Source organism: Streptomyces sp. NPDC024698, assembly GCF_055559015.1.
The window spans coordinates 622,461-733,250 of record NZ_JBVHLK010000002.1 but is presented as its reverse complement, the minus strand read 5'-3'; the positions used below and the strand labels follow the sequence as shown (position 1 = coordinate 733,250).

The 110,790-nt window shown below is 69.3% G+C and carries 117 protein-coding genes and 4 tRNA genes (1 of these 121 cut by a window edge); 88 read left to right on the top strand and 33 right to left on the bottom strand.

Features of this window, described 5'->3' with window-relative positions; all coding sequences use genetic code 11:
- Together ACZ4AA_RS07785 and ACZ4AA_RS07780 are read right to left on the bottom strand one after the other, a co-directional pair.
- Positions 1–799, bottom strand: partial view of a sensor histidine kinase gene (locus tag ACZ4AA_RS07785; RefSeq protein WP_467597016.1) — the 5' portion only. It extends 557 nt beyond the left edge of the window; 799 of the gene's 1,356 nt are visible here — the first part of the coding sequence; it begins with the start codon at positions 797–799; the stop codon falls past the left edge of the window.
- A gap of 319 nt (positions 800–1,118) precedes the next feature.
- Positions 1,119–2,318, bottom strand: coding sequence for a sensor histidine kinase (locus ACZ4AA_RS07780; protein ID WP_467597012.1), 1,200 nt, complete (start codon positions 2,316–2,318; stop codon positions 1,119–1,121).
- 326 nt (positions 2,319–2,644) lie between these two features.
- Here ACZ4AA_RS07780 and ACZ4AA_RS07775 point away from each other — a divergent pair, with 326 nt between their 5' ends.
- The 13 genes from ACZ4AA_RS07775 to ACZ4AA_RS07715 all read left to right on the top strand — a co-directional run bounded on the left by ACZ4AA_RS07775 (position 2,645) and on the right by ACZ4AA_RS07715 (position 15,095).
- Complete coding sequence (locus ACZ4AA_RS07775) at positions 2,645–3,058, top strand: NADH-quinone oxidoreductase subunit A (protein WP_467597010.1); 414 nt, start codon at positions 2,645–2,647, stop codon at positions 3,056–3,058.
- Positions 3,049–3,756 (top strand): NADH-quinone oxidoreductase subunit B, encoded by a 708-nt coding sequence (locus tag ACZ4AA_RS07770; RefSeq protein WP_467597007.1) that lies wholly within the window; start codon positions 3,049–3,051, stop codon positions 3,754–3,756. Before ACZ4AA_RS07775 ends, ACZ4AA_RS07770 begins: the two co-directional genes overlap by 10 nt.
- Positions 3,753–5,132, top strand: a complete 1,380-nt coding sequence (locus tag ACZ4AA_RS07765) for an NADH-quinone oxidoreductase subunit C (RefSeq protein ID WP_467597003.1) — start codon at positions 3,753–3,755, stop codon at positions 5,130–5,132. The genes ACZ4AA_RS07770 and ACZ4AA_RS07765 overlap by 4 nt, the downstream gene beginning before the upstream one ends.
- Entirely contained in the window at positions 5,129–6,097 is a 969-nt protein-coding gene (locus ACZ4AA_RS07760) for a complex I subunit 1/NuoH family protein (RefSeq protein ID WP_467597000.1), read from the top strand. Before ACZ4AA_RS07765 ends, ACZ4AA_RS07760 begins: the two co-directional genes overlap by 4 nt.
- A gap of 2 nt (positions 6,098–6,099) precedes the next feature.
- Positions 6,100–6,855, top strand: a complete 756-nt coding sequence (locus ACZ4AA_RS07755; RefSeq protein WP_467596997.1) for a NuoI/complex I 23 kDa subunit family protein — start codon at positions 6,100–6,102, stop codon at positions 6,853–6,855.
- The gene (locus tag ACZ4AA_RS07750) at positions 6,852–7,508 is read left to right on the top strand and encodes an NADH-quinone oxidoreductase subunit J family protein (RefSeq protein ID WP_467596993.1); all 657 of its coding nucleotides are present in this window, start codon (positions 6,852–6,854) and stop codon (positions 7,506–7,508) included. Before ACZ4AA_RS07755 ends, ACZ4AA_RS07750 begins: the two co-directional genes overlap by 4 nt.
- Positions 7,508–7,888: an NADH-quinone oxidoreductase subunit NuoK gene (nuoK, locus tag ACZ4AA_RS07745; RefSeq protein WP_351542567.1), complete on the top strand. Its 381-nt coding sequence runs from the start codon at positions 7,508–7,510 to the stop codon at positions 7,886–7,888. Before ACZ4AA_RS07750 ends, nuoK begins: the two co-directional genes overlap by 1 nt.
- On the top strand, positions 7,885–9,876 hold the full coding sequence (locus ACZ4AA_RS07740; protein ID WP_467596988.1) for an NADH-quinone oxidoreductase subunit 5 family protein: 1,992 nt from the start codon (positions 7,885–7,887) through the stop codon (positions 9,874–9,876). Before nuoK ends, ACZ4AA_RS07740 begins: the two co-directional genes overlap by 4 nt.
- Positions 9,877–9,882: 6 nt before the next feature.
- Positions 9,883–11,457 carry a complex I subunit 4 family protein gene (locus ACZ4AA_RS07735; RefSeq protein WP_467596985.1) on the top strand — a complete coding sequence of 525 codons (1,575 nt, stop codon included), beginning with the start codon at positions 9,883–9,885 and terminating at the stop codon, positions 11,455–11,457.
- Positions 11,454–12,953, top strand: coding sequence for an NADH-quinone oxidoreductase subunit N (locus ACZ4AA_RS07730; protein WP_467596982.1), 1,500 nt, complete (start codon positions 11,454–11,456; stop codon positions 12,951–12,953). Before ACZ4AA_RS07735 ends, ACZ4AA_RS07730 begins: the two co-directional genes overlap by 4 nt.
- Before the next feature lie 211 nt (positions 12,954–13,164).
- The gene (htpX, locus tag ACZ4AA_RS07725) at positions 13,165–14,028 is read left to right on the top strand and encodes a zinc metalloprotease HtpX (RefSeq protein ID WP_339130903.1); all 864 of its coding nucleotides are present in this window, start codon (positions 13,165–13,167) and stop codon (positions 14,026–14,028) included.
- Entirely contained in the window at positions 14,025–14,417 is a 393-nt protein-coding gene (locus ACZ4AA_RS07720) for a YccF domain-containing protein (protein ID WP_467596978.1), read from the top strand. The genes htpX and ACZ4AA_RS07720 overlap by 4 nt, the downstream gene beginning before the upstream one ends.
- A gap of 111 nt (positions 14,418–14,528) precedes the next feature.
- Positions 14,529–15,095 carry an SMI1/KNR4 family protein gene (locus ACZ4AA_RS07715; RefSeq protein WP_467596975.1) on the top strand — a complete coding sequence of 189 codons (567 nt, stop codon included), beginning with the start codon at positions 14,529–14,531 and terminating at the stop codon, positions 15,093–15,095.
- Between the two features lie 160 nt (positions 15,096–15,255).
- Here ACZ4AA_RS07715 and ACZ4AA_RS07710 read toward each other — a convergent pair whose 3' ends face one another.
- Positions 15,256–16,500, bottom strand: a complete 1,245-nt coding sequence (locus ACZ4AA_RS07710; RefSeq protein ID WP_467596972.1) for an APC family permease — start codon at positions 16,498–16,500, stop codon at positions 15,256–15,258.
- A 187-nt stretch (positions 16,501–16,687) separates the two neighbouring features.
- On the opposite strand from ACZ4AA_RS07710, the gene ACZ4AA_RS07705 reads away from it, so the two are divergent.
- Complete coding sequence (locus tag ACZ4AA_RS07705; protein WP_467596969.1) at positions 16,688–16,954, top strand: GlsB/YeaQ/YmgE family stress response membrane protein; 267 nt, start codon at positions 16,688–16,690, stop codon at positions 16,952–16,954.
- Positions 16,955–17,067: 113 nt separating this feature from the next.
- Here the strand turns inward: ACZ4AA_RS07705 and ACZ4AA_RS07700 are convergent, their stop codons facing one another.
- Entirely contained in the window at positions 17,068–17,556 is a 489-nt protein-coding gene (locus ACZ4AA_RS07700) for a YajQ family cyclic di-GMP-binding protein (RefSeq protein WP_351863196.1), read from the bottom strand.
- 201 nt (positions 17,557–17,757) lie between these two features.
- On the opposite strand from ACZ4AA_RS07700, the gene ACZ4AA_RS07695 reads away from it, so the two are divergent.
- Positions 17,758–17,839, top strand: a tRNA-Tyr gene (locus ACZ4AA_RS07695).
- A 163-nt stretch (positions 17,840–18,002) separates the two neighbouring features.
- On the opposite strand, the gene ACZ4AA_RS07690 is transcribed toward ACZ4AA_RS07695, so the two are convergent.
- The 13 genes from ACZ4AA_RS07690 to ACZ4AA_RS07630 all read right to left on the bottom strand — a co-directional run bounded on the left by ACZ4AA_RS07690 (position 18,003) and on the right by ACZ4AA_RS07630 (position 29,296).
- Positions 18,003–19,382: a tyrosine-type recombinase/integrase gene (locus tag ACZ4AA_RS07690; protein WP_467596964.1), complete on the bottom strand. Its 1,380-nt coding sequence runs from the start codon at positions 19,380–19,382 to the stop codon at positions 18,003–18,005.
- 61 nt (positions 19,383–19,443) lie between these two features.
- Positions 19,444–19,632 (bottom strand): helix-turn-helix transcriptional regulator, encoded by a 189-nt coding sequence (locus tag ACZ4AA_RS07685; RefSeq protein WP_467597126.1) that lies wholly within the window; start codon positions 19,630–19,632, stop codon positions 19,444–19,446.
- Between the two features lie 161 nt (positions 19,633–19,793).
- A complete protein-coding gene (locus ACZ4AA_RS07680; RefSeq protein ID WP_467596961.1) occupies positions 19,794–21,023 on the bottom strand; it encodes a DUF3631 domain-containing protein in 1,230 nt (409 codons plus the stop codon).
- A gap of 424 nt (positions 21,024–21,447) precedes the next feature.
- A complete protein-coding gene (locus ACZ4AA_RS07675; protein ID WP_467596958.1) occupies positions 21,448–22,350 on the bottom strand; it encodes a bifunctional DNA primase/polymerase in 903 nt (300 codons plus the stop codon).
- Entirely contained in the window at positions 22,347–22,694 is a 348-nt protein-coding gene (locus ACZ4AA_RS07670) for a hypothetical protein (RefSeq protein ID WP_467596955.1), read from the bottom strand. The genes ACZ4AA_RS07675 and ACZ4AA_RS07670 overlap by 4 nt, the downstream gene beginning before the upstream one ends.
- Before the next feature lie 88 nt (positions 22,695–22,782).
- The gene (locus ACZ4AA_RS07665; RefSeq protein ID WP_467596952.1) at positions 22,783–23,091 is read right to left on the bottom strand and encodes a hypothetical protein; all 309 of its coding nucleotides are present in this window, start codon (positions 23,089–23,091) and stop codon (positions 22,783–22,785) included.
- A 188-nt stretch (positions 23,092–23,279) separates the two neighbouring features.
- Positions 23,280–25,349 (bottom strand): hypothetical protein, encoded by a 2,070-nt coding sequence (locus tag ACZ4AA_RS07660; RefSeq protein ID WP_467596949.1) that lies wholly within the window; start codon positions 25,347–25,349, stop codon positions 23,280–23,282.
- A gap of 1 nt (position 25,350) precedes the next feature.
- Positions 25,351–26,922, bottom strand: a complete 1,572-nt coding sequence (locus tag ACZ4AA_RS07655) for a hypothetical protein (protein ID WP_467596946.1) — start codon at positions 26,920–26,922, stop codon at positions 25,351–25,353.
- A gap of 76 nt (positions 26,923–26,998) precedes the next feature.
- Positions 26,999–27,340, bottom strand: a complete 342-nt coding sequence (locus tag ACZ4AA_RS07650; RefSeq protein ID WP_467596942.1) for an RRQRL motif-containing zinc-binding protein — start codon at positions 27,338–27,340, stop codon at positions 26,999–27,001.
- Complete coding sequence (locus ACZ4AA_RS07645) at positions 27,340–28,380, bottom strand: DUF2637 domain-containing protein (RefSeq protein WP_467596938.1); 1,041 nt, start codon at positions 28,378–28,380, stop codon at positions 27,340–27,342. The genes ACZ4AA_RS07650 and ACZ4AA_RS07645 overlap by 1 nt, the downstream gene beginning before the upstream one ends.
- Positions 28,373–28,705 carry a hypothetical protein gene (locus ACZ4AA_RS07640; protein ID WP_467596935.1) on the bottom strand — a complete coding sequence of 111 codons (333 nt, stop codon included), beginning with the start codon at positions 28,703–28,705 and terminating at the stop codon, positions 28,373–28,375. Before ACZ4AA_RS07640 ends, ACZ4AA_RS07645 begins: the two co-directional genes overlap by 8 nt.
- On the bottom strand, positions 28,702–29,055 hold the full coding sequence (locus tag ACZ4AA_RS07635) for a hypothetical protein (protein ID WP_467596932.1): 354 nt from the start codon (positions 29,053–29,055) through the stop codon (positions 28,702–28,704). Before ACZ4AA_RS07635 ends, ACZ4AA_RS07640 begins: the two co-directional genes overlap by 4 nt.
- Positions 29,056–29,134: 79 nt before the next feature.
- Positions 29,135–29,296 carry a hypothetical protein gene (locus ACZ4AA_RS07630; protein ID WP_467596929.1) on the bottom strand — a complete coding sequence of 54 codons (162 nt, stop codon included), beginning with the start codon at positions 29,294–29,296 and terminating at the stop codon, positions 29,135–29,137.
- 605 nt (positions 29,297–29,901) lie between these two features.
- Between ACZ4AA_RS07630 and ACZ4AA_RS07625 the strand changes: the two genes are divergently transcribed.
- Complete coding sequence (locus tag ACZ4AA_RS07625) at positions 29,902–30,768, top strand: GntR family transcriptional regulator (RefSeq protein WP_467596925.1); 867 nt, start codon at positions 29,902–29,904, stop codon at positions 30,766–30,768.
- A 4-nt stretch (positions 30,769–30,772) separates the two neighbouring features.
- Positions 30,773–31,453, top strand: coding sequence for an HAD family hydrolase (locus ACZ4AA_RS07620; RefSeq protein ID WP_467596922.1), 681 nt, complete (start codon positions 30,773–30,775; stop codon positions 31,451–31,453).
- A gap of 52 nt (positions 31,454–31,505) precedes the next feature.
- Here ACZ4AA_RS07620 and ACZ4AA_RS07615 read toward each other — a convergent pair whose 3' ends face one another.
- A complete protein-coding gene (locus ACZ4AA_RS07615; RefSeq protein WP_467596919.1) occupies positions 31,506–32,060 on the bottom strand; it encodes a hypothetical protein in 555 nt (184 codons plus the stop codon).
- 634 nt (positions 32,061–32,694) lie between these two features.
- Between ACZ4AA_RS07615 and ACZ4AA_RS07610 the strand changes: the two genes are divergently transcribed.
- On the top strand, positions 32,695–34,065 hold the full coding sequence (locus ACZ4AA_RS07610; RefSeq protein ID WP_467596916.1) for a hypothetical protein: 1,371 nt from the start codon (positions 32,695–32,697) through the stop codon (positions 34,063–34,065).
- Positions 34,055–34,609, top strand: coding sequence for an NUDIX domain-containing protein (locus tag ACZ4AA_RS07605; protein ID WP_467596913.1), 555 nt, complete (start codon positions 34,055–34,057; stop codon positions 34,607–34,609). The genes ACZ4AA_RS07610 and ACZ4AA_RS07605 overlap by 11 nt, the downstream gene beginning before the upstream one ends.
- Before the next feature lie 189 nt (positions 34,610–34,798).
- Here ACZ4AA_RS07605 and ACZ4AA_RS07600 read toward each other — a convergent pair whose 3' ends face one another.
- The gene (locus ACZ4AA_RS07600; protein ID WP_467596909.1) at positions 34,799–35,425 is read right to left on the bottom strand and encodes a hypothetical protein; all 627 of its coding nucleotides are present in this window, start codon (positions 35,423–35,425) and stop codon (positions 34,799–34,801) included.
- Between the two features lie 112 nt (positions 35,426–35,537).
- On the opposite strand from ACZ4AA_RS07600, the gene ACZ4AA_RS07595 reads away from it, so the two are divergent.
- Positions 35,538–35,750 (top strand): hypothetical protein, encoded by a 213-nt coding sequence (locus ACZ4AA_RS07595; protein ID WP_467596907.1) that lies wholly within the window; start codon positions 35,538–35,540, stop codon positions 35,748–35,750.
- A 40-nt stretch (positions 35,751–35,790) separates the two neighbouring features.
- Here the strand turns inward: ACZ4AA_RS07595 and ACZ4AA_RS07590 are convergent, their stop codons facing one another.
- Positions 35,791–36,447: an SDR family oxidoreductase gene (locus tag ACZ4AA_RS07590; protein WP_467596904.1), complete on the bottom strand. Its 657-nt coding sequence runs from the start codon at positions 36,445–36,447 to the stop codon at positions 35,791–35,793.
- Between the two features lie 155 nt (positions 36,448–36,602).
- On the opposite strand from ACZ4AA_RS07590, the gene ACZ4AA_RS07585 reads away from it, so the two are divergent.
- Positions 36,603–37,670 (top strand): hypothetical protein, encoded by a 1,068-nt coding sequence (locus tag ACZ4AA_RS07585; RefSeq protein WP_467596901.1) that lies wholly within the window; start codon positions 36,603–36,605, stop codon positions 37,668–37,670.
- A 148-nt stretch (positions 37,671–37,818) separates the two neighbouring features.
- Here the strand turns inward: ACZ4AA_RS07585 and ACZ4AA_RS07580 are convergent, their stop codons facing one another.
- Positions 37,819–39,069: an amidohydrolase family protein gene (locus ACZ4AA_RS07580; protein ID WP_467596897.1), complete on the bottom strand. Its 1,251-nt coding sequence runs from the start codon at positions 39,067–39,069 to the stop codon at positions 37,819–37,821.
- A 296-nt stretch (positions 39,070–39,365) separates the two neighbouring features.
- On the opposite strand from ACZ4AA_RS07580, the gene ACZ4AA_RS07575 reads away from it, so the two are divergent.
- The 8 genes from ACZ4AA_RS07575 (at position 39,366) to ACZ4AA_RS07540 (ending at position 44,744) form a co-directional block, all read left to right on the top strand.
- A tRNA-Thr gene (locus ACZ4AA_RS07575) sits at positions 39,366–39,438 on the top strand.
- 46 nt (positions 39,439–39,484) lie between these two features.
- Positions 39,485–39,557, top strand: a tRNA-Met gene (locus tag ACZ4AA_RS07570).
- An 87-nt stretch (positions 39,558–39,644) separates the two neighbouring features.
- The gene (gene rpmG / locus ACZ4AA_RS07565; RefSeq protein WP_003948671.1) at positions 39,645–39,809 is read left to right on the top strand and encodes a 50S ribosomal protein L33; all 165 of its coding nucleotides are present in this window, start codon (positions 39,645–39,647) and stop codon (positions 39,807–39,809) included.
- Between the two features lie 493 nt (positions 39,810–40,302).
- Positions 40,303–40,755, top strand: coding sequence for an FAS1-like dehydratase domain-containing protein (locus tag ACZ4AA_RS07560; RefSeq protein ID WP_467596893.1), 453 nt, complete (start codon positions 40,303–40,305; stop codon positions 40,753–40,755).
- A gap of 1 nt (position 40,756) precedes the next feature.
- Positions 40,757–41,185 (top strand): MaoC family dehydratase, encoded by a 429-nt coding sequence (locus tag ACZ4AA_RS07555; protein WP_467596890.1) that lies wholly within the window; start codon positions 40,757–40,759, stop codon positions 41,183–41,185.
- A 206-nt stretch (positions 41,186–41,391) separates the two neighbouring features.
- Positions 41,392–41,961: a TetR/AcrR family transcriptional regulator gene (locus ACZ4AA_RS07550; protein WP_467596887.1), complete on the top strand. Its 570-nt coding sequence runs from the start codon at positions 41,392–41,394 to the stop codon at positions 41,959–41,961.
- Positions 41,962–42,061: 100 nt separating this feature from the next.
- Positions 42,062–43,576, top strand: coding sequence for a DHA2 family efflux MFS transporter permease subunit (locus ACZ4AA_RS07545; RefSeq protein ID WP_467596884.1), 1,515 nt, complete (start codon positions 42,062–42,064; stop codon positions 43,574–43,576).
- Between the two features lie 112 nt (positions 43,577–43,688).
- On the top strand, positions 43,689–44,744 hold the full coding sequence (locus ACZ4AA_RS07540; RefSeq protein WP_467596882.1) for a UDP-N-acetylmuramate dehydrogenase: 1,056 nt from the start codon (positions 43,689–43,691) through the stop codon (positions 44,742–44,744).
- Between the two features lie 37 nt (positions 44,745–44,781).
- Here the strand turns inward: ACZ4AA_RS07540 and ACZ4AA_RS07535 are convergent, their stop codons facing one another.
- On the bottom strand, positions 44,782–45,414 hold the full coding sequence (locus tag ACZ4AA_RS07535; protein ID WP_467596879.1) for an NAD(P)-dependent oxidoreductase: 633 nt from the start codon (positions 45,412–45,414) through the stop codon (positions 44,782–44,784).
- Between the two features lie 127 nt (positions 45,415–45,541).
- Here ACZ4AA_RS07535 and ACZ4AA_RS07530 point away from each other — a divergent pair, with 127 nt between their 5' ends.
- Positions 45,542–46,198 carry a TetR/AcrR family transcriptional regulator gene (locus tag ACZ4AA_RS07530; protein WP_467596876.1) on the top strand — a complete coding sequence of 219 codons (657 nt, stop codon included), beginning with the start codon at positions 45,542–45,544 and terminating at the stop codon, positions 46,196–46,198.
- Here the strand turns inward: ACZ4AA_RS07530 and ACZ4AA_RS07525 are convergent.
- Positions 46,195–47,226: an adenosine deaminase gene (locus tag ACZ4AA_RS07525; protein ID WP_467596874.1), complete on the bottom strand. Its 1,032-nt coding sequence runs from the start codon at positions 47,224–47,226 to the stop codon at positions 46,195–46,197. The genes ACZ4AA_RS07530 and ACZ4AA_RS07525 overlap by 4 nt on opposite strands.
- Positions 47,227–47,401: 175 nt before the next feature.
- Complete coding sequence (locus ACZ4AA_RS07520; protein ID WP_467596872.1) at positions 47,402–48,628, bottom strand: pyridoxal phosphate-dependent aminotransferase; 1,227 nt, start codon at positions 48,626–48,628, stop codon at positions 47,402–47,404.
- A 248-nt stretch (positions 48,629–48,876) separates the two neighbouring features.
- On the opposite strand from ACZ4AA_RS07520, the gene ACZ4AA_RS07515 reads away from it, so the two are divergent.
- The 11 genes from ACZ4AA_RS07515 (at position 48,877) to ACZ4AA_RS07465 (ending at position 63,372) form a co-directional block, all read left to right on the top strand.
- Positions 48,877–48,949, top strand: a tRNA-Trp gene (locus tag ACZ4AA_RS07515).
- Between the two features lie 107 nt (positions 48,950–49,056).
- Positions 49,057–49,338 (top strand): preprotein translocase subunit SecE, encoded by a 282-nt coding sequence (gene secE, locus ACZ4AA_RS07510; RefSeq protein ID WP_103549158.1) that lies wholly within the window; start codon positions 49,057–49,059, stop codon positions 49,336–49,338.
- A 77-nt stretch (positions 49,339–49,415) separates the two neighbouring features.
- Entirely contained in the window at positions 49,416–50,297 is an 882-nt protein-coding gene (gene nusG, locus ACZ4AA_RS07505; protein ID WP_467596868.1) for a transcription termination/antitermination protein NusG, read from the top strand.
- A gap of 193 nt (positions 50,298–50,490) precedes the next feature.
- The gene (gene rplK / locus ACZ4AA_RS07500; protein ID WP_261705301.1) at positions 50,491–50,925 is read left to right on the top strand and encodes a 50S ribosomal protein L11; all 435 of its coding nucleotides are present in this window, start codon (positions 50,491–50,493) and stop codon (positions 50,923–50,925) included.
- 94 nt (positions 50,926–51,019) lie between these two features.
- Complete coding sequence (rplA, locus tag ACZ4AA_RS07495; RefSeq protein ID WP_328449291.1) at positions 51,020–51,745, top strand: 50S ribosomal protein L1; 726 nt, start codon at positions 51,020–51,022, stop codon at positions 51,743–51,745.
- A gap of 215 nt (positions 51,746–51,960) precedes the next feature.
- On the top strand, positions 51,961–52,908 hold the full coding sequence (locus ACZ4AA_RS07490; RefSeq protein ID WP_467596865.1) for an SCO4651 family lipoprotein: 948 nt from the start codon (positions 51,961–51,963) through the stop codon (positions 52,906–52,908).
- Positions 52,909–53,035: 127 nt separating this feature from the next.
- The gene (locus tag ACZ4AA_RS07485; protein ID WP_467596862.1) at positions 53,036–53,896 is read left to right on the top strand and encodes an SCO4651 family lipoprotein; all 861 of its coding nucleotides are present in this window, start codon (positions 53,036–53,038) and stop codon (positions 53,894–53,896) included.
- Positions 53,897–54,216: 320 nt separating this feature from the next.
- Positions 54,217–54,747, top strand: coding sequence for a 50S ribosomal protein L10 (rplJ, locus tag ACZ4AA_RS07480; RefSeq protein WP_037627039.1), 531 nt, complete (start codon positions 54,217–54,219; stop codon positions 54,745–54,747).
- Positions 54,748–54,856: 109 nt separating this feature from the next.
- Positions 54,857–55,234 carry a 50S ribosomal protein L7/L12 gene (rplL, locus tag ACZ4AA_RS07475; protein WP_328553983.1) on the top strand — a complete coding sequence of 126 codons (378 nt, stop codon included), beginning with the start codon at positions 54,857–54,859 and terminating at the stop codon, positions 55,232–55,234.
- Between the two features lie 638 nt (positions 55,235–55,872).
- Positions 55,873–59,358, top strand: a complete 3,486-nt coding sequence (gene rpoB, locus ACZ4AA_RS07470) for a DNA-directed RNA polymerase subunit beta (RefSeq protein WP_467596856.1) — start codon at positions 55,873–55,875, stop codon at positions 59,356–59,358.
- A 114-nt stretch (positions 59,359–59,472) separates the two neighbouring features.
- Positions 59,473–63,372, top strand: coding sequence for a DNA-directed RNA polymerase subunit beta' (locus ACZ4AA_RS07465; RefSeq protein WP_384789851.1), 3,900 nt, complete (start codon positions 59,473–59,475; stop codon positions 63,370–63,372).
- A 107-nt stretch (positions 63,373–63,479) separates the two neighbouring features.
- Here ACZ4AA_RS07465 and ACZ4AA_RS07460 read toward each other — a convergent pair whose 3' ends face one another.
- The 5 genes from ACZ4AA_RS07460 to ACZ4AA_RS07440 form a co-directional block, all read right to left on the bottom strand.
- The gene (locus ACZ4AA_RS07460; protein WP_467596852.1) at positions 63,480–64,901 is read right to left on the bottom strand and encodes a M48 family metalloprotease; all 1,422 of its coding nucleotides are present in this window, start codon (positions 64,899–64,901) and stop codon (positions 63,480–63,482) included.
- Between the two features lie 88 nt (positions 64,902–64,989).
- Positions 64,990–66,483 (bottom strand): PE-PGRS family protein, encoded by a 1,494-nt coding sequence (locus tag ACZ4AA_RS07455; RefSeq protein ID WP_467596849.1) that lies wholly within the window; start codon positions 66,481–66,483, stop codon positions 64,990–64,992.
- A 3-nt stretch (positions 66,484–66,486) separates the two neighbouring features.
- Positions 66,487–68,652, bottom strand: a complete 2,166-nt coding sequence (locus tag ACZ4AA_RS07450) for a hypothetical protein (RefSeq protein WP_467596846.1) — start codon at positions 68,650–68,652, stop codon at positions 66,487–66,489.
- Positions 68,649–69,569: a hypothetical protein gene (locus ACZ4AA_RS07445; RefSeq protein ID WP_467596843.1), complete on the bottom strand. Its 921-nt coding sequence runs from the start codon at positions 69,567–69,569 to the stop codon at positions 68,649–68,651. The genes ACZ4AA_RS07450 and ACZ4AA_RS07445 overlap by 4 nt, the downstream gene beginning before the upstream one ends.
- A 154-nt stretch (positions 69,570–69,723) precedes the next feature.
- Positions 69,724–70,425 (bottom strand): Crp/Fnr family transcriptional regulator, encoded by a 702-nt coding sequence (locus ACZ4AA_RS07440; RefSeq protein ID WP_467596840.1) that lies wholly within the window; start codon positions 70,423–70,425, stop codon positions 69,724–69,726.
- A gap of 429 nt (positions 70,426–70,854) precedes the next feature.
- On the opposite strand from ACZ4AA_RS07440, the gene rpsL reads away from it, so the two are divergent.
- The 5 genes from rpsL to gdhA all read left to right on the top strand — a co-directional run bounded on the left by rpsL (position 70,855) and on the right by gdhA (position 76,907).
- Complete coding sequence (gene rpsL, locus ACZ4AA_RS07435; protein ID WP_003948652.1) at positions 70,855–71,226, top strand: 30S ribosomal protein S12; 372 nt, start codon at positions 70,855–70,857, stop codon at positions 71,224–71,226.
- 2 nt (positions 71,227–71,228) lie between these two features.
- Complete coding sequence (rpsG, locus tag ACZ4AA_RS07430; protein ID WP_003974303.1) at positions 71,229–71,699, top strand: 30S ribosomal protein S7; 471 nt, start codon at positions 71,229–71,231, stop codon at positions 71,697–71,699.
- A gap of 39 nt (positions 71,700–71,738) precedes the next feature.
- Positions 71,739–73,868, top strand: a complete 2,130-nt coding sequence (fusA, locus tag ACZ4AA_RS07425) for an elongation factor G (protein ID WP_467596837.1) — start codon at positions 71,739–71,741, stop codon at positions 73,866–73,868.
- Positions 73,869–74,011: 143 nt separating this feature from the next.
- Entirely contained in the window at positions 74,012–75,205 is a 1,194-nt protein-coding gene (gene tuf, locus ACZ4AA_RS07420; RefSeq protein ID WP_351863229.1) for an elongation factor Tu, read from the top strand.
- A 346-nt stretch (positions 75,206–75,551) separates the two neighbouring features.
- On the top strand, positions 75,552–76,907 hold the full coding sequence (gene gdhA, locus ACZ4AA_RS07415) for an NADP-specific glutamate dehydrogenase (RefSeq protein WP_467596834.1): 1,356 nt from the start codon (positions 75,552–75,554) through the stop codon (positions 76,905–76,907).
- 171 nt (positions 76,908–77,078) lie between these two features.
- Here gdhA and ACZ4AA_RS07410 read toward each other — a convergent pair whose 3' ends face one another.
- A complete protein-coding gene (locus ACZ4AA_RS07410) occupies positions 77,079–77,543 on the bottom strand; it encodes an ATP-binding protein (RefSeq protein WP_467596829.1) in 465 nt (154 codons plus the stop codon).
- Positions 77,544–77,676: 133 nt separating this feature from the next.
- Between ACZ4AA_RS07410 and ACZ4AA_RS07405 the strand changes: the two genes are divergently transcribed.
- Both ACZ4AA_RS07405 and ACZ4AA_RS07400 read left to right on the top strand, forming a co-directional pair.
- The gene (locus ACZ4AA_RS07405) at positions 77,677–78,531 is read left to right on the top strand and encodes a helix-turn-helix domain-containing protein (protein ID WP_467596825.1); all 855 of its coding nucleotides are present in this window, start codon (positions 77,677–77,679) and stop codon (positions 78,529–78,531) included.
- Positions 78,528–78,728, top strand: a complete 201-nt coding sequence (locus ACZ4AA_RS07400; protein WP_467596822.1) for a DUF397 domain-containing protein — start codon at positions 78,528–78,530, stop codon at positions 78,726–78,728. The genes ACZ4AA_RS07405 and ACZ4AA_RS07400 overlap by 4 nt, the downstream gene beginning before the upstream one ends.
- A 16-nt stretch (positions 78,729–78,744) precedes the next feature.
- On the opposite strand, the gene ACZ4AA_RS07395 is transcribed toward ACZ4AA_RS07400, so the two are convergent.
- Positions 78,745–79,761 (bottom strand): YwqG family protein, encoded by a 1,017-nt coding sequence (locus ACZ4AA_RS07395; RefSeq protein WP_467596819.1) that lies wholly within the window; start codon positions 79,759–79,761, stop codon positions 78,745–78,747.
- Positions 79,762–80,393: 632 nt separating this feature from the next.
- Here ACZ4AA_RS07395 and rpsJ point away from each other — a divergent pair.
- The 31 genes from rpsJ to truA all read left to right on the top strand — a co-directional run bounded on the left by rpsJ (position 80,394) and on the right by truA (position 98,108).
- A complete protein-coding gene (gene rpsJ, locus ACZ4AA_RS07390) occupies positions 80,394–80,702 on the top strand; it encodes a 30S ribosomal protein S10 (RefSeq protein WP_003948644.1) in 309 nt (102 codons plus the stop codon).
- A 17-nt stretch (positions 80,703–80,719) separates the two neighbouring features.
- Positions 80,720–81,364, top strand: coding sequence for a 50S ribosomal protein L3 (rplC, locus tag ACZ4AA_RS07385; protein ID WP_339130939.1), 645 nt, complete (start codon positions 80,720–80,722; stop codon positions 81,362–81,364).
- Between the two features lie 4 nt (positions 81,365–81,368).
- A complete protein-coding gene (gene rplD, locus ACZ4AA_RS07380; RefSeq protein ID WP_037627000.1) occupies positions 81,369–82,025 on the top strand; it encodes a 50S ribosomal protein L4 in 657 nt (218 codons plus the stop codon).
- Positions 82,025–82,441 carry a 50S ribosomal protein L23 gene (gene rplW / locus ACZ4AA_RS07375; RefSeq protein ID WP_081218888.1) on the top strand — a complete coding sequence of 139 codons (417 nt, stop codon included), beginning with the start codon at positions 82,025–82,027 and terminating at the stop codon, positions 82,439–82,441. Before rplD ends, rplW begins: the two co-directional genes overlap by 1 nt.
- 39 nt (positions 82,442–82,480) lie before the next feature.
- A complete protein-coding gene (rplB, locus tag ACZ4AA_RS07370) occupies positions 82,481–83,317 on the top strand; it encodes a 50S ribosomal protein L2 (protein ID WP_081218889.1) in 837 nt (278 codons plus the stop codon).
- Positions 83,318–83,329: 12 nt separating this feature from the next.
- A complete protein-coding gene (rpsS, locus tag ACZ4AA_RS07365; protein WP_024755409.1) occupies positions 83,330–83,611 on the top strand; it encodes a 30S ribosomal protein S19 in 282 nt (93 codons plus the stop codon).
- Between the two features lie 42 nt (positions 83,612–83,653).
- Positions 83,654–84,001 carry a 50S ribosomal protein L22 gene (gene rplV, locus ACZ4AA_RS07360; RefSeq protein WP_006604878.1) on the top strand — a complete coding sequence of 116 codons (348 nt, stop codon included), beginning with the start codon at positions 83,654–83,656 and terminating at the stop codon, positions 83,999–84,001.
- Entirely contained in the window at positions 84,001–84,831 is an 831-nt protein-coding gene (rpsC, locus tag ACZ4AA_RS07355) for a 30S ribosomal protein S3 (protein ID WP_355760872.1), read from the top strand. The genes rplV and rpsC overlap by 1 nt, the downstream gene beginning before the upstream one ends.
- Before the next feature lie 5 nt (positions 84,832–84,836).
- Positions 84,837–85,256 (top strand): 50S ribosomal protein L16, encoded by a 420-nt coding sequence (gene rplP, locus ACZ4AA_RS07350; RefSeq protein WP_010986348.1) that lies wholly within the window; start codon positions 84,837–84,839, stop codon positions 85,254–85,256.
- Positions 85,256–85,480 carry a 50S ribosomal protein L29 gene (rpmC, locus tag ACZ4AA_RS07345; protein WP_003998824.1) on the top strand — a complete coding sequence of 75 codons (225 nt, stop codon included), beginning with the start codon at positions 85,256–85,258 and terminating at the stop codon, positions 85,478–85,480. The genes rplP and rpmC overlap by 1 nt, the downstream gene beginning before the upstream one ends.
- Positions 85,480–85,764: a 30S ribosomal protein S17 gene (gene rpsQ / locus ACZ4AA_RS07340; RefSeq protein ID WP_266761752.1), complete on the top strand. Its 285-nt coding sequence runs from the start codon at positions 85,480–85,482 to the stop codon at positions 85,762–85,764. The genes rpmC and rpsQ overlap by 1 nt, the downstream gene beginning before the upstream one ends.
- Positions 85,765–85,864: 100 nt before the next feature.
- A complete protein-coding gene (gene rplN / locus ACZ4AA_RS07335) occupies positions 85,865–86,233 on the top strand; it encodes a 50S ribosomal protein L14 (RefSeq protein ID WP_003998823.1) in 369 nt (122 codons plus the stop codon).
- A gap of 2 nt (positions 86,234–86,235) precedes the next feature.
- Positions 86,236–86,559, top strand: coding sequence for a 50S ribosomal protein L24 (gene rplX / locus ACZ4AA_RS07330; protein WP_007494760.1), 324 nt, complete (start codon positions 86,236–86,238; stop codon positions 86,557–86,559).
- Positions 86,559–87,116: a 50S ribosomal protein L5 gene (rplE, locus tag ACZ4AA_RS07325; RefSeq protein WP_037626984.1), complete on the top strand. Its 558-nt coding sequence runs from the start codon at positions 86,559–86,561 to the stop codon at positions 87,114–87,116. Before rplX ends, rplE begins: the two co-directional genes overlap by 1 nt.
- A gap of 5 nt (positions 87,117–87,121) precedes the next feature.
- Complete coding sequence (locus ACZ4AA_RS07320) at positions 87,122–87,307, top strand: type Z 30S ribosomal protein S14 (RefSeq protein ID WP_261705331.1); 186 nt, start codon at positions 87,122–87,124, stop codon at positions 87,305–87,307.
- Between the two features lie 211 nt (positions 87,308–87,518).
- Positions 87,519–87,917 (top strand): 30S ribosomal protein S8, encoded by a 399-nt coding sequence (gene rpsH, locus ACZ4AA_RS07315; RefSeq protein ID WP_261705332.1) that lies wholly within the window; start codon positions 87,519–87,521, stop codon positions 87,915–87,917.
- Between the two features lie 21 nt (positions 87,918–87,938).
- On the top strand, positions 87,939–88,478 hold the full coding sequence (gene rplF, locus ACZ4AA_RS07310; RefSeq protein ID WP_269247080.1) for a 50S ribosomal protein L6: 540 nt from the start codon (positions 87,939–87,941) through the stop codon (positions 88,476–88,478).
- A 3-nt stretch (positions 88,479–88,481) separates the two neighbouring features.
- Complete coding sequence (gene rplR / locus ACZ4AA_RS07305) at positions 88,482–88,865, top strand: 50S ribosomal protein L18 (protein ID WP_060901491.1); 384 nt, start codon at positions 88,482–88,484, stop codon at positions 88,863–88,865.
- 66 nt (positions 88,866–88,931) lie between these two features.
- A complete protein-coding gene (gene rpsE / locus ACZ4AA_RS07300) occupies positions 88,932–89,534 on the top strand; it encodes a 30S ribosomal protein S5 (RefSeq protein WP_055513610.1) in 603 nt (200 codons plus the stop codon).
- Positions 89,534–89,716, top strand: a complete 183-nt coding sequence (gene rpmD, locus ACZ4AA_RS07295; RefSeq protein ID WP_055553514.1) for a 50S ribosomal protein L30 — start codon at positions 89,534–89,536, stop codon at positions 89,714–89,716. Before rpsE ends, rpmD begins: the two co-directional genes overlap by 1 nt.
- Before the next feature lie 2 nt (positions 89,717–89,718).
- Positions 89,719–90,174: a 50S ribosomal protein L15 gene (gene rplO, locus ACZ4AA_RS07290; RefSeq protein WP_003974249.1), complete on the top strand. Its 456-nt coding sequence runs from the start codon at positions 89,719–89,721 to the stop codon at positions 90,172–90,174.
- Positions 90,175–90,417: 243 nt separating this feature from the next.
- Positions 90,418–91,731, top strand: a complete 1,314-nt coding sequence (gene secY / locus ACZ4AA_RS07285; protein ID WP_467596803.1) for a preprotein translocase subunit SecY — start codon at positions 90,418–90,420, stop codon at positions 91,729–91,731.
- A complete protein-coding gene (locus ACZ4AA_RS07280; RefSeq protein WP_355760888.1) occupies positions 91,731–92,387 on the top strand; it encodes an adenylate kinase in 657 nt (218 codons plus the stop codon). Before secY ends, ACZ4AA_RS07280 begins: the two co-directional genes overlap by 1 nt.
- Positions 92,388–92,607: 220 nt before the next feature.
- Positions 92,608–93,447 (top strand): type I methionyl aminopeptidase, encoded by an 840-nt coding sequence (map, locus tag ACZ4AA_RS07275; protein WP_467596800.1) that lies wholly within the window; start codon positions 92,608–92,610, stop codon positions 93,445–93,447.
- 291 nt (positions 93,448–93,738) lie between these two features.
- Entirely contained in the window at positions 93,739–93,960 is a 222-nt protein-coding gene (infA, locus tag ACZ4AA_RS07270; RefSeq protein WP_003948620.1) for a translation initiation factor IF-1, read from the top strand.
- Positions 93,961–94,028: 68 nt separating this feature from the next.
- Positions 94,029–94,142: a 50S ribosomal protein L36 gene (gene rpmJ / locus ACZ4AA_RS07265; protein ID WP_003998809.1), complete on the top strand. Its 114-nt coding sequence runs from the start codon at positions 94,029–94,031 to the stop codon at positions 94,140–94,142.
- A gap of 216 nt (positions 94,143–94,358) precedes the next feature.
- Positions 94,359–94,739, top strand: coding sequence for a 30S ribosomal protein S13 (gene rpsM, locus ACZ4AA_RS07260; protein WP_081218901.1), 381 nt, complete (start codon positions 94,359–94,361; stop codon positions 94,737–94,739).
- Between the two features lie 69 nt (positions 94,740–94,808).
- Positions 94,809–95,213, top strand: a complete 405-nt coding sequence (rpsK, locus tag ACZ4AA_RS07255; protein WP_006376016.1) for a 30S ribosomal protein S11 — start codon at positions 94,809–94,811, stop codon at positions 95,211–95,213.
- A gap of 178 nt (positions 95,214–95,391) precedes the next feature.
- On the top strand, positions 95,392–96,414 hold the full coding sequence (locus ACZ4AA_RS07250) for a DNA-directed RNA polymerase subunit alpha (protein ID WP_003966937.1): 1,023 nt from the start codon (positions 95,392–95,394) through the stop codon (positions 96,412–96,414).
- A gap of 237 nt (positions 96,415–96,651) precedes the next feature.
- Positions 96,652–97,149 (top strand): 50S ribosomal protein L17, encoded by a 498-nt coding sequence (rplQ, locus tag ACZ4AA_RS07245; protein ID WP_351555371.1) that lies wholly within the window; start codon positions 96,652–96,654, stop codon positions 97,147–97,149.
- A gap of 92 nt (positions 97,150–97,241) precedes the next feature.
- Complete coding sequence (gene truA, locus ACZ4AA_RS07240) at positions 97,242–98,108, top strand: tRNA pseudouridine(38-40) synthase TruA (protein WP_467596795.1); 867 nt, start codon at positions 97,242–97,244, stop codon at positions 98,106–98,108.
- Positions 98,109–98,221: 113 nt separating this feature from the next.
- Here truA and ACZ4AA_RS07235 read toward each other — a convergent pair whose 3' ends face one another.
- Complete coding sequence (locus ACZ4AA_RS07235; RefSeq protein WP_467596792.1) at positions 98,222–99,109, bottom strand: hypothetical protein; 888 nt, start codon at positions 99,107–99,109, stop codon at positions 98,222–98,224.
- A 74-nt stretch (positions 99,110–99,183) separates the two neighbouring features.
- Between ACZ4AA_RS07235 and ACZ4AA_RS07230 the strand changes: the two genes are divergently transcribed.
- From ACZ4AA_RS07230 to glmM, 4 genes are all read left to right on the top strand, one after another.
- Positions 99,184–100,380: a glycosyltransferase 87 family protein gene (locus tag ACZ4AA_RS07230; protein ID WP_467596790.1), complete on the top strand. Its 1,197-nt coding sequence runs from the start codon at positions 99,184–99,186 to the stop codon at positions 100,378–100,380.
- Between the two features lie 223 nt (positions 100,381–100,603).
- On the top strand, positions 100,604–101,047 hold the full coding sequence (gene rplM / locus ACZ4AA_RS07225; RefSeq protein ID WP_037626954.1) for a 50S ribosomal protein L13: 444 nt from the start codon (positions 100,604–100,606) through the stop codon (positions 101,045–101,047).
- 42 nt (positions 101,048–101,089) lie between these two features.
- Positions 101,090–101,617 (top strand): 30S ribosomal protein S9, encoded by a 528-nt coding sequence (gene rpsI / locus ACZ4AA_RS07220; protein ID WP_467596788.1) that lies wholly within the window; start codon positions 101,090–101,092, stop codon positions 101,615–101,617.
- A 196-nt stretch (positions 101,618–101,813) separates the two neighbouring features.
- Positions 101,814–103,172: a phosphoglucosamine mutase gene (gene glmM / locus ACZ4AA_RS07215; protein WP_467596786.1), complete on the top strand. Its 1,359-nt coding sequence runs from the start codon at positions 101,814–101,816 to the stop codon at positions 103,170–103,172.
- Positions 103,173–103,247: 75 nt separating this feature from the next.
- Here the strand turns inward: glmM and coaA are convergent, their stop codons facing one another.
- Positions 103,248–104,237 (bottom strand): type I pantothenate kinase, encoded by a 990-nt coding sequence (gene coaA, locus ACZ4AA_RS07210; protein WP_339130952.1) that lies wholly within the window; start codon positions 104,235–104,237, stop codon positions 103,248–103,250.
- 153 nt (positions 104,238–104,390) lie between these two features.
- Here coaA and glmS point away from each other — a divergent pair, with 153 nt between their 5' ends.
- The 5 genes from glmS (at position 104,391) to alr (ending at position 110,674) form a co-directional block, all read left to right on the top strand.
- On the top strand, positions 104,391–106,238 hold the full coding sequence (gene glmS, locus ACZ4AA_RS07205; RefSeq protein ID WP_467596783.1) for a glutamine--fructose-6-phosphate transaminase (isomerizing): 1,848 nt from the start codon (positions 104,391–104,393) through the stop codon (positions 106,236–106,238).
- A gap of 52 nt (positions 106,239–106,290) precedes the next feature.
- Positions 106,291–106,662 (top strand): holo-ACP synthase, encoded by a 372-nt coding sequence (locus tag ACZ4AA_RS07200; protein WP_339130954.1) that lies wholly within the window; start codon positions 106,291–106,293, stop codon positions 106,660–106,662.
- Between the two features lie 112 nt (positions 106,663–106,774).
- Positions 106,775–108,211: an NAD(P)H-hydrate dehydratase gene (locus ACZ4AA_RS07195; protein ID WP_467596780.1), complete on the top strand. Its 1,437-nt coding sequence runs from the start codon at positions 106,775–106,777 to the stop codon at positions 108,209–108,211.
- Between the two features lie 624 nt (positions 108,212–108,835).
- Positions 108,836–109,420: a L,D-transpeptidase family protein gene (locus ACZ4AA_RS07190; RefSeq protein ID WP_467596778.1), complete on the top strand. Its 585-nt coding sequence runs from the start codon at positions 108,836–108,838 to the stop codon at positions 109,418–109,420.
- Between the two features lie 81 nt (positions 109,421–109,501).
- Entirely contained in the window at positions 109,502–110,674 is a 1,173-nt protein-coding gene (alr, locus tag ACZ4AA_RS07185) for an alanine racemase (protein WP_467596775.1), read from the top strand.
- The last annotated feature ends 116 nt before the right edge of the window (positions 110,675–110,790 follow it).

Genomic DNA, 110,790 nt, shown 5'->3' with positions numbered 1-110,790 from the left:
GCTCGATACGGCGCAGATCGGCGGCGGCCGTGTCGACCACGACCCCGCGGTCGGACTCCAGCTCCACCACACGCGTGGCCAGCCGCGACGGGCCGAGCAGCCCGCGCACCATCACCCGGTCCACGGTCGTCAGCGCCCGCACGATCCACGGGGTCGCCATCGTGAAGAGCAGTCCGACCAGCGCGGTCACCGTGATCTCGAACGGGTTGTCCAGATAGATCGAGTGCGTGCTGTCCCCGTACAGCTGGAGTCCGTCCTGGCCGCCGTACATGGGGAAGACCCAGAACCACAGCGGATAGGTGAGCAGCGCCCACCCGTACACCCAGAAGTTCAGCGCGACGACGAAGGAGAACACCGACCACGGGAACTGGACCACCGCGTACAGCAGGTGCCGCCACGAGGTGCCGCTCTTGAGCACAGCGCCCATCCACGCCATCGCCCCGTGGCCCTTCGTCCGCAGGGGCTCGGGCTCGGCCACCTCGACACCGAGCAGCCCGCGCGCCCGTGCCCGCTCCAGCGAGCCGAGCCCACGGCAGCCGGCCAGGGCGGCGGCGAGCACCGGAACGCCGAGGAAGGTGATCAGCAGGCCCGCGCCGAGCGAGACCATCGTGACGGCGAACGTGAACATGAGGATCCCGAGCGGCAGGCCCAGCAGCACGTAGCCGAACTCGCGCCACGTGCGGGCCTCGAACGGCGCCCGCAGCGGGGCCGGAAGCCGGTGCGGCCGCTCGCCGGCGCCCGCCTCGTCGAATCCGGGCCCGCCGCGGTGCCCGTATCCGTGTCCGTAGTCCGTGGCCATCGGTCCGTCCGTTCTCTCGTCTCGTCCTGCGCCTCGACCTGTTCCGTGCCTCGGCCTGTTCCGCGGTTCGGCTTCGTCCGTGTCCCCGCCTGTTCCGCGCGCCGACGTGTTCCGCTCGTCGACCGCTTGTTCAAGCCTGCCTCCCCGGAGGCTTGCCGGACATGGAGCGGATCGGCGTCTTGGGCGGGGGGTTTTCCCTACCTCCACCGGCAGCCGGCGTTCCCGGGCCAGAGCCCATACGGCACCCACGACGAAGACCTCCGTACACGGCCGTCCAGCCGGAGGTCTCCATCGAGTGAACCGGAAGCCCGGCCCGCGACTACCGCGCGGGCTCGTTCTGGCGGTCCCGCCAGGGCAGTTCGGCCGTGATGACCGTCGGACCGCCCACCGGCGAGTCGACGACGAACAGCCCGTCCACCGCTCCCAGCCGGTCCGCCAGCCCCGCCATACCGGTACCGCCGTCGACACCGGCCCCGCCGCGGCCGTCGTCCCGGACCTGGACGAGCAGACGGTCCTCCGCCCGCCACACGTCGACCGAAGCGGACCGCGCCCCGCTGTGCTTGCTGACGTTCTGGAGCAGTTCGGAGACGGTGAAGTACGCGATGCCCTCGATGGCGGCGGCCGGCCGCGTCTCCAGCTCCGCGGTCACCTTCACGGGCACCGTGCAGCGCGAGGCGATCGAGGACAGAGCCGCGTCCAGACCCCGGTCGGTGAGGACCGCCGGATGGATCCCGCGAGCCAGATCGCGCAGTTCCTGAAGGGCGAGCTTCACCTCGCCGTGCGCCTCGTCCACCATCGAGGCCGCGGCGTCGGGGTCCTCCAGGAGCTTCTCCTTGGCGAGCCCGAGCCCCATCGCGAGGTTCACGAGCCGGGCCTGCGCCCCGTCGTGCAGATCGCGCTCGATACGGCGCAGATCGGCGGCGGCCGTGTCCACCACCACCCCGCGGTCCGACTCCAGTTCGGCGATCCGCCGCTCCAGTTCGTCGGAGGGCGACAGCAGCCCGCGCACCATCGCCCGGTCCACGTTCGTCAGACCGCGCGCGATGAACGGCAGCACCGGCCACAGCACGAACAGCGACACCAGAGTGACCACGAAGGTGACGATGCCCCAGGGCAGCCGGATCAGGCCGTACAGCACCGCCCGCCAGCCCACCGGGTCCTTCAGACTCGACCACAGCCAGCCGAAGAACCCGGTCCTGCGCACCGGCAACGGGCTCGGTTCGTCGATGTGCAGCCCCAGCAGCCGCCGCGCCCGGGCCCGCTCCAGCTTGCCCAGCTGCCGCGCACCCCGCAGCGCGGCCGCGAGCAGAGGCAGCCCCACGACGGTCACGGCGAGCCCCGCGCCCGTGGCGAGCATCGTCACCACGTACACGAACCCGACGATCGAGGCCGGCAGGTTCACCAGGAGATGGGAGATCTCCTTCCACGTCCGCGGGTCGAGAGCGGGACGGACGGCGGGCGGCCGGTCGCCGTCGGACGGGTCGTCCGACGGACCGGCGGGCGTGATGCGTTCGGTCATATCCGCTAGCCTGCCCGGCGGCGCGCCGCCGCGCCATGAGGTGGGCCGCCGCGATGCACTGGGGATAACCCCACCCCCAGGGTGCTGGCCGGACGTGACGACGACCCGGCACGCGACGGGTGACGGGGTCCCACCGGGACGCGCTCATTCCGGCAGACGTGCACACGTCACGGAGGGCCGAGGGATGGTCGAGGCGTGACGGGCTGCTTACGCTCTCTTTAGCAGGCCCTAGACTCCCGTCCGTACAGATCGTCGAACAGGGCGCATCACAGAGTGCGCGACGGCGCACGACGGGGCGCAACGAGGTCAGGGAGTGAGGGGCTGACGTGCCGGAACCGACCGTTGTCACGGCGACCGGGGCCGTCGTCGCGGCGGACTACTTCCCGTCCTACTCAGTCGTCGGGCTGCTCGCCGTCGTCGGCGTGCTGTTCGTCGCCGTCGCCTTCGGGGCGGGCCGTCTGCTGCGACCCGTGGTCCCGACCCCCGAGAAACTCCTGACGTACGAGTGCGGTGTCGACCCCGTCGGCGAGGGCTGGGCCCACACCCAGGTCCGCTACTACGTCTACGCCTTCCTCTACGTCATCTTCGCCGTCGACTCGATCTTCCTCTTCCCCTGGGCCACGGTCTTCGCCGCTCCCGGCTACGGCGCCGCGACGCTCGTCGAGATGTTCATCTTCCTCGGCTTCCTGGCCGTGGGCCTGCTGTACGCATACAAGAAGGGCGTCCTGACATGGGCGTGACCCCCTCCGCCCCGGAGCAGCCGACGCCGGTGCCGCTGCCCGAGCCGAAGCGGCTCGGCGCACTCGCCCGCCTCGCCCCCGAGCCCATGAAGGTGGTCCTCAACTGGGGCCGCCGCTACTCGCTCTGGGTCTTCAACTTCGGCCTCGCCTGCTGCGCGATCGAGTTCATCGCCGCGTCGATGGCCCGCCACGACTTCATCCGCCTCGGCGTGATCCCGTTCGCGCCGGGCCCGCGCCAGGCCGACCTGATGGTGGTCTCGGGCACGGTCACGGACAAGATGGCGCCCGCCGTCAAGCGCCTGTACGAGCAGATGCCCGAGCCGAAGTACGTCATCTCCTTCGGCGCCTGCTCCAACTGCGGCGGCCCCTACTGGGACTCGTACTCCGTCACCAAGGGCGTCGACCAGATCATCCCCGTCGACGTCTACGTACCCGGCTGCCCGCCCCGCCCCGAGGCGCTGCTCCAGGGCATCCTCAAGCTCCAGGAGAAGATCGCCCGGGAATCGCTGGGGGAGCGCTACGGATCCGACGCGCCGCGCCCGTCGGCCGCCGCGCTCCAGAGCGGCCTGGTGCGGCCACCGGCCCCTGCGGCGACGACCGCTCCGGGGACGGATCCGGCCACCCCCGGTGCACCCGGTGCACCCGGTGCACCCGGTGCACCCGGTGCACCCGGCGCACTCGGTGAGGAGGACCGATGACCGTCGGCTGGCTTCCCGGTCCCGCCGAGGACCTCTTCGGCCCCGACGCCACGGCCGAGGAGTCGTACGAGGTCCTGACCGTCGACGTCCCCCCGGCTTCCTGGATCGCGGCCCTGGAGACGGCCCGCTCCACCCTGGGCTGCACCTACTTCGACTGGCTGAGCGCCGTCGACGAACCCGGCACGGGCTTCCGCGTCTCCGCCCATGTCGTGGCCCTGTCCCCGCTGCGCCGCCTGCTCGTCCGCACGACCGTCCCGCACACGGCCCCGGTGCTCCCGTCGGCGGTCTCCGTGTACGCGGGCGCCGCCTGGCACGAGCGCGAGACCCACGAGATGTTCGGCGTGACCTTCGAGGGACACCCCGGCCTCGACCCCCTGCTTCTGCCGGAGGGCTTCGAAGGCCACCCCCTCCGCAAGGACTTCGTCCTCGCCGCCCGCGTCGCCAAGGCATGGCCCGGCGCGAAGGAACCCGGCGAGTCCGAACACGGCGGCCCCAAGCGCCGCCAGATGCTGCCGCCCGGCGTCCCCGACCCCAACGAGTGGGGCCCTCTCAAGGGCCAGCTCCCCCCGGCCCCGTCCCGCCCGGCGCGTGGCGCGGCCCGCCCCGCAGGCGACCGCCCGGTCCGCAGGGCCCGTACGGCGGGGGAGGGCTCGGCGAGCCAGACGCCCGCCTCTCCTGCCGACACCGGCGGCACGACGACCCCGGCCGCGGGTACGGGTGCCGCGGGAGCAGCCGAGGGCTCGGTCGCCGCGGGTGCGGCCTCCGGTACCGAGACCGCTCGACCCGCACGCCGATCCCGCAGCGTGAGCCAGGGCTCAGCCAGCCAGCGAACCGAACAGCCGCCGTCCCCGGCCGCGACACCGGCCGCGACACCGGCCGCGACGCGGACTCCGCCGCCGGCCTCGCCGACGGTCGGGGACGAGGCGACAGCTCCGGCGGCGACGCCCGCCAAAAGGCCTGCCGCGCCCCGCGGTTCGGACGCGCCGTGGCACCAGCCGAAGCCCGCGTTCGACGACACGGAACCGAAGCGGAAGCCGGACTCCGAACCTGAACCGGCGCCCGAGCCTCGGCCGACGCCTGCCCCAGAGCCGGCGCCCGAGCCTCAACCGGCGCCCGAGCCTCGACCGATGTCGGAACCCCGACCGGCGCCCGAACCCCGACCGGCGCCCGAGCCCCGACCTGAGCCCGAGTCCCGACCGGTGTCCGAGCCTCGACCGGTGTCCGAGCCGGAATCGGAACGGTCCGAGCCGGATGCCGATCGGACGACCGAGCCGGATGCCGGACGGAAATCCGAGCCGGAGTCCTCGCCCGCTGTGCCCGCTCCGGGTGAGAACCCCGACCCCAGCCCCGAAGACCCCTCCGGAGGTACGCAGTGAACGACGCTCTCGACGTCGCCCTACGCCTCCTCGTCGTCTTCGTCGTGTTCCTGACGTTCCCCCTGATCGTCGGCCAGGCCGAGCACAAGGTGATGGCCCACATGCAGGGCCGCCTCGGCCCGATGTACGCGGGCGGCTTCCACGGCTGGGCCCAACTCGTCGCGGACGGCGTGAAGTTCGCGCAGAAGGAGGACATCGTCCCCGCGGGCGCGGACCGGCGCATCTTCCAGCTCGCTCCCGCGGTGGCGCTCCTCCCGTACCTCCTGGTCCTCCTCGTCATCCCGATCGGCCCGAGCGAGGGCGCGGTCGGCGAGACCGTCGACGCGGGCGTCTTCTTCGTCCTCGCCGTGATGGGCGTGGGCGTCCTCGGCTCGCTCATGGCGGGCTGGGCGTCGGCCAACAAGTTCTCCCTTCTCGGCGGCCTGCGCACCGCCGCCCAGCTCCTCGCGTACGAACTCCCGATGCTCCTGACCGCGGCCTCGGTCGCGATGGCGGCGGGCACGGTCTCGCTCCCCGGCATCGTGGACGCCTTCCGGTGGTGGTGGCTGCCCTGGCAGATCGTCGGCGCGATCGTGTTCTTCGTCGCCGGCCTCGCCGAACTCCAACGGCCCCCCTTCGACATGCCCGTAGCCGATTCCGAGATCATCTTCGGGGCGTACACCGAGTACACGGGCCTGCGTTTCGCCCTGTTCCTGCTCGCCGAGTACGCCGGAATCGTCGTCCTGTGCGGCCTGACCACCGTTCTCTTCCTGGGCGGCTGGCACGGCCCCTGGGGTGCCGACGGCCTCGGCTGGGTCTGGACCCTCCTCAAGGCCGCGATCCTCGCCTTCGTCGTCATCTGGCTCCGCGTCACCTATCCCCGCCTGCGCGAGGACCAGCTCCAGAAGCTCTCCTGGACCCTCCTCGTCCCCCTGTCCCTCGCCCAGATCGCCCTCACCGGCATCGTCAAGGTGGTGATCGCGTAACCATGGCCCCCATTCCTGGCTCCGGCCTCGCCAAGGGCCTGGCCGTCACCCTCCGCACGATGACGAAGAAGACCGTCACCGCGCAGTACCCGGACGTCCAGCCCGAACTCCCGCCCCGCACCCGTGGTGTCATCGCCCTCTTCGAGGAGAACTGCACGGTCTGCATGCTGTGCGCCCGTGAGTGCCCGGACTGGTGCATCTACATCGACTCCCACAAGGAGACGGTCCCGCCCGCCGCCCCGGGCGGCCGCGAGCGCAGCCGCAACGTCCTCGACCGTTTCGCCATCGACTTCGCCCTGTGCATGTACTGCGGTATCTGCATCGAGGTCTGTCCTTTCGACGCGCTGTTCTGGACCCCGGAGTTCGAGTACGCGGAGACCGACATCCACGAACTCACCCACGAGCGCGACAAGCTCCGCGAGTGGATGTGGACCGTCCCGGCCCCGCCCGCCCTCGACCCCGGCGCCGAGGAGCCCAAGGAGATCGCGGCCGCCCGCAAGACCGCCGACAAACTCGCAGCCGAACAAGCAGCTCAGGCCGAACAGACTGCCCAGGCCGAACAGGCAGCCGAGGCCGATCAGGCAGCCGAGGCCGAACGATCGGCCGAGGCGACCCAGTCGGCTCAGCCGGCCGAAGCGGCGCAGGCGGCCGAGGAGGCGCAGCCGAGGCAGCCGTCGCCGCCGACGCAGGCCGAGGACGCCGGGCAGCCGGAGCCCCCGGTCACGCCTCCCGCCGACCCGCAGGAGGGACAGTCGTGACCTTCGCAGCAGCCACGGCCACCGCGGCCACCACCGTCGCCGCCGGGCACCACGGCTTCCTCTCCCCGACCGGCGTCGAGATCGCCTTCCTCCTCGTCGGCCTGCTCACCTTCGGCGCCGCGCTCGTCACCGTCACCACCAAGCAACTGGTGCACGCCGCGTTGTGGCTGGTGGTCGCCCTCGGCGGTCTCGCCGTCGAATACCTGCTCCTGACGGCCGAGTTCATCGCCTGGGTGCAGGTCCTCATCTACGTCGGATCCGTGGTCGTCCTCCTTCTGTTCGGTCTGATGCTCACCAGGGCCCCGATCGGCCGCTCCCCGGACGCCGACTCGGGCAACCGCTGGGCGGCGCTGGCCGTGGCACTCGCCTCGGCCGGCACCCTGATCTGGGTCGTCGTCGACGCGTTCCGTACGACCTGGGTCGACCTGAGCGGAGCCGCCGCCGGTTCCACCGAGGTCACCGGGGCGAGCCTCTTCCAGAACTGGGTCCTGCCCTTCGAAGCGCTGTCCGTCCTCCTCCTCGCCGCCCTGGTCGGCGCGATCGTCCTCTCCCGCAAGGCGAAGGCGGACACCACCGAGACGACCACGAGGGCCACCACCCCGCGCGTCCCCGGCAGCCGCGACGGCAAGCAGAACAAGGAAGGTGTCCGCTGATGCACCTCGCCTATCCCGCCGTCCTCGCCGCCCTCCTGTTCTGCACGGGCCTGTACGGAGTCCTGGCACGCCGCAACGCGATCCTGGTCCTGATGTCGGTCGAGCTCATGCTCAACGCCGTCAACCTGAACCTCGTCGCCTTCGACGTCTGGCTCTCCAAGGCCGCCCGCGACACGCTGCACTCCGGTCAGGCCCTGACCCTGTTCACCATCGCCATCGCCGCCGCCGAGATCGGCATCGGCCTGGCGATCGTCCTCGCCGTGTACCGCAACCGCGGCACCTCGGACATCGACAAGCTCCGCGACACCGCCGAGGGCCACGGCCCCGACGACCCCGACAGCGACGCCCCCGCGGCCGAGAAGGCTGAGGCCACCGCGTGACCACGACCACCCTCGCCGTCCTCGTTCCCCTCCTCCCGTTCCTCGGCGCCGTCGCCGGCCTCCTCCTGGGCCGCACGGCCCCGGGCTTCGTCCGCCCGCTCGCCGTCCTGCCGGTCCTCGCGTCCCTCGTCCTCGCCGTGCTCGTCGCGGCGCACCAGGGCGGCGGCCAGGCCATCGACTCGCACACCGAACTCACGCCGACCGGCTCGGTCCCCATCGAACTGGGCCTGCACATCGACGGCTTCGCCGCCCTCGTCGCCGTACTCGTCGGCGTCGTCGCCACCTGTGTGCAGATCTACTCGACGGGCTATCTGCACGACGACCCGCGCTACCCCTCGTACGCCGCACTCGTCTCCCTGTTCACCTCCGCGATGCTGCTCGTCGTCTACTCCGGCGACCTGATGGTGCTCCTGGTCGGCTGGGAGATCATGGGCATCTGTTCGTACTTCCTGGTCGGCCACTACTGGGAGACCCCGGAAGCACGCGCCGCCTCCCTCAAGGCCTTCCTGGTCACCAAACTCGGCGACGTCCCCTTCCTCATCGGTCTGTTCGCGCTCGCCACCGACGCCGGCTCGTTCCGGATCACCAGAGTCCTCGGCGCCGTGGCGAGCGGGGGGCTGCACCACCCCACGGTCGTCGCGCTGCTCCTCCTCGCGGGCGTGGCGGGCAAGTCGGCGCTGTTCCCGCTGCACACCTGGCTGCCCGACGCGATGGCGGGCCCCACACCCGTCTCCGCGCTGATCCACGCCGCGACGATGGTCGCCGCCGGCATCTACTTCGTCGCCCGGCTCCTCCCCGTCTTCCAGGCCTCCGCGGCCGCGATGGTCGTCCTCGCCGTCATGGCCGGCGTCACGATGGTCGGCTCGGGACTCGCCGCCCTCGCCCAGGACGACATCAAGCGGGTCCTCGCCTACTCGACGATCGGTCAGCTCGGGTACATGGCCGGTGCCCTCGCCGTCGGCGACCGCGGTGCCGCCGTCTTCCACCTCCTCGCGCACGGCGCCTTCAAGGCCCTGCTGTTCCTCGCCGCCGGCGTGATCATCCACGCCTCCGGCACCAACTCGCTGGCCGCCATGTCCCGGATGAAGGACCTGCGCACCTGCGTCCCCGACGCCTTCTGGACGATGACCGTGGCGCTGCTCGCGCTCGCCGCGATCCCGCCCTTCAGCGGTTTCTTCTCCAAGGAGGCCGTCCTCGGCGCCGCCGAACACGTCGCCACCGGCCACACCGAGCAGGCCCCCGGCGCCTCGGGCTGGATCGTTCTGATCACCGGTCTGGTCACCGCCGTCCTCACCGCCGCGTACGCGACCCGGCTGTGGCTGATGGCCTTCCGCGGCCACGGAGCCGAGGCCCCCGACCACGGCAGGCAGCCGGTCACGATGACGGCCGTGCTGTGGGTGCTCGCCATCCCCTCGCTCGCGTTCGGCCTGGCGTTCGGCCCGCTGCCCGACTGGTTCGACGGCCGCGACCTGACGCCCGTCCTCACCACGTCGGTGCTCGGCACGGGACTCGCCCTGGTCGGCGGGATCGTCACCTACGGAGCCTGGCGCCACACCACCGCCCTGGCGGCCCGTGTCCCCCTGGGCGCGGTCGCGGCCCACCCGGACGCCGACGGCGGACGGGTCGAGGCCGAGGCCATCGCCTCCCACGAACCCGCCTACGGAGACGTCGCCCAGGCCGCCGACCCGGCCGACCCGGGCCGGCTGCTGCTCGGCCCGCTGCACCGCCATGCGGCCGTCGGCTTCCACCTCGACGCCGTGTACTTGGTGCTGTTCGTCCGCCCGGTCCAGGCCGGAGCATCGCTCGTCCGGTTCCTCGACCGCGAGGTCGTCGACACCTACGTACGCGGCGCGGGCGCCCTACCCCGCTGGCTCGGCACCGCCGTACGGCGCGCCCAGACCGGCAATGTGCAGACCTATGTGAGCGCGCTGCTCGCCGGCACCGTCGTCCTGGTGGTCGCCGCCCTCCTCGTCGCCACGGGAGCGTGAGCAGCAGTGATCGATATCAGTGAATCCGTGATGCAGATTCTTCTCGCGTTGATCGTCGTCGGCCCGCTCATCGGGGCCGTGGCCGCCCTTCTCCCTGCCCCGCCCGGGCTGAAGGGGAAGTCGCCCGAACAGGCGGTGCTGCGGCACGGCGTGATCGTCACGGGCGTCGTCCTCATCGCCGCGATCGTCCTCGCGCTCGGCTTCGACCACGACCACCCCTCGAAGATGCAGGCCACGACCGACATCAGCTGGATCCCGGCACTCGACGTGCGGATCCACCTCGGCGTCGACGGCATTTCCCTCCCCCTTCTGGTCCTGACCGCGCTGCTGACCTTCCTGTGCGCTTTGTACTCCTACTTCAAGATGCCCGCGGGCCCGACCCCGAAGGCATTCGTCGCGCTGCTGCTCGTCCTCGAGTCCGGCACCCTCGCGACCTTCGCCGTCCTCGATCTGCTGCTGTTCTTCCTCGCGTTCGAGACGGTGCTCATCCCGATGTACTTCCTCATCGCACGGTGGGGAGGCGCCCAGCGCCAGGCCGCGGCCTGGAAGTTCATCCTCTTCACCCTGCTCGGTTCGGTCGTCATGCTGCTGGGCCTGCTCCTGATCGGAATCAAGGCGGGCACATTCGACATGGTGGCACTCGCCACTGACAACGGCCGGTCGCTGAGCACATCCGTGCAGGTCACCGCCGTTCTGGCGATCGGGATCGGGCTCGCGGTCAAGACGCCGATGTGGCCGCTGCACAGCTGGCTGCCCGACGCCCACACCGCCGCCCCGACCGTCGGCTCGGTCCTGCTGGCCGGCGTCATGCTGAAGATGGGCACGTACGGGTTCGTCCGGATCCTGCTGCCCATCGCGCCGGACGGATTCCGGACCTTCGCCCCCTACCTCGCGGCCTTCGCCGTCGTCGGGATCATCTACGGTTCCCTGGCCTGTCTGGCCCTGGTCAAGCAGGGCACGAAGGGCGACCTCAAGCGGCTCATCGCCTACTCCTCCGTCGGCCACATGGGCTTCGTCCTGCTCGGCATCTCGACCATGACCGCGACCGGTGTGAACGGCGCCCTGTTCGCCAACATCGCCCACGGCCTCATCACCGGCCTCCTCTTCTTCCTCGTCGGAGCGCTGAAGGACCGCACGGGCACCAGCGACCTCGACACGCTCGCCGAGGAGTCCGGCGCCGCGCTGTACGGCAGGGCGCCGCACCTCGGCGGCCTGCTGGCCTTCGCGGCCGTCGCCTCGCTCGGACTGCCGGGCCTCGCCGGGTTCTGGGGCGAGATGCTGGCCATGTTCGGCGCGTTCGAACCCGCCTCCGGACTCAGCCGCCCCGCCTATCTGACGTTCATGACGATCGCCGCGTTCGGCACCCTGCTCACCGCCGCGTACATGCTCATCGTCGTACGCCGTGTCTGCATGGGCCCGACAGCCCACGAGTCGCCGAGGCTCATCGACGTCCAGACCTACGAGTTCGCCGCCTGGACACCGCTCGTCGCCCTCACCGTCGTCGCCGGCCTGTGGCCCCGGGCCCTGCTCGGCCTGACCGACCCGGCCGTACAGCAGCTCCTCGCAGGAGGCACCCGATGAGTTCCCTGGTCCAGTCCGTCGACTGGCTCGCCATCGCGCCGCCCACCCTGACGGCGGTCGTCGGACTCGCCGTGCTCGTCACCGATCTCTTCATCGGCGACGCGAGGAAGGCCGTACTCGGCTGGATGTCCGTCGCCGGGCTCGCCGCGTCCGCGCTGTTGCTACTGCCCCTGCGAGACGGCGACCGGGCCACGTTCTGCGCGACCGGCGCCACGGACACCTGTAGCTATGTGGCGGACCGCTTCACCCTGGTCGTCCAGCTCCTGGTGCTCGGCGGCGCGCTCCTCGTCGCCCTGCTGTCGGTCACGGCCCTGAAGGACGCCGACCGGGAACTCCCCGAGGGGGAGTACTGGTTCCTGCTGCTCTCCTCGGCCGCCGGCGCCGCCCTCCTGCCCGCCTCCCGCGACCTCGCGACCCTCATCGTCGCCCTGGAGGTCGCCTCGCTGCCCGCCTTCGCGCTCGTCGGCATCAAACGCGGCGACCGGAAGTCCTCGGAAGCAGCACTGAAGTTCTTCCTGTCCTCCGTCACCGCGACCGCCGTCAGCCTCATGGGCGTCAGCTTCGTCTACGCGACGACGGGCACCCTCTACCTCACCCGGATCGCGGACCGCATCCAGCACGTCGACGGACAGTTCCACACCCTCGCCCAGACGGGCGTCGTCCTCACCCTCGTCGGCTTCGCCTTCAAGACGGCCGCCGTCCCCTTCCACTTCTGGGTGCCCGACACCTACGTGGGAGCGCCCCTGCCGATCGCCGCCTACCTGTCGGTCGTCGGCAAGGCGGTCGGCTTCTCCGGGCTCATCCTCGTCACGGTCGTCGCCTTCCCCTCGTACGCGGACGTCTGGGGCCCGGCGCTGGCCGGCCTGGCGGCCCTCACCATGACGGCCGGGAACGTCGGCGCCCTGCGACAGCGGTCCACGCGCGCGTACAGCGCGGTGCGGCTGCTCGCCTGGTCCTCCGTCGGCCAGGCCGGCTACCTCCTGGTCCCGATCGCGGCGGCCGCCTACTCCCAGGACGCCCAGAAGGCCATCGGCTCCACGGTCGCCTACGCCCTCATGTACGCGGCGGTGAACCTCGGCGCCTTCGCCGTGGCCGCCCTGGTGGCCCGCAGAAGCCCCCTGAACCGCATCAGCGACTACCGGGGCCTGTACGCGGAGAGCCCCCTGTCCGCGCTGGTCCTCGGCTTCTTCCTGCTCTGCCTCGCCGGACTGCCGCCGGGCATCATCGGCCTCTTCGCCAAGGTGACCGTCTTCTCGGCGGCCGTCGACGCGGGGCTCGGCTGGCTGGCCGTCGTCATGGCGGTCAACGTGGTGATCGCGCTTTTCTACTACCTCCAGTGGACCGCGCTGCTCTTCCGCGCTCCCGAAGGCGAGCCGGGCACGCACCGCGCACCGGTTCCGCTCACCGCGGCCATCGCCCTGACGGCCGTCCTGGGAGTCGTCCTGTCCGGGGCGCCCCAGCTGATCCTGCGCTTCTCGGAGACCGCACTTTTCTGAAGCAGCACTCCCCGAGGCGAGGGCCTCGTCAAGGGGCACGCGCGCGTGAACGGTCGTCCGAATCACCCGGACGGCCCACGCCCCGGGCGGCGCGCGCAAGGGAACTCGCGCTTCCCGTCTGGCGTTGACCTGTACGGGAGGGTCCACTGAAGAGTGGAAGCAGAGCATCAGCAAGCAAAGGGCTCCCCGCCGCACGACTTGGAGGGCTACCGTGCACCGCCGGCACAATGGGCTCAGGACAGCCGTACTCCTCGGGGGACTGTCCGCACTCATCATCGTCATCGGCAGCTTCTTCGGGCGTACAGGCCTGATCGTCGCCCTGTTCATCGCGATCGCGACGAACGCGTACGCGTACTGGAACAGCGACAAACTGGCTCTACGCGCGATGCGCGCCCGTCCGGTGAGCGAGTTCGAGGCCCCTGCCCTGTATCGCATGGTCCGCGATCTCTCGACGCAGGCCCGCCAGCCCATGCCGCGCCTGTACATCTCACCGACAGAGGCGCCGAATGCCTTCGCGACGGGCCGCAACCCGCGCAACGCGGCCGTGTGCTGCACCGAGGGCATCCTGCGCATCCTGGACGAGCGCGAGCTGCGCGGTGTCATCGGCCACGAACTCAGTCACGTCTACAACCGGGACATCCTGATCTCGTCCGTGGCCGGCGCCCTGGCCTCGGTGATCATGTTCCTGGTCAACTTCGCCTGGCTGATCCCGGTCGGCCGGTCCAACGACGACGACGGCCCCGGCATCCTCGGAATGCTCCTGGTCATGATCCTGGGCCCGCTCGCCGCCTCCCTCATCCAGCTCGCGATCAGCCGCTCCCGGGAGTACGAGGCGGACGCGTCCGGTGCCCAGCTCACCGGCGACCCCCTCGCCCTCGCGAGCGCGCTGCGCAAGCTCGACGCGGGCACGAAGCAGCTGCCACTGCCTCCCGAGCCGCGCATCGAGACCGCGAGCCACATGATGATCGCAAACCCATTCCGCCCGGGACAGGGAATGTCGAAGATGTTCTCTACGCATCCGCCGATGGCGGAGCGGATCGCCCGGCTCGAGCAGATGGCAGGTCGTCAGCAGTGAAGACAATTCTGAACGTCATTTGGCTCATCCTGAGCGGCTTCTGGCTGTTCCTCGGATACCTCGCCGCAGGCATCATCCTGTGCATCACCATTATCGGTATCCCGTTCGGCATCGCCTCGTTCCGGATCGGCGTCTACGCGCTGTGGCCGTTCGGCTATACGACGGTGGAGCGCCACGACGCCGGCGCCCCGTCCTGCGTCGGGAACGTCCTGTGGCTCGTCCTCGCCGGCTGGTGGCTCGCCCTGGCCCACATCGTCACGGGCATCGCCATGTGCCTGACGATCATCGGCATCCCGTTCGGCATCGCCAACTTCAAGCTCATCCCGATCTCGCTGTTCCCGCTGGGGCGCGAAATCGTGCGCACGGACGAGCCGTTCGCGGGCCGTTAGCCGTACGGGCCCCGTCGCCCCGCTCCTTGCCGCACACGGGCCGATGCCCGCGCCGGACGAGGGTTGTCCACAGGCTGCCCGATTGTCAGTGGCGCGCTGCATCATGAACCCATGACCGAAATCGAGCAGTTGCTGGCACGGGTCGCTGCGGAGGCCCGCAACACCCGCCCGTGGGGCTGGCCTTCGCTCCCCGCGCCCGTGGGACCGGATGAGGTCGCCCGCGCCGAGGCCGCCCTCGGCTTCCCGCTGCCCGCACTGCTCGCATCGCTCTACCTTCGGATAGGGGACGGCGGATTCGGTCCGGAATACGGCCTGCTGTCCCTGCTCGACGGCCCGCCGTCGGGTGAACCCGCGGTCGTCCCGCAATACCTCGCCAACCGCGAGAGCGGCCGCAAGGACCCGGAATGGCCCTGGCCCGAGGGGATCCTGCCCATATCCCACTGGGGTTGCGGAATGTACGCGTGCGTGGACTGCCAGAGTCCCGACGGCACGGTCTTGCTCTTCGACCCGAACGCGCACCAGGCCGACCACTCCTGGTACGTGGACGCACCTGACCTCGCGACCTGGCTGCTCGCCTGGCTGGAGGGAACGGGCTGGTACGAGGAGTCCAACGACGGCGCGGACCTCCCCCTCTGGCCCGACTTCCCCCTGCGTACGACGGTGCCCCGGACCTCCTGACCGGCCGGCCGATCGCCCCGGACCCCGCCCGGGACGACGCCCCTCGCACCAGGGACGGCGTCCGTCTTCACACCCGGGACGGCGCGACCACCCGCCGCCTCGCCACGCGCGGTATCCGACGCCACGCGCCGATCCGGGGGAGGGGGCCACGGGACGGCTCTCAGCGCGAAGCGACCCCCCTACGCACGCCGTACGAAGCCGCCCCGACCGCCAGGACGGCCACGCCGACGACCACCGAGACCCACGGCAGAGCACAGGCCAGCGTCACGCAGCCGAGGAGGCCAAGCACCGGCACGACCCGCGCCGCCGGGGCCGGACTCAGCGTCCACGCGGAGGCGTTGGCGATCGCGTAGTACACCAGCACACCGAAGGAGGAGAAACCGATCGCGCCGCGCACGTCCACGGTCGCGGCGAGCACGGCGACCACCGCGCCCACGGCCAGTTCCGCCCGGTGCGGGACCTGGTAGCGCGGATGGACAGCGGCCAGGCCGGCCGGCAGATGACGGTCGCGGGCCATGGCCAACGTGGTCCGTGAGACACCCAGGATCAGAGCGAGCAGCGAGCCGAGCGCGGCCACGGCGGCCCCCACCCGCACGATCGGCACGAGCCCCGGCAGCCCGGCCGCCCGGACAGCGTCCGCCAGCGGAGCCGGGGCAAGCCCCAATGCCTCCGAACCGAGTACCGAAAGGACAGCCACGGCGACGGCCGCGTAGACCGCGAGCGCGATCCCCAGAGCCAGCGGGATCGCGCGCGGAATGGTGCGCGCCGGATCGCGTACCTCCTCGCCGAGCGTCGCGATCCGCGCGTACCCGGCGAACGCGAAGAAGAGCAGCCCGGCCGCCTCGAACACCCCGCCCACGCCGGACGACAGCCCGACGCCGAGCCGCCCGGCGTCCGAGGCGCCGGACCCCAGACACCCCACCACCACGGAAGCGAGGACCGCCAGGACCACCACCACGATCACCCGTGTCAGCCACGCCGACTTCTGCACACCGCCGTAGTTCACGGCGGTCAGGGCGAGGACCGCGGCGACCGCCACCGCATGCGCCTGCGAGGGCCAGACGTAGGCACCCACGGTGAGCGCCATCGCGGCGCAGGAGGCTGTCTTGCCGACGATGAACGACCAGCCGGCCAGATGCCCCCAGAAGGCCCCGAGCCGCTCGCGCCCGTAGACGTACGTGCCGCCGGAAGCGGGGTACAGGGCGGCGAGCCGGGCCGAGGACATCGCGTTGCAGTAGGCGACGACCGCGGCGACCGCGAGTCCGAGCAGCAGTCCGGACCCGGCCGCCCGCGCGGCGGGGCCGAGCGCGGCGAAGATCCCGGCACCGATCATCGAGCCGAGCCCGACGACCACGGCGTCACCGACACCCAGCGTGCGGCGCAACTCGGAACCGGACGGCGTCATGTGCCGCACCCTACTGATCTGCGCAACCGGCGGGATCCACAGCGGCGTCCTGTTCATCGGCACGGCGTCCACACGCCATCGAACAGGCGCTCCGCACCGGGCCCGGACAGCGCGGGCACGGCCCGTCCGGACCGAAATCACAGGGTCCGGACAGCGTGAGTACACAACGGAAGGGCAGGCTCAGAACATGGGCATCATCAGCTGGATCATTCTGGGGCTGCTGGCAGGCGCCATCGCCAAGTTCCTGCTCCCCGGGCGCGACCCGGGCGGCTTCATCGGCACGACGGTCATCGGTGTCGTGGGTGCGTTCCTCGGCGGCTGGATATCGGCCCGCTGGCTGGACCACCCCATCAGCAAGCACTTCTACGACGGCGCCACGTGGGTCGCCGCCATCGGCGGCTCGCTCGTGCTGCTGATCCTGTACCGCGTCTTCTTCGGCGACTCACGCCGCTGATCCCGTGACGCAGGGCCCGCAGCCGGCGGACGAGAAGGGTGGACACCCAGGGTGTCCACCCTTCCTCGTACCGTCGGCCGTTCGGCGGCGGCCTCGTGCCGCCCACCGGTGTTCTAGCGGTAGTTCACGTACTGAAGGGCGAAGTCGAAGTCCTTGCCCTTGAGGAGGGCCTGAACGGCCTGGAGGTCGTCACGGCTCTTCGAGCTGACGCGCAGCTCTTCGCCCTGGACCTGGGCCTTCACGCCCTTGGGGCCCTCGTCGCGAATGATCTTCGCCACCTTCTTGGCGTTCTCCTGGGAGATGCCTTCCTCGATGGTCGCGAAGATCTTGTACTCCTTGCCGGAGAGCTGCGGCTCACCGGCGTCCAGCGACTTCAGCGAGATGCCGCGCTTGATCAGCTTGGTCTCGAACACATCGAGGACGGCCTTCACCCGCTCCTCGGAGTTCGCCTCCATGAGGATCTTCTCGCCGGACCAGGAGATGGAGGCGCCGACGTTCTTGAAGTCGTAGCGCTGCGAGATCTCCTTGGCGGTCTGGTTGAGGGCGTTGTCGACCTCCTGCCGCTCGACCTTCGAGACGATGTCGAAACTGGAGTCGGCCATGTCCTGTGGCTCCTTGTATCGGGGTGCGTAGGGGCGGCTGTCGAGCCCGGCGTAGGCCTCCGGCCGCATCCGCATAAGCCTAGCCACCCCCCTCCCCCCAGGCGTCGATCAATTGGGTGGCGAAGCATCCCCGAGCATCGGGTATCGTTTACGTCGTTGCCAGGGAGCACCGCGAAAGCGAGGCTCAGGGGCAGCAACCCCGGCGGTGTGCCCGAGCGGCCAAAGGGAGCAGACTGTAAATCTGCCGGCTAAGCCTACCCAGGTTCGAACCCTGGCGCCGCCACATGTAGGTGAACCCCCTCCGACCAGCCTTAACGGCAGGTTGGAGGGGGTTTCTTCGTTCCTGGCCCTGTTCGATTCGGCGTGGACGTGTCTCACCTCGTACCGCCTGAATCCCACCTCTGATCAGTGCGTGTCCCCCAGGTGTCCCCCGGGGGAGAGCATGATCACTCCGGCTGGTTCCACTCTCGGAGGGCCGCATCGATCCGGCTGTTCGCGCGTTCTCGGGTCTGGTCGAGCACCTTGGCGTACACCGTGTGCAGAACGGCGATGCTGTGCCCGGCACGGCGGGCGCACTCCATAGCATCGACTCCAGAACTGAGCCAGAACGACACTCCCGCGTGCCGTAGGTCGTAGGGGCGACGGGCCAGCAGAGAAGCCGTCTCCGCCTCGCTCAGCACGTCCTTTCGAGCATTCGCCCACACCTCTCCATAGCCGGTCTCTTGCAGCAGGCCATTGCGGTTCGTCCGGAAGAGTCGACCGTCGGGTGCCGTGCCGTGCGCGGCGATGTGCTCCCGCAGCATGCGGACGAAGTGGGGCGGGATCGGCACGGGACGGGAGTCCTTCTTGGCGCGTGCCTTGAGGTGGCGCACCTCGTGCGCCGTTCCGTCGTCGGTCCAGTTACGTCCAGCCCGGACAACCCCTTGCCGCAGGGTGAGCATCCCCCACCCTGATTCCGGAAGGTGGCACTGGACCATGCGAAGCCCGGTGGCCTCGGCGGGGCGCATGGCTGCGTAGTACAGGCACCCGAAGAACGCTTCCAGATGCTGGCCACGCGGGCCCTGCTCCCGCACGCCCGCCAAGAGCGCGCGGATCTGGCGAGGGTTGGCGACGCTTTCGGGGTCCACTGCTTCCACCGACTTCGGAGCGGTCCACTTCACGGCCGTGATCGGGTTGACCGGCATCGAGAAGTACTGCTCTTCTACGGCGAGCCCGAGCACGTCGCTCAGGCAGGCACGCTTGCGTTTCGCTGTGCGCGGTGATGCTTCCTTGCCGTCCAGCCGTAAGGACAGTGCGTCTAGGGCCAGACGGACGGTCGTAGGGTCCTCCAGCGCGGAGATCGGCATGGAATGCTTGGAGACCCATGCAAGAGCCCGTGCCACATCGTCCGGCGGGGTCTCGTCCCAGCGTTTCCGGTTGTAGGCCCACCCGTACAGCGCGCGGCGAATGAGCGCGGTGTCGGGCATCCCTGTCCTGGTCCTCACGAGCGCTGGCGTGATGGTCGCCAGCGCATCGGCATAGTTCTTCCGTGACTTCGCGGGCGCCAGCGCCCACTTGCGGTCGACGTACGCGCGGCTGTGCTCGTACCACGTGATGGAGCCCTGCTTGGCGCGCAGCTCGGACACGGGTAGGCCCGTTTCCTCGTCGAACTGGTCGCCACGTCGAACGGCGGACATCAGTTCCGAGCGGCGTCCCTCGGCCTGGACTTTCAGCGCGTAGCTCTTGGAGTGCTTGCGTTCCCCGACCAGCCAGCGCAGGCGGTAGGGCTTCGGGCGATCCTTGCGGATCTCGATGGAGTAGAGGCGAACGTCGTAGGTCAGGGCCATATGAACTCCAGAGGGGCCCGCCGGAAGCGGGCCCCTCGTGTCTCGTGTGCGTGGGAGATGGTCAGGCAGCAGCGTCTTCCATGGCTGACCACCACGCGTCGAGATCGGCGCGGCGGCAACGGAGCTGACCGTTGGGCAGTTTGAGGAGCTTCGGGGCCTTGCCGCGAGCGCGCATCCGGTAGAAAGCAGCACGGCTCATGTCGATCTCTTCGAGGACTTCGGGGAGCTTGAGCATCTTGGGGCGGGCCAAGGCGGTTACTCCTTCGTCTTCTTCGCTTCTGGATATCCGCCACGTCCGCCACGCCGCCACATCGCAGGTCAGAGCCTTGATCGTGTGGCGCATAGCGGTTTTGTGGCGGATGGATGCCGCCACACCCGATGGGTGTGGCGGCATCGGGAGGGCCGGTCTCGTCAGCTGGCAGGGACCGGCTGTGTGGCGGTTTCCGATGACGTGTGGCGGATCGCTGTGGCGCTATCCGCCACGGATTCACCCCCGCTGACCTGCGGTGTGGCGGACGTGGCGGACGTGGCGGATCCTCCGGGGGGCGGAGGGCAGTACCTCATCCAGGCGTCCGCGAGATCTTCCGCGTAGTAGCCCTTGGGGAACCCTGAGGGGGTGCGAATGCCGCGCGATTTGATCGGCTTGAGTGCAGCAGTGACGTACTGTCCGAGCAGTCGCCCGAGCGTGCGTGAGTTGATCGGCTTGTCGTCCAGATCCCCCCACGGTCCGTCGTCCAGGCGGAGCAGGCATTCGATGATCACGGCGGAGGGCATGCGGTCCGCGCCGCAGAACACCTTGTCGCGAAGATCGGTCAACAGCCGGATGCCGATGGAGGATTCGTCGTTGTCGTGGGCTGCGCTGATCAGTTCAACGCAGGCGGCCCGTGCCCGGGTGGGCCAGTCCCCTCCGGCCGCGTCCGCGACGGCGAGCAGGGGTTCCCACACGTCTGCGGGCCGGTCGGTGACTCCTTCGGGCATCTCGGGCCACGCGTTGGTGACCCGGTCGCGGACGGTGTCGGCCCACTTGGCGAGCCGGTCACGTAGGGCGTGTCCTTGCTTCTCGTGGGTGCGCTGCCGGTAAGGCTCGATCTTCTCGTTCGGTGCGCGCTTGCGCATGCGGACAATGACTGTCCTGGTCAGCACAGTGTCCGGGAGCGAACCGATCCCGGCCATGGCCACGGCGCAGTAGGAGCCAAAGACCTGAGCGTTCTGATTCGAGCCGTCCCCAACGCAGCGCAGCGCGCCGCCGATGCGCCGGTAGCCGGCATTCAGGAAGCCGCGCAACGCCTCATCGGCACCAGCCTTTGGACCGAAGATCGTATCCACCTCGTCGAACAGCACTGTGGGCAGCCCTTCGGCGGAGTCCACCAGCCGGTAGAGAGCGTTAGCGGATGCGGACACGGTCGCGACCGGTCGGGGCGTGAGGAGTTCAACGATCTCCAGTGCCCTTGACTTGCCCGAGCCGGGCTCCGGGGACAGGAACGCGACCCGGGGCGTGGTTTCGAAGCAGTCGATCAGGTGAGCGTGTGCATCCCACAAGACGACTGCGACGTAGGCATGTTCGCTGGGGAAGATGTTGAAGCGGCGGTGGAAGGCCTCCACCTCGTCCAGCAGCGCGGCCCCGTCGGTGATCTCGGTCATGCGGCGGCCCTCCTTTCGGGCGGGGTCACGGGAGCTCCCGTGCATGCGGATTTGTGGGCGGCGTACTCGGCCGCAAGCGCGGCAACGTCCTCGGCTCCCGTCGCAGTGCCGGTCAGCCCACAGGCGCAGGCGTAAGCGGCGTTCGGGGTGTCGCCGGGCTGCTTCCACCAGCGGGCTCCGTCGTAGTGGTGGCGGTAGACCGGCGGGGCGTAGATGCGGATCCCTGGCTCATTCGACGTCGGGTCCGGCGTGCCGTGGCGGGCCTGGTTGCTGCGGAACTTCTCAGAGCGAACAGCAGAAGGGACGCCCTTACGGGCGGCGCCTTTCGGTTCGCCCACGGCCGGCCGCGGTGCCGCAGTTCGGGCGGGGTGCGAGTGATGGGTGGGTTGGGGTTGGCCTTCCAGGTGGGGGGAGTTGCGGCCGGTCATGCTGCCTCCCGCGGCCGGACGGTGCGCAGGGAGCTGTCCAGGGCGCTGCGGATGGTGGTGCGGCACTCGGCAGCGGTGAGGCCGATCGACTCCCCCGCCGCCTGGAAGGCCTCCTCCACCACGTGCCGGGGGAGGTCGCCCCACGCGACGAACCGCCCCACCTTGAACGCGCTGCGGTTGAGCACGGTGTTCCGGGTGCCGTCCGCAGCCCCGGCGACCTCGGCGCATTCGGCTTCCAGCGCCGCCTGTGCCGCGCGGCTGCCGTCCACCACAGGCAGCCGCAGCGGCACCGCCACCGCAGCGGGAGCGGCTGTCAGAGCCTCGCGCAGCCACTCCGGCAGCAGTGCCGTCGGACTGTCGTCCAGAACCTCATACGTGCCGTCCGGGGTGACGCTGCTCGGGGCAACGACGTAGCCGCCCCACCCGCGGGTGTCGATCTTCTTCGCGAGCCGTCCGGCCGTGGAGTTCAGCCGGACGTCGGGGGGTTGGGTGAAGTACAGGTGCTCTCCACCGCGTGCAGTCCGCACCCGGTAGGTAGTCGGGACGTCCTGCTCGGCGCGCTCGCAGAGCGCTTGAAAGGAAGTCGCGCCGTCAGGCGTTCCTTTTGGGTCTTGAGGCTTGAGCGTGTCGAGGTCGATGACCAGCAGCCCGGACGGGCCGGTAGCAATCCCGACGTTGTATGACTGCTGCGCCCACGCTGCGGCGATCAGTTCAGGGTCGGTGGTGGCTCGCTGCTCGGGCGTCTTGTGCCCACCCGTGCAACGCCCCACGGTGGGGCAGTACTTCTCTGCATGGCCGGCCGGGCGTTTGTCGCCAGGCCGCAGGGGGATGACGTGCCATCCGCGGCGTGCACTGTCTAAAGCCCTGTTGAGCAGGGCCGTACTCGGGGCGGTGGTCACGCGGCAGCGCTCCCGTCCGTCCACAGGCTGAGGATGCGATGGTTGTAGCCGTCCACGGCCGCGGCGAACGCGTCCCGGTCCCCGGAGCGCAGCGCGTTCAGTAGTGCCGCGGTCTGGGGGTTGGGTCCCGGGGGCTCGATGCCGTCGAGGTCGCGGGTGAGGGTGTGGAGCAGGGCCCACGTGAGGTAGGGGTCTAGGGCCATGCGGTGCTCGATCAGGGTGAGCGGTGGGCCGACGGTGAGCAGGACCAGAACGGTGCTGCCGTCGGGGCGGGGTTCGGTGCGGACCATGGTCACCTGCTCGGTGCCCTCGGGCACTCGCGGCTTGTCGATTCGATCGGTCATGCTGGATGTCTCCAGTTCCTTTGACGGTGCTGGTGAGCAAGGGCGGCCCCGCTTCTTTGGCGAGATGGAGGGGCCGCCCTTGGCGTAGCTAGGTGTCCTTGCCGCGGGCGAGCTTGAGCGTGATGCCGCCCGCTCCGATGGGTCCGGCGGTGCCGGCGATGACGGTCGCGGTGTGTGCGGCCACGTCCATCAGCCACGCGATGGCCAGGACCACGCCCCAGGTGCCGAGGGCGGCGGCCCCGGCGATCGCGAACGGGATGAGCAGCCGGCCCCACGGGAACGGGGGCGGGGTGTCGTTGACGACGAACACGACCGGCTGCCCGGTGGCCTGTGCGCGTTGGAAGACGTCCGCGGGAATGTGCGGGGCTATCTGTCCGGGCGGGTTGGTGTGGTTCATGACGGTCTCCTTTGCACGAGGTTCGGTGACTTTGCGTGACAGGAGCGTGCAGGGTTACTGGGTAGTGGGTAGCGGGGTCCCCAGTGGGGAAGCCCAGCTCAATACCCGTGACACCCCAGTAGGGGCCGGTAGTGGGTAGTGGGGAGCGCCCCACTACCCACTACTCGGTAGCACTGTGTGATGGATTTTCAGGCGTGGTCGGGGTGGACGTAGACCGAGTGCGGCCCGTTGTCCCGGTAGACCAACTCGCCCCGCTCGACCGCGGCTTGCAGCGCGGCCCGGACGGTCTTGCGGTCCTTGCCCGCCAGATCGGCGACCGCGGACGGCTTCATACCCTGCGCCCCGGTTGCCTTGATCGCGTCCAGCGCGGCCGGCAGCCACGTCGGGCCCTGCTCGCCCCGCAGTGCGGACAGGTTCAGCCCGGCGGGCCGCTCCGCCCCATCCCCGTTGGGATCCGGCGTGGTGCCGAACTGTGCGTCGATCTCTGCTCGGAAGCGGCGCAGGATCTCATCGTCCTGCGACGCAGCGTTCGACTCGGTGCGCAGCGCGGACAGGTTCAACCCACTACCCGTGGCCGCCGCGGACGGTTCGATGCCGGCGTCGGCATCGAGGGTGAGGTCGCGCATCCACGCGGTGCGCTCCGCGTCCCAGCGGCGCGCGTACGCCGCGCCCGCAGCCTTCGCGGATACGTCGTCCAGTCGCGGGTGCCGGTCGGATGTTGCGGCGGTGATCTCCCGGATCTGGTTGGGGAGGATCCGCCACGCCTTGAACAACGCGGCAGGGGACTCGGGAGTGCCCATGAACCCGGCGCCCTGGTAGGGGGCCTGGTCCACGCGCAGCCCGCGGCGACCGGGGAACATCTTCCCCAGGTCCATGCCCTCGGTCTCCCCGCCGGTAAGGGCGACGCGGACCTTTCCTTCGCGGCGGATCATCAGGTTGCCCAGCACGCTGCCCGTTGCTCCGAGGGCGGTGAGGACGGTGCGGATGCCCATGGCGCGCAGCATGCGGATGACTTCAAGGATCTTCTTCGCGAGTTCCTTGACCTGCCGGTCCGTGCTGACCAGGATCTCCGCACCCTCATCGATGACCAGCAGGATCTGCGGGATCCGCGGGCTGATCGGCAGGTTGTCGGTGTTCGCCTTGGACAGCACGTCCTGGTAGGCCTTCTTGCGGTGCAGCCCGATCGTCAGCGCGGCATCGAGCATGGCGAGGGCTTCCTCATGTGTCCCGGCGAGCCAGTCGATCCCGGGCCGGACCGCTTTGCCGTCCTCTCGTGTGAGGTCCCCGTTCAGTGCCGGCAGGACCCACGGAAGTCCGGCCGATCCGGCGTTGAGGTCGATGACCCAGGTCAGGACGTCCTCGGCGCGGGCGAACCCGGCGAGGATCGTGTGGATCATGTTGGTCTTGCCCGATCCGGTCGGGCCGACGACCAGCGCGCACTGCTCGCGCAGGTAGACGGGCACGGTTTCGCCGTTGGTCCGCACGCCCCACGGGAGCCCGGTGAGCACGGAGAGCGGCCCGTAGTCGCTGGGGTAGGGGCATTCGTCTGCGAGGACGTTGACGGTGGTGACGTCCAGGATGGTGCGGCCCTGGTGGATGCCGGGGCCGGCGGTGGCGGTGCAGCCGTGCGGCAGCTTCGCATCCGCGGACAGAGCCACGGAGTGCTGGGCGATCCGGTCGTAGGTGATGCCGCCCTGCGGTTCGAGGTCCAGGGAGTAACCGGCGCCGGTCTCCCACTTCTCCACCCCGACCACCCGCACGGCGATGTGGCAGATCCGTTGGATCCGCTCGACCCACTCCGCAGCAATCGCCCGACGCTCCGCAGACAACTCAGCGGCGATGGCGCGCTGTTCTGCCGCGATGGCTTCGTCCTCGCGGGCCTCTTCGTACAGGGCGACGGATCGGGCACCGGCCCCCATCCCCACCCCCAGGGCGGTCAGGGATCCGAGGGCCGCCCAGGACAGGGGGCCGGTGGTCATGGCCCAGGTGGTCCAGCCCGCGCCGACCAGCCACGATGCGGCCTTGAAGGCGAGGGTGCGGCCCGCGTTGCGCACGCGGAGCCCGGCGACGGTGTGCCCGAGCGCCCCGGCAGCGCCCACGGCGAGGGCCCATCCGGGCGGCATGGACAGGGCGGCGCCGGTGGTGGCGACGGCGAAGGCTCCGGTGGTGGCGGACAGGGCGCCGGTCACGGGTCCGTGACCGGCTGCCCAGTCCAGCACCGGGCCACTGCTCTGATTCTTGGCGGTGGCAGTGCTCATCTCAGACGTTCCAACCCTTCTCAGCCTCGGGACCGTTGCGGGGGTCCTCATGCCGGGCGATGTCCTGCGCATGGACCTGCCGGAACAACGGGCCCATGTCCTCCGCGACCGCGACCGCGCTCATCAGGGCGCCGAAGATGTCGCTGAACCCGTCCGCGATCTCCTTCTCCAGCGGGAACTCCGAGTCGGAGCGCTCCGCGAGGATCTTCATGACGTTGGCGACCGCGGTGAGCGCGGCCGGGAGCCCTTCGACCATGGCCAGGATCTCCATGGCGTTCTCGGGCTCGTAGGAGTTGGCGGCCTGCTCCATCTCGGATGCGGCCTCTTCGAACTGGAAACCGGACACGTGCTCTCCTTCACTTACAGGGCTGTTCGTGCTGGTGGGAACCGTGGCCGCGGGACGCTCGACCTCTCCCGCGATACCGTCCGTGCCGTCCTTGGCCGCTTCCGCATCCGCGGCGGCCTCCTGCTCGCGCTGCTCCTCGCGCGCGGCTTCATCCCGCTCCGCACGCTGCTCCGCCGCGGTCTGCACGAGACGCCGGTACAGGCGCCGGCCGGGGTTGACCAGCCACGGCAGCCGCAGCTTCCGCCCGAGCGGACTGGTCAGGAGACCGAGCAGGCCGACCGGCAGTGCCAGCAGCGCGGCGAGCAGCCGGCGGCCGTGGAAGCGGGCCGCAGACCGGCGCAGCGCTTGCCGTGCAGCCTTACGGGCCGGGGCCTTGCGCACCGCGGCGCGTTGCGCGGCGACGGTGCCGCCGGTCTTCGCGTCGCGCTTGTTGCGCTGCTTCGCGATCGCCGCATCCCGTGCCGCGCGGGCCTTTCGGGCTGCTCCGCCCAGCAGTCGGCCGGCGGGACCGGGGCGCTTAGTCGGCCGGTTGGTGCCGAGAGAAGCCTTGGCGTTGCGGCGCGCGTCGGCGACCGCACGACGGGCGTCGCTGGTCTGCTTGCGCTGCCCGCCGCGTGAGCCCGCGGCATTCTTCTGCGCGGCCCGCAGCGCCTTGACCTGCCCTAACCGGCCCGCAGCGCTGTTGCCCGCGCTGTGCTTGGCCGGGCCGTGCGCAGACTTGTGCAGGCCTTTCCCGCTGGTGCCCGTGCCGTGGCGGGCCGCGGTGTTGTTGGTGCGGCGGTGCTGGCCTGGCATGTTGCCCGACCGGCCGTCACGACCGGCATGCGAGCCTCCCGAGCGGTTACCGGTACTTTCGCGGCTGCTCGTGCCGGAGCTCCGCAGCCCGGAAGTGCGGGCCGTAGATCGGCCGGCGTGGCGGGCCGCTGTGCGACGGGCGTCGCGGCGGGGGTTGGGCTTGTGGGAGCGGGCGGCAGCGAGGGTGCCGAGGACGACCATTCCGGTCGCGGCCACGGCTGCGGTGATAGGGCCGCCGGCCAGGGATGCGGCGGCGACCGCGCCGATGCTGCCGTTGATGCCGGACAGGGTGAGCGGGACGACCGGCCACCCGCCCGGCGTGTGGTCCACCTCCTTCGGTTCATCGGCCGTGGTGGGCGCGGCGGGTGGTGTCGGGGGCGGTGTGATCGGGGGAGCCGGGACTACTACCGGCTCGGTGCTGAGTTCCGTCATGCTGTGAGCACTCCTTGAGGAGTAGGGCCCGACCGGGGCTGTGAGAGGTCCGTCCGGTCGGGCCTGCCAACAGGGCTTATGCGGCGCACTGTTCGTCGTTGGGGTAGGCGCAAGGCACGCACGTTCCGAGCGAGACAGGGATGACGTATCCGGCATCCCGCCGGCACTCAGGGCAGATGCGGCGCGCAGTGTTCGCCTTGGCCAGGGCCGCCCATTTCGCCGGCGTCATCGGCCGGACGGGCTTGGCTTTGTCGATCTCGTACAGGTAGGCGACCAGCGGGCCGCGCCGGTGGCGGGGCCGCTCGATCTGCGCGGCGACGCCTTGCCCGCCGGGCCGTAACCCCCGGGCCCGTAGCTGCCGGATCGTGGCCAGACCGTCGGGGGCGAGGTGCCAGGAGTAGACGGGTATAGAGGCCATCAGACGGCAGCCTCAGCCGGTCCGTCCCCGTCGTCGTCCGCGTTCTCGCGCAGACGGTTGGCGACCCATCCGATCGACCAGCCGGTGTCTTCCGCGAGCTGCCGCACCGACTTCTCGCCCCCGCCGAACGAGCGGAGGTAGGCACGGGCTTCGGTCTCGGGCATCTTCGTGAACGGGGTCGGTCGGCTGTTCACGGCGGTGTTCACGACGCCGTTCACGGTTTTCACGCTCTCCCGCTCAACCGCGTCGCGAGAGGCCAGGGAGACGACCTCCCGGGCCTGCCGTTCGGCCCGTGAACGGTCCGCCTGTTCACGCTGTTCACGCCGCAAGGCGTCCTCGCGCTGCTGCTCCTCGCGCCGGACGCGTTCTTCGTATTCGCGCTGCTCACGCCGGTTCTCGGCCTGCCGGTCGCCACGTTCACGCTCGATCCGGGCCGTGTGGTCGCGCTCCGCGGCCCGCTCGGAAGCCTCCCGGTCGGCCCGCTCGCGTTCGAGCTTTTCGGCGTGGTCCCGGGCCTGCTGTTCACGGTGTTCACGGGCCTGTTGCTCGCGTTCACGGTCGGCCCGCTGCTGCTGTTCACGCTGCTCGGTCTCGGCGGCCCGTGAACGCTCGATCTTGTCCACGGCACGGTTGATCGCACGCCGGTAGGCGAGCCCCGCTTCTGCGGTGGCGATCAGCAGGAGCGGCGCCACGGAGTGGACCGCGACACCCACCAGATCACCGTTGAGTGCGCTGTCCCCGACGTTCAGGAGCAGCGTCATCAGACCGGTCATCCACCGCAGCACGGCCGGCCACGCCCCGGACGTTCCCCCGAGGCGGGCCACGGTCGCATCGAGTCGGACCACGATGACCACCGCAGTGTCGACCACGAGCGGCAGGATCGGCGCGGTGCGGTCCCAGCCGTCCGGGGTGACCCGTTCGACCAGCGGCGTGACTGTGAGGACGGAGAACAGCACCGCACCAGCGGTGATGGCCCACGTCCCGGCGGAGAGCGTCCTCTCCGCGGAGCGGAGCTGATCGGGAGATAGGGAATCAAGCATCTCCGCCCCCTGCTCGAACACTGTCGAGGGCGGACCCGTAGGCGATCAGGCGAATCTCGGCACCGGCGTACGGGGCGGTCCCGCGGAGCGTCCACGTGGTGTTGCCGGCCTGCTCGCGGAACTCCACCTGCTCCGGACCGATGTCCAGGGCTACGCGCCAGACCTCGAACTCTCCCAGCCCGTTGTGCAGGGAGAGTTCCAGACGCTCGGGATAGATCGGGGTCACCCCCACGGTGGGGGCGGGCAGGTCGTCGTATTCGGCGGCCAGCGTGCGCAGCGCCCGCATCGGGACGGACAAGGCGGCCAGCGTCAGCAGCTCGCTCATGCGCCGACCTCCAGGGTCGTGGCGGAGCGGCGAGACAGCTCCGCTCGCACGGCCAGCGCCGTTCCAGCGGTGCAGCGGCCGCCCTGACGCTTCGTGGTGCGGCGCGAACGGCGCACCGTGGGGCGGGAGACGAGCGGGCTCATGCGGAGCAGGGACGCCGCGAACGCCGCGGCCTCCGCGTCGCTCTCGCGCAGCTCCGCGAGCACTTCCCGCGCCACGTCCAGCCGCGCCGCCCGCTCCAGGTCCGACTCCCGAACGGGGCCGGTGAACAGTTCAAGGTCGATACCGAACGCCAGCTCCGCGAACTCGGTCGGGGTAACAGCCACATGACCTGCAACGATGCACTTCATGGGTCGTGTCTCCTAGCTCTGGTACGGCCCAAAGCGCCCCCGGAGTTGCAGCTCCGGGGGCGCGCCGTATCTGGGTGGGTTAGTCGTCGTTCGATTCGCTGGTGACGCCGTACGCGGCATCAAGCTCCGCGGCCACGTCCAAGCACTCGCCGGACGTGAGCCGGTCGTAGACCGCCTGGCCGCGCTGGACGTTCTCCGCGGAGGTCAGGTCAACGGGCTGTGCTGTGTTCTCGCAGGACATGCAGACTCCTGACGGTGTCGTGCGTGTGGGCCTGGCCGGTGTCGGCCCCGGCTCCCTGCCACCCCGCCCGTACGACCGAGGGAGGCAGCCGGCCGCAGCATGAGCGTTGCGGCGGTGCGGAACGGCTTCTCCGGTCCCGCCCTTGCGGGGCGAGCCGGTTCCGAGCCGGTGATCGGGTGCGTCATCGTCACTGCTCTGACGCCAGCAGGGCGGCGCACACCAGGTGGCAACCAACGGGCTGACCTCCCGTGAGGGAGGGATGATCCCGAGGACTGTTCTCCAGAGCCGGTGCGCGAGGAAGTGGCCGCCAGCGGCCATCACCCGGGCCGTTGCGGGGACGGGACTTGCACCCGTCGTCTCAACCACTGTTCAGTTCTCAAAGAGCGATCACTCCCCAGCAGGCGCGGTAACCCCTGGTCAGGGGCTCCAAATCCCTCGCGAGACCGGACCTGCTGGGCGCGCTGAGCAGCCCAAAGAAGGCCCCCGACTTGGCCAACTTGGCTAGCCCGATCGGGATGACCTCAACGTAGCCATCCTGGCTAGTCATGTCAACACTTGGCTGTCCTGGCTGCCTCGATGGCGTTGCGGGGCTGTAGCGTTGAGGCATGACTTTTACGCCTGAGCCGTTGGACCCAGACGACAGTCGGCCGCCCTATGAGCAGGTGGCTAGCAGTCTCGGCGCGGCCATCCGCACAAAGAAGTTGGCTCCCGGGGAAAGGCTTCCCTCACACAACAAGCTGACTGAGCTCTACGGCTTCGCCCGAGCGACGATCCAGAGGGCGCTGCGCGACCTGGAGGACGAAGGGCTTGTTGTATCCCGTAAGGGGAGCGGGGTGTACGTCAGGAATCGGACTGAGCGGCCTGCCGGCCTCCGTCCCTATGTAGAGCAAGCCTTCATGAGTCGGAAGGTATCCATCGACTTCGCTGGCTTCTCAAGCGAGACTCTGCATGCCGCTCTACAGGACCCAATCGATAAGATTCGAGTGGGTCGCCTCACCCCGTCCAGCATCAACATTCGCATTTTGGTGCCAGATATGGCAGTGCCTCAGGCTGCCCCGGTTCGGAAGAGTGACGGCGAGGATGATCCGCGTCTCCGTATGCGTATGCACGACTTGATGGTGGGATTTACCCGAGGAATCGCAAACCAGGTGCACGAGCTCAGCCTGCTAGGTTTGGTGCCGGAAACGAAGGTCTCAGTTCGCGTTCATAGCGGAACGCAATTTTTCAAACTCTATGTGATCAATGAGGAAGATGCCTTCTTCGGGTACTATCCGATTCGACCGAATAAAGTGGTCGTGCAGGGGACTCCAGTCGAAATTTTCGACCTGATTGGGCCAGACGCCACTCTGTTTCACTACTCGATAAATGAGGGTGAATCCTCCAGTGGTGCTCAGCAGGTCGATCAGGCCAAAATGTGGTTCGATAGTGTGTGGACCACGATTGGAAGGGACTTCAACCCTGATGGGGAGTGAAGGGATGGCGGGTGTAATCGGAGCTACTCGAAGCGTATTCTTTGACTTCGATGGACCCGTTTGCGAGGTATTCTCCGGGATTCCAGCTTCAGAAGTCGCCGAAAGTCTTGTCGGCGTGATGCGAGGCTTCAACGTGCAACTCGCGAAAAAGATGGAGGGTCTGGATTTCATGGACGCCCTCCGTGCCTCGCCCCACGCAGGGGAGCGTGCCCTGCGTGCCGTGGAAGATCGCCTAGTTGAGGCTGAAATTGCGGCAGTCAAGGTTGCTGGAGACCCCACCCCAGGGTGTGTCGCATCTATCGAAGCGGCTAGAGCGTCTGGCCGTGACGTGGCGATCGTGAGCAACAACTCTGCTGAGTGCGTGAGAGAGTTCCTTCTGCGCCACAATCTAACTTCCCTGGTACATGAGATTGTGGGGCGCCCTGCTTATCAGCCGGATCGAATGAAGCCGTCACCTTACATGCTTCGAGTAGCTGCTTCTCGCTTGGGTGTGGCTCTCGATGGCTGCACGCTGGTGGGGGACTCGGTAACCGATATTGAGGCGGCCATTTCGGCAGGGTCCATGTCCATCGGATATGCGAATCGGGCAGGTAAGACTATTTCCCTGGCTGAAGCCGGGGCTGACGCGGTAATTGGTTCCATGGGTGTTCTTGCGGACGCGCTCAAGAACGGATCGCCCCTCTAGCCTCTCTGGCCGGCGTCATCTGGGCATGGTTAGGGTAACGTCTCATACCAGGTCACACCGGTTTCTCCCAGACCGTCATGTCGAACGCCACCCTGCCAGAGTCCGGGCTGGACAAGGAGACGACTTTGGCGGCTGCCGGCCGTCCATCACCGGTAATGAGGTAGACCGTCCGCCCCGAGGGGACCTTTATGTCATCGGAGCCTTGAGTCTGGACGAGTTGCGTGCACTCCGCAGGGTTCGGGGTGTTCCCTTCTGGTGCCAATGTATACGAAGATCCGTTCAGCTCAGCCTCACCACCGTCGGTGATTCCGGCAATATGGATATCCGTATTCCCTGCGCTTGACGGCGGGATGGCATCAAAGTCGAACCATCCGGCAAACTCGACTCGCCCAGACCAGTGCTTCACGTACGTGTCGGCTGGCGACTCGGCTGGCGATGCCTCATCCCCGCCGTTAGCCCTGGGGGCAGGCGCCGTGACTGTCGTTGTGGCAGTCACCGTCGCCGCGACACCTGCGGGCGACTTGACTCCCGCCGCTGGCAGTCCGATGAATCCCACCAAGAAGGTCAGAGCTCCGGTCAAGGCGCTGATCACCGCGGCAATAGCCATCCAGCGTTCTGGCGCCCTCTTGGGTGGCCGAGCACCAGGAGGAGGAGCGGCGGGTGGAGCGGGAAACACCATGAGAACCCCCCGATTCAAATGCGAGGGTTTGTAGTGTTCCAGTCGCGAGGCAGCCGTCCGCCCTTTTTGCCTATTCTGTGACCTTTCCGCGATGCTCGACTGGGCCGGTGACCGTGCACTCCATGCACAGTCGGCTGATCACGGCTTCGCGGATCTCACGCCGGCGCCTGAGCGGCTTCGGTTCGCGGCTTGATCGTTCCCCCACCTGTCCCCCAGGGGCGACTACTCCTGAGGGGTTGGCTGGTCAGAGGGGGTAAAGCCGACCCGCTGTAAATCTGCCGGCTAAGCCTACCCAGGTTCGAACCCTGGCGCCGCCACATGATTGAAAGGGTCTGTGACCAGCAGCAATGCTGATCACAGGCCCTTTCGTCGTTCCCTGGTGGCGGGCGTTGATCTGGCCGATTTCTCCCCCTGTGTCTCACCCCGGCTCGCGTGCTGACCGGCCTGTGTGGGGCAGGCGGGGGCAGCTTCGTGGCCTCCGAGATGTGCGGCTGTCCCTTGTTTCGCTGATCGGTACATGCGGAACTAGCTCACGTAGGGACGCCGCAGAGGGGGCTGGCACATGACCGCGGTCCTCAGCACCGGGTGGGACAGCGTACGGCAGCGGGCCAGGATGAGCGCCCAAGTGGCCGGGGCCACGGCCCCGTTGGAGGGGCTGACCACGTTCGGGCGGGCCGAGCTGCTCGGGCGGCTGCGCTGGGAAGTCATCCAGGGCGGCTCCCTGTTCCTGACCTATCCCCAACTGCTCGACGGCGCCGTCTTCGCCGCGCTCCGGCCCGCAGCACTCCTGGACGAGCTGGCGATCCGGGCGATCGGCGGTGGTGCCGCGTTACCGATCCGGGTGAACTCCCGGAACGCGGACCTGGCCGGGCAGCTGATCGCGATGCTCTCCACCGGCTTCCTCTTCTCTTCCCTCCCGATCCCCGACGACCAGTGCCTGCGACTTCAGCGGGAGCTGGCCGTTCGCGCGGACGCCGAGTCCACGGTCGCCGCCCTTGCCGCGGAGGGGCCGACCGGTATGGCGGACCGGTTGCTGGCGGCGACCGGCGTCCTCGACGTTCCGCTGCGGCGGCGCACGGTTGCCCGGTGGGGCGACTGGCTGGAAGCCGCCGGGCGCGGCCTAGTGGACGTCAGCCCCCTCGTGCCGGCCGACTACGCGACCGCGTACGCCTTGCGGCCTCCGCCGCGCCCCGAGGACGCGGCCGGTGCCGCGGGCCGGACGCTGCTCGCCGCCTGGACCGGCGGGGAGCTCGACGTGAACGGGTTCCCCAGCCGCAGCCTCCTGTACGGAAGACTCGACTCACTGCTGCGCTCCGGCGACCCGGCAGCGCGAGCGGACGCGCAGATGCTGCGTGAGTCCTTCGACGAGGCGTACTACAGAGCCATCGCGGCGAGCGAAGGGTGCCTGCTCGGCCTGGCTTCGCCCCGTCGCGGCATCCGGCGCCGAGAGGCGGCGGAACTGGGGGAGCGGACACCGGTCGTGATCTATCCGACCCGGTTCGAACTGCGGCTGGGTCTGATGAGCGGTGCTCAATGGCAGCGGTACACGGATGACGCCGCCGACGCCCTCACCGGCTGGTGGCACCGGCGTGACCTCGCCGCGCTGCAAGAGGTGGGCGACCTGCTCGCGGAGCGGACGAAGGAGCCGCCGGCCGCCGACGTGGGCGAGGTGTCGGTGACCCGGCTCCAGCGGTTCGCGCGGAGCGCGCGGGGGGTCACCGCTCAGACCGTCGCGGGCGGTGGACTGAGCCTGGCGACCAGCCTGCTCGGCGAGGGGACGTCCGGAGCGTTCGCGGCCGGCGCGGGTGGAGCGCTCGCGCCGGTCGTCGTTGCGGCCGTGGCGGCGGGGGTGACCCGCTTGGGCGATTTCCGAGGGCGGTACGACGTGATAGAGCTCCCAGGGGTGCTGCGAGGAGGTCCCGATGGACACTGAGGCGCCCCGTACGCGCACCGACAAGGCCTACACCGACGCCGACGGCGGCCGATGGTGCGAGGTTTACCTGGACACCTATCGCCTGCCCTCCGGCGCGGAGACCGTCCGGCACCGCGTCCGCGTCGGCGGTGGCCGTACGGGAGTCGTGGTGCTCGCACGACGAGGCGAGGACATTCTGCTGGTCCGCCAGTGGAGGCCGACGGTCCGTCGATGGGCCTGGGAACTGCCCCGCGGATTCGGCGAGACCGATCCTGCCGCGGACGCGCTGCGAGAACTGGCCGAGGAGACGGGACTGGTGGGCTCCGCGGCGGTCGTGGTGGCGTACCTGGACATCGACTCCGGCCTGATGGAGAGCGAGGTCGCCGTCGTCGAGGTCTCGGTCCGGGGCGATGCTCCGCTGCGCCCCGGCGCGGTCGACGACGGTGAGATCGCCGCCGCGCGCTGGTGGAGCCCCCACGACATCGCCAAGGCGCTCCGCGCGGGAGAACTACGGGACGGCTTCACCCTCGCCGCGCTCGGAGCAGCCGCCGCAGCCCGCGGCTAGGTGAGGCGCCGCTCAGCGGGCGTGGGCTTCCCGGGGTGTTCCCAAGCGCCCTGGGTGGAGAGCATGATCACACCGGCTCGTCCCCTCCCGGAGAGCTGTATCGATCCGGCTGTCCGCGCTCCCGGGTCCGGTCGGAACCATGTGCGGCAACTCCTCGCCCGGGACGGAGGGTCGGGCCGCGTGGCGGCTCTACCAGTCGGTCAGGTCGACGAGGAGATCGCAGTGCGGGTCGTCCGCAGCCGGCCGTCGGTACTGCTCCTCCTCGACGAGGGACGGCAGTGAAGCGATGAGCGCGGTGGCGGGCGTCTCGGTCAGGCGGATGTCGGCGCCGATGACGCCGGGCCGGTCGACGCGCTGCACGTACAGGCGCAGCAGCCCGTCGCCGTGCATCAGGAAGCCGATCAGGAAGGGGTTCTCGTCCTCGCCGGGGTTCGAGAGGGCGTGCACGAAGGTGAGCGCCCGGCCCTGTTCGGGCTCCGGGTCCGGCGCGATCCCCTCCGGCCGGAGGCGGACGAGGGTCATCCCCATGGCTTCGCCGACATCGCCGTTGCTGTGGAGCTGGGGTCCGCTCAGGACGGTACGCAGGAGGCCCGGGACGTAGTACGGGGTCACCGTGTCGTTGGGGATCTCGTAGAGGAAGTCCCGGCCGTTCTTGTCGTCCCCGGCGCGGAGGGCGACCCGTACGGCGCCGGGCGCGGGCAGGACGCCGCGCAGGCGCCAGTGCTCGGCGAGCGGAGCGTTCAGGAAGTACAGCAGGCGTCGGGCGACGTCCGCCTGCTGCTCCCGGTCTTCAGGATCGGTCAGGGATGCGTCCATGCGGGCCCCCGTCGTCCGGCTGGTTGTGGTGGGAAGCGTTGGTGGCGCCGATCTTCGCAAGGGGGGCCGCAGGTGGGGGCGGGAGTGCGGGATCGCGGGGCACACTGATCGCATGTCATCGCGTCGCAGGAGTTGCCCCGAGTGCCGTCGGGAGATCGCGGTCGTCGCGGGGCGGTTCGCCCGGCACGATCCGCCCGGGGCGCGGGGGAACGGGGAGATGGTCTCGTGTCCCGGTTCGCGGAGGGAAGCGTTCATCGGGGCGGCGCAGCCCACGCTGGACGGCTACACCGTTCCCGCCTTCCCCGGCCAGCTCCCTCTCTTCTGATCCTCCGCGACCGGCGACGGGCGAGAGGCCCGGACAGGTCCTAGTTGCCCGCCACCGACTTCACCGCGACCGAGATCGGTGTCGAGCCGCTGATGGCCTCCAGGGTCAGGCCGGTGGTGGCCGGGGTGTCGACCAGTTCGGCGAGGACCGCGGCCACGTCGTCGCGGGGGATCATGCCGCGGCCGGTCGAGGCCTCCAGGCGTACGAGGCCGGTCCCGGCGTCGTCGATCAGGCCGCCGGGGCGCAGGATCGTCCAGTCCAGGCCCGCACGGCCGCGTACGTACTCGTCGGCCTCGCCCTTGGCGCGCAGGTACGCGTCGAAGATGTCGTTGCCCTGGTGGGCCGGGTCCGCGCCCATAGAGGAGACGACCACGTGCCGGCGTACGCCCGCGCGCTCGGCGGCGTCCGCGAACAGGATCGCCGCGCCCTTGTCCACCGTCTGCTTGCGGTCTGCACCGCTGCCCGGTCCCGCGCCCGCGGCGAAGACGGCCGCGTCCGCGCCCTGGAGATGCGCGGCGACCTCCTCCACCGAGGCCGACTCCAGATCGCACAGGACCGGTTCGGCGCCGGCCGCCCGCAGGTCGTCCCCCTGCTCGGCACGGCGGATGATCCCCGCGACCTCGTCCCCGCGCGCGGAGAGCAGCCGCTCCAGCCGCAGCGCGATCTGACCATGACCACCAGCGATGACAATGCGCATGTTTCCGACCGTACGCCCCGATGACCGCGTTCGCCGCACAACCCTGTGGACGACTCATGAGTCACATGGGTGATCGCTGAGAACGCGTGGGCGATCGCCGCGGGAACGCGCCGGAACGAGTGAACACGCGAACGAAGGAACAACGAAGGGACACCGTGCGGACCCGTGCGGTGTCGTACGAGGAGACCATCATCACCGTCATACGCAAGACCGTCACCGCGGTCGGCTGCACCGCTGTCCTCCTCACCGCGGCGGCTGCCTGCGGCACGGTCCAGAACCTCACCGCGGCGCAGAAGGTGGACCACGCCGTCGAGCACCTCGGCGAACAGAAGTCGCTGGGATTCCAGTTGGACCTGGACGCCGACGCTTCCGCGATCAACACCCTCGCGGGCCAGGGCGGCCCCGACGAAGCCCTTCCGCCCCAGTTCGCGAAGCTGGTCAGCGCGCTGCGCGTCGACGTCTCCGTCAAGTCCAGGAAGAAGCTGGCGGATTCGGGCCAGAAGGACCTGGTCGGGATGAGCGTGAAGGTCACGGGGCCCGATGGCGTCCTGGTCGAGTACCGGGTCATCGGCGACGTCATGTACTACCGCAGCGACATGAAGGCCATCGGCAAGGCGATGGGCGTCCCCATGCCGTCGGCCGGTGATCTCCCGCCGAGCCAGAAGGAGTTCGGGAAGGTCCTCGAAGGCGACTGGGTGAAGGTCGACGTCAAGGAGCTGGAGCGGGCCGGGAAGGACGCCGGGGGCACCTCGAAGGGGTCCGCCGGGGACATCGACGCGAAGACCCAGAAGAAGGTTCTCGACGCCGTGCGCACCGTCATCGGCCGGAAGGTCACCTTCCGGACCAAGGGCGGCGCCGACGGTGTCGAGCACGTCGTCGCCACGGGCAACGTCCGTGACCTGCTCACCGGGGTCTTCGACAAGCTCCGTCCGCTCCAGGGCGACCTGCCGCCGGGCGCGGAACTCCCCACCGCCAAGGACCTGAAGGGCGCGCCGAACAAGAAGGCCGCCGTCGATTTCACGCTGAGGAACGGCGACCTCCGGCAGATCAGGGTCGACCTGGCCGTCCTCGGCGACGCCCCGAAGAAGGTCGAACTGCCCCTCGTCGTGAAGTTCTCCGGAGCGGGCGACATCAGCGCGCCCTCGGGAGCCACCGAGATCCCCGCCGGCAAGATCTCCGGGGGCAGCCCGCTGGGCGGCATGTTCATGGGCGGCGGGTTCTAGCACTCCGGCCAGCACGCCCCGACTCCGGTCAGGACAGCTCGACTCCCGCCAGCACGGCCCGACTCCGGCCAGCACGGCCCGACTCGCGCCGGGACGGCCGCACCCCGGCCAGAACGGCACAACTCGGGCCAGAACGGCTCCACCCCGGCTAGGACGGTTCTTCCCGTCCCTGCCGGGGCAGTTCGAGGCCGGACTCGGCCGCCGAGTCGCAGTACTCCCGGACCGCGCTCGTCCGCGCCACCACCCGCCCGCGGTGGATCACGATCCGGCTGTACGCGAGGGACAGCACCCCCGCCAGCCGGTCCCCGCGCACGGCGAGCAACTCGGCCGGGAACCCCGCCTCCACGCGCACCTCGGGCAGCCCGAGGGCGGCCCTGGCGGCACGGCTCACCGTGTCGTACGCCTCCTCGGGCCGCAGCCCGCACCGCGAGGCCAGCAGGTACGCGGCCTCCAGCGGGTCTCCGCGTCCCACCGGGTTGGACACGTCACGCAGGGCGCCGCTGCCCGCCGCGACCCGTACACCGGCCGCCCGCAGCAGTCGTACGGGAGCGGTGCCGCGCCCGTCGGCCGAGCCGCAGGCGCCCTGCGGCAGACACACCACCGTCACGCCGGCCGCGGCGAGTTGGTCCGCGGCGCGGGAGGCCACCTCGGAGGGCAGCCCGCCGAGCCCGCCGCACGGCCCGAGGGTCACCCCGGGCCGCAGCCCGCCCGCCATCGCGGCCAGCCGCGCGAGCCGGGCCGGATCACCTGCGTCCGTGTGCAGATCGACCGGGCAGCCGTGTTCGGAGGCGAGTTCCAGTACGGCCTCGACGTACCCCGTCGGATCGGGGTCCGCGTCCGGACAGCCGCCCACCGCGGAGGCGCCCATCTTCAGGGCGTCCCGCAGCATCGCGAGCCCGTCGGCACCGGCCGCCCCGGTCAGCACCCGCGGCATCGCGACCGTCGTCAGTTCGGCGAGCCCCCGCAGCGACCGCCGTACCTCCAGCACCGCCGTCAGCGCGTCCAGTCCCTGTACGTCACCGACGCGCACATGGGACCGCAAGGCCGTGGCCCCGTGCCCGAGTTGCAGCAGGGCCGCCTCGGTGGCCCGGCGCCGGATCGCGTGGTCGTCGTAGGCGAGAGGTCCGTGGTCGTCGGCCGTCAGGGCCGTGTCGCTGTGTGCGTGGGCCTCGGCGGGGGCCGGCAGGAGGAGGTAGCCGGCGAGGTCCACCTTCGCGGGGAGTGCCCCCGAGGGACCCGCCGCCAGGCTTCCCGCGGTGCCCACCGCCTCGATGCGACCGCCGCCCAGCCGTACGTCCACGGTCCGGCCGTCGGTGAGCCGTGCCCCGCACAGCAGGAGAGCGGCCGGGTCGGTCTGTCCCGAGCGGGAGCGGGGCGGCTGCTGCTGGCTGTCGGGCATCGCGCTCCTGTGGCTCGGGGACGGCTTCGGGAGGGACGACTGCGGAGCGTGGGGACACAAGATCACGCAGCGTGGGTCGAGCCTAGGACGGTGACCCGTCGACGTCGGGGAGGAGCGCAATAGTCGTACCGGCGTGGCCCGTCGGCGGGCGGAGTCACCCCTGCGATCCAGGGGGCCGGAGGGGCGCGTGAAGGGTCCCGGGAACGCCCGGGGAAACGCCTGTGATCAGGCCCGGGTGGGTGCCGGGAAACGGATTTGGGCGATCGGCGGAGGACCGTGTAATGTCTTCATCGCTCGCCCCAATAGCTCAGTCGGTAGAGCGTCTCCATGGTAAGGAGAAGGTCTACGGTTCGATTCCGTATTGGGGCTCTGGTGAGGGAGGTTCCCGTCGCGAGACGGGGGCCGAACCCATCAAAGCGGTGTAGCTCAGTCGGTAGAGCAAGCGGCTCATAATCGCTGTGTCACCGGTTCAAGTCCGGTCACCGCTACTGACAGTAGCCGATTGTGGGGTCGGTCCTTCGATCGGCTACTCTTCTATGCGTTAATGTCCCATCCGTTCGTCAAGGAGCACTCCTGTGGCTGCCACCGACGTCCGCCCGAAGATCACGCTGGCCTGCGTGGAGTGCAAGGAGCGGAACTACATCACCAAGAAGAACCGGCGTAACAACCCGGACCGACTGGAGATGAAGAAGCACTGCCCGCGTTGCAACGCGCACACCGCGCACCGCGAAACGCGATAATTCAGGCTCGTACACGAGGCCGTCCCCTTCGGGGGGCGGCCTCGCGTCGTTGTGGAACCGATGTCCCGGCGCGGGCCGGGGGCGTAGGCGGACCGGCGTTTTCGAGCGAAGATGGGCCGTCCGGCCAAAACGGCCGGTCCCGCCGCGGCGGCCGCCGGCGACGGCAGGGTGACGACCGGCGACCGAGAACCGTGACGGTCGGCAACCATGGCTACCGGCTACGGCTACCGGTGACGGCAACCGTGACCCTGACGGCCTCCGGCAACCGGCTACAGGCAGCAACATCGGCCCCAACCCCGACGCCGAAAACCGTGACACCCGCCACATTGCGGACGCCCGCCACCCTGCGGGTACCCGCCACAGCGCGGACACCGACACGGCGAAGACGCCGGTCGGCAGCCGGGCGGTGTCCGGCGCACCGGCGGCGCAGCAAAGACAACCAGCGCGGCGAAGACGACAGACGCGGCGAAGACAACCAGGAGGTACCGAGCCCATGGCGCTCGACCAGTCCTTCGTGGGGCGGTCCTACCCGCCCACCGATCCCTACGAGGTCGGTCGGGAGAAGATCCGCGAGTTCGCGGAGGCCGTGGGGGACACCAACCCCGCGTACACGGACCCCGAGGCCGCGCGTGCGCTCGGTCACCCCGACGTGATCGCCCCTCCCACTTTCGTGTTCGCCATCACGTTCAAGGCCGCGGGCGTCGTCGTCCAGGACCCGCAACTGGGTCTCGACTACAGCCGGGTGGTGCACGGCGACCAGAAGTTCGCCTACACCCGCCCGGTGCGCGCGGGCGACCGGCTCACGGTCACCTCGACCATCGAGTCGATCAAGTCCATGGCGGGCAACGACATCCTGGACGTCCGTGGCGAGGTCCACGACGAGGCGGGCGAGCATGTCGTGACGGCTGTCACGAAGCTCGTGGCCCGCGCGGCGGAGGTGGGCTGACATGGCGGCGAAGATCTCTTACGCGGAGGTCGAGGTCGGCACCGAGCTGCCGCCCCAGACGTTCTCCGTGACACGCGCGACGCTCGTGCAGTACGCCGGTGCCTCCGGGGACTTCAACCCGATCCACTGGAACGAGAAGTTCGCGGTCGAGGTGGGCCTTCCCGACGTCATCGCGCACGGCATGTTCACCATGGCCGAGGCGATCCGCGTGGTGACCGACTGGGCGGGCGACCCGGGCGCCGTCGTCGAGTACGGGGTCCGCTTCACCAAGCCCGTCGTCGTCCCGAACGACGACAAGGGCGCCACCGTCGAGGTCAGCGGCAAGGTCGCCGCCAAGCTGGACGACAACACCGTCCGCGTGGACCTCACGGCGACCAGCGCCGGCCAGAAGGTGCTGGGCATGTCGCGAGCGGTCGTACGCCTGGCCTGAGGGCCGCTCGTACGCCTGGCCTGACGGCAGGGGGTACGACCGGCCTGACGGCCTGGTTCCGAGTCCGGCATCCGAGTTCGGGGCAAGAGGCGCTCTCCTTCGAGGGCGCCTCTTGCTTGTGGCCGGACGACGCTTGTGGCCGGACGACGCCGACCGCCCCGATTCGCCCCCTTGCAAAGTTAGTGATTGAGTACTAACTTAGTTTCATGGTCAGGATGAGTGCAGAGGAGCGGCGCGAGAGCGTCATCCGCGCGGCGACCACCGAGTTCGCCCGTGGTGGATATCACGGCACGAGCACCGAGGCGATCGCCAAGCGTGTCGGGGTCTCGCAGCCGTATCTCTTCCGGCTCTTCCCGGGCAAGAAGGCGATCTTCCTCGCCGCCGCCGAGCGGTGCGTCGAGGACACCATCCAGACCTTCCGGGAGGCCGCGAAGGGCCTGGAGGGCGAGGAGGCGAAGCGTGCCATGGGAAACGCGTACGTCGAGGTCATCGCGGAACGGCCCGAGCGGCTGATGATGCAGATGCAGATGTACGTCGCCGTGGCCGCCGCCGAGCAGGAGGGTGACCACGAGTTCGGCGAGGCCGTTCGGGCCGGCTGGATGCGGCTGTGGGACACCGTGCACCTGCCGCTCGGCGCGGACCCGGGCGCGACCACGACGTTCCTGGCGACCGGAATGCTCATCAACACGTTCGTGGCGATGGGCTTCCCGCCGGAGCACCGGGTGTGGGAGGGGCTGTTCTCGGGCCCCGGAGCCATCTGTGGGCCCGAGGAGTAGGCGGGAAGCGGTGGCCGGGCGCCGAGGCCCCGGTCCGCGGATTTCCATGATCATTGAAGTTAGTCATCAATAACTAACCATCGATCTTTCTGGGGGAAAGATGTCACAGCAGACCGAGGCCGTGGGACGCCGCGGGGGCGCCGTCTGGGCCCTTCTCATCACGAGCGTCGCCGGATTCATGGCGGCTCTCGACAACCTCGTCGTCACCACCGCCCTGCCCTCCATCCGCAAGGATCTCGGGGGAGCGCTGGGTGACCTGGAATGGACCGTGAGCGCCTACACGCTCACCTTCGCCGTCCTGCTGATGTTCGGCGCGGCGCTCGGTGACCGGTTCGGCCGCCGCAGGCTCTTCCTGGTCGGGCTGACCGTCTTCACCGGCGCCTCCGCCGCCGCGGCCATGGCCCCCGGCATCGACTCGCTGATCGCCGCCCGCGCGGTCCAGGGCGTCGGAGCGGCGATCATGATGCCGCTGACCCTGACCCTGCTGACCGCCGCGGTTCCCGCCGCCAGGCGCGGGATGGCGTACGGGATCTGGGGCGCCGTCAACGGACTCGCCGTCGCTTCCGGACCCCTCATCGGCGGCAGCCTCACCGAACACGTCTCCTGGCACTGGATCTTCTGGCTGAACGTCCCGCTGGGCCTGGCCGTGCTCCCGCTCGCCCGGCTGCGTCTGTCCGAGTCGTTCGGCGCCGGCGCCCGGCTGGACTTCCCCGGCACCCTGCTCGCCAGCGGTGGCCTCTTCGGGATCGTCTACGGCCTGGTCCGCGGACCCGCCGACGGCTGGACCAGCGGCCTCGTCCTGACCGGTCTGATCGCGGGCGGCGTCCTGCTCGCCGGTTTCGTCGTCCACGGAACCCGGGCGAAGAACCCGATGCTCCCGATGCGGCTCTTCCGCTCCCGCGCCTTCGCCGGGATCAACGCGGCCAGCCTGCTGATGTTCCTCGGGATGTTCGGCTCGATCTTCCTGCTCAGCCAGTACATGCAGGGCGTCCTCGGCTACTCGCCGACCGAGGCGGGGCTGCGGATGCTCCCCTGGACCGGTATGCCGATGCTCGTCGCGCCGATCGCGGGCATCATGTCCGATCGCATCGGCGGCCGCCCGGTCGTCGCGGCGGGCCTCTTCCTCCAGGCCGTCGGCCTCGGCTACATGGCCGTCGTGGCCACCGCCCACGCCTCGTACGGCGCTCAGCTGCCCGCTCTGATCATCAGTGGTGTCGGCATGGCGCTGTACTTCGCCCCGGCCGCCAACCTGGTCATGTCCAGCGTCCGGCCGCAGGAGCAGGGCATCGCCTCGGGCGCCAACAACGCGCTGCGCGAGGTGGGCGGCGCGCTCGGTGTCGCGATCATGTCGTCGATCTTCGCCGCCCAGGGCGGATACGAGTCCGGCCAGGCCTTCGTGGACGGACTGCGGCCCGCGCTGGTGGTCGGCGCCTCCGTGGTGGCCCTCGCCGGCATCGCGGCCCTGGTCATCCCGGCCGCACGGCGCACGGCGGGCACCGAGACGGCCGAGGCCCCGTCGCACGCCCCGGACGCCGACGCCCCGGCCTCCCCGAAGGCCGCGTCCCCGGAGACCGCTCCTCTTGAAACGGCGCCTCTGGAAGCCGCCTCGCGCTGACGCGGGGAACGCAGACACCGTGGCCACGGCCCCGCCCGACGGCGGGGCCGTCCGCGTGTCCGGGGCGCACCGGTGGCCGGGCACCTCCGCCCCTTCTCGTACCCTTGGGCCCGTGCAGGAACTCCACGATGCCCCGCTCGCCCCGCTGACCACCTTCCGGCTCGGCGGTCCGGCCGCCCGGCTGATCACCGCCACGACCGACGCCGAGGTGATCGCCGCCGTGCGCGAGGCCGACGACGCCGGTACGCCGCTGCTGCTCATCGGCGGCGGATCGAACCTGGTCATCGGCGACAAGGGCTTCGACGGGACCGCCCTGCGCATCGCCACGAAGGGCTTCTCCCTCGACGGTACGAGCCTGGAGCTGGCCGCGGGCGAGGTGTGGACCGACGCGGTCGCCCGCTCCGTCGAGGCCGGGCTCGCCGGGATCGAGTGCCTGGCGGGCATCCCCGGTTCCGCCGGTGCGACACCGATCCAGAACGTGGGCGCGTACGGCCAGGAAGTGTCGTCGACGATCACCGAAGTGGTCGCCTATGACCGCAGGACGCGTGAGACGGTCACGCTGACCAACGCCGAGTGCGCGTTCTCGTACCGCCACAGCCGCTTCAAGGCCGACCCCGAGCGCCATGTGGTGCTGCGGGTGCGGTTCGGTCTCGAGGACGCGCGGGGGCTGTCGGCTCCCCTCAAGTACGCCGAGACGGCCCGTGCGCTCGGCGTGGAGCCCGGCGACCGTGTGCCCCTCGACGCGGCCCGCGAGACCGTGCTGAAGCTGCGTGCCGGGAAGGGCATGGTGCTCGACCCCGAGGACCACGACACCTGGTCCGCCGGATCGTTCTTCACCAACCCGATCCTCACGGACGAGGTGTTCGAGGCGTTTCGCGCGCGCGTGAGGGAGCGGCTCGGCGCCGACGCCGTGCCGCCGGCGTACCCGGCCGGCGAGGGGCACACCAAGACCTCCGCGGCCTGGCTGATCGACAAGTCGGGCTTCACCAAGGGCTACGGGACAGGGCCCGCCCGTATCTCGACCAAGCACACCCTGGCCCTGACCAATCGGGGCTCGGCGACCACCGAGGACCTCCTCGCGCTGGCCCGCGAGGTCGTCGCCGGTGTCCACGAGGCCTTCGGGATCACGCTGGTCAACGAGCCGGTGACGGTGAACGCGAGCCTCTGAGGGGCACTCGGAGCCTGAAGGCACCGGCTCCCCGGGGCTAGTAGGCGAGGCCCACGCCCTGCTTCACGGTTCCCGGGGCGTCGATCATCGCCAGCATCGCGTGGGCCACGTCGGCGCGTGCGATGAAACGGCCCCTGGGCGGAAAGCCTCCGACGACCGTGCGGTACGAGCCGGTCAGGGGCTTGTTCTGGAGCCGCGGCGGACGGACCACGGTCCAGTCCGTGGCACTGGCCGCCAGCTCGCCCTCCATCTGCCGCAGGTCGGTGTAGACGTCCTTCAGAAGGGCGGAGATCAGGCGCAGCATCGCGCGGTCGAGGAGCGTGTCGTCCTCGGGGCCGGGTCCGACCGGGGCCGCGCTGACCACCAGCAGCCGCCGCGCCTGCTCCGCCTCCATGGCGGCCAGCACCGATCGGGTGAGCCGGGCGGCGACCCCGGCGTCCTTGCGGGCGCGCGCCCCGAGGCCGGACAGGACCGCGTGCCGGCCCGTCACGGCGGGGCGCAGCGACTCCGGGTCGGTGAGATCCGAGCGGAACACCTCCAGACCCGCGCCCGTGACGGTCAGCCGCGCGGGATCCCGTACGACGGCCGTGACCCGGTGGCCCGCGTCCAGGGCCTGACGGACGATCTCCTGGCCGATGCCTCCGGTGGCACCGAAAACGGTGAGTTCCATGAGCTGCTCCCCTGAGAGGTGGAGACGTGGTGGGTGAGTGCTCACTCACCCTTTCTTCCCCTAGGGTGGGTAAGTACTCACCCACCCGTCAACCCCACAAGGACGGGTCATGGAATCCTTGGGCCCCATGCAGCAGAAATCCGCCACGGAGCGCACGCCGTCGAAGCCGGCCAGGATCCGCATCCTCGACGCGGCGCACGAGCTCATGCTCACGCTCGGCCTCTCCCGCGTCACCACCAAGGAGATCGCCAGGGCGGCCGGCTGTTCGGAGGCGGCGCTCTACAAGTACTTCGCGAGCAAGGAGGAGCTGTTCATCCGGGTCCTCCACGAGCGGCTGCCGCGGCTCGGCCCGCTCCTGGAGCGGCTGACGGCCGAGCCGCGGGAGCACTCCCTGGAGGAGAACCTCACCGAGATCGCCCGCCAGGCGTCCCTCTTCTATGAGCAGAGCTTCCCGATCGCCGCCTCCCTGTACGCGGAGACACAGCTCAAGCGGCGCCATGACGAGGCCATGCGGGCCATGGACGCGGGCCCCCACATCCCCATCCGGGGTCTCGCCGCCTATCTGCTGGCGGAACAGCGGGCCGGGCGTGTCCGGCCGGACACCGACACCTACGCCGCCGCCTCACTGCTGCTCGGGGCGTGCGCGCAGCGGGCGTTCGCCTACGACGCCACCGAGGACGGCACGCCACCGCCGCTGGACACCTTCGCCCCGGCCCTCGCCCGCACCCTGCTCGCCGGGCTCACCCCGAGAGACCGGGGGACCGAGCCCCAGGACCCGCGCTAGGCGGTGAGCCAGTCGTCGACGCCGGACAGCAGCTTCGTCCGGACGTCCTGGGGCGCGGCCGAGGCGCGGATGGACTGCCGGGCCAGCTCGGCCAGTTCCTGGTCGGTGAAGGCGTGATGGCGCCGGGCGATGTCGTACTGGGCGGCGAGCCGGGAGCCGAAGAGCAGCGGGTCGTCGGCACCGAGGGCCATCGGCACCCCGGATTCGAACAGAGTGCGCAGGGGGACATCGGCGTGCTTCTCGTAGACGCCGAGGGCGACGTTGGAGGCGGGGCAGACCTCGCAGGTCACCCCGCGGTCCGCGAGGCGCTTCAGCAGTCGGGGGTCCTCGGCGGCCCGCACCCCGTGGCCGATCCGGGAGGCGTGCAGGTCGTCGAGGCAGTCGCGGACCGAGGCGGGTCCGGTGAGCTCGCCGCCGTGCGGCGCGGACAGCAGTCCGCCCTCGCGGGCGATGGCGAAGGCCCGGTCGAAGTCCCGCGCCATGCCCCGCCGCTCGTCGTTGGAGAGCCCGAAACCGACGATCCCCCGGTCCGCGTACCGCACGGCGAGCCGGGCCAGCGTGCGGGCGTCCAGGGGGTGCTTCATCCGGTTGGCGGCCACCAGGACACGCATCCCGAGCCCGGTGTCCCGCACGGCCGAGTCGACCGCGTCCAGGATGATCTCCAGGGCCGGGATCAGCCCGCCGAGGCGCGGGGCGTACGAGGTCGGGTCGACCTGGATCTCCAGCCAGCCGGAGCCGTCCTTCAGGTCTTCCTCGGCGGCCTCGCGCACCAGGCGCTGGATGTCCTCGGGCTCTCTGATGCAGGACCGCGCGGCGTCGTACAGGCGCTGGAAGCGGAACCAGCCGCGCTCGTCGGTCGCCCGCAGCTTCGGCGGTTCCCCGCTGGTCAGCGCCTCGGTCAGCGTCTCGGGCAGCCGCACGCCGTATTTGTCGGCGAGCTCCAGCACGGTGCCGGGGCGCATGGACCCCGTGAAGTGCAGGTGCAGATGGGCCTTCGGAAGTTCACTGACATCACGTACGCGCTCCATCCGGAGATCCTGCCCCACGCGAACGCCGTGCCGGAAGGGCTTTCCCTGATCGGGCGCTTGCCCGAACGCATGGACGAGGGCCGGCCACTCCCGTGAGTGACCGGCCCCCGCACGCGCGCGTGGAGCGCTCATGACGTCACCCGCGCCCCTGGGAGGCGCGGGCGGACGCGTGAGGTCAGTCCTTCGCCTCGGCCAGCAGCTTCTGGATCCGGCTGACGCCCTCGACGAGGTCCTCGTCGCCGAGCGCGTACGACAGCCGCAGGTAGCCCGGCGTGCCGAAGGCCTCGCCCGGGACGACCGCGACCTCGGCCTCCTCCAGGATGAGCGCGGCCAGCTCGACGGTGTCCGCGGGGCGCTTGCCGCGGATCTCCTTGCCGACCAGTTCCTTCACCGAGGGGTACGCGTAGAAGGCGCCCTCGGGCTCGGGGCAGAGCACGCCGTCGATCTCGTTCAGCATGCGCACGATGGTCTTGCGGCGGCGGTCGAAGGCCTCGCGCATCTTCGCGACGGCGTCGAGGTCGCCGGAGACGGCGGCGAGCGCGGCGACCTGGGCCACGTTCGAGACGTTCGAGGTGGCGTGCGACTGGAGGTTGGTCGCGGCCTTGATGACGTCCTTCGGGCCGATGACCCAGCCCACGCGCCAGCCGGTCATCGCGTACGTCTTGGCGACGCCGTTGACGACGATGCACTTGTCGCGCAGCTCGGGCACCACCACGGGCAGCGAGTGGAACTCGGCGTCGCCGTAGACCAGGTGCTCGTAGATCTCGTCGGTCAGGACCCACAGGCCCTTCTCGGCGGCCCAGCGGCCGATCTCCTCGATCTGCTCGCGGGTGTAGACCGCGCCCGTCGGGTTGGACGGGGAGACGAAGAGCAGCACCTTGGTGTTCTCGGTGCGGGCGGCCTCCAGCTGCTCGACCGAGACGCGGTAGCCGGTGGTCTCGTCGGCGACGACCTCCACCGGGACACCGCCGGCGAGACGGATGGACTCCGGGTAGGTGGTCCAGTACGGGGCCGGGACGATGACCTCGTCACCCGGGTCGAGGATCGCGGCGAAGGCCTCGTAGATGGCCTGCTTGCCGCCGTTGGTGACCAGGACCTGGGCGGCCTCCACCTCGAAGCCGGAGTCGCGCAGCGTCTTCGCGGCGATCGCGGCCTTCAGCTCGGGGAGCCCGCCGGCCGGCGTGTAGCGGTGGTACTTGGGGTTCGAGCAGGCCTCGATGGCGGCCTGGACGATGTAGTCCGGGGTCGGGAAGTCGGGCTCACCGGCGCCGAAGCCGATCACCGGACGTCCGGCGGCCTTGAGTGCCTTGGCCTTGGCGTCCACGGCGAGGGTGGCGGATTCGGAGATCGCGCCGACTCGGGCGGAGACCCGGCGCTCGGTGGGAGGGGTTGCAGGGCTCATGGGACCCATCGTTTCAGACCGGAAACACCCCCGGCACACGGGTTTCACGGACTGAACAAGGGCAGAACATCCGTGCGGATCCGCGCGCTCCACCAGTGGATCTTCGACGTGGTGAGCCCGTACGGACACTTTCTGTTCGACGCCCGGCTTCCGACCACGTACACTCTCACCTCGTTGGCCTTCACCGGCCGCACTCACCCGGTGCACACCGAGCACCCGGGCGAATGCGGTACGTTGGGGGAAATCAAAGGGTCGTAGCTCAATTGGTAGAGCACTGGTCTCCAAAACCAGCGGTTGGGGGTTCAAGTCCCTCCGGCCCTGCTACACACACCTCTCGCGGATGTGTGCGCATGTACGTACAGCAATGCACCGCCGTGCGGCTCAACCGGGCGCGGCACGGTCACGACCCGGGAATCAGGTGAGGACGAGTGACGGACGCCGTGGGCTCCATCGACATGCCTGATGCCGAGGCGCCGGAGTCCAAGAAGAAGGCCCGCAAGGGCGGTAAGCGTGCCAAGAAGGGCCCGCTGAAGCGCCTTGCCACCTTCTACCGCCAGATCATCGCGGAACTCCGGAAGGTTGTCTGGCCGACTCGCAATCAGCTGACGACTTACACCACAGTGGTGATTGTGTTCGTCGTCATCATGATCGGCCTGGTCACCGTGATTGACTATGGGCTCAACCACGCCGCCAAGTACGTCTTCGGCTGAGCCGAGAGCGAAGGGCGCCGTCACCGGCGCCCCTTTCGCGCGTTCCACCCCCATGTAACCAGGAAGAAGCAGCCACCGTGTCTGACCCGAACCTGAACGATTCCTCCGAGTCGGTCGAGTCCGTTGACGACGAGCTCGAGATCGTCGAGGGAACGGACGTCGTGGACGAGTTCGAGGCTGCCGATGCCGCCGCCGGCGAGAACGCCGAGGACGCGGCCCTGCACGTCGAGGACGAGTCCGGTGAGGACGTCGAGGACGCCGCCGACGAGTCCGCCGAGGACGAGGACGCCGCGGACGAGGACGCGTCCGAGGAGGCCGAGCCCGAAGTCGAGGCCGAGCCCGTCGACCCCGTGACCGCCCTGCGCGACGAACTGCGTCTGCTGCCCGGCGAGTGGTACGTCATCCACACGTACGCCGGTTACGAGAACCGCGTGAAGACCAACCTCGAACAGCGTGCCGTCTCGCTGAACGTCGAGGACTTCATCTTCCAGGCCGAGGTGCCGCAGGAAGAGGTCGCGCAGATCAAGAACGGCGAGCGCAAGACGATCAAGCAGAACAAGCTCCCGGGCTACGTCCTGGTCCGCATGGACCTGACGAACGAGTCCTGGGGCGTCGTCCGCAACACCCCCGGCGTCACCGGCTTCGTGGGCAACGCCTACGACCCGTACCCGCTGACCCTGGACGAGATCGTCAAGATGCTCGCCCCGGAGGCCGAGGAGAAGGCCGCCCGCGAGGCCGCCGAGGCCGAGGGCAAGCCCGCGCCGCAGCGCAAGGTCGAGGTCCAGGTGCTGGACTTCGAGGTCGGCGACTCGGTCACCGTCACCGACGGCCCGTTCGCCACCCTCCAGGCCACCATCAACGAGATCAACGCCGACTCGAAGAAGGTCAAGGGCCTCGTCGAGATCTTCGGCCGCGAGACTCCGGTCGAGCTCTCCTTCGACCAGATCCAGAAGAACTAGCACCTTCTGGACGTACGTCTTCCGAACAGGTCAGACGGGCTGTCACAGCCGGTCTGACCTGCTCGGTTTTTAGCCGCGCATGGATACCCGTTATCGTTGTGCGGTATGCCTTCATCCGGATCATTTCCTCCGCTGAAGGCAGCCGTCCGGGGCGACTCGGACGTAGGAAGGCGAAAACGAAAGAGGACCCGGAATGCCTCCCAAGAAGAAGAAGGTCACGGGGCTCATCAAGCTCCAGATCAACGCCGGTGCGGCGAACCCGGCCCCGCCGGTCGGCCCCGCGCTCGGTCAGCACGGCGTCAACATCATGGAGTTCTGCAAGGCCTACAACGCGGCGACCGAGTCGCAGCGTGGCTGGGTCATCCCGGTGGAGATCACGGTCTACGAGGACCGCTCCTTCACCTTCGTGACCAAGACTCCGCCGGCCGCCAAGATGATCCTCAAGGCCGCGGGTGTCGAGAAGGGCTCCGGCGAGCCGCACAAGACCAAGGTCGCCAAGATCACCCAGGCGCAGGTCCGCGAGATCGCCACGACCAAGATGCCCGACCTCAACGCCAACGACCTGGACGCCGCCGCGAAGATCATCGCCGGCACCGCCCGTTCCATGGGCATCACGGTCGAGGGCTGACACCCACCTTCACAGGAACCATGCGGCCTCGGCCGCGCGTGGCAGGGCCTGCTCGGCCCGCACCACGACTCCTCAGAACACATCAGGAGCAGTAGTGAGCAAGCGCAGCAAGTCTCTCCGCGCTGCGGACGCCAAGGTCGACCGGGACAAGCTCTACGCCCCGCTCGAGGCCGTCCGTCTCGCCAAGGAGACCTCCACCAGCAAGTTCGACGGCACCGTCGAGGTCGCCTTCCGCCTGGGTGTCGACCCGCGCAAGGCCGACCAGATGGTCCGTGGCACCGTGAACCTGCCGCACGGCACCGGCAAGACCGCCCGGGTCCTGGTCTTCGCGACCGGTGACCGTGCTGCGGCCGCGGAGGCCGCGGGCGCCGACATCGTCGGCTCCGACGAACTGATCGACGAGGTCGCGAAGGGCCGTCTGGACTTCGACGCCGTCGTCGCCACCCCGGACCTCATGGGCAAGGTCGGCCGCCTCGGCCGCGTGCTCGGTCCCCGTGGTCTCATGCCGAACCCCAAGACCGGCACCGTGACCCCCGACGTCGCCAAGGCTGTCACCGAGATCAAGGGTGGCAAGATCGAGTTCCGCGTCGACAAGCACTCGAACCTGCACTTCATCATCGGCAAGGTGTCCTTCGACGACACCAAGCTGGTGGAGAACTACGGCGCCGCGCTCGACGAGATCCTTCGTCTGAAGCCGTCCGCCGCCAAGGGTCGCTACATCAAGAAGGCCGCGATCAGCTCCACGATCGGCCCCGGCGTTCCCGTCGACCCGAACCGCACCCGCAACCTCCTCGTCGAGGAGGACCCGGCCGCCGTCTGAGCCCTTCGCTCACCCCGGTGACCGCGTCGCGCACGCGAATCTGAACGGGCCCCGCAACCTTTCGAGGTGCGGGGCCCGTCCTCATGTCCGGAGGTCTTTCGCGCGAAGACGCGCGGAGGTCTTCCCGGGGCGGTCGCCCCGGCCGGAAATCCGGGTACGGGTGTCCATGGGCCGCGCCGCGCGCGGTTCACGGACTTCTCTCAGGGGTGGGACGAATGAAGAGCACGATGGCACGCCGGCTGACGGTCTCGATCGCGGCGGCGACCGCGTTGGCGGGGGTGGCCGCCTGCAACTCCTCCGGTTCCTCCGGGAGTTCGGGCAACGGCGACAGGGCGGGCCACAAGAGCGTCACGCGGGTCAGCCCCATCGCGGCCCTGCGCTCCGCCGAGAAGTCCACCGACGGCGCCGACTCCGCGCGGATCGAGTCCACGACGACCATGGGCACGCTGATGTCCATGAAGTCGGGCGGCACCATGGCCTGGGGCGACGGCTTCACCGGTGACATGACGATCACCTACACCGGCGGCACGATGGCCGACACGATGCGCAAGATGGGCAGCGACTCCATGGAGGCCCGCTATCTGTCCGACGCCTACTACGCGAAGATGGGCGACGCCTTCGCCCGGCAGGCCGGCGGCAAGCACTGGATCCGCTACGGGTACGACGACCTCGCGAAGCTCGGGGGCGGCTCCGGCGCGCTCCTGAAGGACCAGATGCAGAACAGCTCGCCGAACCAGTCGGTGAAGCTCCTGCTGGCCTCCGGTGACGTCAAGAAGGTCGGCGAGGAGACGGTCCGCGGACAGAGGACCACGCACTACGCGGGCACGGTGGACGTGAGCGACCTCGCGGCCCGCAGCTCCCACCTCACCGCGAGCCAGCTCTCCGACATGAAGAAGCAGCTCACCACGGCCGGCATCACGACCGAGGACGTGGACATCTGGGTCGACGCCAAGGACCTGCTCGTCAAGGCGGTCTCCAAGGCCGCGATGACGAGCGGCACCATGTCGTCCACGACGTACTACAGCGACTACGGAGTGAAGGTCTCCGCCGCCGCGCCCCCGGCCGGTGACACCGAGGACTTCAAGGACCTCCTGAAGGCGCAGGGCGTGACGCCGGGCAGCGGCGACACGGCGACCGGTTCCGGCAGCGGCTCCCCTTCCTGAGCTCCGCACCTCCCCGGGGTCCGTCGTACGCACTCCGGCCGCGCGGAAACCCAGGTGATCACCGGAATCTCCTGGGCTACGCTCGCGCCGGATCTGTGAATCGTGCATCTGTTCCTTGGGGGGAACCTTGAAGCTTTCTGTGAACGACGCGGTACGGCACCGGGCGACCGCCGCGACCCTCGCGGCCCTGGTCCTCGGCGGTGGCGTCGTGGGCTGTTCGAAGGGCGCGGGGGAGGAGTCGCCCGAGCTCACGCCCGCCGCGGCCGTGGCGAAGGCGGCGAAGAAGACCGAGGACATCACCTCGCTCCGCTACCGGATGACCGGCAAGGTCCCGGGCGAGGGCCGCGTCAGCGGCGAGGCGGCGATGAGCATGAAGCCGCTGGCCATGAGCATGAAGATGACCGCCGAGGACCAGGCCACCGAGGGCCCGGTGGAGATCCGGCTCGTGGGCAAGGCGATGTACATCGGCGGGGGCGCCAAGGCCGCCAAGGAGATGGACGGCAAGAGCTGGATCAAGTTCGACATGGCCGCGCTCGGCGCGGACAAGGAACTGAACGCGGACCAGCTGGGCGGCGGCCAGGCCGACAAGAACCCGGCCACCGAGTCCACCTTCCTGACCGGCTCCAAGGACGTGAAGAAGGTCGGCACCGAGACCGTCGGGGGCGTGAAGACCACGCACTACAAGGGGACGATCCCCCTGGACGCGTTCCGCAAGTCGCTCAAGAGCCAGGACAAGGACACCCGCGAGAAGCGCGAGAAGGCCCTGGACCAGTACACGAAGATGGGCATCGACGCGATCACGATGGACATGTGGATCGACGGTGCCGACCACACCAAGCAGTTCCGGATGCGCGGGACCGCCGACAAGGGTCCGCTCGACATGACCGTCACCTTCCTGGACTACAACAAGCCCGTGACCGTGACCGCCCCGCCCGCCGAGGACACCGTCGACCTCGCCGGGATGATGAAGGGCGTCCAGCAGGGCTGACCCGCCCCGGCCGGACGTGGAAGGCCCTCGGCGGCCGGGCCGTTCGGCCGGATTTGCTTGACGGCGTCCCCTTCACGTACGCTCCTCGAGAAGCCAAAGACCGCTGGTCGTTGCCACGTGCTCGCAAGAGGACGGGGTGACCGAAGGATCCGCACCGCGGACGACCCGCGCAGGTGATCGTGGATGTGTTCCCGGAGTTCGCACGCTGAGCGTGCGGAGTAATCCGGTGGAGCTACGCCCCGTGCGCCTGCGCCGGGGCGTTTTTGTTGTGCCGGCCCCTTCTGAGCGGTCCTCATCACCCGGAAGGAGGCCGACGCTCTATGGCAAGGCCCGACAAGGCTGCCGCGGTAGCCGAGCTCGCGGACCAGTTCCGCAGCTCGAACGCCGCTGTGCTGACCGAGTACCGGGGTCTCACCGTGGCGCAGCTCAAGACGCTGCGCCGTTCGCTCGGTGAAGACGCCCAGTACGCCGTGGTGAAGAACACGCTGACCAAGATTGCGGCCAACGAGGCCGGGATCTCGACGCTCGACGACCTGTTCAACGGTCCGACGGCGGTCGCCTTCATCTCCGGTGACCCGGTGACGTCGGCGAAGGGTCTTCGTGACTTCGCCAAGGACAACCCCAACCTCGTCATCAAGGGCGGTGTCCTTGACGGCAAGGCGCTGTCCGCCGACGAGATCAAGAAGCTTGCGGACCTCGAGTCCCGCGAGGTTCTGCTCGCCAAGCTGGCGGGTGCCTTCAAGGGCAAGCAGACGCAGACTGCTCGCCTCTTCCAGGCCCTGCCCTCGAAGTTCGTCCGCACCGCGGAGGCGCTTCGTGTCAAGCAGGCCGAGCAGGGCGGTGCCGAGTAATTCGGCTCGCGCATTGACCGCCGCCTGAGGCGACGGTCGTAGCGGGCCGAACGTACGCCCGCCTCACCAGTACATCCGGCACCTGCCGAATTAGTGGAAGGACGCCATCATGGCGAAGCTGTCCCAGGAAGAGCTGCTCGCGCAGTTCGAGAACCTCACCCTCATCGAGCTCTCCGAGTTCGTGAAGGCCTTCGAGGAGAAGTTCGACGTCACCGCCGCCGCCGCGGTCGCCGCTGCCCCGGTCGGCCCCGCCGCCGTCGAGGCCGTCGAGGAGCAGGACGAGTTCGACGTCATCCTCACCGGTGCCGGCGAGAAGAAGATCCAGGTCATCAAGGTCGTGCGTGAGCTCACCTCGCTGGGCCTGAAGGAGGCCAAGGACCTCGTCGACGGCGCTCCGAAGCCCGTCCTCGAGAAGGTCGCCAAGGAGGCCGCCGAGAAGGCTGCCGAGTCCCTCAAGGGCGCCGGCGCCTCCGTCGAGGTCAAGTAACTCGACGAGTCCTCCGAGGACTCCTGTGAAGCTGTCACAGCCGCTCTCGTAGCGCTGTAACGCTGACGCACCGAAGAGCGATCACCCAACTGGGTGGTCGCTCTTCGGCGTTCCAGGGGGTCCCTGAAGCGGCAGCCTTGCGATGCGGGCCGTGACGAGTATGGTGATCTTCGTTGTGCCTCCGACCAGCTGTGACAGGCAGAGGGACGGGTTGCAAGACGGGCCGCACGTGACGATCGCGGCACTTGCTTTGGGCATGGGGGGCCTTGACGAACCGCACGCAGCGCGCAATTCTCAGGACGCGTCGTCACAACGATCCGTATCCGAGGCATGGATCGCTGACGAAGAGGGCAGTATCGATGTGCATTGAGGGCGTGGCTTGCCGCAGGTGTTGAGAACAGTGAGAGTCTCAAAAAACAGGGACTGGACATCAGTGGGCCTAGTGGCTACACTGACCCTTTGCGCTGCCTGTTAGCTGCCTCCTGCCCGTCACCAGGGGCATGCCCGTGTATGAGCATCGACGGTTGGACCATCTCTGACCTGGCCTTCATTCGGCCGGATCGGGAACGGCCCGACGCTTTGTCCGACATGGGACCGGTACGCGCGTAGTGAGTCCGAGCCCTCGGAAGGACCCCCTCTTGGCCGCCTCGCGCACTGCCTCGACCGCGAATACGAACAACGGCGCCAGCACCGCCCCGCTGCGCATCTCCTTTGCAAAGATCAAGGAGCCCCTCGAGGTTCCGAACCTTCTTGCGCTGCAAACCGAGAGCTTCGACTGGCTGCTCGGCAACGACGCGTGGAAGGCTCGTGTCGAGGCGGCTCTGGACAGCGGACAGGACGTCCCCACCAAGTCCGGTCTGGAGGAGATCTTCGAGGAGATCTCCCCGATCGAGGACTTCAGCGGGTCGATGTCCCTGACGTTCCGCGATCACCGCTTCGAGCCCCCGAAGAACTCCATCGACGAGTGCAAGGACCGCGACTTCACGTACGCGGCCCCGCTCTTCGTCACCGCCGAGTTCACCAACAACGAGACCGGCGAGATCAAGTCCCAGACGGTCTTCATGGGCGACTTCCCGCTCATGACCAACAAGGGCACCTTCGTCATCAACGGCACCGAGCGTGTCGTCGTGTCGCAGCTGGTCCGCTCGCCGGGTGTCTACTTCGACTCCTCCATCGACAAGACGTCCGACAAGGACATCTTCTCGGCCAAGGTCATCCCCTCCCGGGGTGCCTGGCTGGAGATGGAGATCGACAAGCGCGACATGGTCGGTGTCCGCATCGACCGCAAGCGCAAGCAGTCCGTCACCGTTCTCCTGAAGGCTCTCGGCTGGACCACCGAGCAGATCCTCGAGGAGTTCGGCGAGTACGAGTCCATGCGCGCCACCCTGGAGAAGGACCACACCCAGGGCCAGGACGACGCGCTGCTGGACATCTACCGCAAGCTGCGTCCGGGCGAACCGCCGACCCGTGAGGCCGCGCAGACGCTTCTGGAGAACCTCTACTTCAACCCGAAGCGCTACGACCTCGCCAAGGTCGGCCGGTACAAGGTCAACAAGAAGCTGGGCGGCGACGCCCCGCTCGACGCCGGCATCCTGACCGTCGAGGACATCATCTCGACGATCAAGTACCTGGTGAAGCTGCACGCCGGTGAGACCGAGACCGTTGGTGACAACGGCACCTCGATGGTCGTCGAGACCGACGACATCGACCACTTCGGCAACCGTCGTCTGCGCAACGTCGGCGAGCTCATCCAGAACCAGGTCCGCACGGGTCTGGCTCGTATGGAGCGCGTGGTGCGCGAGCGCATGACGACTCAGGACGTCGAGGCGATCACGCCGCAGACCCTGATCAACATCCGGCCGGTCGTCGCCTCCATCAAGGAGTTCTTCGGCACCAGCCAGCTGTCGCAGTTCATGGACCAGAACAACCCGCTGTCGGGTCTCACCCACAAGCGCCGTCTGTCGGCTCTTGGCCCGGGTGGTCTCTCCCGTGAGCGGGCCGGCTTCGAGGTCCGTGACGTGCACCCCTCGCACTACGGCCGCATGTGCCCGATCGAGACCCCTGAAGGCCCGAACATCGGTCTGATCGGCTCGCTCGCGTCCTACGGCCGCGTGAACGCGTTCGGTTTCGTCGAGACGCCCTACCGCCGGGTCACCGGCGGTGTCGTCACCGACGAGGTCGACTACCTCACGGCCGACGAGGAGGACCGGTTCGTCATCGCGCAGGCCAACGCGCCGCTGACGGACGAGCTCCGCTTCGAGGAGTCCCGCGTCCTGGTCCGCCGTCGTGGCGGAGAGGTCGACTACGTCCCCGGTGACGACGTCGACTACATGGACGTCTCCCCGCGCCAGATGGTGTCGGTCGCGACCGCGATGATCCCGTTCCTGGAGCACGACGACGCCAACCGTGCCCTCATGGGCGCGAACATGATGCGTCAGGCCGTTCCGCTCATCAAGTCCGAGGCGCCGCTGGTCGGCACCGGCATGGAGTACCGCTGCGCGGTCGACGCCGGTGACGTCCTGAAGTCGGAGAAGGACGGTGTGGTCCAGGAGGTCTCCGCGGACTACATCACCACCGCCAACGACGACGGCACGTACACCACGTACCGCCTGCACAAGTTCTCCCGGTCGAACCAGGGCACCTCCGTCAACCAGAAGGTTGTCGTGGACGAGGGCGCCCGCGTGATCGAGGGCCAGGTCCTGGCCGACGGTCCCGCGACCGAGGACGGCGAGATGGCCCTCGGCAAGAACCTGCTCGTGGCGTTCATGCCGTGGGAGGGTCACAACTACGAGGACGCGATCATCCTGTCGCAGCGCCTCGTGCAGGACGACGTCCTCTCCTCGATCCACATCGAGGAGCACGAGGTCGACGCCCGTGACACCAAGCTCGGCCCCGAGGAGATCACCCGGGACATCCCGAACGTCTCCGAGGAGGTCCTCGCCGACCTCGACGAGCGCGGCATCATCCGTATCGGTGCCGAGGTCGTCGCCGGCGACATCCTCGTCGGCAAGGTCACGCCCAAGGGCGAGACCGAGCTGACGCCGGAGGAGCGCCTGCTGCGCGCGATCTTCGGTGAGAAGGCCCGTGAGGTCCGTGACACCTCCCTGAAGGTCCCGCACGGCGAGATCGGCAAGGTCATCGGTGTCCGCGTCTTCGACCGTGAAGAGGGCGACGAGCTGCCCCCGGGCGTGAACCAGCTGGTTCGTGTCTACGTGGCGCAGAAGCGCAAGATCACGGACGGTGACAAGCTCGCCGGCCGTCACGGCAACAAGGGTGTCATCTCGAAGATCCTGCCGATCGAGGACATGCCGTTCCTGGAGGACGGCACCCCGGTCGACATCATCCTCAACCCGCTCGGTGTCCCGTCCCGAATGAACCCGGGACAGGTACTGGAGATCCACCTCGGCTGGCTCGCCAGCCGCGGCTGGGACGTCTCCGGTCTCGGGGACGAATGGGCGCAGCGCCTCCAGGCCATCGGCGCCGACAAGGTCCCGCCGCGGACCAACGTCGCCACCCCGGTCTTCGACGGTGCGCGTGAGGACGAGCTCGCGGGCCTGTTCGAGCACACCCTGCCCAACCGCGACGGTGACCGCCTGGTTCTCCCGTCCGGCAAGGCGAGGCTGTTCGACGGCCGCTCCGGCGAGCCGTTCCCGGACCCGATCTCGATCGGGTACATGTACATCCTCAAGCTGCACCACCTGGTCGACGACAAGCTGCACGCCCGCTCGACCGGTCCGTACTCGATGATCACCCAGCAGCCGCTGGGTGGTAAGGCTCAGTTCGGTGGCCAGCGCTTCGGTGAGATGGAGGTGTGGGCGCTGGAGGCGTACGGCGCCGCTTACGCCCTCCAGGAGCTGCTGACGATCAAGTCCGACGACGTGACCGGCCGCGTGAAGGTCTACGAGGCCATCGTCAAGGGCGAGAACATCCCCGAGCCCGGCATCCCCGAGTCCTTCAAGGTGCTCATCAAGGAGATGCAGTCCCTGTGCCTCAACGTGGAGGTGCTGTCCTCGGACGGCATGTCCATCGAGATGCGCGACACCGACGAGGACGTCTTCCGCGCGGCGGAGGAGCTCGGCATCGACCTGTCCCGGCGCGAGCCGAGCAGCGTCGAAGAGGTCTGACGGGAGTCCGGCCGGGCCTTGGCCACCTGTGGAAAAGGTGATCAAGGCCCGCCGGCCCCAGGACCCCCGTTTCAGACCCCTAAGACTTACAACCCTGAGAGGGATTGACGCATAGTGCTCGACGTCAACTTCTTCGATGAGCTCCGGATCGGTCTGGCCACCGCTGACGACATCCGTCAGTGGAGCCACGGCGAGGTCAAGAAGCCTGAGACCATCAACTACCGCACCCTCAAGCCCGAGAAGGACGGACTCTTCTGCGAGAAGATCTTCGGTCCGACCCGGGACTGGGAGTGCTACTGCGGCAAGTACAAGCGTGTCCGCTTCAAGGGCATCATCTGTGAGCGCTGTGGCGTCGAGGTCACGCGCGCCAAGGTGCGCCGTGAGCGGATGGGCCACATCGAGCTCGCCGCTCCCGTCACTCACATCTGGTACTTCAAGGGCGTTCCGTCGCGTCTTGGCTACCTGCTCGACCTCGCCCCGAAGGACCTCGAGAAGGTCATCTACTTCGCCGCGTACATGATCACGTACGTCGACGAGGAGCGCCGCACCCGCGACCTGCCCTCGCTGGAGGCCCACGTCTCCGTCGAGCGCCAGCAGGTCGAGAACCGCCGCGACGCCGACCTCGAGGCCCGCGCCAAGAAGCTCGAGACCGACCTGGCCGAGCTGGAGGCCGAGGGCGCCAAGGCCGACGTGCGCCGCAAGGTGCGCGAGGGTGCCGAGCGTGAGATGAAGCAGCTGCGCGACCGCGCGCAGCGCGAGATCGACCGCCTCGACGAGGTCTGGACCCGCTTCAAGAACCTCAAGGTGCAGGACCTGGAGGGCGACGAGCTCCTCTACCGCGAGCTGCGTGACCGCTTCGGCACGTACTTCGACGGTTCGATGGGTGCCGCGGCGCTTCAGAAGCGCCTGGAGTCCTTCGACCTCGACGAGGAGGCCGAGCGCCTCCGCGAGATCATCCGCACCGGCAAGGGCCAGAAGAAGACCCGTGCGCTCAAGCGCCTCAAGGTCGTCTCCGCGTTCCTCCAGACCAGCAACAGCCCCAAGGGCATGGTGCTGGACTGCGTGCCGGTCATCCCGCCGGACCTTCGCCCGATGGTGCAGCTGGACGGTGGCCGCTTCGCGACCTCCGACCTGAACGACCTGTACCGCCGCGTGATCAACCGCAACAACCGCCTGAAGCGGCTTCTCGACCTCGGCGCGCCCGAGATCATCGTGAACAACGAGAAGCGCATGCTCCAGGAGGCCGTCGACGCGCTCTTCGACAACGGCCGTCGTGGCCGCCCGGTGACGGGCCCCGGCAACCGTCCGCTGAAGTCGCTGTCCGACATGCTCAAGGGCAAGCAGGGTCGCTTCCGTCAGAACCTGCTCGGCAAGCGTGTGGACTACTCCGCGCGTTCCGTGATCGTCGTCGGTCCGCAGCTGAAGCTGCACCAGTGCGGTCTGCCGAAGGCCATGGCGCTGGAGCTCTTCAAGCCGTTCGTGATGAAGCGCCTGGTCGACCTGAACCACGCGCAGAACATCAAGAGCGCCAAGCGGATGGTCGAGCGCGGCCGCACGGTCGTGTACGACGTCCTCGAAGAGGTCATCGCCGAGCACCCGGTTCTGCTGAACCGTGCGCCCACGCTGCACCGCCTCGGCATCCAGGCCTTCGAGCCCCAGCTGGTCGAAGGCAAGGCCATCCAGATCCACCCGCTCGTCTGCACCGCGTTCAACGCGGACTTCGACGGTGACCAGATGGCCGTGCACCTGCCGCTCTCCGCGGAGGCGCAGGCCGAGGCCCGCATCCTGATGCTGTCCTCGAACAACATCCTCAAGCCGGCCGACGGCCGCCCGGTCACGATGCCGACCCAGGACATGGTCCTCGGTCTGTTCTTCCTGACCACCGACGGCGACCTGCGGAACGTCAAGGGCGAGGACCGCTCCTTCGCGTCCGTGGCCGAGGCGATCATGGCGTTCGACGCCGGCGAGCTCTCGCTCCAGTCGCAGGTGGACATCCGCTTCCCGGTGGGCACCATCCCGCCGCGTGGCTGGACCCCGCCGGCGCAGGAGGAGGGCGACCCGGAGTGGCAGCAGGGTGACACCTTCCGCCTGCGGACGACCCTGGGCCGCGCGCTCTTCAACGAGCTGCTGCCCGAGGACTACCCGTTCGTCGACTACGAGGTCGGCAAGAAGCAGCTCTCCGAGATCGTCAACGACCTCGCCGAGCGCTACCCCAAGGTCATCGTGGCGGCGACGCTCGACAACCTGAAGGCGTCGGGCTTCTTCTGGGCGACCCGTTCCGGCGTCACCGTGGCCATCTCCGACATCGTCGTTCCGGATGCGAAGCGCGCGATCGTCAAGGGCTACGAGGACCTGGACGAGAAGGTCCAGAAGCAGTACGAGCGTGGTCTGATCACCAAGGAAGAGCGCACGCAGGAGCTCATCGCGATCTGGACCAAGGCGACCAACGAGGTCGCCGAGGCGATGAACGCGAACTTCCCGAAGACCAACCCGGTCTCGATGATGGTGAACTCGGGCGCCCGAGGCAACATGATGCAGATGCGTCAGATCGCCGGTATGCGTGGTCTGGTGTCGAACGCCAAGAACGAGACGATCCCGCGTCCCATCAAGGCGTCCTTCCGTGAAGGTCTGTCCGTGCTGGAGTACTTCATCTCCACCCACGGTGCCCGTAAGGGTCTGGCCGACACCGCCCTGCGTACCGCCGACTCGGGTTACCTCACCCGTCGTCTGGTGGACGTCTCGCAGGACGTCATCATCCGCGAGGAGGACTGCGGCACCGACCGCGGTCTGCGTCTGGCCATCGCCGAGCGTGGCGAGGACGGCGTGCTGCGCAAGACGGAGAACGTCGAGACCAGCGTGTACGCACGTGCGCTGGCCGAGGACATCACCGTCGACGGCAAGGTGCTGGCCCCGGCCAACACCGACCTCGGCGACGTCCTCATCGACGAGCTGGTCAAGCACGGCATCGAGGAGGTCAAGACCCGTTCGGTCCTGACCTGTGAGTCCGCCGTCGGCACCTGCGCCATGTGCTACGGCCGTTCGCTGGCCACCGGCAAGCTGGTCGACATCGGTGAGGCGGTCGGCATCATCGCCGCCCAGTCCATCGGTGAGCCCGGTACCCAGCTGACGATGCGTACCTTCCACACCGGTGGTGTGGCCGGTGACGACATCACCCAGGGTCTGCCCCGTGTCGTCGAGCTCTTCGAAGCCCGTACGCCGAAGGGTGTCGCCCCGATCTCCGAGGCCTCCGGCCGCGTGCGGATCGAGGAGACCGAGAAGACCAAGAAGCTCGTCGTCACCCCGGACGACGGCAGCGACGAGACGGCGTTCCCGATCTCGAAGCGCGCCCGTCTGCTGGTGTCGGAGGGCGAGCACGTCGAGGTGGGCCAGAAGCTCACCGTGGGTGCCACCAACCCGCACGACGTGCTGCGCATCCTGGGTCAGCGTGCCGTCCAGGTCCACCTGGTCGGAGAGGTCCAGAAGGTCTACAACTCGCAGGGTGTGTCGATCCACGACAAGCACATCGAGATCATCATCCGGCAGATGCTGCGCCGCGTGACGATCATCGAGTCGGGCGACGCGGAGCTGCTGCCCGGCGAGCTGGTCGAGCGTTCGAAGTTCGAGACCGAGAACCGTCGTGTGGTCACCGAGGGCGGTCACCCCGCCTCCGGCCGTCCGCAGCTGATGGGTATCACCAAGGCCTCGCTGGCGACGGAATCCTGGCTGTCGGCCGCCTCCTTCCAGGAGACGACCCGAGTTCTGACGGACGCGGCGATCAACGCCAAGTCCGACAGCCTCATCGGCCTCAAGGAGAACGTCATCATCGGTAAGCTCATCCCGGCCGGTACGGGTCTGTCCCGCTACCGCAACATCCGGGTGGAGCCGACCGAAGAGGCCAAGGCCGCGATGTACTCGGCCGTCGGCTACGACGACATCGACTACTCGCCGTTCGGCACCGGCTCCGGCCAGGCCGTCCCGCTGGAGGACTACGACTACGGTCCGTACAACCAGTGAGCGGCTGCCGGTAGGCGCTAGCTAGTGCGAAGGGCGGTCATCCCCGGTGGGGGGTGACCGCCCTTCGGCGTTCCCGGTCTCCGTTCCCGGCTTCCCCGTTCCCGGTCTCAGCGCGGGGGCTGGAGGTACGGCTCCAGGGCGCGCAGCCGGGTGTAGTTGTCGGGGTGGGTGGACAGCAGCCTGGCCAGGCCCGTGGGCTCCTGGAGCTTCTTGCCCTGTCCGGCGGCGGCCGTCCTGGCCGCGTCCTCCTCGGCCTGGAAGTGGTGCAGGACCTCGGCCATCTCGGGGGCGAAGCCGAGGGCGGCGGCCTGCTGGTCGGCACGCAGTTCGCCGAGGCGGCCCGCCCAGGCGAGGAGGTAGGGCGCGACGACCAGGGGGATCGTGATGTACCAGGCGACGAGGAACCCGGCGACCACGAACATCCCCATGAAGAGGATCAGCAGCCCGGTCGCGGCCGCGGAGAAGACCCCGGCGACGGCGAGCGCGATCCTGGCCATCCCGCGGGTGAAGGCCCAGGCGAGCCGGCCGGGCAGCGAGTACCAGTAGCCGAGGAGCCCCGCCCAGGCGTGACCGCCCGTGTGGTGGCCGAGTTCATGGGCGAGTACGGCGGCGAGGTTGCTGCTGGGGATCTTGTTGAGGGAGTAGGTGGTGACGCCGACGACATGGCCGGCGGCCGCGACCGCGTTCAGGTCGTCGCTGTTCTCCACCATCAGCTCGTAGGTGTCCGCATCGATCCCGGCCCGGGCGGTGACCTCGCGCCAGATCGGCTCCAGCCGGGCGCGTTCCTCGGCCAGCGGCGTCCGCAGTTTGAGCACGTGCCGGGCGAAGCGCAGCTCGGTGGGCCGGTGGAAGACGAGTGCCCCGGAGGCGACCCAGGCCACGACGACCAGCGAGCCCACGACCGTGCCGCAGATTCCCAGTGCGAGGGCCGACACCACGGCGAGGCTCACCAGGGCGCCGGGGATCTGGGTGGCCAGCTGTCCGACGGCGGTGGCGTCGGCGCCGCGCTGATGGCTCGCCAGGTGGACGCGTGAGCCCTGGTGGCGGTAGTCGAGGTCGTCGGGCGCGACGGCCTGCCGCGGGACGAACGGCTTCGGCTCCGCCTGCTGCGGCCCCGCGAACCGCGGGTCGGCTCCCTGGTGCCGCGGATCGGGGCCCGCCGTCCCCGGGTACGTGGGCGCGGGTCCGCCGGGACCGGGGTTCCCTGGGTACGGGGGAGCCTGTCCGCCGGGCCCCGCCCCGGTCCCGGGGTACTGCGGCGGGGGGTACCCGGCTCCCGGGTGCGGCGGAGCGGCGCCCGCCCCCGGATACTGCGGCGCCGGTCCGCCGGGGTACTGAGGGGGAGGGCCCGCCTGGCCCGGGTACTGGGGTCCGGGGCCCCCGGGGTACTGCGGCGGGGGAGCGGAGGCCGCCGGGTACTCGGGCGGCGGGGCCGCGGCCCCCGGATACGGGCCTCCTGGGTACGGGGTTCCCGGATACGGGCTTCCTGGGTACGGGGGTTCGTGGGCCGGGCCCGGAGGCTGGGACATGACGGCTCCTTCGGTGGGACGGGCGGCTGTGCGGGGACGTCAGCCGGTGAGCGGCGGGAGGGCTGCCTGCGGTGCCCTGAGGGCGTGCTCACGCGGGCTCTCCCTCCGGTGGTGCGGCGTGCGGTGCGACGGCCCGCGGGTCGTCGGGGCGTCCGGGCAGCGGCGGGACGGCGGGCGCGGGACCCGTGGTGGGGTACGGCGTCGTGGCGGGCGGTCCGTACGGGCCCGCCGGGCTGTAGGGCCGCTCCGGCACCACGGGGGACCCCGCGTCCGGGCCGCCGGCGTAGGGGGACCGGTCGCCCGGGTGAGGCGGCTGTCCGGTGTACGGCGGCTGCCCGTCCGCGGGGTCCCCCGTGGTGCCGTACGGGGGCGGGCCCGCGGAAGGCGCCTGTCCGCCCGTGTACGGGGCCTGTCCGCCCGTGTACGGGGCCTGTCCGGCGTACGGGGAGTGCCCGTCGTAGGGCGGCCTGCCGTCGTCGTACGGAGGACGGTCGTGCGGTGTCGTCGCGTACGGCGGCCGGGGTGACGGGCCGGGGTGGGGAGACTGGCCCGGATACGGCGGCTGGGGCGGTGTCTGTGGCGGTCCGGGCGGCGCACCGGCGGGCAGTGCCCCCTGCCCGTCCCGCGGCGCCGGAGGCGTCCGCTGCTGGATCAGCTCGTCGACGGCCCGCAGGGTCGAACGCGCCGACTCCGCCTTCTGGAAGTCCTCCAGGGTGTCCCCGGCGAGGACCTGGAGCTGGCCCCGGATGAGGGACAGCTGGTCCTTCTGGATGGACCCGATGACCATCTTGGTGTCCTCGGGGTGCTGGGACAGATGCAGGGCCCAGGCGGCGACCCCTCCGTGCTGGAGGTGGTACTGGTAGAAGTTGATCTTCTCGGCGATCAGATGGTGGTCCTGCTGCTGGCGCAGCATCTCCAGCTCGTGCTGCTGGTGGGCCAGCCGCAGCCGGAACTCGTGCTCGGGGTCGAGCATGTCGGACTCGTAGCGCAGGCTCCGCTGCCGCCGCCGGTGCGCGATCGCCTCGTCGTCCAGCCGCAGCCGTACGGCACAGGTCACGGCCAGCCCGATGCCCGCGGCGAAACCGCCCGCCTCCACGGCCCGCTGGACCGCGCGCTCGGCGGCCGGGCTGTCCTCGATGGAGAAGGCGCGGCTCACCGGGCGCGCGAGCTGGTGCAGTTCACGGGTGAGCCGGGTCGGCACGTCTCGCTCGCCGCTCGCCACGTAGGCGACCGGGTCCGCGACCCGCCAGGTCAGATCGGCCGTGGCACCGAAGCAGAAGGCGTCGTCGTCGCTCGGCATCTCCAGGGCGAGCTGGACGGGGTGGCTGCCCATGTCCACCTCGTACACGGAGGTGTAGCGGCGGGTGGCCGCGTCCGCGCGGCTGGGCCGGTGCGGCGGGGTGTAGACGTCGTACTCGCCCCTCGCGGTGACGAAGACCAGTGCGTGGTCGATCGCGTTGACCGCGCGGCGCACGGTGTAGTCGAAACGCGCGATCGGCCGCACGGTGAGCACCGGGTCGATGAGCGCGGTGTGCCGGTTGGCGTCCTGCTGCCACTCCGGCTGACGGCGGAACTCCGCCATGGTTCAACTCCTCGATGGATCTGGGGTGGAGGGGATCAGAAGGCTCAGCAGCCGGTCGGCCACGGGTGGGCGGGCACCGTCCGGGGCGCGCAGGCCGGCCAGTTCGTGGCTCAGGCGTTTACGGTCGTCCGCCGTGACGACCAGCGCGGGCAGCAGCAGCTCCAGGGCCTGGGCGACGTCCGCGCGGTGCTCGGCCAGCCGCACCCAGGTGTGCATGGCGGTCAGGGCGCCGCGCGTCTGCCCGCGGTCACCGAGGGAGGTCCGCCAGAGGGTGGCCAGGTCACGGGCGGAGTCCGTCTCGTACATGCCGGTGTCGGCGTACCACTCGACGAGCGAGCCCTCCTCGGCGTTGTCGCAGGCGCGCACGAACGCGGCCAGCGCGAGGGTGCGGACCGAGGGCGTGTCGTGGTGGAGCAGCCGCACCAGCTCGGAGAGCATCTCGCCGCGCCTGGAGCCCACCGAGAGCAGCAGGGCCGTCGAGTCGACCAGGTTGTCGGACTCGGTCTTGGCGCCGCCGCCCGCACGGGCGCGGGCGGCGAGCGCGCTCAGCGCCGGGGCCGTGAGGTCGGGGCGCAGCGGGGTGAGCAGGCCGAAGGCGCGGATCGCGGTCCAGCGGCGGGCCCAGTGGGTGTCCGTGCACCACCGGGTGAGCAGGCGCAGGACGAGGGGGGTGTCGAGGACCTGGGCGAGCGTGAGCGTGTTCGCGGCGGTGAGCCGGGAGCCGAAGGTCTTGGACACCGCCCAGCCGTCGATCAGCAGCTCCATCGCCGAGGGCAGGTCGGCGTGGGCCAGCAGCGCGGCGGCCGCCGCGGCCCGGGTCCGGACGACCGGGCGCCGGTCGTGGGCCAGCTCCTTCAGCCAGGAGACCAGGGCGGGCCGCGCCGACGGATGGCCCGTCCAGACCTCGGCGAGCAGGACCCGGGGGGTGTTCTCCTTCTTGAAGCGGGCCGTGAACTGCGGCACCGCGCCCCATTTGGTGGTCTCGACGCGTACCTCGCCCTCGGCCCACGCCCGCTCCAGCCGGGTTTCCGCGGCGAGCCCGAACACCGGGATCTCCGGTGGCTGTCCGGGGTGCTGGAGCCGCTGGAAGTGCACGTAGAGCCGGTCGGCGAGTTCGGCGGCGAGCAGGTAGGGCGCCTGGTCGAAGACGGCGAGCGAGATGAGGAACGCCTTGTCGCGCAGGGTGGACTCGGGGTCGCCGAGCCATTCACGGCACTGCCGCTCGACCGCCGCGTGCCCGAAGTCGGCGAGGCGGGCCACGGCCTGCTCGCCGCCGTCGTAGCGGGCGACCTCGGCGGCGAACCGGGCCACCTCGGCGGGGCGGTGGGCGCCGCGCGCGAGGAAGTCGCGGACGGGGCCGAGGGCGAGCAGGCCGGTGATGTCCCCGGGTTCCTCCCGCAGGCCGGAGAGATGGGCGCGCAGGACGTCGGCCGCCTCCGGGGGTTCCCAGGCGGAGGGGGTGACGCTCAGCAGGAACGGGGACCTCTCCAGGGTCACGACCAGGTACCCGCCGGTCTTCGCGAGCCGGTCGCGGGCCGCGTACAGGTGGGTGTCGCGCAGCGGGCGGTTGCGGCTCAGCGGCAGGTCGCGCAGGACGTGGCCGCCGGGCACGGTGAGCTGGGTGCCCAGGTTCGCCGGTCCGGTCTCGGCGGACAGCGCGTGCACGGCGGGCACGCCCAGGCGGTGCAGGAGCATGAGCGCGGCGGCGTGGCGGCCGGTGGAGTGGGCGCCGGTGAGGACGAGGACGCGCTCGTCGCGCAGCCGGGCCAGGGCGGCGGCGAAGGAGGGCCCCTCGACGAAGACGGCGGCGAGCTCGTCGAGCCGTCGCCGGGGGATCTCGCCGGAGACGTACGCGGCGGAGGCGGCTGTTCCGTGGTGGTGGATCTCCGTCTTGCCGCCCATGAACACATCACGGGCGGAGCCGCCCGCCGACACCCCGTGCTGTGATCCGGCGACCACGCTGCCGCCGAAGGACGCGGCCTCCTCGAAGATGAATCCCGGGGTGTGCGCGACGAGTTCGCGCTGCGCGGCCCCGGCCTCCCGGGTCTCCTCCTCGGGCTCGCCGGCGTCGGAGCCCTCACCGGAGTCCGGGTGCGCACCTCCGGGCCAGGGCGCGTCCGGCGGCGGTACGTCGTCGAAGCCGCCCCGGGCGGGCGCGGGCGCCGTCACGCGGGCTCACCCCCGCTCCTGCCCAGGTGGACGTCTCCGGTGACCTGTCCGCCGGACACCCCGTGCTGGTCCCCGGCGACGAGGCTCCCGCCGAAGCTGGGGGAGCCGCCGCCGAAGTCGAAGACGACGCGCGCTGCGGGAGCGGCGGGCCGGGCGGGCTGCCGCTCGCCCTGCCCCGGCTGCTCGACCTGCTCACCCTGCCCCGGCTGCTCGGCCCGCTCGGTCTGTTCGGGCTGGATGGGCCGGACGGGTTCCTGCGGGCCGGGGGCCGCCCCCGGCGCCGGGCTCTCCCCCGAGCAGTCCGGCGCCGAGGCTCCCCCGCTCTCACGGTGGTCCTCCGTCCCGTGCGGGACCGGGCCGTGCAGCCAGGCCCGCAGGGGACCGTTCTTGCTGTCCACCGTCACCGGGTGGAAGCCGTGCGCGGGGATGCCCTGGTGGTCGTGCCGCACGATCCCCGCGTGCACGCTCTCGGAGACGCACAGCGCGAAGTCGTCCGGCCGCTCCCGCAGGGCCGCGCGCAGCAGGTGGGCGTCGAGGAGCCGGCAGGCGTGGTTGAGGTCGGAGCCGACCCAGCCGTCGTGCTCGTCGACGGCGACGTACCCCGTGGCGACGACACCGCGCAGCCGGATCTGGGCCGATCTCGACGCCGTCCGGTTGACCGCGCGGAGCAGCTCGGGCACCTCGGTGAGCAGGGTGCGCAGCAGCGCCGTGACGGAGGCGTTGGCGTCGATCAGCTCCATCACCGAGTCGCCGCGGTCCGCCCGCAGCCGCAGCCGTTCGTCGATGCCGGCGCTCTCCAGCGCGCGGTCCGTGATGTCGTACAGCATCCGGCGCAGATAGGCCTGCTCCACGTCGTCCCGGTCGCTGTACTTCTCGATGTCCAGCAGAAGGATCGTCCGGCTCACGGGGTCGGTCATGGTCGCCTTTCGGTGGGGGCCTCGCCTGGCAAGCAGGTTGGCGTCACCGGTGGGCCGGGTGTGAGGGCGGATGTCCCACTCGAAGTGTGACCGTGTGCACAGAGCCGGTCCCGCGTCACGGGAGCCTCAGCCGTCCGGGGGGCCGCTCGTCGGTTCATCCCCGGGCGATCCGCCTCAGGACGTCCATGCGCAGGATCACCATCGTCCGGCGGCCGGTCAGCACCGCCTCCCGCTCGCGGAGTTCCTTCAGCAGGCGCTGGACCATCTCCCGGGACGCGCCCACGGAGCCCGCCAGCTCCTGTTTGCTCAGTGGGACGGAGAGTTCGACGCCCTCCTCGGTGCGGCGGCCGTTCGTGCGGGCCAGGTCGAGCAGGAGCGCGGCGAAGCGCTCGCGCACGCTCATGGAGGCGAACTCCAGTCGGCGGCGGTCGGCGGCGCGGGTGCGGTCCGAGGTGAGGCCGAGCAGGGCGAAGGAGACCGAGGGGGAGCGGGCGAGGAAGTCCCTGAACTGTTCCCGTACGAGTGCGACCGTGCGGACCGGTTCCAGGGCCGTCACCGTCGCGGAGCGCGGCCGGCCGGTGAGCGCGGCGGACTCCCCGACGATGTCGCCGGGGCCGCGCAGCGCGAGCAGTGCCTCGTAGCCGTTGGCGGCGGCGGCCGTCACCTTCGTCCAGCCGTGCGTCACGATCAGCACGTGCGAGGAGGGCTCGCTCTGGTGCAGGAGCACCATCCGGGGGCTGAAGGACAGCTCGCGGCCGAGGGCCAGCAGTGCGGAGCGCTCCTCGCTCTCCAGCCGGGCCAGGAACGGCACCCGGTCGTCCAGGCTCTCGTCCTCGCCCGAGGATCCAGCCGCCATGAGTCCATCCCCCGTCCCCCGTCCGGCCCCGTCGCGCACGCACGGTGACCGGTGCGCGGCGACGGGTCAACGTACTCACCCAGTGTGTGCGGTCGGGAGCGGTTCGTGGACTTTCATCGCGGAACCGATGACAAGCTGCGCCAAGTGTGAAGTGCCCCGAGAATGGATCGGGAGAAGTCCGGCGTGTCGGGCACCACGGCATTTGTTTTGACCGAAGTCCGTGAGGTAGGTACGCTCTTACCTTGTGCCTGGGGTGTGCCCTGGCTCTCGTGCGTGCCTTCAGACCGCAAGGGGAGCCGTAAGCGGCCACCGCAATCTGCGCCTTTTCGCCTCGCGGCGAAGGTCTGCAGTGTTCGACACACCCGACCGCGTGGGTCGGTGGCGTTCCAGGTTAGCTTCACCATTCGGCACACAGAAACCGGAGAAGTAGTGCCTACGATCCAGCAGCTGGTCCGGAAGGGCCGGCAGGACAAGGTCGAGAAGAACAAGACGCCCGCACTCGAGGGTTCGCCCCAGCGTCGCGGCGTCTGCACGCGTGTGTTCACGACCACCCCGAAGAAGCCGAACTCGGCCCTGCGTAAGGTCGCGCGTGTGCGTCTGACCAGCGGGATCGAGGTCACGGCTTACATTCCGGGTGAGGGACACAACCTGCAGGAGCACTCCATCGTGCTCGTGCGCGGCGGCCGTGTGAAGGACCTGCCTGGTGTTCGTTACAAGATCATCCGCGGTTCGCTTGACACCCAGGGTGTCAAGAACCGCAAGCAGGCCCGCAGCCGCTACGGCGCCAAGAAGGAGAAGTAGAAATGCCTCGTAAGGGCCCCGCCCCGAAGCGCCCGGTCATCATCGACCCGGTCTACGGTTCCCCTCTGGTGACCTCCCTCATCAACAAGGTGCTGCTGAACGGCAAGCGCTCCACCGCCGAGCGCATCGTCTACGGCGCCATGGAGGGTCTGCGTGAGAAGACGGGCAACGACCCGGTCATCACGCTGAAGCGCGCGCTGGAGAACATCAAGCCCACGCTCGAAGTCAAGTCCCGCCGTGTCGGTGGTGCGACGTACCAGGTCCCGATCGAGGTCAAGCCCGGTCGCGCCAACACGCTCGCGCTGCGCTGGCTCGTCGGTTACTCCCGCGCCCGTCGCGAGAAGACCATGACCGAGCGTCTGCTCAACGAGCTTCTCGACGCCTCCAACGGCCTTGGTGCCGCTGTGAAGAAGCGTGAGGACACCCACAAGATGGCCGAGTCCAACAAGGCCTTCGCGCACTACCGCTGGTAGTCGCTACCCACATCGAGACCGAGAGAAGACTGAAGCCTTATGGCTACCACTTCACTTGACCTGGCCAGGGTCCGCAACATCGGGATCATGGCTCACATCGACGCGGGCAAGACGACCACCACCGAGCGGATCCTCTTCTACACCGGCGTCAGCTACAAGATCGGTGAAGTCCACGACGGCGCCGCCACCATGGACTGGATGGAGCAGGAGCAGGAGCGTGGCATCACGATCACCTCTGCTGCCACCACCTGTCACTGGCCGCTTGAGGACAACGACTACACGATCAACATCATCGACACCCCGGGGCACGTCGACTTCACGGTCGAGGTGGAGCGTTCGCTCCGCGTCCTCGACGGTGCCGTCACGGTGTTCGACGGTGTCGCCGGTGTCGAGCCGCAGTCCGAGACGGTGTGGCGTCAGGCCGACCGTTACGGCGTGCCGCGCATCTGCTTCGTGAACAAGCTTGACCGCACCGGCGCCGAGTTCCACCGCTGCGTGGACATGATCAAGGACCGCCTCGGCGCCGTCCCGATCATCATGCAGCTGCCGATCGGCGCCGAGATGGACTTCAAGGGCGTTGTGGACCTGGTCCGCATGAAGGCGCTCGTGTGGTCCGCCGAGGCCGCCAAGGGCGAGATGTACGACGTCGTCGACATCCCGGCCACGCACGCCGAGGCTGCCGAGGAGTACCGCGGCAAGCTGGTCGAGACCGTCGCCGAGCACGACGACGAGATGATGGAGCTGTTCCTGGAGGGCCAGGAGCCCACCGAGGAGCAGCTGTACGCCGCGATCCGTCGCGTCACCATCGCGTCCGGCAAGTCCGACGGCGTCACGGTCACCCCGGTGTTCTGTGGCACCGCGTTCAAGAACAAGGGCGTTCAGCCCCTGCTCGACGCGGTCGTGCGCTACCTGCCGACTCCGCTCGACGTCGAGGCCATCGAGGGCCACGACGTGAAGGACGCGGAGCTGGTCGTCAAGCGCAAGCCGTCCGAGGACGAGCCGCTGTCCGCCCTCGCGTTCAAGATCATGAGCGACCCGCACCTGGGCAAGCTCACCTTCGTCCGGGTGTACTCGGGCCGCCTGGAGACCGGCACCGCGGTGCTGAACTCCGTCAAGGGCAAGAAGGAGCGCATCGGCAAGATCTACCGCATGCACGCGAACAAGCGTGAGGAGATCGAGGCGGTGGGCGCCGGCGACATCGTCGCCGTGATGGGTCTGAAGCAGACCACGACCGGTGAGACGCTCTGCGATGACAAGAACCCGGTGATCCTGGAGTCCATGGACTTCCCGGCGCCGGTCATCCAGGTCGCGATCGAGCCCAAGTCCAAGGGTGACCAGGAGAAGCTGGGTGTAGCCATCCAGCGCCTCGCGGAGGAGGACCCCTCCTTCCACGTTCACTCGGACGAGGAGACCGGCCAGACCATCCTCGGCGGTATGGGCGAGCTGCACCTCGAGGTGCTGGTCGACCGTATGAAGCGTGAGTTCAGGGTCGAGGCCAACGTCGGCAAGCCGCAGGTCGCCTACCGTGAGACGATCCGCAAGACCGTCGAGCGTCACGACTTCACCCACAAGAAGCAGACCGGTGGTACCGGTCAGTTCGCCAAGGTGCAGATCGCGATCGAGCCCATCACCGAGACCGATGGTCCGGCGTACGAGTTCGTGAACAAGGTGACCGGTGGCCGTATCCCGCGGGAGTACATCCCGTCGGTGGACGCCGGTGCGCAGGAGGCCATGCAGTTCGGCATCCTGGCCGGCTACGAGATGACGGGCGTCCGCGTCATTCTTCTCGACGGTGGCTACCACGAGGTCGACTCCTCCGAGCTCGCGTTCAAGATCGCCGGTTCGCAGGCGTTCAAGGAAGCCGCTCGCAAGGCTTCCCCCGTGCTCCTCGAGCCGATGATGGCTGTCGAGGTCACCACGCCCGAGGAGTCGATGGGCGATGTCATCGGCGACCTCAACTCCCGCCGTGGCCAGATCCAGGCCATGGAGGAGCGCAGCGGCGCTCGCGTCGTGAAGGGCCTCGTGCCCCTCTCGGAGATGTTCGGCTACGTCGGAGACCTCCGCAGCAAGACGTCGGGTCGCGCGAGCTACTCGATGCAGTTCGACTCCTACGCCGAGGTTCCCCGGAACGTCGCCGAGGAGATCATCGCGAAGGCCAAGGGCGAGTAACACACCCCGTTTGCACGCTTTAGGCTTGACACCGACCGCCGGGGCTCACCCGGAAGGGGAAACCCCGGCGGGCGGCATCCCAGCAAAGATCACCTGGCGCCGATGAGTAAGGCGTACCAGAACCACTCCGCAGGAGGACCCCAGTGGCGAAGGCAAAGTTCGAGCGGACTAAGCCGCACGTCAACATCGGCACCATCGGTCACATCGACCACGGTAAGACGACCCTCACGGCCGCCATTACCAAGGTGCTGCACGACGCGTACCCGGACCTGAACCAGGCTTCGGCGTTCGACCAGATCGACAAGGCTCCCGAGGAGCGCCAGCGCGGTATCACGATCTCGATCGCGCACGTCGAGTACCAGACGGAGGGCCGTCACTACGCCCACGTCGACTGCCCCGGTCACGCGGACTACATCAAGAACATGATCACCGGTGCCGCGCAGATGGACGGCGCCATCCTCGTGGTCGCCGCCACCGACGGCCCGATGCCGCAGACCAAGGAGCACGTGCTCCTGGCCCGCCAGGTCGGCGTTCCGTACATCGTCGTCGCCCTGAACAAGGCCGACATGGTGGACGACGAGGAGATCCTGGAGCTCGTCGAGCTCGAGGTCCGTGAGCTCCTCTCCGAGTACGAGTTCCCGGGCGACGACCTTCCGGTCGTCAAGGTCTCGGCGCTCAAGGCGCTCGAGGGCGACAAGGAGTGGGGCCAGACCGTTCTGGACCTCATGGCCGCCGTCGACGAGGCGATCCCGACCCCGCCGCGTGACACCGAGAAGCCGTTCCTCATGCCCGTCGAGGACGTCTTCACGATCACCGGTCGCGGTACGGTCGTCACCGGCCGTATCGAGCGTGGTGTCCTGAAGGTCAACGAGACCGTTGACATCATCGGCATCAAGCAGGAGAAGACCACCACCACGGTCACCGGCATCGAGATGTTCCGCAAGCTGCTCGACGAGGGCCAGGCCGGTGAGAACGTCGGTCTGCTCCTCCGTGGCATCAAGCGCGAGGACGTCGAGCGCGGCCAGGTCATCATCAAGCCCGGTTCGGTCACGCCGCACACCGAGTTCGAGGCCCAGGCCTACATCCTGTCGAAGGACGAGGGTGGCCGTCACACCCCCTTCTTCAACAACTACCGCCCGCAGTTCTACTTCCGTACCACGGACGTGACCGGCGTCGTGACCCTCCCCGAGGGCACCGAGATGGTCATGCCGGGCGACAACACTGAGATGACCGTTTCGCTCATCCAGCCCGTCGCCATGGAAGAGGGCCTGAAGTTCGCCATCCGTGAGGGTGGCCGGACCGTGGGCGCCGGCCAGGTCACCAAGATCACGAAGTAAGTGATCTGACCTGGTAGCTCTTTCACGAGCTTCTTGAGAGGGCCCGTACGACTTCGGTCGTACGGGCCCTTTCGCATGCCCGGTCCGTTCCTCGCACGGCGATCGCATTCGTATACGAAGCTCGAATGCCCTTGCGGTATTGCGTTGATTCCCCCAGGTGAAACGAATCTTGGCGTGTATCGAAAGAATCACGTAACGCGTCCGTAATTCAGAGGGAAGACTGTAGGGACGGTCTCCCGCCGCCGGGTGGGGGACCGACTGCTCTGCGCACCGACGCCGCCGGAGCCGACCGGTCGAACCGACCCGGGTCGGCCGTTCCGGCGGCCCCGTCTGAAGGGACCCCCAGGTGACCCGCCCCGACACGAAGAGCCGCATCGCCTCCTTGCTCGCCGACATCGAGCGGCGCAATCCGGCGCAGCCCGAGTTCCTCCAGGCCGCGCACGAGGTGCTCGAAACCCTGGCGCCGGCGCTCTCGCAGCGCCCGGAGTACGCGGACGCGGCCCTCGTCGAGCGGCTGGTGGAGCCCGAACGGCAGATCATCTTCCGTGTCCCGTGGCAGGACGACCACGGCAGGGTCCACGTCGACCGCGGCTACCGCGTGGAGTTCAACAGCGCGCTCGGCCCGTACAAGGGCGGTCTGCGCTTCCACCCGTCGGTGAACCTCGGCATCGTGAAGTTCCTCGGCTTCGAGCAGATCTTCAAGAACGCCCTGACCGGTCTCGGCATCGGCGGCGGCAAGGGCGGCAGCGACTTCGACCCGCGCGGCAGGTCCGACGCCGAGGTCATGCGGTTCTGCCAGTCGTTCATGACGGAGCTGTACCGGCACATCGGCGAGCACACGGACGTGCCGGCGGGTGACATCGGCGTGGGCGGCCGCGAGATCGGCTACCTCTTCGGCCAGTACCGCCGTATCACCAACCGCTGGGAGGCCGGCGTCCTCACCGGCAAGGGCACGCACTGGGGCGGCTCGCTGATCCGGCCCGAGGCGACCGGCTACGGCAACGTCCTGTTCGCCGCCGCCATGCTGCGCGAGCGCGGGGAGGACCTGGAGGGCCAGACCGCGGTCGTCTCCGGCTCCGGCAATGTCGCGACGTACACCATCGAGAAGCTCGCCGCCCTCGGCGCCAACGCGGTGACCTGCTCCGACTCGACCGGCTACGTCGTCGACGACAAGGGCATCGACGTCGACCTGCTCAAGCAGATCAAGGAGGTCGAGCGCGGCCGGGTCTCGGACTACGCGGCTCGGCGGGGCGCGTCGGCGCGGTTCGTCGCGGGCGGCAGCGTCTGGGACGTCCCTGGTGATGTCGCGCTGCCCTCGGCGACCCAGAACGAACTGGACGCGACCGCGGCGGCCACCCTCGTCGGCAACGGCGTCAAGGCGGTCTCCGAGGGCGCCAACATGCCCACCACCCCGGAGGCGGTCCAGCTCTTCCGGAAGGCGGGCGTCGCCTTCGGCCCCGGCAAGGCGGCGAACGCGGGCGGTGTCGCGGTCAGCGCGCTGGAGATGAGCCAGAACCACGCCCGCACCTCGTGGTCGCGCGAGCGGGTCGAGGACGAACTGACCGGCATCATGAACGGCATCCACGCCCTCTGCCACGAGACCGCCGAACGCTACGGCGTCCCCGGCGACTACGTGAGCGGCGCGAACATCGCGGGCTTCGAGCGGGTCGCCTCCGCGATGCTGGAGCAGGGTGTGATCTGACCCGGGCGCGTCATCCACCGGACCGGACTCCGGGAAGGGCTCGTACGACGTCGGTCGTACGGGCCCTTTCCCGTGGCCGGGTTCACGCGGTCTCGGCGGCTTCGGGAACCGTTGCGGCGCGGTCGCCATGACGGCAAGGAACGTCGGACGCAGGACAGACGAGCAGCCGGATCAGCGGCCTCCGGGAGATCGGGTCGGAGCGGGTCCCTCTGGCGCGAGGGACAGTTCGGCCCAGACGGTCTTGCGTGGGGCGGGTCCTGGTGTCACGCCCCAGCGGCCCGCGAACGCGTTCACGAGGAGCAGGCCGCGGCCCGAGTCGATGCCGGCCTCCGGTCCGCCGATTCGGGGAAGCCGGTCCCCCACGGTGTCCGTCACCTCGATGCGGAGGGTGTCGCCGACGACGTACAGCGTGAGGCGGAAGTCGCGTCCCGGTACCCGGCCGTGCGTCGCCGCGTTGGTCGCGAGCTCGGCGACGATCTGGTCGGCCGGGCTCAACGGCATCCCCCAGGAACGGAGTTGTTCGGTGACCAGCAGCCTCCCCAGACGGGCACCGCGTGGCGTGGGGGACAGCAGCACGCTGAAGTTGCGGACGGGTTCGACGCGTTGGGCTTCGCGCCCGGCGGTTTCCTGATTCACGTCACTCAGCGTGTCCGACCCCGCCTACGGTGAGCTGCGAAGACGTCGGTGCGTACAGGCATTGTCCGGTCGTTGTCCTGATCTGTCCCGGCTGTCCCGGGTGTCGTACGGGAACGACCGGCGTTGGAGGTGGGTGGGTGTGAGCGGTGAGAGTGCGGACGAGCCGGGGTGGGACGTCAGCCCCGAGGACGAGATCGCCCCGGTGGTCGAGGCGACCGGCCGCCAGGTCAGGCTCTGGCGCGAGGCGGCCGGGATGCGGGTGGCCGACTTCGGGCGGGCCATCGGGTACGGGGAGGACCTGGTCCGGAAGGTGGAGCGCGGGGCGCGGATCCCCCGGGCGGACTTCCTGGACCGCGCGGACGACGTGTTGAACGCCGGCGGGCATCTCCGGGCCTTCAAGGAGGACATGGAGAAGGCCCGGTACCCGAAGAAGGTCCGCGAGCTGAAGATGCTGGAGGAGCGGGCCGTCGAGCTGCTGCTGTACAGCAACCACAACATCCACGGGTTGTTGCAGACGCCGGAGTACGCACGTGCGTTGCTCGGTACCTGGCGGCCGGCCTATTCGCCGGACGAGTTGGAGCGAATGGTCGCCGCGAGGGTGGCCCGCAAGTCCGTCTTCGAGCGGTCGCCGGCTCCCGAGCTCAGCTTCGTCCAGGAAGAGGTGACCCTGCGGCGCCCGGTCGGAGGCACAATGGTGCTGCGTCGACAGCTCGAACACATGCTGGAGGTGGCCCGGTTGCCGTTCGTGGAGCTCCAGGTGATGCCGACAGCGCACGCGAATCATCCGGGGACGGGTGGTCTGGTCGAGGTGCTGAAGTTCCGTGACGGCTCGGGAGTGGGGCGTACCGACGGTGACTTCGGAGGTCGGCCAGTATGCGACCCGAGGCAACTCAGAGTCCTCGAACTGCGCTATGGCATCATCCGGGCCCAGGCCCTTTCGCCGAAGGAATCCCTGGCCTTCATCGAGCAACTGCTGGGAGACACATGACCCGCGAGACGTCGGCCCACGTTGATTCCGGACTGCGGTGGGCCAAGAGCACGTACAGCAGCAGCAGCAACGGGAACGACTGCGTCGAAATAGCCCCCACCCCCACCGCGATCCACATCCGCGACTCCAAGAACCCGGGCGGCGCCCGCCTGGCCATGGTCCCCGCGGCCTGGACGGCGTTCGTGGCCTCGCTGTAGAGCGACCCCCGCCGGGCTACTGCATGTTCTGCACGTGCGGATGGTCGTACGAGGACACGCAGACGTAGATCTGCATGCTGTAGCCGCGGCCGATGTTGAGCCGGGTGGCACAGGCCGGGCCGAGGAAGTGCAGGCCGTCGTAGTCGGCGTCCTCCAGGGGGCGCCAGCTCGTGTTGCCGTCCCATTCGGCACCGTCGACGGTGAGCAGCGGGCGTACGTCCGAGCCGCACTCGGGGCAGGACATCGGGAACGGGTCGCTGAAGCTCCAGGGCCCGTGGCCGCCGAGCTTGCAGCCGGGGGCGACGCTGAGGTCGTACTGGTAGTCGACGACCTCGATGCCGTCCTCCTCGTCCGGGTTCTGTTCCTCCTCCCACGCCTCGATCCGGTCCGCCAGTTCCTCGGGCAGTTCGTGCGGGGCCGGGTACTCGGTGACCGTCTCGGGGTGGAGCAGACAGGGCTCGGGCAGGTAGTCGTCGTCGCCGATCACCGAGGGCTCGGGGGCTGCGGGGAGCGGGTCGCTGATGTCGGCGGAGGCCCGCCAGTACAGCTCGGCAGCGGGGAGGTGGTCCTCGTCGTGGTCGAACGGGCACCAGAGCACCTGGAGCAGGTCGGTGCCGGCCGGGCGGGGCAGTGTGGGGATGTCGGCGGAGTAGAACTGGGCCACGGGGATGAGCGGGACCGGGCCGTCCTGCGGTATGCGCCTCTCGTCGACGGCACGGTCGACGATCACCCGCTCCTCCGCCGTGAGCAGGTCCGCGCCCTCCGCGCGCGGCCGGGTCCAGGCGTCGGCGAGGATGCGGCGCCGCTGCCGTACGTCACCGGGGACCACGCCGCGATGCGTGGGCGCGTCGTGATCCGGGCAGGTGGGCCAGGGTTCGCCGGCGGGCCACAGCAGGGGGCCGCCGATCGAACTGTCCTTGACGGTGGGGGTGCTTGGGCGCGGATGCAGCCGGACGGCGGTGCGGGCCAGGGGCGCGAGTTCGGGGAACACGGCGGCGACGTCCAGCGGGCGCGGGGGAGTGGTGCGCGTCATGGAGGGAGGCTACGGACCCGACGGCGGCCGCGATCAAGGGAGATGAGAGAGAACCTGGTCGAGCGGGTCCCCCGGGAGCGAGGCGTGTGACCGTTCCGGTGCCGCTTCTGCGCAGGTCGGGTCGTGTCCGACCGGGTGCCGGGGTCAGGGATGGCGCGGGCGGGGCGGGCCGTCGGCGCGGGACATTTCGACTGGGCCTCACGTTCCGGCCGAGCCGGGTTTGATCTGCGTCACCTTGGGGGTACGATCCTCGGCCCGATTGGCCAGGGGGCCGTCCGGTATGGCAGACTAACGGGGTTGCTCGGTCGAGTGCCGATGCTGCGCGCCTCCCGTCGGGAGGACTGGAAGCGAGTCCCACAGTACTCGTCGCCCTATCTGTCGTGAGGCAGCGCTGGGGCGGACGTACGGGAATCTTCCGGGAAGTGTCAGCGGGGTGCCGACCAGGCGCCCGGTGGGTGTTCAGCCCCCGGTCCTGCGGTCGTTTTCGGGCCGTGTCCCTCGGTAGGGAAAATCCCTTGTGGATATTCCTGTCACCAAGAGCGCGACACACCCGACCGCGTGGGTCGGAGACCAGGACGCGAACCCCCGGGTGCCAGAGCGTTTTTTCCGAGACAAAGGACTACTGAGTAGCCATGGCGGGACAGAAGATCCGCATCCGGCTCAAGGCCTACGACCACGAGGTCATCGACTCCTCGGCGAAGAAGATCGTCGAGACGGTGACGCGCACTGGTGCGTCGGTCGCGGGCCCGGTGCCGCTGCCCACTGAGAAGAACGTGTACTGCGTCATCAAGTCGCCGCACAAGTACAAGGACTCTCGCGAGCACTTCGAGATGCGCACGCACAAGCGCCTCATCGACATCCTCGACCCCACGCCCAAGACCGTTGACTCCCTGATGCGACTCGACCTCCCGGCCGGTGTCGACATCGAGATCAAGCTCTAGGGATCGGTGATCTGAGAATGGCTAAGCAGATCAAGGGCATCCTCGGCGAGAAGCTCGGCATGACGCAGGTGTGGGACGAGAACAACCGTGTTGTTCCCGTCACCGTCGTCAAGGCCGGCCCGAACGTCGTGACCCAGGTCCGTACGAACGACGTCGACGGCTACGAGTCCGTCCAGATCGCGTTCGGCGAGATCGACCCGCGCAAGGTGAACAAGCCCCTCAAGGGCCACTTCGCGAAGGCCGATGTCACCCCCCGCCGCCACCTTGTCGAGATCCGTACCGCTGACGCCAGCGAGTACACCCTCGGCCAGGAGATCACCGCTGAGGTGTTCGAGGCCGGCATCAAGGTGGACGTGACCGGCAACAGCAAGGGCAAGGGCTTCGCCGGTGTCATGAAGCGTCACAACTTCAAGGGCCTCGGCGCCGGACACGGTGTCCAGCGCAAGCACCGCTCCCCCGGTTCCATCGGTGGCTGTGCCACCCCGGGCCGTGTGTTCAAGGGCGTCCGCATGGCGGGCCGCATGGGCAACGAGCGGGTCACCACCCAGAACCTGACCGTTCACGCCGTTGACGCGGAGAAGGGCCTGCTCCTCATCAAGGGAGCGATCCCTGGTCCGAACGGCGGCCTCGTCCTGGTCCGTACCGCGGCCAAGGGGGCCTGAGGACATGAGCACCATTGACATTCTGTCGCCCTCCGGCGACACCGCCGGGACTGTAGAGCTCCCGGCCGAGATCTTCGACGTCGAGAAGATCAGCATCCCGCTGCTTCACCAGGTTGTCGTCGCGCAGCTGGCCGCGGCCCGTCAGGGCACGCACAAGGTCAAGCGTCGTGGCGAGGTCCGTGGTGGTGGCCGCAAGCCTTACCGCCAGAAGGGCACCGGCCGCGCCCGTCAGGGTTCGACCCGCGCGCCGCAGTTCGCCGGCGGTGGCGTCGTCCACGGCCCCACCCCGCGTGACTACTCGCAGCGGACCCCGAAGAAGATGAAGGCCGCGGCCCTGCGCCACGCCCTCACCGACCGGGCCCGCAACGCTCGCATCCACGTCATCACCGGCGTGATCGAGGGCGAGACCCCCTCCACCAAGGCCGCGAAGAGCTTCCTCGGCAAGGTCAGCGAGCGCAAGAACGTGCTCCTGGTCATCGAGCGCTCCGACGAGGCCGCGCTGCTCTCCGCGCGCAACCTGCCCCAGGTCCACATCCTGGAGCCGGGCCAGCTGAACACGTACGACGTTCTCGTCTCGGACGACGTGGTCTTCACCCAGGCCGCTTTCGAGTCCTTCGTGTCTGGCCCCCAGGCCGCTGACACCGAAGGGAGCGAAGCCTGATGGCTACGCGTCACCCGAGCATTGCCTCGAAGGCCGCCAAGGTCGCCAAGGCCGCGCGCGTCGCCAAGGCGAAGCGCCACGAGGCCGAAGGCAAGAACACCGTCGAGACCCCGCTGAGCAAGAGCTTCACGGATCCCCGTGACGTCCTCCTCAAGCCGGTCGTCTCGGAGAAGAGCTACGCGCTTCTCGACGAGGGCAAGTACACCTTCGTCGTGGACCCGCGGGCCAACAAGACCCAGATCAAGCAGGCCGTCCAGGCGGTCTTCTCGGTCAAGGTCACCGGGGTCAACACGATCAACCGTCAGGGCAAGCGCAAGCGCACCAAGACGGGCTTCGGCAAGCGTGCTGACAGCAAGCGCGCGATCGTGACCCTCGCTGAGGGCGACCGTATCGACATCTTCGGCCAGGCCTCCTAACGGAGCGCCCTGGTCCGAATATCGGACGAGGACTGAGAAATGGGAATCCGCAAGTACAAGCCGACTACGCCGGGCCGTCGTGGCTCCAGCGTCGCCGACTTCGTCGAGGTCACGCGGTCCACGCCGGAGAAGTCGCTGGTCCGCCCGCTGCACAGCAAGGGCGGCCGTAACAACGCCGGTCGTGTGACCGTTCGCCACCAGGGTGGCGGACACAAGCGCGCCTACCGAGTGATCGACTTCCGTCGTCACGACAAGGACGGCGTGCCGGCGAAGGTCGCGCACATCGAGTACGACCCCAACCGCACCGCGCGCATCGCGCTGCTGCACTACGCGGACGGCGAGAAGCGCTACATCCTCGCCCCCCGCAACCTGTCGCAGGGTGACCGCGTCGAGAACGGTCCTGGGGCCGACATCAAGCCGGGCAACAACCTGGCGCTCCGCAACATCCCGGTCGGTACCACGATCCACGCGATCGAGATCCGTCCCGGTGGCGGCGCCAAGTTCGCCCGCTCCGCCGGTGCCTCGGTGCAGCTGCTCGCGAAGGAGGGCACGATGGCCCACCTTCGTATGCCTTCCGGCGAGATCCGCCTGGTCGACCAGCGCTGCCGCGCCACGGTCGGCGAGGTCGGCAACGCCGAGCAGAGCAACATCAACTGGGGTAAGGCCGGCCGTAAGCGCTGGCTGGGCGTTCGCCCGTCCGTCCGCGGTGTGGCGATGAACCCGGTTGACCACCCGCACGGTGGTGGTGAGGGCAAGACCTCCGGTGGTCGCCACCCGGTCTCCCCGTGGGGTCAGAAGGAGGGTCGTACTCGTTCGCCGAAGAAGGCTTCGAACAAGTACATCGTCCGCCGCCGCAAGACGAACAAGAAGCGCTAGGAGCGGGTTTAGATGCCGCGCAGTCTCAAGAAGGGACCCTTCGTCGACGGACACCTTGTAAAGAAGGTGGACGTACAGAACGAAGCCGGTACCAAGAACGTCATCAAGACCTGGTCCCGTCGCTCGATGATCATCCCGGCCATGCTCGGCCACACGATCGCGGTGCACAACGGCAAGACCCACATCCCGGTGTTTGTCACCGAGTCGATGGTCGGCCACAAGCTCGGCGAGTTCTCGCCGACGCGCACCTTCCGGGGTCACGTCAAGGACGACCGGAAGTCGAAGCGCCGCTAACGCGGGGTGGAATCGACCATGACAGACACTGGAAGGACAACCATGGAAGCCAGGGCCCAGGCGCGGTACATCCGCGTTACGCCCATGAAGGCCCGCCGAGTGGTGGACCTTATCCGTGGCATGGATGCCACGGAGGCTCAGGCGGTCCTGCGTTTCGCCCCGCAGGCCGCGAGCGTGCCGGTTGGCAAGGTGCTTGACAGCGCCATCGCCAACGCCGCGCACAACTACGACCACACCGACGCCGGCAGCCTTGTCATCTCTGAGGCGTACGTCGACGAGGGTCCGACCCTGAAGCGGTTCCGGCCGCGTGCCCAGGGCCGTGCCTACCGGATCCGCAAGCGGACCAGCCACATCACCGTGGTCGTCAGCAGCAAGGAAGGAACCCGGTAATGGGCCAGAAGGTTAACCCGCATGGGTTCCGGCTCGGCATCACCACGGACTTCAAGTCCCGTTGGTACGCCGACAAGCTGTACAAGGACTACGTCAAGGAAGACGTCGCCATCCGTCGGATGATGACGTCCGGCATGGAGCGCGCCGGCATCTCGAAGGTTGAGATCGAGCGCACCCGTGACCGCGTGCGGGTGGACATCCACACCGCGCGTCCCGGCATCGTCATCGGCCGCCGTGGCGCCGAGGCCGACCGCATCCGCGGCGACCTCGAGAAGCTCACGGGCAAGCAGGTCCAGCTGAACATCCTCGAGGTCAAGAGCCCCGAGACCGATGCTCAGCTCGTCGCCCAGGCCGTTGCCGAGCAGCTCTCCTCCCGCGTCTCCTTCCGTCGCGCCATGCGTAAGAGCATGCAGGGCACGATGAAGGCCGGCGCCAAGGGCATCAAGATCCAGTGCGGTGGCCGCCTCGGCGGCGCCGAGATGTCCCGCTCGGAGTTCTACCGCGAGGGCCGTGTGCCCCTGCACACGCTCCGCGCGAACGTCGACTACGGCTTCTTCGAGGCCAAGACGACCTTCGGCCGTATCGGTGTGAAGGTCTGGATCTACAAGGGCGACGTCAAGAACATCGCCGAGGTCCGCGCCGACAACGCCGCTGCCCGTGCGGGCAACCGCCCGGCCCGTGGTGGCGCCGAGCGCCCGGCCGGCCGTGGTGGCCGCGGTGGCGAGCGTGGCGGTCGCGGTCGTAAGCCGCAGCAGGCTCCGGCTGCCGAGGCCCCCAAGGCCGAGGCTCCCGCCGCCGCTCCGGCTGAGAGCACCGGAACGGAGGCCTGACCGACATGCTGATCCCCCGTAGGGTCAAGCACCGCAAGCAGCACCACCCGAAGCGCCGTGGTCAGGCCAAGGGCGGTACGCAGGTTTCGTTCGGCGAGTACGGCATTCAGGCCCTCACGCCGGCGTACGTGACGAACCGCCAGATCGAGGCCGCTCGTATCGCGATGACCCGCCACATCAAGCGTGGCGGCAAGGTCTGGATCAACATCTACCCGGACCGCCCGCTCACCAAGAAGCCTGCCGAGACCCGCATGGGTTCCGGTAAGGGTTCGCCCGAGTGGTGGATCGCGAACGTGCACCCGGGCCGGGTCATGTTCGAACTGTCCTACCCCAACGAGAAGATCGCCCGTGAGGCCCTCACTCGCGCAGCCCACAAGCTGCCGATGAAGTGCCGGATCGTCAAGCGCGAGGCAGGTGAAGCGTGATGTCGGCCGGTACCAAGGCGTCCGAGCTGCGCGAACTGGGTGACGAGGAGCTTCTCGCGAAGCTCCGCGAAGCCAAGGAAGAGCTGTTCAACCTCCGCTTCCAGGCGGCGACCGGTCAGCTCGAGAACCACGGTCGGCTCAAGGCCGTCCGCAAGGACATCGCGCGGATCTACACCCTGATGCGTGAGCGCGAGCTGGGCATCGAGACGGTGGAGAGCGCCTGATGAGCGAGAGCAACGTGACTGAGCAGAAGACCGACCGCGGTTTCCGCAAGACCCGTGAGGGTCTGGTCGTCAGCGACAAGATGGACAAGACCGTCGTCGTCGCCGTCGAGGACCGCGTGAAGCACGCGCTGTACGGCAAGGTCATCCGCCGTACGAACAAGCTCAAGGCCCACGACGAGCAGAACGCCGCCGGCGTCGGCGACCGTGTCCTCCTCATGGAGACCCGGCCGCTGTCCTCGACGAAGCGCTGGCGCATCGTCGAGATCCTCGAGAAGGCCAAGTAAGTACCTCAGGGGTTTCCCTGAGGTTGGTTCCGCCAGGCTCGGGGCGGGGTCGCGATGAGCGTCCCCGCCCCGGGAACCGGCAGACAAACAGGAGATAGACGTGATCCAGCAGGAGTCGCGACTCCGTGTCGCCGACAACACTGGTGCGAAGGAAATCCTTTGCATCCGTGTGCTCGGTGGCTCCGGTCGCCGCTACGCGGGCATCGGTGACGTGATCGTCGCCACCGTCAAGGACGCGATCCCCGGCGGCAATGTGAAGAAGGGTGACGTCGTCAAGGCTGTCATCGTTCGCACCGTCAAGGAGCGCCGCCGTCCGGACGGCTCGTACATTCGCTTCGACGAGAACGCCGCCGTCATTCTGAAGAACGACGGCGACCCTCGTGGCACCCGTATCTTCGGCCCCGTCGGCCGTGAGCTGCGCGAGAAGAAGTTCATGAAGATCATCTCGCTCGCGCCGGAGGTGCTGTAAGCATGAAGATCAAGAAGGGCGACCTGGTTCAGGTCATCACCGGTAAGGACAAGGGCAAGCAGGGCAAGGTCATTGCCGCTTACCCGCGCGACGAGCGCGTCCTGGTCGAGGGTGTCAACCGGGTCAAGAAGCACACGAAGGCCGGTCCGACCGCCAAGGGTTCTCAGGCCGGTGGCATCGTCACGACCGAGGCGCCCGTCCACGTCTCCAACGTCCAGCTGGTCGTTGAGAAGGACGGCAACAAGGTCGTCACGCGCGTCGGTTACCGCTTCGACGACGAGGGCAACAAGATCCGCGTTGCCAAGCGGACGGGTGAGGACATCTGATGGCTACCACCACCACTCCGCGTCTCAAGACGAAGTACCGCGAGGAGATCGCGGCGAAGCTGCAGGAAGAGTTCTCCTACGAGAACGTCATGCAGACGCCGGGCCTCGTCAAGATCGTGGTCAACATGGGTGTCGGCGACGCCGCCCGTGACTCGAAGCTCATGGACGGTGCCGTCCGTGACCTGACCACGATCACCGGTCAGAAGCCGGCCATCACCAAGGCCCGCAAGTCCATCGCGCAGTTCAAGCTGCGTGAGGGTCAGCCGATCGGTGCCCACGTCACGCTTCGTGGCGACCGCATGTGGGAGTTCCTGGACCGCACCCTGTCGCTCGCGCTCCCGCGCATCCGCGACTTCCGTGGTCTGTCCCCCAAGCAGTTCGACGGCCGTGGCAACTACACCTTCGGTCTCACGGAGCAGGTCATGTTCCACGAGATCGACCAGGACAAGATCGACCGTACCCGGGGCATGGACATCACCGTGGTGACCACGGCGACCAACGACGCTGAGGGCCGCGCCCTTCTCCGTCACCTCGGCTTCCCCTTCAAGGAGGCGTAAGCGAGATGGCGAAGAAGGCTCTGATTGCCAAGGCTGCTCGTAAGCCCAAGTTCGGTGTGCGTGGCTACACGCGCTGCCAGCGCTGCGGTCGTCCGCACTCCGTGTACCGCAAGTTCGGCCTGTGCCGCATCTGCCTTCGTGAGATGGCTCACCGTGGCGAGCTGCCGGGCGTGACCAAGAGCTCCTGGTAGTCCCCGTAATTCTGGGATTCCAGGGCTCTCGGTAAGCAATGGGCTCTGTCAGGTGCCCAGCTCTCCATGGCTTAGGCTAGGAGGGTTGGGCGCCTGACGCCCGTACGACTTACTACGCCGTAGGTCCCCGCACCGCACCCGTCCCGCCACTGAGTGGGGAGAGGGATGGCGCATACAGGAAACCCCGGCGAGAGAGGCCGAAGGCCAATTCATGACCATGACTGATCCCATCGCAGACATGCTTACTCGTCTGCGTAACGCGAACTCGGCGTACCACGACGATGTCGCGATGCCGCACAGCAAGATCAAGTCGCACATCGCGGAGATCCTCCAGCAGGAGGGCTTCATCACCGGCTGGAAGGTCGAGGACGCCGAGGTCGGCAAGAAGCTCGTCCTCGAGCTGAAGTTCGGCCCGAACCGTGAGCGCTCCATCGCGGGCATCAAGCGGATCTCGAAGCCGGGTCTGCGTGTGTACGCGAAGTCCACCTCCCTGCCCAGGGTGCTCGGTGGCCTCGGCGTGGCGATCATCTCCACGTCACACGGTCTCCTCACCGACAAGCAGGCCGGCAAGAAGGGCGTAGGCGGAGAAGTCCTCGCCTACGTCTGGTAGAAGGGAACGGAGGAAACAGCTATGTCGCGTATTGGCAAGCTCCCCATCACGGTTCCCGCCGGCGTGGACGTCACCATCGACGGCCGTACGGTCCAGGTGAAGGGCCCCAAGGGCTCGCTCTCCCACACCGTTGCGGCGCCGATCGAGGTCGCCAAGGGCGAGGACGGCATTCTCAATGTCACCCGCCCGAACGACGAGCGTCAGAACAAGGCCCTCCACGGCCTGTCCCGCACGCTGGTGGCGAACATGATCACCGGCGTGACCACGGGTTACGTGAAGAAGCTCGAAATCAGCGGTGTCGGTTACCGCGTCCTGGCGAAGGGCTCCAACCTGGAGTTCTCGCTCGGCTACAGCCACTCGATCACGGTCGAGGCGCCCGAGGGCATCTCGTTCAAGGTCGAGAACCCGACGCACTTCTCGGTCGAGGGAATCGACAAGCAGAAGGTCGGCGAGGTTGCGGCCAACATCCGCAAGCTGCGCAAGCCCGACCCGTACAAGGCCAAGGGCGTCAAGTACGAGGGCGAAGTCGTCCGGCGCAAGGTCGGAAAGGCGGGTAAGTAAGCCATGGCATACGGTGTCAAGATTGCTAAGGGCGACGCTTACAAGCGTGCTGCCATCAAGCGTCGTCACATCCGGATCCGTAAGCACATCTCGGGTACGGCTGAGCGTCCGCGCCTGGTCGTGACGCGCTCCAACCGTCACATCGTGGCCCAGGTCATCGACGACGTTAAGGGTCACACCCTCGCGTCGGCGTCGACCCTGGACACCACGATCCGCGGTGGCGAGGCCGACAAGTCGGCTCAGGCGAAGTCGGTCGGCGCCCTGGTCGCCGAGCGCGCCAAGGCTGCCGGTGTCGAGGCTGTCGTATTCGACCGTGGTGGTAACCAGTACGCCGGGCGCATCGCCGCCCTGGCGGACGCCGCCCGCGAAGCCGGACTCAAGTTCTGAGTCGCCCGTCGCGCTAGCGACTTGATTGTCGCTGCGTAGCTAGCGGAAAAAGAGAGAGGTAATCCAATGGCTGGACCCCAGCGCCGTGGAAGCGGTGCCGGTGGCGGCGAGCGGCGGGACCGGAAGGGCCGTGACGGCGGCGCTGCTGCCGAGAAGACCGCGTACGTTGAGCGCGTTGTCGCGATCAACCGCGTCGCCAAGGTTGTGAAGGGTGGTCGTCGCTTCAGCTTCACCGCGCTGGTCGTGGTGGGCGATGGTGACGGCACCGTCGGTGTCGGTTACGGCAAGGCCAAGGAGGTGCCGGCCGCGATCGCCAAGGGTGTTGAAGAGGCCAAGAAGCACTTCTTCAAGGTCCCCCGTATCCAGGGCACCATCCCGCACCCGATCACGGGCGAGAAGGCCGCGGGCGTCGTCCTGCTCAAGCCTGCTTCCCCCGGTACCGGCGTTATCGCCGGTGGCCCGGTGCGTGCAGTGCTCGAGTGCGCCGGCGTTCACGACATCCTGTCGAAGTCGCTCGGTTCTTCCAACGCGATCAACATCGTGCACGCGACCGTGGCGGCCCTCAAGGGCTTGCAGCGTCCCGAGGAGATCGCGGCTCGCCGTGGTCTGCCCCTCGAGGACGTCGCCCCCGCGGCCCTGCTTCGTGCACGTGCCGGGGCGGGTGCGTAATGGCTCGCCTCAAGGTCACGCAGACGAAGTCGTACATCGGCAGCAAGCAGAACCACCGTGACACCCTGCGTTCCCTTGGTCTCAAGGGCATCAACACGCAGGTCGTCAAGGAGGACCGCCCCGAGTTCCGCGGAATGGTTCACACCGTCCGCCACCTCGTGACGGTCGAGGAGGTCGACTGATCATGGCGGAAAACAACCCGCTCAAGATCCACAACCTCCGTCCCGCCCCCGGCGCCAAGACCGCGAAGACCCGTGTCGGTCGTGGTGAGGCGTCGAAGGGTAAGACGGCCGGTCGTGGTACCAAGGGCACGAAGGCCCGTTACCAGGTTCCGGAGCGCTTCGAGGGCGGGCAGATGCCCCTCCACATGCGTCTCCCGAAGCTGAAGGGCTTCAAGAACCCGTTCAAGACCGAGTTCCAGGTCGTGAACCTCGACAAGCTGGCCGCGCTGTACCCGGAGGGTGGCGAGGTCACCGTCGAGGGCCTCGTCGCCAAGGGTGCCGTTCGCAAGAACAGCCTCGTCAAGGTCCTCGGCCAGGGCGAGATCTCCGTGGCGCTGCAGGTGACGGTCGACGCCGTCTCCGGCTCCGCCAAGGAGAAGATCACCGCCGCCGGCGGTACCGTCACCGAGCTCGTCTGATTTCAGCAGGCGTCTCGATGACCTGAACGATCCCGACCGGGGGTGCCCACAAAAGGGGCATCCCCGGTTGGTCGTTCCTAGGGGGGCAGTGTCGCCGGTAAGGTGGCCTGCACTGTTAATTTTCGTCCGGCGTGCCTCACGGGAACTCCGGGCGGTCTTTGACTGTTGGTTAGCTGTCAGTCATCCGTCGAACCTCAAGACCGTCACCCTCTGTCGCCTAGCGCGGGGGTCGCAGGAGGCACCGTGCTCACCGCGTTCGCCCGGGCGTTCAGGACGCCCGACCTGCGCAAGAAGCTGCTCTTCACGCTCGGCATCATCGTGGTCTACCGGGTCGGTACCCACATTCCGATCCCCGGCGTGGACTACAAGAATGTCCAGTCGTGCATGAACATGGCCGACTCGAACCGCGGCCTGTTCAGCCTGATCAACATGTTCAGCGGCGGCGCGCTGCTCCAGATCACGATCTTCGCGCTCGGGATCATGCCGTACATCACGGCGAGCATCATTCTCCAGCTGCTCACCGTGGTGATCCCGCGACTGGAAGCCCTCAAGAAGGAGGGCTCGGCCGGCACGGCGAAGATCACGCAGTACACCCGCTATCTGACGGTCGCGCTCGCCATCCTCCAGGGCACGGGCCTGGTGGCGACCGCGCGCAGCGGCGCGCTGTTCTCCGGCTGCCCCGTGGCCAACCAGATCGTGCCCGACCAGTCCATCTTCACCACGATCACGATGGTCATCACGATGACCGCCGGTACCTGTGTCGTCATGTGGCTCGGTGAGCTGATCACCGACCGCGGCATCGGCAACGGCATGTCGATCCTGATGTTCATCTCGATCGCCGCGACCTTCCCCAGCGCCCTGTGGACCGTCAAGATCCAGGGCAAGCTGGCCGGTGGCTGGATCGAGTTCGGCACGGTCATCGCGGTGGGTCTGTGCATGGTCGGTCTGGTGGTCTTCGTCGAGCAGGCGCAGCGCCGGATTCCCGTTCAGTACGCGAAGCGCATGATCGGTCGCCGTTCCTACGGCGGCACGTCGACCTACATTCCGCTGAAGGTCAACCAGGCAGGTGTGATTCCTGTCATCTTCGCGTCGTCGCTGCTCTACATTCCGAGCCTGATCGCCCAGTTCTCGAAGAGCAACTCCGGCTGGAAAACCTGGGTCACGAACAACCTGACCAAGGGTGACCACCCGATTTACATCGCTCTGTACTTCCTTCTGATCGTGTTCTTCGCGTTCTTCTACGTGGCGATCTCGTTCAACCCCGAGGAAGTCGCCGACAACATGAAGAAGTATGGTGGCTTCATCCCGGGCATCCGGGCTGGCCGGCCGACCGCTGAGTACCTCAGCTACGTACTCAACCGGATCACCTGGCCGGGTTCGCTGTATCTGGGGCTGATCGCTCTCGTGCCGACGGTGGCGTTGGTTGGTTTCGGGGCAAACCAGAACTTCCCGTTCGGTGGCACCAGCATCCTCATCATCGTGGGTGTGGGCCTTGAGACGGTGAAGCAGATCGAGAGTCAGCTTCAGCAGCGCAATTACGAAGGGTTCCTCCGCTGATGCGAATCGTCCTCGTCGGGCCGCCCGGTGCCGGGAAGGGAACGCAGGCCGCGTTCCTCGCCAAGAATCTGGCGATCCCGCACATCTCAACGGGCGACCTGTTCCGCGCCAACATCTCTCAGCAGACGGAGCTCGGCAAGCTGGCGAAGTCCTACATGGACAAGGGCGAACTGGTACCGGACGAGGTCACCATCGCCATGGCCAAGGACCGCATGGAGCAGCCCGACGCGGAGAACGGCTTCCTGCTCGACGGCTTCCCGCGCAACGTCTCGCAGGCCGAGGCGCTGGACGAGATGCTGAGCAGCGAGAGCATGAAGCTGGACGCGGTGCTGGACCTGGAGGTCCCCGAGGACGAGGTGGTCCGCCGTATCGCGGGCCGTCGCATCTGCCGCAACGACTCCTCGCACGTCTTCCACGTGTCGTACAAGGCTCCGAAGCAGGAAGGCGTCTGTGACGTCTGCGGCGGCGAGCTGTACCAGCGTGACGACGACTCCGAGGAGACCGTCCGCACGCGGCTGGAGGTCTACCACACGCAGACCGAGCCGATCATCGACTACTACCGTGCCCAGAGCCTGGTCGTCACGATCCCGGCGCTCGGCAAGGTGGAAGACGTCACGGCGCGCTCGATGGAGGCGCTGGCCCGCGAGGACGCCTAGTCCCCGCGGTCCGCTCCGCGGTACGCAGGTACCGCGGGGAGCGTGAAGATGTACGTCGCATCGGCCGCGGCACCCTCACCGGGTGCCGCGGCCGACGTGCGAGACGGGCAGGGCGCGGGCCCTGTGCGTGACGGGGTCCCATGACCCCGGGCGGGGTGGGTCGTGTCCCCCGTATCGTTGGAGTAGTCCGTAGTTCCGGTCCAGAAAGGCCGCAGCCACCATGGTGCAGATCAAGACCCCCGAGCAGATCGCCAAGATGCGTGAGGCGGGGCTGGTCGTCGCGGCCATCCATGCGGCCACGCGGGAAGCGGCGGTGCCCGGCGCGACGACCCGGGACCTGGACGAGGTCGCGCGCAAGGTGCTCGACGAGCACGGCGCCAAGTCGAACTTCCTCGGGTACGGCGGTTTCCCGGCGACGATCTGCACCTCGGTCAACGAGGTCGTCGTCCACGGCATCCCGGACGACAAGACCGTCCTGAAGGACGGCGACATCATCTCCATCGACGCCGGCGCGATCGTGGACGGCTGGCACGGTGACGCCGCGTTCACCGCGTTCGTGGGCTCCGGGCACGCTCCGGAACTGATCGAGCTCTCCCGGGTGACCGAGGAGTCGATGTGGGCGGGCATCGCGGCCATGAAGGTGGGAGGCCGCCTGGTCGACATCTCCCGGGCCATCGAGACCTACATCCGCCGCCAGCCCAAGCCGGGCGGCGGCAAGTACGGCATCGTCGAGGACTACGGCGGCCACGGCATCGGCACCGAGATGCACATGGACCCGCACCTGCTGAACTACGTCGAGCGCAAGCGGGGCAAGGGGCCGAAGCTGGTTCCCGGTCTGTGCCTGGCGATCGAGCCGATGGTGTCGCTCGGCACACCGCGGACCGAGGTGCTCGAGGACGACTGGACCGTGATCAGCGCGGACGGGACCTGGTCCTCGCACTGGGAGCACTCCGTGGCGCTGACGCCGGAGGGCCCGCTGGTCCTCACGGCTCCCGACTGCGGCCGGGCCAAGCTCGCCGAGTACGGGGTCACGGCGGCCCCCGACCCCCTCGCGGGCTGACGCCGGACCGCGCGCGCGTTCGAGCGATCACCTGATATCGATCCTGAGTTCGATATCTCGCGACGCATTTCCCCCGCCCGTTTTCTTCGACGGCCGTGCAATCGGCCCGCCCCGCCCCTCGCGCATACCGCGCCGAAGGGTGGGGCATCGTCATGAGTGGCGGCGGCGGACGGAGACCAATTCGTCTTTCCGGGAGCCCTGACGTAGACTGACTCGTCGGCTCTCGTGCACCCGCATGTCTGCATGCGCTCGCACGAAGTCGATCAAGGTAGTCGATTCGAAGGGCAAAGCGTGGCCAAGAAGCAAGGTGCCATCGAGATCGAGGGCACTGTCGTTGAGTCTCTTCCGAACGCGATGTTCAAGGTGGAGCTCCAGAACGGCCACCAGGTCCTGGCGCACATCAGCGGCAAGATGCGCATGCACTACATCCGCATCCTCCCTGACGACCGGGTCGTGGTGGAGTTGTCTCCGTACGACCTGACGCGCGGCCGGATCGTCTACCGCTACAAGTAGATCTTGCCTTGCTCCGTGTTCCCGTTCCGGGACGCGGGGGGTGGCACTGACCCGGAGAACCTCACCTAATGAAGGTCAAGCCGAGCGTCAAGAAGATCTGCGACAAGTGCAGGGTGATCCGCCGTCACGGTCGGGTCATGGTCATCTGCGAAAACCCGCGCCACAAGCAGCGCCAGGGCTGACGCACGACCGCACCTTCTGCACCCGCAGATCTTCGCGCGACGCAGTAGTACATGTTCATACGCAGGATCCAGGGCTGAGTCTCATCAGGCCTGACACCCCCGGTCGGAGGCCGGGGACCCGATGCGTACCGACTCCTCGATCCCTTGGATCAGAGGACGACGGCGGGCGGGATCCGGTTCTGCGGAAGACCTCCGAACGACAACTGGAGCCATTGAATGGCACGCGTTTCCGGTGTTGACATCCCGCGCGAAAAGCGCGTGGAGGTCGCCCTCACCTACGTGTTCGGCATCGGCCGGACCCTTTCCCAGCTGACGCTGGCCGAGACTGGCGTGAACCCCAACACGCGCGTTCGTGACCTCTCCGAGGAGGAGCTGGTCAAGATCCGCGAGTACGTGGACGCCAACATCAAGACCGAGGGTGACCTCCGTCGCGAGATCCAGGGCGACATTCGCCGCAAGATCGAGATCGGCTGCTACCAGGGCATCCGCCACCGTCGTGGCCTGCCCGTGCACGGTCAGCGCACCAGCACGAACGCTCGTACCCGCAAGGGCCCGCGTCGCGCGATCGCCGGCAAGAAGAAGCCGGGCAAGAAGTAGTCCTCAGCGGACAACGCTTCATCAGCGGTCTTCGCTGTAGGACCGACCACCTCCCCGTAGGAGAAATAGATGCCCCCCAAGGGTCGTCAGGGCGCTGCCAAGAAGGTGCGCCGCAAGGAAAAGAAGAACGTCGCTCACGGGCACGCTCACATCAAGAGCACGTTCAACAACACGATCGTCTCGATCACGGACCCCGCGGGCAACGTGATCTCCTGGGCCTCCGCCGGCCACGTCGGCTTCAAGGGCTCGCGCAAGTCCACCCCCTTCGCCGCGCAGATGGCCGCCGAGTCGGCTGCCCGTCGCGCGCAGGAGCACGGCATGCGCAAGGTTGACGTCTTCGTGAAGGGCCCGGGCTCCGGTCGCGAGACCGCGATCCGCTCCCTCCAGGCCACTGGCCTCGAGGTCGGCTCGATCCAGGACGTCACCCCCACCCCGCACAACGGCTGCCGTCCGCCGAAGCGCCGCCGCGTCTGACGCACGGCCGCTCGGTCGTCGATTGCGACGGCCCTGTGCAGGACTGAGGTTTTCGGGCGGTACGGCTCCGTAAAAGGGCCGTATCGCCCGTACCCTTGCTGTACCCGGTCTCTTCGGAGGCCAGGTTTTGGCGGACGTCAAATAGCGGGCGTCCACGAATGAAGGATCTGATCACCACATGCTGATCGCTCAGCGCCCCTCGTTGACCGAAGAGGTCGTCGACGAATTCCGCTCCCGGTTCGTGATCGAGCCGCTGGAGCCGGGCTTCGGCTACACCCTCGGCAACTCCCTGCGCCGCACCCTCCTCTCGTCGATCCCCGGAGCCGCTGTCACCAGCATCCGCATCGACGGTGTCCTGCACGAGTTCACCACCGTGCCGGGCGTCAAGGAGGACGTCACCGACCTGATCCTCAACATCAAGCAGCTGGTCGTCTCCTCGGAGCACGACGAGCCGGTCGTGATGTACCTGCGCAAGCAGGGCCCGGGTCTGGTCACCGCCGCCGACATCGCGCCCCCGGCCGGTGTCGAGGTCCACAACCCCGACCTCGTCCTCGCCACGCTCAACGGCAAGGGCAAGCTGGAGATGGAGCTGACCGTCGAGCGCGGTCGCGGCTACGTCTCCGCCGTGCAGAACAAGCAGGTCGGTCAGGAGATCGGGCGCATCCCGGTCGACTCGATCTACTCGCCGGTGCTGAAGGTCACGTACAAGGTCGAGGCGACCCGTGTCGAGCAGCGCACCGACTTCGACAAGCTGATCGTCGACGTCGAGACCAAGCAGGCCATGCGTCCGCGTGACGCCATGGCGTCGGCCGGTAAGACCCTGGTCGAGCTGTTCGGTCTGGCCCGCGAGCTCAACATCGACGCCGAGGGCATCGACATGGGCCCGTCCCCCACGGACGCCGCCCTCGCCGCTGATCTCGCCCTGCCGATCGAGGAGCTCGAGCTCACCGTTCGGTCGTACAACTGCCTCAAGCGTGAGGGCATCCACTCCGTGGGTGAGCTCGTCGCCCGCTCCGAGGCCGACCTCCTGGACATCCGCAACTTCGGTGCGAAGTCCATCGACGAGGTCAAGGCGAAGCTGGCCGGCATGGGCCTGGCCCTCAAGGACAGCCCGCCCGGATTCGACCCGACCGCCGCCGCCGACGCCTTCGGCGCCGACGACGACGCGGACGCCGGTTTCGTGGAGACCGAGCAGTACTGATCGCCTCCGGCGGGACAGCCGTCCTTGGGCGGTGGTCCCGCCGGACCGATCGCGACTGCCGGCCGGCCGTGGCTGGTCGCGCACTCGCGACGGAGTCGCATGTCGACTCCGCCCCGCGCCCCTGACGGGGCCCGGTTCCTCCGGTGCTGAAAAGTGCCGGATCTTCGACGGGCGATCGCCCGCTCGGACACTGACCTCGGTACCTGGTACGGCCGGGGCAGACACCTAGGAGAAACAATGCCGAAGCCCGCCAAGGGTGCCCGTCTGGGCGGCAGCGCCGCGCACGAGAAGCTGCTCCTCGCGAACCTCGCGAAGTCGCTCTTCGAGCACGGCCGCATCACCACCACCGAGGCCAAGGCCCGTCGCCTGCGTCCCTACGCGGAGCGTCTGGTCACCAAGGCGAAGAAGGGTGACCTTCACAACCGCCGTCAGGTGCTCTCGGTGATCACGGACAAGAGCATCGTGCACACGCTCTTCACCGAGATCGGCCCGCGCTACGAGAACCGCCCGGGTGGTTACACCCGTATCACCAAGATCGGTAACCGCCGTGGCGACAACGCGCCCATGGCTGTCATCGAGCTGGTGGAGGCCCTGACCGTGGCCCAGCAGGCCACCGGTGAGGCCGAGGCCGCCACCAAGCGTGCCGTCAAGGAGACCGAGGCCCCGGCCAAGGTCGAGGACACCAAGGTCGAGGACGCCGTCGAGGCTCCCGCCGAGGAGTCGAAGGACGCCTGAGGCACTGCCTTGCTGTGAGCGGGTCCGTCCCTTCGGGGGCGGGCCCGCTTTCGCGTTTCCGGGGAGGAACCCGGGCTTGAGAGGATCTAGGTGTGAGTGACGAAGCGGAGCCCGGGTTCGTGCGGGTGCGGTTGGACCTGTCGTACGACGGGAGCGAGTTCTCCGGGTGGGCCAAGCAGGCCGGGGGACGCAGGACCGTCCAGGGCGAGATCGAGGACGCGCTGCGGACGGTGACGCGGACGAAGGACACCACGTACGAGCTGACCGTGGCCGGGCGCACCGACGCCGGAGTGCACGCGCGCGGCCAGGTGGCCCACGTGGACCTCCCCGAGGAACTGTGGGCCGAGCACCGGGAGAAGCTGCTGAAGCGGCTGGCCGGGCGGCTGTCGAAGGACGTGCGGGTGTGGTCGCTCACCGAGGCGCCGACGGGCTTCAACGCCCGTTTCTCGGCGATCTGGCGGCGCTACGCCTACCGCGTGACCGACGAGCCCGGCGGTGTCGATCCGCTGCTGCGCAGTCATGTCCTGTGGCACGACTGGCCGTTGGACGTGGACGCCATGAACGAGGCGGCCAGGGGGCTGCTGGGGGAGCACGACTTCGCCGCCTACTGCAAGAAGCGCGAGGGCGCGACGACCATCCGCACGCTCCAGCAACTGAGCCTCGTGCGGGGCGAGGACGGTGTCATCACCGCCACCGTGCGGGCCGACGCCTTCTGCCACAACATGGTGCGGTCGCTGATCGGAGCCCTGCTGTTCGTCGGGGACGGGCACCGCGGGCCGGACTGGCCGGGCAAGGTGCTGGCCGCCGGCGTACGGGACTCGGCCGTTCACGTCGTACGGCCGCACGGGCTGACCCTTGAGGAAGTCGGCTACCCCGCCGACGAGTTGCTGGCCGCGCGGAGCAAGGAGGCGCGGAACAAGCGGACGTTGCCGGGTGGGGCCGGATGCGCGTCCTGCTGACGCCCGCTCACCGGCGCGGGCCCGAACCGGGTCCGCTGCTCTGAGCGGCCGTCAAGTGCCGTACGGGGCCCGTCGCGGCGGCCGGTGTTCGTCGGCCGCCGCGACCGGGACCGCTACCGGTTGGCCGCGGCCGACGCCTGGGCCTGGCCGCGCCGGCTGATCTGACGGAACGCGAACTCCGCGAGGTCGTCGCCGGTGGTGAACACCGCGGCGTCCTTGGTCGTCACGTCCTTGCCGTTGGTGAATCCGGCGAGGGTGAAGTAGGCGTAACGGCCGTAGGCGTTGGTGGTCGAACGGCAGACCGCCGAGTCGCAGAACCCCTTGATGCCGTTGCCGGGGAGCGAGGCGATGATGCTCTTGCTGTCCGCGTCGGCCTTGGCCTTGCTCGCCTGGGCCTCGTTGTCGAAGACCGCGACGCCGACCGTCACCGCCACCCCGTCCTTGACGTAGGTGACCCGCATGAAGCGGGTGCAGCCGTCCTTGGTGAGGACCGGCGGCAGCGTGCCCTTCGCGGCCGACGCGCAGTTCTTCGTGTCCGCCGTCGGACCCTTGCGGTACACGCGGTCGCCCATGGTGAGCTGCGTGCCGGGGAAGAGGATGTCCGGGCTCAGCGGCGCGGTGTCCTTCTGCGCGCTGGCTATGAACTGCTTCGGGTCCAGCGGCGGCGGAGCCGAGGTCGGCTCGAAGGACGGCGCCGGAGTCGTGGCGCCGGGGATGTCCGAACTGGCGGGCAGTTTGGACGGCTGGTTGCCGGCCTCGTTGTTCCCGTTCGCGTTGGCGACGGCCATGGCCACGGCAGCGCCGACCGCGACGGTGGCCACGGCCCCGCCCACGATCAACAGCACTTTGCGGCGCTTGTTGCGCGTCTCGGAAGCCTCCGCCATGGCGGCCCAGTCGGGATTCCCGCTGGAACGCTGGTTGTTCCACTGAGGCGTTTGCTGAGACCCCGGCTTCCAGGGGTCCCACGGGGGCTGCCCCTGCCCACCCTGCCCATAACTCATGCGCCGCATCTTAGACGGGGGTTGGGGGGTGCCGGTCAGCTCCACCGGGCACTTGAGCCCCTAGCGTGATCTGAATGCGCAAGGGCAAAAGTGACATCTCCGGGTGGTTGGTGCGTAGGGCCTCCTGGCACGCGTGGGCGGCCACGGCCGTGGTGCTGTGCGCGCATGTCGTGGGCGTCGCGCTGCGCACCTCGGACGGAGGCATGGACAACGCGATCGTCGTGCGGGCGGCGCGGACCTGGCTGGACGGCGGTTCGCCCTACGCGGACCGGCACTTCCTCTATCTCCCGAGCGCGGTGCTCGCGGCGGTGCCGCAGGCCCTGCTGCCCGTGGACGCGCTCCGGGTGCTGGTGCCGCTGACGGTGACGGTGCTGCTGCTGGCGGGCTGGCTCTGCGCCCTGCGGGTCCACGGGGTGCCCGGACACAGCCGGCTCGGGGTGCTCGGACCCGCGGCGCTCGCTCTGGGCTTCGCGCCCTTCGGGCATCTGGTCTCGCTCGGCAACTGGACCGTGACCGCCGCCGCGGCGCTGCCGCTCGCCCTGCTGCTGGCCGCGCGGGAGCGCTGGGGGTGGGCCGGGGTGGTCATCGGCGTGGCCCTCGCCCTGAAGCCGCTGCTCGCGCCCGTGGCCCTCCTCTTCGTCTTCGCGCGCCGACGGCGGGCGCTGGCCGGGGCGATCCTGGTGCCGGCCCTGGCGTCCGGCGGGGCGGCTCTGCTGATGCCCGATCCTGCGGCGTTCGTCACACGGACGCTGCCGTTCCTGCTGCGCGGCCACGACCGCTTCGTCCGGCTCTACGAGGCCTCTCCGGTGGCCGTCCTGCCGCGGCTGGGCGTGCCGTCCCCGGTGGCGGTCGCGCTCGCGGGCGTGGCGGCCGGCGCCGGGGTCCTGGCCGCGTACCGCCGCTGGTCGCGCGGTGTTCCCGGGCCGCTGCGGCTCGCCGAGACCGCGGTGCTGCTGATGCTCTCGGCGTTCCTGGTGTCCCGGCCGTCCTACGACCACTATCTGCTCGTCGTGGTGCCGCTGCTGCTCGCGGGGCTGCCGTATCCCGGCTCGGCGGCCCGCGGGCCCTGGTTCTGGCTGGCGCTGGTGCCCCAGGTGCCCGGCGCCGACTGGCCCTGGCTGCGAGCGGTGACCCGGCGTTCCCTCCGGGACTGCTTTACCCTGTGTGTAATGACCGCATCGGTGGCGCTTCGGCGTGACCGTCATCTGCCGCTCGCCGGACCGGTCCGCTTCGTCGCTCAGCGACGGGAGCGACGGGCCACGAGGGTGTGAGCACTCGCGTTTTGACCCTTCCGGGGCACCGCGGGTAAGCTTGCGGTTCGTTATGTGTATTGGCTTGCTCATTCTCACGTGAGGGGCCCTTACACCGGTCCACCGGGGCCGATGACCAGCGACCAGCACGCGGTATGCGTCACCGCAGTGCGGTCAGGGCTGTCGTGATCGTCCGTGGTGGCCATGTCAGGACCCACTCACTGAAGAAGCGAAGGCTACGACCGTGCGTACGTACAGCCCCAAGCCCGGCGACATCACTCGCCAGTGGTACGTCATCGACGCCCAGGATGTCGTCCTGGGTCGTCTGGCGACCACTGCTGCGAACATTCTGCGCGGCAAGCACAAGCCGATCTACGCCCCCCACGTCGACGCTGGTGACTTCGTCATCATCATCAACGCCGACAAGGTGCACCTCTCCGGCAACAAGAAGACCCAGAAGCTGGCGTACCGCCACTCCGGTTACCCGGGTGGTCTGCGCTCCGTCCGTTACGACGAGCTGCTGGCGAAGAACCCCGAGAAGGCCGTCGAGAAGGCCATCCGGGGCATGGTCCCCAAGAACACCCTGGGCCGTCAGGTGCTCTCGAAGCTGAAGGTCTACGCGGGCGAGAACCACCCGCACGCTGCGCAGCAGCCGGTCCCGTTCGAGATCACCCAGGTCGCGCAGTAGTTCCGGCCACCCCCTAAGACGAAAAAGAATCTGAGGAGAATCGTGGCCGAGACCACCGTTGAGCAGCCGGTCGAAGAGACTGAGACCGAGCTTGTCGACATCGAGAGCTACACCAGCGAGTCCGAGGTGCCCGTCGAGGGCGAGTACACCTCCGAGTCGCTCGCGGGCCGCTTCGGCGACCCGCAGCCGGCCGCGGGCCTGGGCCGTCGCAAGAACGCCATCGCCCGCGTCCGGATCGTCCCGGGCACCGGCAAGTGGAAGGTCAACGGGCGCACGCTCGAGGACTACTTCCCGAACAAGGTGCACCAGCAGGAAGTCAACGAGCCCTTCAAGGTGCTCGAGCTCGACGGCCGCTACGACGTCATCGCCCGCATCTCGGGTGGCGGCGTCTCCGGTCAGGCCGGTGCCCTGCGCCTCGGCGTGGCCCGCGCGCTGAACGAGGCCGACGTGGACAACAACCGCGGCGCCCTCAAGAAGGCCGGTTACCTCAAGCGCGACGACCGTGCGGTCGAGCGCAAGAAGGCCGGTCTCAAGAAGGCCCGTAAGGCCCCGCAGTACAGCAAGCGTTAATCTTCGCTGCTTGCTTCTGCGCGGACATACGCGTAGCTCCGAACGCCCCGGCGGCACGGTCACCGTGCTGCCGGGGCGTTCGTTTATCACAGTGGTTGGGCGTATAACGGCACAAGGTGCTCAAAGGCTCATGTGATCGGATGACTCCGTATCCTGCGGGGGACTTCCGTACTTTGCAGCTTTCTCAGGAGGACAAGTGGGACGACTCTTCGGCACGGACGGCGTGCGTGGTGTCGCCAACGCGGATCTGACGGCCGAGCTCGCGCTCGGGCTCTCCGTTGCGGCGGCGCACGTACTCGCCGAGGCGGGCACGTTCGAAGGCCACCGGCCTGTAGCGGTGGTCGGGCGGGATCCGCGCGCGTCCGGGGAGTTCCTGGAAGCCGCCGTGGTCGCCGGCCTCGCCAGCGCCGGTGTGGACGTCCTGCGCGTCGGCGTGCTGCCCACGCCTGCCGTGGCCTATCTCACCGGGGTGCTGGGCGCCGACCTCGGCGTGATGCTCTCCGCCAGCCACAACGCCATGCCCGACAACGGCATCAAGTTCTTCGCCCGCGGCGGACACAAGCTCGCCGACGAGCTGGAGAACCGGATCGAGGGCGTCTACGAGGAGCACCGCACCGGCGCCCCCTGGAACCGCCCGACCGGCTCGGGCGTCGGCCGTGTGAAGTCCTACGACCAGGGCTTCGACCAGTACGTCGCCCACCTCATCGGTGTTCTCCCGAACCGCCTCGACGGTCTGAAGGTCGTCCTGGACGAGGCGCACGGCGCGGCCGCCCGGGTCTCGCCCGAGGCCTTCGCGCGGGCCGGTGCCGAGATCATCACGATCGGCGCGGCACCCGACGGCCTCAACATCAACGACGGCTGCGGCTCCACCCACCTGGACCTCCTCAAGGCCGCCGTGGTCGAGCACGGCGCCGACCTCGGCATCGCGCACGACGGCGACGCCGACCGCTGCCTCGCGGTGGACCACGCGGGCGAGGAGATCGACGGAGACCAGATCCTGGCCGTTCTCGCGCTGGCGATGCGGGAGCGTTCCGCACTGCGCTCCGACACCGTTGTCGCGACGGTCATGTCCAACCTGGGCTTCAAGCTCGCCATGGAGCGCGAGGGCGTCGCCCTCATCCAGACGGCGGTCGGCGACCGTTACGTCCTGGAGGAGATGAAGGCGCACGGCTACGCGCTCGGCGGCGAGCAGTCCGGCCACGTCATCATCCTCGACCACGCGACCACCGGCGACGGCACGCTCACCGGCCTGCTGCTGGCCGCCCGGGTCGCCCAGACCGGCCGTACGCTCCAGGACCTCGCCTCGGTCATGCGGCGGCTGCCGCAGGTCCTCATCAACGTCCCCGACGTCGACCGGACGCGGGTCTCCACCTCCGCCGAGCTCGCCGCCGCGGTGGCCGACGCCGAGCAGGAGCTCGGCACCACCGGGCGGGTGCTGCTGCGCCCCTCCGGCACCGAGCCGCTCGTCCGCGTCATGGTCGAGGCCGCCGACATCGACCACGCCCGCTCGGTGGGCGCGCGCCTCGCCGACGCCGTGAAGTCGGCACTCGGCTAGGCCGTGTCGCCGGCACCGTCCGAGCCGTGAGGCCCGGCACCCTCGGGGTGCCGGGCCTCACGGCTGTACGGGGGGCTACAGCTTGCGCAGGCTCAGGCGCTGGACCTTGTGGTCCGGGCCCTTGCGCACGACGAGGGTCGCCCGGCCGCGGGTGGGAGCCACGTTCTCCAGCAGGTTCGGCTTGTTGATGGTGCGCCAGGTCGTCCGGGCGTAGTCCAGCGCCTCCTCCTCGGAGACCTGGGTGTACCTGCGGAAGTACGAGTCGGGCTTCTGGAACGCCGTCGCCCGCAGCTTGCGGAAGCGGTTGAGGTACCAGCGCTCGATGTCCTCGGGGCGGGCGTCGACGTACACGCTGAAGTCGAAGTAGTCCGCGAGGCCGACCCGGGTGCGCCCGTCCTTGCCCGGCAGCGCCGGCTGGAGCACGTTCAGGCCCTCGACGATGAGGATGTCGGGACGGCGGACCGTGAGCCGCTCGCCGGGCACGATGTCGTAGATCAGGTGGGAGTAGACGGGCGCCGTCACCTCGTCCTTGCCCGCCTTGATGTCCGCGACGAACCGGGTCAGGGCCCGGCGGTCGTAGGACTCGGGGAAGCCCTTGCGGGACATCAGCCCGCGCGCCTCCAGGTCCTTGGTGGGGAGCAGGAAGCCGTCCGTGGTGACCAGCTCGACCCGCGGGTGCTCGGGCCAGCGGGAGAGCAGCGCCTGGAGGAGCCGCGCCACGGTGGACTTGCCGACGGCCACGGAGCCGGCGACGCCTATGACGAACGGGGTGCCGGACTGCGAGCCCTTCTCGCCCAGGAAGGTGTTCAGAGCGCCTCTGAGCCCGTCCGTGGCGCCCACGTACAGGTTCAGCAGCCGTGACAGCGGCAGATAGATGTCCCGCACCTCGTCGAGGTCGATGACATCGCCCAGACCGCGCAGCTTCTCGACCTCCTCGGCGTTCAGCGGGAGCGGCGTCTTTTCGCGCAGCGCGCTCCACTCGGCACGGGTGAGGTCGACGTAGGGAGTCGCCTCCGGCTTCGACCGGTGGGCGCTCCGCGGCAACGAGGAGACCGGAGAGATCACAGTCCATTGTTACGGGAGTATGGACGGGATGGAGGGTGGGGTCCGTCACGCCGGGTGCCCGCGGCCCGCGGCCGTCCCCCGAGGCGGCCGGAATTTCCGATGGCGGGCACGGTGAGCCCGATGCGGGACGCCGTCGGACCGTACGCTGCCGCCATGTGCGGAATCGTGGGATATGTGGGGTCGCAGCCGGCGCTCGACGTGGTGATGGCCGGACTGAAGCGGCTCGAGTACCGGGGATACGACTCGGCGGGTGTCGCCGTCCTCGCGGACGGGGGACTCGCCGTCGCGAAGAAGGCCGGGAAACTGGTCAACCTGGAGAAGGAGCTGGCCGGCAGACCGCTGCCGGCCGGGACGACGGGCATCGGGCACACCCGCTGGGCCACCCACGGAGGTCCCACGGACGCCAACGCCCATCCCCATCTCGACAACGCGGGCCGGGTCGCCGTCGTCCACAACGGCATCATCGAGAACTTCGCCGTGCTCCGCGCCGAACTGGCCGAGCGGGGCCATGACCTGTCCTCCGAGACGGACACCGAGGTCGTCGCCCATCTGCTCGCCGAGGAGTACTCCTCCTGCGCGGACCTGGCCGAGGCGATGCGGCTGGTGTGCCGGCGTCTTGAGGGCGCGTTCACGCTGGTCGCGGTGGACGCCGACGAGCCGGACGTGGTCGTGGGCGCCCGCCGGAACTCGCCGTTGGTGGTCGGGGTCGGCGAGGGCGAGGCCTTTCTCGCCTCGGACGTCGCCGCGTTCATCGCCCACACCCGGTCGGCGATCGAGCTGGGCCAGGACCAGGTGGTCGAACTGCGCCGCGACGGGGTGACCGTCACCGGGTTCGACGGCAGCCCCTCCGACGTCCGTTCGTACCACGTCGACTGGGACGCGTCGGCGGCGGAGAAGGGCGGCTACGACTACTTCATGCTCAAGGAGATCGCCGAGCAGCCCAAGGCGGTCGCCGACACCCTGCTGGGACGGATCGACGCGGCCGGTTCGCTCACGCTCGACGAGGTGCGCATCCCGGTGCGGGCGCTGCGCGAGGCCGACAAGGTCGTCATCGTCGCCTGCGGGACCGCCTTCCACGCCGGGCTCATCGCCAAGTACGCCATCGAGCACTGGACGCGCATCCCGTGCGAGGTGGAGCTGGCCAGCGAGTTCCGCTACCGGGACCCGATCCTGGACCGGCAGACGCTCGTCATCGCCATCTCGCAGTCCGGCGAGACCATGGACACGCTGATGGCCCTGCGGCACGCCCGCGAGCAGGGCGCCCGGGTGCTGGCGATCTGCAACACCAACGGCTCGACGATCCCGCGCGAGTCCGACGCGGTGCTGTACACGCACGCGGGACCCGAGGTGGCCGTCGCCTCCACCAAGGCGTTCCTCACCCAGCTGGTGGCCTGCTATCTGGTGGCCCTGTACCTGGGCCAGGTGCGCGGCACCAAGTGGGGCGACGAGATCCAGGCCGTCATCCGGGAACTGTCCCGCATCTCCCGCGAGGTCGAACGGGTCCTGGAGACCATGGAGCCCGTACGGGAGCTCGCGCGCTCCCTCGCGGACAAGGACACCGTGCTGTTCCTGGGCCGCCACGTGGGCTATCCGGTCGCGCTGGAAGGCGCCCTGAAGCTCAAGGAGCTGGCGTACATGCACGCCGAGGGCTTCGCGGCGGGGGAGCTCAAGCACGGGCCGATCGCGCTGATCGAGGAGGACATGCCGGTCGTGGTCGTGGCCCCCTCGCCGCGCGGGCGCTCGGTGCTGCACGACAAGATCGTCTCCAACATCCAGGAGATCCGGGCCCGGGGCGCCCGCACGATCGTCATCGCGGAGGAGGGTGACGAGGCGGTCGTCCCGTACGCGGACCATCTGATCCGCATCCCGGCCACGCCGACGCTGCTCCAGCCGCTGGTCTCGACGGTTCCGCTCCAGGTGTTCGCCTGTGAGCTGGCGACGGCCCGGGGCAACGAGGTGGACCAGCCGCGCAACCTGGCGAAGTCCGTGACGGTGGAGTGAGCGGCACGGCCGGGTGAGACCCCGGAGCGGTCCCGCCCTCTAGGGTTTCGGCATGAGCATCATCGGGGTCGGGATCGACGTGGCCGAGATCGACCGGTTCCGGGCGTCGCTGGAGCGGACGCCCGGACTGGCCGAACGCCTCTTCGTGGAGAGCGAGTTGCTGCTGCCCAGCGGTGAGCGGCGGGGCATCGCCTCGCTCGCGGCCCGCTTCGCGGCCAAGGAGGCGCTCGCCAAGGCGCTGGGCGCCCCGGCGGGGCTGTACTGGACGGACGCCGAGGTCTACGTGGAGGACAGCGGCCGGCCGCGGCTGCGGGTGAAGGGCACGGTCGCGGCCCGCGCGGCCGAACTGGGCGTGTCCTCCTGGCACGTGTCGCTCAGTCACGACGCCGGGGTGGCCTCGGCGGTGGTGGTGGCGGAGGGGTGACCGGGGGCGTGCCCACCGGGCCGGTCGCTACGGAGCCACGCGGGCCCGCCCGACACGGGCTCCCGGTGCGGGGAGCGGGCACGGGGTGGGCCGGTGCGGGAGACTCGGCACCATGCGTACTGCGTACAGCGTGGAGACCGTGAGAGCCGCCGAACGGGAGCTGATGGCACGGCTCCCCGAGGGGGCGTTGATGCAGCGGGCGGCCGCCGGGCTCGCCGCCGCCTGCGCGGACCTGCTGGGCCGGGTGTACGGCCGCCGGGTGGTCCTGCTGGTCGGCAGCGGGGACAACGGCGGCGACGCCCTGTACGCCGGGGCGCGTCTCGCCCGGCGCGGGGCCGGTGTCACCGCGGTGCTGCTCGCTCCCGGACGGACCCACCCGGGGGGACTGGCGGCGCTGCTGCGCGCCGGAGGCACCTCGGCCGCGCCCGGCGCCGCCGAACCGCTCCTGCGGCACGCCGACCTCGTGCTCGACGGCATCGTGGGGATCGGCGGCAAGGGCGGCCTGCGGCCCGAGGCGGCGCGACTCGCCGCCCTCGCGGACGGCTCCCGTGCCGCCGTCGTCGCCGTCGACCTGCCGAGCGGGGTGGAGGCGGACACCGGGGAGGTGCTCGGCCCGGCCGTCCGCGCCGACCTCACCGTCACCTTCGGCACCCACAAACCGGGGCTGCTCGTCGACCCGGCGCGCGGGTACGCCGGTTCCGTACGGCTCGTGGACATCGGGCTCGACCTGCCGGACCCGGCCGATCTGGAGGCACTCCAGCACGCCGATGTCGCTGCCCGGCTGCCGTTTCCCGGCGCGGAGAGCGACAAGTACCGGCGCGGTGTCGTCGGGATCGCCGCCGGGTCCGCCCGCTACCCGGGGGCGGCCGTGCTCGCCGTGGCCGGGGCGCTGCGCGGCGGGGCCGGGGCGGTGCGCTACGTCGGGCCCGCGGCGGACGCCGTCCTCGCGCGCTTCCCCGAGACGCTGGTGTCCTCTTCCGGGCCGTCGAAGGCGGGGCGGGTGCAGGCCTGGGTAGTGGGCCCCGGGGCCGGGGACGACGCCTCGGCGGTCGCGGAGGTGCTGGACGCGGACGTGCCGGTGCTGGTGGACGCGGACGGGCTGCGGCTCGCCGACCGGGGGACGGTACGGGCCCGCAGCGCGCCGACGCTGCTGACCCCGCACGCCGGGGAGGCCGCCGCGCTGCTGGGGATCGCCCGGGAGGCGGTCGAGGAGGCCCGGCTGGCCGCCGTACGGGAGCTGGCGGGGCTGTACGGCGCGACGGTGCTCCTCAAGGGCGCGACGACCCTGGTCGCCGGTCCCACCGGCGGCGCGGTGCGGGTGAACGCCACCGGGACGGCGTGGCTGGCCACCGCGGGGAGCGGGGACGTGCTGTCGGGTCTGGCGGGGTCGCTGCTCGCCTCGGGGCTCTCCGCGCTCGACGCGGGAAGCGTGGCCGCGTACCTGCACGGTCTGGCCGGCCGCTTCGCCGCGGACGGCGCCCCCGCCGGAGCGCACGACGTGGCCGAGGCCATCCCCGAGGCCTGGCGAAACACCCTCACCCCCCACTGACCCACCCGATCGACCCGTCCCGGGCCGCCAGGTCCGGCCTGCGTATGCCCGGTCCGGTCCGCCCGGCCCCGTGCACCCCGGGAAGCAGGTGCCGGAGGCGTTGCCGCGATCGGGGGACTCGTTGCGTGTGGCGCGGCGCGGGGGCGGGTGATGTTGCGTATGTCTGTTCGCGTGATGAGCAGACGAAGGGCTTGCCGGGGGATCGCGGTGCTGCTGGCGGCGGTGGCGGCCGTGCCCGTCGGGGCGGGGGCGGCCGTGTCCGCTCCGCTGCCGCCTCCCTCCGGGCACACCGGCCGACCGTGGCCCGGCGCGGTGAGCGGACCGCATCGGTCCTGGCCGGGGGACACCCCGGGTGACCGGATACTGCCGACGGATGTGGGCGGTCACGGCGTGGGGCGGGGCCCGCGCGGCACGTCCGAGGACAGGCGCACACCGGACACGTTCACCTCACGCGGGTTCATGCCGACGACGTCCGCGCCCACCGGGTCCGTGCCCGTTCGCTTCGGACCGGCCGGGTCCGGGCTGACTCAGGGCAGCGGCGCGTCGGCCGGGTCAGGAGTGGCTCCGGGTGGCGGTGCGGCGGGCGGGTCTGGTTCCGGCGGGGCCGCCGGCCGGTCCGGCGTGGTGTGCGAGGGGCGTGGGGGGCCTTATCAGCGGCGGGCCGAGCGGTGGCTGAAGCTGAGGGCGGACGGGAAGCCGTCGACGGCCGACTGCCGGGCCGTCCGCGCCTTCCAGAAGAAGCACGGCGTCGAGCCCGCCACCGGGACCCCCGGAGCGGCGACCTGGGCCCGGATGCGGGCGCTGTCGGCAGCCGCGCGCGCCAGGACCCTGCGCGGATGCCCGGTCCGCTCCTACCGGGTCGCCTGCGTCGATCTCACCCACCAGCGCACCTGGGTCCAGCAGCGGGGCCGGATCGTGTTCGGCCCGGTGCCGATGCGCAGCGGCGGGGTCCGGCACCCCACCCGAACGGGCTGGTTCAGGATCTACTGGCGGCACCGCCACCACTGGTCGACCCTGTACAACAGCCCGATGCCGTACGCCCAGTTCTTCAGCGGCGGCCAGGCCTTCCACGCCGTCCGCGGCAGCATCCGTACCCGCGGCGGCTCGATGGGCTGCGTGAATCTACGGCTCGCCGACGCCCGCGGGCTGTGGAAGGTGCTCGGAAAGGGCGACCACGTCTACGTGTGGGGCCGAAGGCACCGCGGATAGACACACCGGGGGCGGCCCCGAGGCATGGAGCGGGGACCGGTGCCGAAGGGCCGCCGTGCGCCTCTGAGAGACTGGGGCGCGATGACAGAGACAGCACACCCGCGGACCGCGCCCCTGCGCGCCCGCGCCGAGATCGATCTGGCCGCCCTGCGCGCCAATGTGCGGGCCCTGCGTGCCCACGCGCCGACCGCGGCCCTGATGGCCGTGGTCAAGTCCGACGCGTACGGCCACGGTGCGGTCCAGTGCGCCCGCGCCGCGCGCGAGGCGGGCGCCACCTGGCTCGGCACGGCCACCCCGGAGGAGGCGCTCGCGCTGCGGGCCGCGGGTCTGCCGGGCCGGGTCATGTGCTGGCTCTGGACGCCGGGCGGCCCCTGGGCCGAGGCCATCGAAGCAGACATCGACGTGTCGGTCAGCGACATGTGGGCGCTCACGGAGGCCGTGGCGGCCGCCGAGGCCGTCGGGACGCGGGCCAGGGTCCAGCTCAAGGCCGACACCGGTCTCGGGCGGGCAGGCTGCCAGCCCGCCGACTGGCCTGAGCTCGTCGCCGGGGCCCTGGCCGCCGAGGCCCGCGGACTGATCACCGTCACCGGCCTGTGGTCCCACTTCGCCTGCGCCGACGAGCCGGGCCACCCCTCGATCCAGGCCCAGCTCGCGCTCTTCCGCGAGATGGTCTCGTACGCCGAGGAACGGGGCGTCCGCCCCGAGGTGCGGCACATCGCCAACTCGCCCGCGACCCTGACCCTTCCCGAGAGCCACTTCGATCTCGTACGGACCGGGATCGCGGTCTACGGGATCTCGCCGAGCCCCGAGCTCGGCACCCCCGCCGACTTCGGACTGCGCCCGGTGATGACCCTGAGCGCCTCGCTCGCGCTGGTCAAGCACGTACCGGCCGGCCACGGCGTGAGCTACGGCCACCACTACGTCACCCCGGGCGAGACCACCCTCGGCCTCGTCCCCGTCGGCTACGCGGACGGTGTCCCGCGGCACGCCTCGGGTACAGGCCCCGTCCTGGTCGGCGGCAAGTGGCGTACCGTCGCGGGCCGTGTCGCCATGGACCAGTTCGTCGTCGACCTCGGCGGCGACGAGCCGGAGGCGGGGGCCCGCGCGGTCCTCTTCGGGCCCGGCGACGGCGGCGAGCCCACCGCCGAGGACTGGGCGCGCGCGGCGGGCACGATCGCGTACGAGATCGTGACACGCATCGGAACCCGCGTTCCGCGCGTCTACGTGAAGGTGAAAGAGGAACAAGGCGGGTAACACCCCTTAGCCGAACAGGCGCGCGGGACCCGGCGGGTGAACGGCGCCGGGCGGCACCCGGCGGGCGGAAGCCGCGCCGCCGCGCGTACCACCCACAGCCGACAGCCGACAGCCGA

Excerpts from the sequence above, each read along its gene's own strand:
- ACZ4AA_RS07625 (WP_467596925.1), top strand. The coding sequence starts at position 29,902 with ATGACTTTTACGCCTGAGCCGTTGGACCCAGACGACAGTCGGCCGCCC.
- ACZ4AA_RS07200 (WP_339130954.1), top strand. The coding sequence starts at position 106,291 with ATGAGCATCATCGGGGTCGGGATCGACGTGGCCGAGATCGACCGGTTC.
- ACZ4AA_RS07250 (WP_003966937.1), top strand. The coding sequence starts at position 95,392 with ATGCTGATCGCTCAGCGCCCCTCGTTGACCGAAGAGGTCGTCGACGAA.
- rpsC (WP_355760872.1), top strand. The coding sequence starts at position 84,001 with ATGGGCCAGAAGGTTAACCCGCATGGGTTCCGGCTCGGCATCACCACG.
- ACZ4AA_RS07710 (WP_467596972.1), bottom strand. The coding sequence starts at position 16,500 with ATGACGCCGTCCGGTTCCGAGTTGCGCCGCACGCTGGGTGTCGGTGAC.
- ACZ4AA_RS07490 (WP_467596865.1), top strand. The coding sequence starts at position 51,961 with ATGAAGAGCACGATGGCACGCCGGCTGACGGTCTCGATCGCGGCGGCG.
- ACZ4AA_RS07780 (WP_467597012.1), bottom strand. The coding sequence starts at position 2,318 with ATGACCGAACGCATCACGCCCGCCGGTCCGTCGGACGACCCGTCCGAC.
- glmS (WP_467596783.1), top strand. The coding sequence starts at position 104,391 with ATGTGCGGAATCGTGGGATATGTGGGGTCGCAGCCGGCGCTCGACGTG.
- ACZ4AA_RS07650 (WP_467596942.1), bottom strand. The coding sequence starts at position 27,340 with ATGGCCTCTATACCCGTCTACTCCTGGCACCTCGCCCCCGACGGTCTG.
- ACZ4AA_RS07525 (WP_467596874.1), bottom strand. The coding sequence starts at position 47,226 with ATGGAGCGCGTACGTGATGTCAGTGAACTTCCGAAGGCCCATCTGCAC.
- ACZ4AA_RS07520 (WP_467596872.1), bottom strand. The coding sequence starts at position 48,628 with ATGAGCCCTGCAACCCCTCCCACCGAGCGCCGGGTCTCCGCCCGAGTC.
- ACZ4AA_RS07620 (WP_467596922.1), top strand. The coding sequence starts at position 30,773 with ATGGCGGGTGTAATCGGAGCTACTCGAAGCGTATTCTTTGACTTCGAT.
- ACZ4AA_RS07640 (WP_467596935.1), bottom strand. The coding sequence starts at position 28,705 with ATGAGCGAGCTGCTGACGCTGGCCGCCTTGTCCGTCCCGATGCGGGCG.
- ACZ4AA_RS07555 (WP_467596890.1), top strand. The coding sequence starts at position 40,757 with ATGGCGGCGAAGATCTCTTACGCGGAGGTCGAGGTCGGCACCGAGCTG.
- ACZ4AA_RS07715 (WP_467596975.1), top strand. The coding sequence starts at position 14,529 with ATGACCGAAATCGAGCAGTTGCTGGCACGGGTCGCTGCGGAGGCCCGC.
- rplJ (WP_037627039.1), top strand. The coding sequence starts at position 54,217 with ATGGCAAGGCCCGACAAGGCTGCCGCGGTAGCCGAGCTCGCGGACCAG.
- rplX (WP_007494760.1), top strand. The coding sequence starts at position 86,236 with ATGAAGATCAAGAAGGGCGACCTGGTTCAGGTCATCACCGGTAAGGAC.
- rplL (WP_328553983.1), top strand. The coding sequence starts at position 54,857 with ATGGCGAAGCTGTCCCAGGAAGAGCTGCTCGCGCAGTTCGAGAACCTC.
- rplQ (WP_351555371.1), top strand. The coding sequence starts at position 96,652 with ATGCCGAAGCCCGCCAAGGGTGCCCGTCTGGGCGGCAGCGCCGCGCAC.
- ACZ4AA_RS07280 (WP_355760888.1), top strand. The coding sequence starts at position 91,731 with ATGCGAATCGTCCTCGTCGGGCCGCCCGGTGCCGGGAAGGGAACGCAG.
- ACZ4AA_RS07320 (WP_261705331.1), top strand. The coding sequence starts at position 87,122 with ATGGCGAAGAAGGCTCTGATTGCCAAGGCTGCTCGTAAGCCCAAGTTC.
- rpsK (WP_006376016.1), top strand. The coding sequence starts at position 94,809 with ATGCCCCCCAAGGGTCGTCAGGGCGCTGCCAAGAAGGTGCGCCGCAAG.
- rplB (WP_081218889.1), top strand. The coding sequence starts at position 82,481 with ATGGGAATCCGCAAGTACAAGCCGACTACGCCGGGCCGTCGTGGCTCC.
- ACZ4AA_RS07615 (WP_467596919.1), bottom strand. The coding sequence starts at position 32,060 with ATGGCTATTGCCGCGGTGATCAGCGCCTTGACCGGAGCTCTGACCTTC.
- fusA (WP_467596837.1), top strand. The coding sequence starts at position 71,739 with ATGGCTACCACTTCACTTGACCTGGCCAGGGTCCGCAACATCGGGATC.
- ACZ4AA_RS07400 (WP_467596822.1), top strand. The coding sequence starts at position 78,528 with ATGACCCGCGAGACGTCGGCCCACGTTGATTCCGGACTGCGGTGGGCC.
- rpsG (WP_003974303.1), top strand. The coding sequence starts at position 71,229 with ATGCCTCGTAAGGGCCCCGCCCCGAAGCGCCCGGTCATCATCGACCCG.
- rpsM (WP_081218901.1), top strand. The coding sequence starts at position 94,359 with ATGGCACGCGTTTCCGGTGTTGACATCCCGCGCGAAAAGCGCGTGGAG.
- ACZ4AA_RS07595 (WP_467596907.1), top strand. The coding sequence starts at position 35,538 with ATGTCATCGCGTCGCAGGAGTTGCCCCGAGTGCCGTCGGGAGATCGCG.
- nuoK (WP_351542567.1), top strand. The coding sequence starts at position 7,508 with ATGCACCTCGCCTATCCCGCCGTCCTCGCCGCCCTCCTGTTCTGCACG.
- rpmC (WP_003998824.1), top strand. The coding sequence starts at position 85,256 with ATGTCGGCCGGTACCAAGGCGTCCGAGCTGCGCGAACTGGGTGACGAG.
- ACZ4AA_RS07730 (WP_467596982.1), top strand. The coding sequence starts at position 11,454 with ATGAGTTCCCTGGTCCAGTCCGTCGACTGGCTCGCCATCGCGCCGCCC.
- ACZ4AA_RS07610 (WP_467596916.1), top strand. The coding sequence starts at position 32,695 with ATGACCGCGGTCCTCAGCACCGGGTGGGACAGCGTACGGCAGCGGGCC.
- rplE (WP_037626984.1), top strand. The coding sequence starts at position 86,559 with ATGGCTACCACCACCACTCCGCGTCTCAAGACGAAGTACCGCGAGGAG.
- ACZ4AA_RS07195 (WP_467596780.1), top strand. The coding sequence starts at position 106,775 with ATGCGTACTGCGTACAGCGTGGAGACCGTGAGAGCCGCCGAACGGGAG.
- ACZ4AA_RS07655 (WP_467596946.1), bottom strand. The coding sequence starts at position 26,922 with ATGACGGAACTCAGCACCGAGCCGGTAGTAGTCCCGGCTCCCCCGATC.
- ACZ4AA_RS07535 (WP_467596879.1), bottom strand. The coding sequence starts at position 45,414 with ATGGAACTCACCGTTTTCGGTGCCACCGGAGGCATCGGCCAGGAGATC.
- ACZ4AA_RS07635 (WP_467596932.1), bottom strand. The coding sequence starts at position 29,055 with ATGAAGTGCATCGTTGCAGGTCATGTGGCTGTTACCCCGACCGAGTTC.
- rplW (WP_081218888.1), top strand. The coding sequence starts at position 82,025 with ATGGCTACGCGTCACCCGAGCATTGCCTCGAAGGCCGCCAAGGTCGCC.
- ACZ4AA_RS07550 (WP_467596887.1), top strand. The coding sequence starts at position 41,392 with ATGGTCAGGATGAGTGCAGAGGAGCGGCGCGAGAGCGTCATCCGCGCG.
- rplC (WP_339130939.1), top strand. The coding sequence starts at position 80,720 with ATGGCTAAGCAGATCAAGGGCATCCTCGGCGAGAAGCTCGGCATGACG.
- ACZ4AA_RS07680 (WP_467596961.1), bottom strand. The coding sequence starts at position 21,023 with ATGACCGAGATCACCGACGGGGCCGCGCTGCTGGACGAGGTGGAGGCC.
- ACZ4AA_RS07230 (WP_467596790.1), top strand. The coding sequence starts at position 99,184 with ATGCGCAAGGGCAAAAGTGACATCTCCGGGTGGTTGGTGCGTAGGGCC.
- ACZ4AA_RS07445 (WP_467596843.1), bottom strand. The coding sequence starts at position 69,569 with ATGACCGACCCCGTGAGCCGGACGATCCTTCTGCTGGACATCGAGAAG.
- ACZ4AA_RS07455 (WP_467596849.1), bottom strand. The coding sequence starts at position 66,483 with ATGGCGGAGTTCCGCCGTCAGCCGGAGTGGCAGCAGGACGCCAACCGG.
- rpsJ (WP_003948644.1), top strand. The coding sequence starts at position 80,394 with ATGGCGGGACAGAAGATCCGCATCCGGCTCAAGGCCTACGACCACGAG.
- ACZ4AA_RS07460 (WP_467596852.1), bottom strand. The coding sequence starts at position 64,901 with ATGTCCCAGCCTCCGGGCCCGGCCCACGAACCCCCGTACCCAGGAAGC.
- rpsS (WP_024755409.1), top strand. The coding sequence starts at position 83,330 with ATGCCGCGCAGTCTCAAGAAGGGACCCTTCGTCGACGGACACCTTGTA.
- rplP (WP_010986348.1), top strand. The coding sequence starts at position 84,837 with ATGCTGATCCCCCGTAGGGTCAAGCACCGCAAGCAGCACCACCCGAAG.
- ACZ4AA_RS07755 (WP_467596997.1), top strand. The coding sequence starts at position 6,100 with ATGGCCCCCATTCCTGGCTCCGGCCTCGCCAAGGGCCTGGCCGTCACC.
- rplK (WP_261705301.1), top strand. The coding sequence starts at position 50,491 with ATGCCTCCCAAGAAGAAGAAGGTCACGGGGCTCATCAAGCTCCAGATC.
- ACZ4AA_RS07630 (WP_467596929.1), bottom strand. The coding sequence starts at position 29,296 with ATGTCCTGCGAGAACACAGCACAGCCCGTTGACCTGACCTCCGCGGAG.
- alr (WP_467596775.1), top strand. The coding sequence starts at position 109,502 with ATGACAGAGACAGCACACCCGCGGACCGCGCCCCTGCGCGCCCGCGCC.
- ACZ4AA_RS07440 (WP_467596840.1), bottom strand. The coding sequence starts at position 70,425 with ATGGCGGCTGGATCCTCGGGCGAGGACGAGAGCCTGGACGACCGGGTG.
- rplO (WP_003974249.1), top strand. The coding sequence starts at position 89,719 with ATGGCGGAAAACAACCCGCTCAAGATCCACAACCTCCGTCCCGCCCCC.
- ACZ4AA_RS07580 (WP_467596897.1), bottom strand. The coding sequence starts at position 39,069 with ATGCCCGACAGCCAGCAGCAGCCGCCCCGCTCCCGCTCGGGACAGACC.
- ACZ4AA_RS07645 (WP_467596938.1), bottom strand. The coding sequence starts at position 28,380 with ATGCTTGATTCCCTATCTCCCGATCAGCTCCGCTCCGCGGAGAGGACG.
- ACZ4AA_RS07590 (WP_467596904.1), bottom strand. The coding sequence starts at position 36,447 with ATGCGCATTGTCATCGCTGGTGGTCATGGTCAGATCGCGCTGCGGCTG.
- ACZ4AA_RS07765 (WP_467597003.1), top strand. The coding sequence starts at position 3,753 with ATGACCGTCGGCTGGCTTCCCGGTCCCGCCGAGGACCTCTTCGGCCCC.
- ACZ4AA_RS07530 (WP_467596876.1), top strand. The coding sequence starts at position 45,542 with ATGCAGCAGAAATCCGCCACGGAGCGCACGCCGTCGAAGCCGGCCAGG.
- rpmD (WP_055553514.1), top strand. The coding sequence starts at position 89,534 with ATGGCTCGCCTCAAGGTCACGCAGACGAAGTCGTACATCGGCAGCAAG.
- ACZ4AA_RS07660 (WP_467596949.1), bottom strand. The coding sequence starts at position 25,349 with ATGAGCACTGCCACCGCCAAGAATCAGAGCAGTGGCCCGGTGCTGGAC.
- rpmJ (WP_003998809.1), top strand. The coding sequence starts at position 94,029 with ATGAAGGTCAAGCCGAGCGTCAAGAAGATCTGCGACAAGTGCAGGGTG.
- ACZ4AA_RS07700 (WP_351863196.1), bottom strand. The coding sequence starts at position 17,556 with ATGGCCGACTCCAGTTTCGACATCGTCTCGAAGGTCGAGCGGCAGGAG.
- ACZ4AA_RS07605 (WP_467596913.1), top strand. The coding sequence starts at position 34,055 with ATGGACACTGAGGCGCCCCGTACGCGCACCGACAAGGCCTACACCGAC.
- rplR (WP_060901491.1), top strand. The coding sequence starts at position 88,482 with ATGGCATACGGTGTCAAGATTGCTAAGGGCGACGCTTACAAGCGTGCT.
- ACZ4AA_RS07770 (WP_467597007.1), top strand. The coding sequence starts at position 3,049 with ATGGGCGTGACCCCCTCCGCCCCGGAGCAGCCGACGCCGGTGCCGCTG.
- ACZ4AA_RS07545 (WP_467596884.1), top strand. The coding sequence starts at position 42,062 with ATGTCACAGCAGACCGAGGCCGTGGGACGCCGCGGGGGCGCCGTCTGG.
- ACZ4AA_RS07670 (WP_467596955.1), bottom strand. The coding sequence starts at position 22,694 with ATGACCGATCGAATCGACAAGCCGCGAGTGCCCGAGGGCACCGAGCAG.
- rplD (WP_037627000.1), top strand. The coding sequence starts at position 81,369 with ATGAGCACCATTGACATTCTGTCGCCCTCCGGCGACACCGCCGGGACT.
- rpsH (WP_261705332.1), top strand. The coding sequence starts at position 87,519 with ATGACCATGACTGATCCCATCGCAGACATGCTTACTCGTCTGCGTAAC.
- ACZ4AA_RS07600 (WP_467596909.1), bottom strand. The coding sequence starts at position 35,425 with ATGGACGCATCCCTGACCGATCCTGAAGACCGGGAGCAGCAGGCGGAC.
- ACZ4AA_RS07235 (WP_467596792.1), bottom strand. The coding sequence starts at position 99,109 with ATGAGTTATGGGCAGGGTGGGCAGGGGCAGCCCCCGTGGGACCCCTGG.
- ACZ4AA_RS07560 (WP_467596893.1), top strand. The coding sequence starts at position 40,303 with ATGGCGCTCGACCAGTCCTTCGTGGGGCGGTCCTACCCGCCCACCGAT.
- rpsE (WP_055513610.1), top strand. The coding sequence starts at position 88,932 with ATGGCTGGACCCCAGCGCCGTGGAAGCGGTGCCGGTGGCGGCGAGCGG.
- ACZ4AA_RS07705 (WP_467596969.1), top strand. The coding sequence starts at position 16,688 with ATGGGCATCATCAGCTGGATCATTCTGGGGCTGCTGGCAGGCGCCATC.
- ACZ4AA_RS07395 (WP_467596819.1), bottom strand. The coding sequence starts at position 79,761 with ATGACGCGCACCACTCCCCCGCGCCCGCTGGACGTCGCCGCCGTGTTC.
- map (WP_467596800.1), top strand. The coding sequence starts at position 92,608 with ATGGTGCAGATCAAGACCCCCGAGCAGATCGCCAAGATGCGTGAGGCG.
- rplV (WP_006604878.1), top strand. The coding sequence starts at position 83,654 with ATGGAAGCCAGGGCCCAGGCGCGGTACATCCGCGTTACGCCCATGAAG.
- ACZ4AA_RS07690 (WP_467596964.1), bottom strand. The coding sequence starts at position 19,382 with ATGGCCCTGACCTACGACGTTCGCCTCTACTCCATCGAGATCCGCAAG.
- rpsQ (WP_266761752.1), top strand. The coding sequence starts at position 85,480 with ATGAGCGAGAGCAACGTGACTGAGCAGAAGACCGACCGCGGTTTCCGC.
- rplF (WP_269247080.1), top strand. The coding sequence starts at position 87,939 with ATGTCGCGTATTGGCAAGCTCCCCATCACGGTTCCCGCCGGCGTGGAC.
- ACZ4AA_RS07665 (WP_467596952.1), bottom strand. The coding sequence starts at position 23,091 with ATGAACCACACCAACCCGCCCGGACAGATAGCCCCGCACATTCCCGCG.